General features: G+C 63.4%; 96 protein-coding genes and 1 tRNA gene (1 of these 97 running past the window's edge). 45 read left to right on the plus strand and 52 right to left on the minus strand.

All coding sequences use genetic code 11. The features are described from left to right. From ACYVGE_RS04575 to ACYVGE_RS04585, 3 genes are all read right to left on the minus strand, one after another. Positions 1 to 823, minus strand: partial view of an RNA polymerase sigma factor gene (locus tag ACYVGE_RS04575; protein WP_460727505.1) — the 5' portion only. The gene continues 458 nt to the left of window position 1, outside the view; the window shows 823 of its 1,281 coding nt (coding positions 1–823); it begins with the start codon at positions 821 to 823; its stop codon lies beyond the left edge, outside the window. 129 nt (positions 824 to 952) lie between these two features. Then, positions 953 to 1,366 carry a VOC family protein gene (locus tag ACYVGE_RS04580; RefSeq protein WP_310052372.1) on the minus strand — a complete coding sequence of 138 codons (414 nt, stop codon included), beginning with the start codon at positions 1,364 to 1,366 and terminating at the stop codon, positions 953 to 955. Positions 1,367 to 1,377: 11 nt separating this feature from the next. Continuing rightward, on the minus strand, positions 1,378 to 1,800 hold the full coding sequence (locus tag ACYVGE_RS04585; RefSeq protein WP_460727507.1) for a YciI family protein: 423 nt from the start codon (positions 1,798 to 1,800) through the stop codon (positions 1,378 to 1,380). Positions 1,801 to 2,098: 298 nt separating this feature from the next. Here ACYVGE_RS04585 and ACYVGE_RS04590 point away from each other — a divergent pair, with 298 nt between their 5' ends. Then, on the plus strand, positions 2,099 to 2,305 hold the full coding sequence (locus tag ACYVGE_RS04590; RefSeq protein ID WP_457096161.1) for a KGG domain-containing protein: 207 nt from the start codon (positions 2,099 to 2,101) through the stop codon (positions 2,303 to 2,305). 160 nt (positions 2,306 to 2,465) lie between these two features. Here ACYVGE_RS04590 and ACYVGE_RS04595 read toward each other — a convergent pair whose 3' ends face one another. From ACYVGE_RS04595 to ACYVGE_RS04610, 4 genes are all read right to left on the minus strand, one after another. Further along, the gene (locus ACYVGE_RS04595) at positions 2,466 to 3,770 is read right to left on the minus strand and encodes a DEAD/DEAH box helicase (RefSeq protein ID WP_460727509.1); all 1,305 of its coding nucleotides are present in this window, start codon (positions 3,768 to 3,770) and stop codon (positions 2,466 to 2,468) included. A 322-nt stretch (positions 3,771 to 4,092) separates the two neighbouring features. Then, the gene (locus ACYVGE_RS04600; RefSeq protein WP_460727511.1) at positions 4,093 to 7,332 is read right to left on the minus strand and encodes a DUF748 domain-containing protein; all 3,240 of its coding nucleotides are present in this window, start codon (positions 7,330 to 7,332) and stop codon (positions 4,093 to 4,095) included. A 178-nt stretch (positions 7,333 to 7,510) separates the two neighbouring features. After that, entirely contained in the window at positions 7,511 to 7,852 is a 342-nt protein-coding gene (locus tag ACYVGE_RS04605) for a zinc ribbon domain-containing protein YjdM (RefSeq protein ID WP_460727513.1), read from the minus strand. Positions 7,853 to 7,918: 66 nt separating this feature from the next. Next, the gene (locus tag ACYVGE_RS04610; RefSeq protein WP_460727515.1) at positions 7,919 to 8,323 is read right to left on the minus strand and encodes a hypothetical protein; all 405 of its coding nucleotides are present in this window, start codon (positions 8,321 to 8,323) and stop codon (positions 7,919 to 7,921) included. Between the two features lie 160 nt (positions 8,324 to 8,483). Here ACYVGE_RS04610 and ACYVGE_RS04615 point away from each other — a divergent pair, with 160 nt between their 5' ends. Beyond that, positions 8,484 to 9,692 (plus strand): BaiN/RdsA family NAD(P)/FAD-dependent oxidoreductase, encoded by a 1,209-nt coding sequence (locus ACYVGE_RS04615; protein WP_460727517.1) that lies wholly within the window; start codon positions 8,484 to 8,486, stop codon positions 9,690 to 9,692. Between the two features lie 60 nt (positions 9,693 to 9,752). Here ACYVGE_RS04615 and ACYVGE_RS04620 read toward each other — a convergent pair whose 3' ends face one another. From ACYVGE_RS04620 to ACYVGE_RS04630, 3 genes are all read right to left on the minus strand, one after another. Continuing rightward, complete coding sequence (locus ACYVGE_RS04620) at positions 9,753 to 9,911, minus strand: hypothetical protein (RefSeq protein WP_460727519.1); 159 nt, start codon at positions 9,909 to 9,911, stop codon at positions 9,753 to 9,755. Positions 9,912 to 10,107: 196 nt separating this feature from the next. After that, on the minus strand, positions 10,108 to 10,713 hold the full coding sequence (locus ACYVGE_RS04625) for an HD domain-containing protein (protein ID WP_460727521.1): 606 nt from the start codon (positions 10,711 to 10,713) through the stop codon (positions 10,108 to 10,110). A gap of 43 nt (positions 10,714 to 10,756) precedes the next feature. Next, positions 10,757 to 11,236, minus strand: coding sequence for a YbhB/YbcL family Raf kinase inhibitor-like protein (locus tag ACYVGE_RS04630; protein ID WP_460727523.1), 480 nt, complete (start codon positions 11,234 to 11,236; stop codon positions 10,757 to 10,759). Between the two features lie 210 nt (positions 11,237 to 11,446). On the opposite strand from ACYVGE_RS04630, the gene dbpA reads away from it, so the two are divergent. Continuing rightward, positions 11,447 to 12,835, plus strand: coding sequence for an ATP-dependent RNA helicase DbpA (dbpA, locus tag ACYVGE_RS04635; RefSeq protein ID WP_460727525.1), 1,389 nt, complete (start codon positions 11,447 to 11,449; stop codon positions 12,833 to 12,835). Here the strand turns inward: dbpA and ACYVGE_RS04640 are convergent. The 3 genes from ACYVGE_RS04640 to ACYVGE_RS04650 all read right to left on the minus strand — a co-directional run bounded on the left by ACYVGE_RS04640 (position 12,832) and on the right by ACYVGE_RS04650 (position 14,570). Continuing rightward, on the minus strand, positions 12,832 to 13,617 hold the full coding sequence (locus ACYVGE_RS04640; protein ID WP_460727527.1) for a spermine/spermidine synthase domain-containing protein: 786 nt from the start codon (positions 13,615 to 13,617) through the stop codon (positions 12,832 to 12,834). The genes dbpA and ACYVGE_RS04640 overlap by 4 nt on opposite strands. Positions 13,618 to 13,640: 23 nt before the next feature. Next, positions 13,641 to 13,907, minus strand: coding sequence for a DksA/TraR family C4-type zinc finger protein (locus ACYVGE_RS04645; RefSeq protein ID WP_460727529.1), 267 nt, complete (start codon positions 13,905 to 13,907; stop codon positions 13,641 to 13,643). A 72-nt stretch (positions 13,908 to 13,979) separates the two neighbouring features. Beyond that, positions 13,980 to 14,570, minus strand: coding sequence for a GIY-YIG nuclease family protein (locus tag ACYVGE_RS04650; RefSeq protein ID WP_460727531.1), 591 nt, complete (start codon positions 14,568 to 14,570; stop codon positions 13,980 to 13,982). Between the two features lie 250 nt (positions 14,571 to 14,820). Between ACYVGE_RS04650 and ACYVGE_RS04655 the strand changes: the two genes are divergently transcribed. Further along, positions 14,821 to 15,933, plus strand: a complete 1,113-nt coding sequence (locus ACYVGE_RS04655; protein WP_460727533.1) for a hypothetical protein — start codon at positions 14,821 to 14,823, stop codon at positions 15,931 to 15,933. A gap of 129 nt (positions 15,934 to 16,062) precedes the next feature. Then, complete coding sequence (locus tag ACYVGE_RS04660; protein ID WP_460727535.1) at positions 16,063 to 17,172, plus strand: tetratricopeptide repeat protein; 1,110 nt, start codon at positions 16,063 to 16,065, stop codon at positions 17,170 to 17,172. Positions 17,173 to 17,178: 6 nt separating this feature from the next. On the opposite strand, the gene ACYVGE_RS04665 is transcribed toward ACYVGE_RS04660, so the two are convergent. From ACYVGE_RS04665 to ACYVGE_RS04685, 5 genes are all read right to left on the minus strand, one after another. Continuing rightward, entirely contained in the window at positions 17,179 to 17,337 is a 159-nt protein-coding gene (locus tag ACYVGE_RS04665) for a hypothetical protein (RefSeq protein WP_310052335.1), read from the minus strand. A gap of 231 nt (positions 17,338 to 17,568) precedes the next feature. Then, positions 17,569 to 17,976: a VOC family protein gene (locus tag ACYVGE_RS04670; RefSeq protein WP_460727537.1), complete on the minus strand. Its 408-nt coding sequence runs from the start codon at positions 17,974 to 17,976 to the stop codon at positions 17,569 to 17,571. Positions 17,977 to 18,028: 52 nt separating this feature from the next. Beyond that, the gene (locus ACYVGE_RS04675) at positions 18,029 to 18,391 is read right to left on the minus strand and encodes a YciI family protein (RefSeq protein WP_460727539.1); all 363 of its coding nucleotides are present in this window, start codon (positions 18,389 to 18,391) and stop codon (positions 18,029 to 18,031) included. Positions 18,392 to 18,519: 128 nt separating this feature from the next. Next, entirely contained in the window at positions 18,520 to 19,923 is a 1,404-nt protein-coding gene (locus tag ACYVGE_RS04680) for a pyridoxal phosphate-dependent decarboxylase family protein (protein ID WP_460727541.1), read from the minus strand. A gap of 103 nt (positions 19,924 to 20,026) precedes the next feature. Beyond that, positions 20,027 to 20,932: a dienelactone hydrolase family protein gene (locus ACYVGE_RS04685; RefSeq protein WP_460727543.1), complete on the minus strand. Its 906-nt coding sequence runs from the start codon at positions 20,930 to 20,932 to the stop codon at positions 20,027 to 20,029. Between the two features lie 264 nt (positions 20,933 to 21,196). Here ACYVGE_RS04685 and ACYVGE_RS04690 point away from each other — a divergent pair, with 264 nt between their 5' ends. Continuing rightward, positions 21,197 to 21,547, plus strand: coding sequence for a hypothetical protein (locus ACYVGE_RS04690; RefSeq protein WP_460727545.1), 351 nt, complete (start codon positions 21,197 to 21,199; stop codon positions 21,545 to 21,547). A gap of 3 nt (positions 21,548 to 21,550) precedes the next feature. Here the strand turns inward: ACYVGE_RS04690 and ACYVGE_RS04695 are convergent, their stop codons facing one another. Further along, entirely contained in the window at positions 21,551 to 23,128 is a 1,578-nt protein-coding gene (locus tag ACYVGE_RS04695) for a winged helix-turn-helix domain-containing tetratricopeptide repeat protein (RefSeq protein ID WP_460727547.1), read from the minus strand. A 307-nt stretch (positions 23,129 to 23,435) separates the two neighbouring features. On the opposite strand from ACYVGE_RS04695, the gene ACYVGE_RS04700 reads away from it, so the two are divergent. The 7 genes from ACYVGE_RS04700 to ACYVGE_RS04730 all read left to right on the plus strand — a co-directional run bounded on the left by ACYVGE_RS04700 (position 23,436) and on the right by ACYVGE_RS04730 (position 26,290). Next, complete coding sequence (locus ACYVGE_RS04700) at positions 23,436 to 23,591, plus strand: hypothetical protein (protein WP_460727549.1); 156 nt, start codon at positions 23,436 to 23,438, stop codon at positions 23,589 to 23,591. A 35-nt stretch (positions 23,592 to 23,626) separates the two neighbouring features. Continuing rightward, on the plus strand, positions 23,627 to 24,067 hold the full coding sequence (locus ACYVGE_RS04705; protein WP_460727551.1) for a YaiI/YqxD family protein: 441 nt from the start codon (positions 23,627 to 23,629) through the stop codon (positions 24,065 to 24,067). A 146-nt stretch (positions 24,068 to 24,213) separates the two neighbouring features. Continuing rightward, positions 24,214 to 24,888 carry a class I SAM-dependent methyltransferase gene (locus tag ACYVGE_RS04710; RefSeq protein ID WP_460727553.1) on the plus strand — a complete coding sequence of 225 codons (675 nt, stop codon included), beginning with the start codon at positions 24,214 to 24,216 and terminating at the stop codon, positions 24,886 to 24,888. Then, the gene (locus tag ACYVGE_RS04715; RefSeq protein WP_457095995.1) at positions 24,885 to 25,226 is read left to right on the plus strand and encodes a YkgJ family cysteine cluster protein; all 342 of its coding nucleotides are present in this window, start codon (positions 24,885 to 24,887) and stop codon (positions 25,224 to 25,226) included. The genes ACYVGE_RS04710 and ACYVGE_RS04715 overlap by 4 nt, the downstream gene beginning before the upstream one ends. Before the next feature lie 71 nt (positions 25,227 to 25,297). Then, positions 25,298 to 25,474 carry a hypothetical protein gene (locus ACYVGE_RS04720; RefSeq protein ID WP_460727556.1) on the plus strand — a complete coding sequence of 59 codons (177 nt, stop codon included), beginning with the start codon at positions 25,298 to 25,300 and terminating at the stop codon, positions 25,472 to 25,474. Positions 25,475 to 25,523: 49 nt separating this feature from the next. Continuing rightward, positions 25,524 to 25,793, plus strand: coding sequence for a hypothetical protein (locus tag ACYVGE_RS04725; RefSeq protein ID WP_460727558.1), 270 nt, complete (start codon positions 25,524 to 25,526; stop codon positions 25,791 to 25,793). Between the two features lie 287 nt (positions 25,794 to 26,080). Continuing rightward, complete coding sequence (locus tag ACYVGE_RS04730) at positions 26,081 to 26,290, plus strand: cold-shock protein (protein ID WP_310052300.1); 210 nt, start codon at positions 26,081 to 26,083, stop codon at positions 26,288 to 26,290. 111 nt (positions 26,291 to 26,401) lie between these two features. Here the strand turns inward: ACYVGE_RS04730 and ACYVGE_RS04735 are convergent, their stop codons facing one another. The 3 genes from ACYVGE_RS04735 to ACYVGE_RS04745 all read right to left on the minus strand — a co-directional run bounded on the left by ACYVGE_RS04735 (position 26,402) and on the right by ACYVGE_RS04745 (position 28,731). Further along, positions 26,402 to 26,782: a cupin domain-containing protein gene (locus ACYVGE_RS04735; RefSeq protein ID WP_460727560.1), complete on the minus strand. Its 381-nt coding sequence runs from the start codon at positions 26,780 to 26,782 to the stop codon at positions 26,402 to 26,404. Positions 26,783 to 26,833: 51 nt separating this feature from the next. Continuing rightward, positions 26,834 to 27,622: a CHAD domain-containing protein gene (locus tag ACYVGE_RS04740; protein WP_460727562.1), complete on the minus strand. Its 789-nt coding sequence runs from the start codon at positions 27,620 to 27,622 to the stop codon at positions 26,834 to 26,836. Between the two features lie 95 nt (positions 27,623 to 27,717). Further along, on the minus strand, positions 27,718 to 28,731 hold the full coding sequence (locus ACYVGE_RS04745) for an alpha/beta hydrolase (protein WP_460727564.1): 1,014 nt from the start codon (positions 28,729 to 28,731) through the stop codon (positions 27,718 to 27,720). 138 nt (positions 28,732 to 28,869) lie between these two features. Between ACYVGE_RS04745 and ACYVGE_RS04750 the strand changes: the two genes are divergently transcribed. The 3 genes from ACYVGE_RS04750 to ACYVGE_RS04760 all read left to right on the plus strand — a co-directional run bounded on the left by ACYVGE_RS04750 (position 28,870) and on the right by ACYVGE_RS04760 (position 30,807). Further along, a complete protein-coding gene (locus ACYVGE_RS04750) occupies positions 28,870 to 29,349 on the plus strand; it encodes a YehS family protein (protein ID WP_460727566.1) in 480 nt (159 codons plus the stop codon). Further along, positions 29,346 to 30,188, plus strand: a complete 843-nt coding sequence (locus ACYVGE_RS04755; RefSeq protein ID WP_460727568.1) for an NAD-dependent protein deacetylase — start codon at positions 29,346 to 29,348, stop codon at positions 30,186 to 30,188. The genes ACYVGE_RS04750 and ACYVGE_RS04755 overlap by 4 nt, the downstream gene beginning before the upstream one ends. Positions 30,189 to 30,261: 73 nt before the next feature. Continuing rightward, positions 30,262 to 30,807, plus strand: a complete 546-nt coding sequence (locus ACYVGE_RS04760) for a peroxiredoxin (RefSeq protein ID WP_460727570.1) — start codon at positions 30,262 to 30,264, stop codon at positions 30,805 to 30,807. A 73-nt stretch (positions 30,808 to 30,880) separates the two neighbouring features. On the opposite strand, the gene ACYVGE_RS04765 is transcribed toward ACYVGE_RS04760, so the two are convergent. Beyond that, entirely contained in the window at positions 30,881 to 31,321 is a 441-nt protein-coding gene (locus tag ACYVGE_RS04765) for a hypothetical protein (protein WP_457095988.1), read from the minus strand. A 309-nt stretch (positions 31,322 to 31,630) separates the two neighbouring features. Here ACYVGE_RS04765 and ACYVGE_RS04770 point away from each other — a divergent pair, with 309 nt between their 5' ends. Both ACYVGE_RS04770 and ACYVGE_RS04775 read left to right on the plus strand, forming a co-directional pair. Beyond that, the gene (locus ACYVGE_RS04770) at positions 31,631 to 32,110 is read left to right on the plus strand and encodes a VOC family protein (protein WP_460727572.1); all 480 of its coding nucleotides are present in this window, start codon (positions 31,631 to 31,633) and stop codon (positions 32,108 to 32,110) included. Positions 32,111 to 32,121: 11 nt separating this feature from the next. After that, positions 32,122 to 32,952: a class I SAM-dependent methyltransferase gene (locus tag ACYVGE_RS04775; RefSeq protein ID WP_460727574.1), complete on the plus strand. Its 831-nt coding sequence runs from the start codon at positions 32,122 to 32,124 to the stop codon at positions 32,950 to 32,952. Positions 32,953 to 32,955: 3 nt separating this feature from the next. Here the strand turns inward: ACYVGE_RS04775 and ACYVGE_RS04780 are convergent, their stop codons facing one another. Continuing rightward, positions 32,956 to 34,233: a threonine synthase gene (locus ACYVGE_RS04780; protein ID WP_460727576.1), complete on the minus strand. Its 1,278-nt coding sequence runs from the start codon at positions 34,231 to 34,233 to the stop codon at positions 32,956 to 32,958. Between the two features lie 127 nt (positions 34,234 to 34,360). Between ACYVGE_RS04780 and ACYVGE_RS04785 the strand changes: the two genes are divergently transcribed. Next, entirely contained in the window at positions 34,361 to 34,765 is a 405-nt protein-coding gene (locus ACYVGE_RS04785) for a BlaI/MecI/CopY family transcriptional regulator (protein ID WP_457095985.1), read from the plus strand. Then, the gene (locus tag ACYVGE_RS04790; protein WP_460727579.1) at positions 34,758 to 36,674 is read left to right on the plus strand and encodes a M56 family metallopeptidase; all 1,917 of its coding nucleotides are present in this window, start codon (positions 34,758 to 34,760) and stop codon (positions 36,672 to 36,674) included. Before ACYVGE_RS04785 ends, ACYVGE_RS04790 begins: the two co-directional genes overlap by 8 nt. Positions 36,675 to 36,802: 128 nt before the next feature. On the opposite strand, the gene ACYVGE_RS04795 is transcribed toward ACYVGE_RS04790, so the two are convergent. Next, positions 36,803 to 37,951 carry a pyridoxal phosphate-dependent aminotransferase gene (locus tag ACYVGE_RS04795; RefSeq protein WP_460727582.1) on the minus strand — a complete coding sequence of 383 codons (1,149 nt, stop codon included), beginning with the start codon at positions 37,949 to 37,951 and terminating at the stop codon, positions 36,803 to 36,805. Between the two features lie 137 nt (positions 37,952 to 38,088). On the opposite strand from ACYVGE_RS04795, the gene ACYVGE_RS04800 reads away from it, so the two are divergent. The 20 genes from ACYVGE_RS04800 to ACYVGE_RS04895 all read left to right on the plus strand — a co-directional run bounded on the left by ACYVGE_RS04800 (position 38,089) and on the right by ACYVGE_RS04895 (position 52,110). After that, positions 38,089 to 38,562: a DUF3293 domain-containing protein gene (locus tag ACYVGE_RS04800; protein WP_460727584.1), complete on the plus strand. Its 474-nt coding sequence runs from the start codon at positions 38,089 to 38,091 to the stop codon at positions 38,560 to 38,562. Positions 38,563 to 38,661: 99 nt separating this feature from the next. Beyond that, entirely contained in the window at positions 38,662 to 39,309 is a 648-nt protein-coding gene (ccmA, locus tag ACYVGE_RS04805; protein ID WP_460727684.1) for a heme ABC exporter ATP-binding protein CcmA, read from the plus strand. Further along, positions 39,306 to 40,028: a heme exporter protein CcmB gene (ccmB, locus tag ACYVGE_RS04810; protein WP_460727586.1), complete on the plus strand. Its 723-nt coding sequence runs from the start codon at positions 39,306 to 39,308 to the stop codon at positions 40,026 to 40,028. Before ccmA ends, ccmB begins: the two co-directional genes overlap by 4 nt. Before the next feature lie 70 nt (positions 40,029 to 40,098). Then, positions 40,099 to 40,860, plus strand: coding sequence for a heme ABC transporter permease (locus ACYVGE_RS04815; RefSeq protein WP_310052266.1), 762 nt, complete (start codon positions 40,099 to 40,101; stop codon positions 40,858 to 40,860). Next, the gene (gene ccmD, locus ACYVGE_RS04820; protein WP_460727588.1) at positions 40,857 to 41,036 is read left to right on the plus strand and encodes a heme exporter protein CcmD; all 180 of its coding nucleotides are present in this window, start codon (positions 40,857 to 40,859) and stop codon (positions 41,034 to 41,036) included. The genes ACYVGE_RS04815 and ccmD overlap by 4 nt, the downstream gene beginning before the upstream one ends. Further along, positions 41,033 to 41,506 carry a cytochrome c maturation protein CcmE gene (gene ccmE, locus ACYVGE_RS04825; protein WP_460727590.1) on the plus strand — a complete coding sequence of 158 codons (474 nt, stop codon included), beginning with the start codon at positions 41,033 to 41,035 and terminating at the stop codon, positions 41,504 to 41,506. Before ccmD ends, ccmE begins: the two co-directional genes overlap by 4 nt. 3 nt (positions 41,507 to 41,509) lie before the next feature. Further along, entirely contained in the window at positions 41,510 to 43,462 is a 1,953-nt protein-coding gene (locus ACYVGE_RS04830; RefSeq protein ID WP_460727592.1) for a heme lyase CcmF/NrfE family subunit, read from the plus strand. Then, positions 43,459 to 44,031 carry a DsbE family thiol:disulfide interchange protein gene (locus tag ACYVGE_RS04835; RefSeq protein ID WP_460727594.1) on the plus strand — a complete coding sequence of 191 codons (573 nt, stop codon included), beginning with the start codon at positions 43,459 to 43,461 and terminating at the stop codon, positions 44,029 to 44,031. Before ACYVGE_RS04830 ends, ACYVGE_RS04835 begins: the two co-directional genes overlap by 4 nt. Further along, entirely contained in the window at positions 44,028 to 44,495 is a 468-nt protein-coding gene (locus tag ACYVGE_RS04840) for a cytochrome c-type biogenesis protein (RefSeq protein WP_460727596.1), read from the plus strand. The genes ACYVGE_RS04835 and ACYVGE_RS04840 overlap by 4 nt, the downstream gene beginning before the upstream one ends. Position 44,496: 1 nt before the next feature. Continuing rightward, a complete protein-coding gene (locus ACYVGE_RS04845) occupies positions 44,497 to 45,498 on the plus strand; it encodes a tetratricopeptide repeat protein (protein ID WP_460727598.1) in 1,002 nt (333 codons plus the stop codon). A 449-nt stretch (positions 45,499 to 45,947) separates the two neighbouring features. Next, a complete protein-coding gene (locus tag ACYVGE_RS04850; protein WP_460727600.1) occupies positions 45,948 to 46,418 on the plus strand; it encodes a MarR family winged helix-turn-helix transcriptional regulator in 471 nt (156 codons plus the stop codon). Positions 46,419 to 46,532: 114 nt separating this feature from the next. Beyond that, positions 46,533 to 46,958: an organic hydroperoxide resistance protein gene (locus tag ACYVGE_RS04855; RefSeq protein WP_460727602.1), complete on the plus strand. Its 426-nt coding sequence runs from the start codon at positions 46,533 to 46,535 to the stop codon at positions 46,956 to 46,958. 106 nt (positions 46,959 to 47,064) lie between these two features. After that, positions 47,065 to 48,177, plus strand: a complete 1,113-nt coding sequence (metX, locus tag ACYVGE_RS04860; RefSeq protein WP_460727603.1) for a homoserine O-acetyltransferase MetX — start codon at positions 47,065 to 47,067, stop codon at positions 48,175 to 48,177. Positions 48,178 to 48,282: 105 nt separating this feature from the next. Beyond that, entirely contained in the window at positions 48,283 to 48,894 is a 612-nt protein-coding gene (locus ACYVGE_RS04865) for a cysteine dioxygenase family protein (protein WP_460727605.1), read from the plus strand. A gap of 109 nt (positions 48,895 to 49,003) precedes the next feature. Continuing rightward, positions 49,004 to 49,456, plus strand: a complete 453-nt coding sequence (locus ACYVGE_RS04870; protein ID WP_460727607.1) for a DUF2214 family protein — start codon at positions 49,004 to 49,006, stop codon at positions 49,454 to 49,456. Positions 49,457 to 49,510: 54 nt separating this feature from the next. Then, positions 49,511 to 49,597, plus strand: a tRNA-Leu gene (locus ACYVGE_RS04875). Positions 49,598 to 49,688: 91 nt separating this feature from the next. Beyond that, on the plus strand, positions 49,689 to 50,750 hold the full coding sequence (locus ACYVGE_RS04880) for a tyrosine-type recombinase/integrase (protein WP_460727609.1): 1,062 nt from the start codon (positions 49,689 to 49,691) through the stop codon (positions 50,748 to 50,750). A 54-nt stretch (positions 50,751 to 50,804) separates the two neighbouring features. Beyond that, complete coding sequence (locus tag ACYVGE_RS04885) at positions 50,805 to 51,224, plus strand: hypothetical protein (RefSeq protein WP_460727611.1); 420 nt, start codon at positions 50,805 to 50,807, stop codon at positions 51,222 to 51,224. 75 nt (positions 51,225 to 51,299) lie between these two features. After that, positions 51,300 to 51,518, plus strand: a complete 219-nt coding sequence (locus tag ACYVGE_RS04890) for a DNA-binding protein (RefSeq protein WP_460727613.1) — start codon at positions 51,300 to 51,302, stop codon at positions 51,516 to 51,518. A 214-nt stretch (positions 51,519 to 51,732) separates the two neighbouring features. Beyond that, the gene (locus ACYVGE_RS04895; protein WP_460727615.1) at positions 51,733 to 52,110 is read left to right on the plus strand and encodes a helix-turn-helix domain-containing protein; all 378 of its coding nucleotides are present in this window, start codon (positions 51,733 to 51,735) and stop codon (positions 52,108 to 52,110) included. Positions 52,111 to 54,150: 2,040 nt separating this feature from the next. Here the strand turns inward: ACYVGE_RS04895 and ACYVGE_RS04900 are convergent. The 18 genes from ACYVGE_RS04900 to ACYVGE_RS04985 all read right to left on the minus strand — a co-directional run bounded on the left by ACYVGE_RS04900 (position 54,151) and on the right by ACYVGE_RS04985 (position 65,863). After that, entirely contained in the window at positions 54,151 to 54,444 is a 294-nt protein-coding gene (locus ACYVGE_RS04900; RefSeq protein WP_460727617.1) for a DUF2695 domain-containing protein, read from the minus strand. Between the two features lie 582 nt (positions 54,445 to 55,026). Then, positions 55,027 to 55,542 carry a hypothetical protein gene (locus ACYVGE_RS04905; RefSeq protein ID WP_460727619.1) on the minus strand — a complete coding sequence of 172 codons (516 nt, stop codon included), beginning with the start codon at positions 55,540 to 55,542 and terminating at the stop codon, positions 55,027 to 55,029. Positions 55,543 to 55,613: 71 nt separating this feature from the next. Then, a complete protein-coding gene (locus ACYVGE_RS04910; protein WP_460727620.1) occupies positions 55,614 to 55,985 on the minus strand; it encodes a hypothetical protein in 372 nt (123 codons plus the stop codon). Positions 55,986 to 56,042: 57 nt separating this feature from the next. Further along, positions 56,043 to 56,273: a hypothetical protein gene (locus ACYVGE_RS04915; protein WP_460727622.1), complete on the minus strand. Its 231-nt coding sequence runs from the start codon at positions 56,271 to 56,273 to the stop codon at positions 56,043 to 56,045. A gap of 81 nt (positions 56,274 to 56,354) precedes the next feature. Continuing rightward, entirely contained in the window at positions 56,355 to 56,810 is a 456-nt protein-coding gene (locus ACYVGE_RS04920; protein WP_460727624.1) for a hypothetical protein, read from the minus strand. 68 nt (positions 56,811 to 56,878) lie between these two features. Continuing rightward, entirely contained in the window at positions 56,879 to 57,238 is a 360-nt protein-coding gene (locus ACYVGE_RS04925; protein ID WP_460727626.1) for a hypothetical protein, read from the minus strand. Positions 57,239 to 57,684: 446 nt separating this feature from the next. Then, positions 57,685 to 58,230, minus strand: coding sequence for a hypothetical protein (locus ACYVGE_RS04930; protein ID WP_460727628.1), 546 nt, complete (start codon positions 58,228 to 58,230; stop codon positions 57,685 to 57,687). Positions 58,231 to 58,233: 3 nt separating this feature from the next. Continuing rightward, positions 58,234 to 58,986: a hypothetical protein gene (locus tag ACYVGE_RS04935; protein WP_460727630.1), complete on the minus strand. Its 753-nt coding sequence runs from the start codon at positions 58,984 to 58,986 to the stop codon at positions 58,234 to 58,236. A 49-nt stretch (positions 58,987 to 59,035) separates the two neighbouring features. Continuing rightward, positions 59,036 to 59,686, minus strand: coding sequence for a hypothetical protein (locus ACYVGE_RS04940; protein WP_460727632.1), 651 nt, complete (start codon positions 59,684 to 59,686; stop codon positions 59,036 to 59,038). Between the two features lie 37 nt (positions 59,687 to 59,723). Further along, on the minus strand, positions 59,724 to 60,158 hold the full coding sequence (locus tag ACYVGE_RS04945) for a hypothetical protein (RefSeq protein ID WP_460727634.1): 435 nt from the start codon (positions 60,156 to 60,158) through the stop codon (positions 59,724 to 59,726). Positions 60,159 to 60,170: 12 nt separating this feature from the next. Beyond that, entirely contained in the window at positions 60,171 to 60,671 is a 501-nt protein-coding gene (locus tag ACYVGE_RS04950) for a DUF6998 domain-containing protein (protein ID WP_460727636.1), read from the minus strand. Positions 60,672 to 60,689: 18 nt separating this feature from the next. Continuing rightward, the gene (locus tag ACYVGE_RS04955; RefSeq protein ID WP_460727638.1) at positions 60,690 to 61,175 is read right to left on the minus strand and encodes a DUF6998 domain-containing protein; all 486 of its coding nucleotides are present in this window, start codon (positions 61,173 to 61,175) and stop codon (positions 60,690 to 60,692) included. A gap of 56 nt (positions 61,176 to 61,231) precedes the next feature. Further along, entirely contained in the window at positions 61,232 to 61,654 is a 423-nt protein-coding gene (locus ACYVGE_RS04960; RefSeq protein ID WP_460727640.1) for a hypothetical protein, read from the minus strand. A 2-nt stretch (positions 61,655 to 61,656) separates the two neighbouring features. After that, positions 61,657 to 61,914: a hypothetical protein gene (locus ACYVGE_RS04965; protein WP_460727642.1), complete on the minus strand. Its 258-nt coding sequence runs from the start codon at positions 61,912 to 61,914 to the stop codon at positions 61,657 to 61,659. 432 nt (positions 61,915 to 62,346) lie between these two features. Next, entirely contained in the window at positions 62,347 to 62,799 is a 453-nt protein-coding gene (locus ACYVGE_RS04970) for an Ohr family peroxiredoxin (protein WP_460727644.1), read from the minus strand. After that, on the minus strand, positions 62,786 to 63,415 hold the full coding sequence (locus tag ACYVGE_RS04975) for a DUF4760 domain-containing protein (RefSeq protein ID WP_460727646.1): 630 nt from the start codon (positions 63,413 to 63,415) through the stop codon (positions 62,786 to 62,788). The genes ACYVGE_RS04970 and ACYVGE_RS04975 overlap by 14 nt, the downstream gene beginning before the upstream one ends. 82 nt (positions 63,416 to 63,497) lie before the next feature. Then, positions 63,498 to 64,712 (minus strand): epoxide hydrolase family protein, encoded by a 1,215-nt coding sequence (locus ACYVGE_RS04980; protein ID WP_460727648.1) that lies wholly within the window; start codon positions 64,710 to 64,712, stop codon positions 63,498 to 63,500. A gap of 53 nt (positions 64,713 to 64,765) precedes the next feature. Further along, the gene (locus ACYVGE_RS04985; RefSeq protein WP_460727650.1) at positions 64,766 to 65,863 is read right to left on the minus strand and encodes a LuxR C-terminal-related transcriptional regulator; all 1,098 of its coding nucleotides are present in this window, start codon (positions 65,861 to 65,863) and stop codon (positions 64,766 to 64,768) included. A gap of 151 nt (positions 65,864 to 66,014) precedes the next feature. Here ACYVGE_RS04985 and ACYVGE_RS04990 point away from each other — a divergent pair, with 151 nt between their 5' ends. Beyond that, a complete protein-coding gene (locus ACYVGE_RS04990) occupies positions 66,015 to 67,094 on the plus strand; it encodes a redoxin domain-containing protein (RefSeq protein ID WP_460727652.1) in 1,080 nt (359 codons plus the stop codon). 3 nt (positions 67,095 to 67,097) lie between these two features. On the opposite strand, the gene ACYVGE_RS04995 is transcribed toward ACYVGE_RS04990, so the two are convergent. After that, positions 67,098 to 68,429, minus strand: coding sequence for an epoxide hydrolase family protein (locus ACYVGE_RS04995; RefSeq protein ID WP_460727654.1), 1,332 nt, complete (start codon positions 68,427 to 68,429; stop codon positions 67,098 to 67,100). An 828-nt stretch (positions 68,430 to 69,257) separates the two neighbouring features. On the opposite strand from ACYVGE_RS04995, the gene ACYVGE_RS05000 reads away from it, so the two are divergent. The 4 genes from ACYVGE_RS05000 (at position 69,258) to ACYVGE_RS05015 (ending at position 72,631) form a co-directional block, all read left to right on the plus strand. Then, complete coding sequence (locus ACYVGE_RS05000) at positions 69,258 to 70,472, plus strand: epoxide hydrolase family protein (RefSeq protein WP_460727656.1); 1,215 nt, start codon at positions 69,258 to 69,260, stop codon at positions 70,470 to 70,472. Positions 70,473 to 70,550: 78 nt separating this feature from the next. After that, complete coding sequence (msrA, locus tag ACYVGE_RS05005) at positions 70,551 to 71,057, plus strand: peptide-methionine (S)-S-oxide reductase MsrA (RefSeq protein WP_460727658.1); 507 nt, start codon at positions 70,551 to 70,553, stop codon at positions 71,055 to 71,057. A gap of 336 nt (positions 71,058 to 71,393) precedes the next feature. Continuing rightward, complete coding sequence (locus ACYVGE_RS05010; protein ID WP_460727660.1) at positions 71,394 to 71,939, plus strand: thioredoxin family protein; 546 nt, start codon at positions 71,394 to 71,396, stop codon at positions 71,937 to 71,939. A gap of 293 nt (positions 71,940 to 72,232) precedes the next feature. Continuing rightward, positions 72,233 to 72,631 (plus strand): tautomerase family protein, encoded by a 399-nt coding sequence (locus tag ACYVGE_RS05015; RefSeq protein ID WP_460727662.1) that lies wholly within the window; start codon positions 72,233 to 72,235, stop codon positions 72,629 to 72,631. 604 nt (positions 72,632 to 73,235) lie between these two features. Here the strand turns inward: ACYVGE_RS05015 and ACYVGE_RS05020 are convergent. The 8 genes from ACYVGE_RS05020 to ACYVGE_RS05055 all read right to left on the minus strand — a co-directional run. After that, complete coding sequence (locus ACYVGE_RS05020) at positions 73,236 to 77,141, minus strand: NACHT domain-containing protein (protein ID WP_460727664.1); 3,906 nt, start codon at positions 77,139 to 77,141, stop codon at positions 73,236 to 73,238. Positions 77,142 to 77,160: 19 nt separating this feature from the next. Then, a complete protein-coding gene (locus tag ACYVGE_RS05025; protein WP_460727666.1) occupies positions 77,161 to 77,436 on the minus strand; it encodes an XAC0095 family protein in 276 nt (91 codons plus the stop codon). A gap of 414 nt (positions 77,437 to 77,850) precedes the next feature. Next, entirely contained in the window at positions 77,851 to 78,018 is a 168-nt protein-coding gene (locus tag ACYVGE_RS05030) for a GNAT family N-acetyltransferase (protein ID WP_460727686.1), read from the minus strand. Between the two features lie 21 nt (positions 78,019 to 78,039). Beyond that, positions 78,040 to 78,462 (minus strand): organic hydroperoxide resistance protein, encoded by a 423-nt coding sequence (locus ACYVGE_RS05035; protein ID WP_460727668.1) that lies wholly within the window; start codon positions 78,460 to 78,462, stop codon positions 78,040 to 78,042. A gap of 159 nt (positions 78,463 to 78,621) precedes the next feature. After that, a complete protein-coding gene (locus ACYVGE_RS05040) occupies positions 78,622 to 79,065 on the minus strand; it encodes an HvfA family oxazolone/thioamide-modified RiPP metallophore (RefSeq protein WP_460727670.1) in 444 nt (147 codons plus the stop codon). A 105-nt stretch (positions 79,066 to 79,170) separates the two neighbouring features. After that, positions 79,171 to 79,845 carry an HvfX family Cu-binding RiPP maturation protein gene (locus ACYVGE_RS05045; protein ID WP_460727672.1) on the minus strand — a complete coding sequence of 225 codons (675 nt, stop codon included), beginning with the start codon at positions 79,843 to 79,845 and terminating at the stop codon, positions 79,171 to 79,173. Between the two features lie 120 nt (positions 79,846 to 79,965). After that, entirely contained in the window at positions 79,966 to 80,688 is a 723-nt protein-coding gene (locus ACYVGE_RS05050) for a DsbA family oxidoreductase (RefSeq protein ID WP_460727674.1), read from the minus strand. A 369-nt stretch (positions 80,689 to 81,057) separates the two neighbouring features. After that, positions 81,058 to 81,574: SDR family NAD(P)-dependent oxidoreductase (locus ACYVGE_RS05055; protein WP_460727676.1), on the minus strand; the 517-nt coding region annotated here is incomplete at its 5' end.

Raw genomic sequence — 81,574 nt, forward strand, 5'->3', positions numbered from 1 at the left:
CCTGCTCCAGAAGGAGGATCGGTTCGCCCGCCGGCCCGATCCGCGCCCTGTTGCGCGAGGCCTGGATTTCCATCAACGCGACCAGCCCGTGCACTTCCGCCTGTTGCGGGAGCAGCTCCGCAAGCACGCGACCGAGCCGCAATGCGTCCTCGCACAGCGAGGGGCGCAGCCAGTGCTCGCCCGCGGTCGCCGAATAGCCTTCGTTGAAGATGAGATAGACGACCGCCAGGACGGCCGACAGGCGCTCGACCAGCTCCTCGCCGCGCGGCACTTCATAGGGCACGTCCGCTTCGGCCAGCGTCCGCTTGGCGCGAACGATGCGCTGGGCGATGGTCGGTTCGGGCACGAGGAAGGCGCGCGCGATCTCGTCCGTGGCAAGGCCACCGAGCAGGCGCAGGGTCAGCGCGACGCGTGCTTCCTGCGAAAGCACCGGATGGCAGGCCGTGAACACCAGCCGCAGCATGTCGTCGCCGATCGGGTCATCGAGTGCGTCGAGGATGTCCTCCTCGTGCAGCTGCTGGTGCAGTTCGATCTCATGGCCCAGCTCTTCGTGCTTGCGGTGCTGCAGCTGGTGGCGGCGCAGGCGGTCGATGGCGCGGTGCTTCGCCGTCGTCATGAGCCACGCGCCGGGATTGTCGGGCACGCCGCTCCGCGGCCACTGTTCCAGCGCCGTCACCAGCGCGTCCTGGGCCAGTTCCTCGGCGAGGCCGACGTCATGCAGCATGCGCGCGAGCGTGGCGACCAGCTTCGCCGATTCCATGCGCCAGACGGCGTCGATGGTCCGGCGAACCTGCTGTCGTGTGTTGTCGGGAGTGTCTGCCATGGGCCGCGATCACATCATCGCGGCGATGACGACGCAAGCGGCCGGGTGTGCATTTGTTGTCGCAAAGACGATGGCCTGCACGCGGATGCGCGGCGCCTGTGCGGGCGCCGCAACACTGCGCACGACGCCCTACGACTGCAATGCGCCATTGATCATCCACGGCACCCCGAAGCGGTCCGTGAGCATGCCGAAGCGCTTGGCCCAGAAGGTTTCCTGCATCGGCATCACCACGATGCCACCCTGCGACAGCTCGTCGAAAATGCGGTCCGCTTCGTTCGCGGTGTCCACGCTCAGCGCGATCGAACAGCCCTTCACGCCATCGTAGGGATGGTCCGGATGGTTGTCCGACGCCATCAGCACCTGGTCTCCGGCCTGGAGGCGCACGTGCATGATCTTGTCGCGCTGCGAGGCGGGCATGTCCTCGCAGCCGGGCGTGTCGCCGAACCGCTGCAGCAACGCCAGCTCGGCTCGCAGGCAACGCGCATAAAAGGTGAAGGCCTCTTCGCAGTTGCCGTTGAAGATCAGGTAGGCATTGATCTGCATGGCCGCCCTCCTCACTGCCGCGCCAGCTGTTCGCGCAGGCGGGTTTCCTGCTCGACCAGTTCCGGCGTCATCGCGTCACCGAAATCCTCGGCTTCGAACAAGGGACGGATCTCGATGGTGGATTCGCCTTCATGCGGATTCGGACAACGCTTGACCCACTCGATCGCCTCTTCCATCGAACTCACCTGCCAGATCCAGAAGCCTGCCACCAGTTCCTTGGTTTCGCTGAACGGGCCGTCGACCACGGTGCGACGGGCGCCGGAAAAATCGACCCGCTTGCCGCGCAACGAGGGATGCAGGCCTTCACCGGCCAGCATCACGCCGGCCTTGACCAGCTCCTCGTTGAACCTGCCCATGTCGGACAGCAGCTTCTCGCCTGGCATGACGCCGGCTTCGGATTCCTTGGTGGCTTTGACGATGACCAGGACTCGCATGTTCTTCTCCTCATTCAGGGGGTGGGAGAGCGCCGGACCATTGGGCCGCGCTACCTGCGCTCTTGCAAGGTAGACGGGCGGAGCCGCCCGGATTCGACATGCGGGGCAAAAAAATTCCGCATGACGCGCGCGCCATGCCGCAAAGCGCACCAGTCGCATCGCCCTGATTACTCCGGCCTTAACCCGCAATGGTCGTTCGTCTAACGCGCGGGCCGTTAGTCTCCGGCTGTCCGTGATCATCCTGCTGACGCGGATCGAAGCGGGGCAACTCGCCATCGCAATCCAACAGGAGCAGCCGATGCCCACCCAATCGAACCAGACCCGCAACCACAGCGGAGGCCGCGGCTTCGCCGGCATGGATCAGGAACAGCAACGCAGGATCGCGCAGAAGGGAGGAGAAGCCGTAAGTCGCGACCGCCAGCACATGTCCGAAATCGGACGCAAGGGCGGTGAAGCCTCGGGCAATCGCCACGGAGGCACGCGCGAACGCCGGGGCGAAACCTGATCGCCGACGACTGAACAGCCGGTCACAACAAAGGCGCCTGCGGGCGCCTTTGGACTACCTGGGATCCGGCAGCGTGCACACCGCGCCGGTCTGGTTCATGGAGGAACTGTCATGCGTTCCAGGCGCACCCCGCAGGGGGTGCACCTGGACGCTGCCGGGCTCAGACGCGGCTGTCGCGACGCGGCGCGTTGCCGCGACCGGTGCCGCGGGATTGCTTCGGTCCTGCATGGGCATGGCGCTGTGCCGGCTTGCCGTGCGGGCGATGGCCGCGCTGCGGACGCTGGCTGCCACTACCATGCTTGGGCAGCGGTGCGTTCATCTGGATCGGGCGGCTCGGAGCGAAGCCGTCCACCGTGACCAGTTCGATCGAGGCCTTCAGCATGTTCTGGACCTGGCGCAGCAGGCCGCCTTCTTCGGGCGCGACCAGCGACAGCGCTTCACCGCTGGCGCCGTTGCGACCGGTACGACCGATGCGGTGCACGTAGTCCTCGGCCACCATCGGCAGGTCGTAGTTGATGACCAGCGGCAGGTTGGGGATGTCGAGGCCGCGCGCGGCGACATCGGTCGCCACCAGCACGCGGGCCTTGCCGGTCTTGAACTGGATCAGCGCCTTGGTGCGCTGCGCCTGGCTCTTGTTGCCGTGGATCGCGACGGTCTTCAGGCCCGCCGTTTCAAGCTGTTCGGCCAGGCGGTTGCAGCCATGCTTGGTCTTGCCGAAGACCAGCACCTGTTCGGTGTGGCGCGTGGCCAGGATCTGGGTCAGCAGGTCGCGCTTGCGCGAGGCATCGACCGGATGCGCACGATGGGTGATGGTTTCGGCGATGGTGTTCTGTGCCGCGATCTGGACCTGGCGCGGATCGCGCATGAATTCCAGGGCCAGTGCCTTGATCTGCGCTTCGAACGTCGCGGAGAACAGCAGCGTCTGGCGCTGCGGCGGCACCTTGCCCAGCACTCGCTTGATCGCCGGCAGGAAGCCCATGTCGAGCATGCGGTCGGCTTCGTCCAGCACCAGCACTTCGACGTTGTCCAGGCGCGCGGTGCCGCGATCCAGATGGTCGATCAGGCGGCCCGGGCAGGCCACGAGCACGTCGACGCCGCGGCGCAGGTTGTCGACCTGCGGCTGCATGCCGGCACCGCCGTAGATCGCGGTGATGTTCAGGCGCAGGTGCTTGGCGTAGCCGCGCAGGCTGTCGGTCACCTGCATCGCCAGCTCACGGGTGGGCGTGAGGATCAGCGCGCGCGGCTTGCGCGGGCCGTTCGGCGGCGTGGTCTTGGACAGGCGGTTCAGCAGCGGCAGGCCGAACGCGGCGGTCTTGCCGGTACCGGTCTGGGCGCCGCCGAGGACGTCGTGGCCGGCGAGCGCGAGCGGGATCGCCTCGGACTGGATCGGGGTCGGCGTGGTGTAGTTGTTTTCCGACAGCGCGCGCAGCAACGCGGGCGCAAGCCCGAGCGATTCAAAGGTCATGTTGTAGCTCCGTAAGGAACGCAACCGGCTGGGCCGGTGGCGTACTCGAAGCTTTCCTTGAAACCGCGCTGCGAGTGTTCTGATTGAACGGCTCCGGAAGCTCCGGGCCGTGTCTGCGCGACGAAAGGCGTACGGGAATATGCCGCAATGGACCGGCGGAGCCGGAAGCGGCGGGCTTACCTAGGAAAACGGATCAGCCGTGCGCGAAACGGGGCGAACTCTACGCGAATACGGTTGTACAAGCCACAACCCTGTGTCCGCTCACGTTCAGAAATGCACGCTGGTCCGCAAGCCACCTCTCAGGGCCAGCTCTGAGGGCCAGCTATTTCAGGGCAAGTTCCAGCCTTACGACATCATCCTTGGCCACCGGCGACAGATTGCCGGCGACGAAGACCCGCGACGGATCGAGCGCTCCGCCAGCCAGCAGCGCGTCCTGAACGGCGGTTGCGCGCGCCTGGGCCAGCACCTTGCCAGCGGACGGGTCGGCCTTGAAGCGCGGGCGCAGTTGCCCTTCCAGCCATGCGACCTGGGCCTGCCGGCGCGAGGCCTTGCGCTCGCGGCGGGTCATCTCCTTCGCGGGTGCGACGGTAGAAGCCACGGGTTTTGCGGTCTCGTCGGCTTCGGCAAGCAGGGCCGGAGCGGCGACGTCCTCTGGAGCCGGCACTTCAGGCGACCCGGGAGCCTCCGTCGCCAACGGTTCATCGGCGGCGGCGATGTGACTGCCCGCCGACTGCTCCGCAGCCAAGGGTTCGCCGGATGCGGGCGCATCGGCGGCCAAGGATTCGTTGGACGCAGGCGCATCGGCGGCCGCATCCGCGGACGTCGTCGTGGGCTCAGCCACTGGCGCTGTCGCATCGTCGGCTGTCGCATGGTCGGCGGCCGCGGCAACCGGCCCGGCCGCTTCGGGCACCGCATCCGGCGCCCCTTCCGTGGCATCGGGCAACTCGGGGCGATGCCCGAATTCCTGCCGGTACAGGTCTTTCAGCACATCGATCTTGTTCTCGTCGTCGAGGTCGGCGTAGGCCTTCGCCGAGCCGCGCTTGCCCTCGCGCATCTTTGCGATCGCGGCCTGGAAGCGCTGGTCGTCCAGCGCAGCCACGTCGGCCTCCGGCACTGCACCGGCTGGAATGTCGATATTGAGGTCGGGCCGGTCCGACAAGCTCCTGGCCAGTTCCGGCAGTGCGGAGCGGGCCTTGTCGGACAACTCCGCCGAGCCCGGCGTGAAGTCCACGTACTGTGCCTCTTCGGCCCCCTTGAACAGGGAACCGAGGAACTTGAAGGGCGCCGTGGCGACCTTGACGATGATGTTCTTGATGATCTGCCAGATGATCGGTCCGATCCGGAACTTCGGATCATCGAGACTTCCGGTCACCGGAAGCTTCAGGTCGATTACGCCGTTGCTGTCCTTGAGCAGCGACGTCGCCAGGCGGATCGGGAGGCTGACCTTCTGCTTGCTGTCGGTGCCCTGGCCCCACACGAGCTGGTCGATCACGACGTGGTGGTCGGCGACCAGGCGGCGATGGTCGATCTTGTATTCGAGTTCGGTGGTCAGCTTGCCCTTGGCGATCGCGTAGCCGGCGTACTTGCCCGAATACGGATTGAAGACCGGCAGCTCGATGTTGCGGAACGCCATGGCGACGTCGGTGCGCTCGTCATAAGCCAGCAGCACCGCGTGTCCCTTGATCGTGACTGGCGAATACCTGTTGATCACGTGACCGGAGAGATCGATGTCGCTGACCGTATGCGGCTGCGTCGAAATCCTGCGGATGCTGCCGCGCAGCGCGTCGATGCGGGCATGGAAGTTGGGCAGGATCGAGTAGTCGGCGAAGCCCAGCACGCCCGCGTCGAACACCACCTCGCCGACCTTGAGCGGCGGCAGCTTCGACGCCGGGGCTGCGCCGGCGGCGGGTTGGTTCGCCGGCGTCGGCTCGGCGAGGGTCGAGGCGAGGTTGAGCTTGCCGTTGGGCGCGATCACCACCCGCGCAACCGGCTTCCGCAGCAGGATCCGCCGGACCTCGATCTTGTCGGGCGCGGCGGCGTAGGCGATCTCGTTGAGTTCGACGCGGTCCCACGACAGGAACTCGCGTCCGCTCGGCACTTCGACGAGGTCGAATCGATCGATGCTGGCATCGCCGTCGTAGCTGAGTTCCGGGCCCGGCGCCGGGCGCAGGCCTACCCTGCCCTTGGCGCTGACTTCGCCCGAGCGCAGCTTCAGGGTCGGGTATTTCGGCAGATAGGCGAATACGTCCTGCATTGGTAGTTTGGATATCTCCAGTTGCACGTCCGCCACGCGTGGATCCAGCGCGACGGTGCCGCTCAACCGCAATGGCGCGCGGCCATTGACCGTTGCGGTCAGCGTGACCGGCATCGGCTTGGCGAAGTCGAGACTGAAGTTGTCGACGGTCGCGGCCATCGGCTCCAGCGCGAACTTCGCGGCCGGCTGCACCGTGCGGTCTTCGAGCGCGACCTTGCCCCGTTCCAGCCCGATGCGGGCCACGCGCACGGTCCATTCCGGCCCCGCGGCTGCCGGCTCCGCCTCCGCCTGCGGCGGCACGAACAGGCTGCGGATGTTGAGGTAGCCGTCAGGCTGCAGCCAGACCTGTGCCTGCAGGCCCTGCACGCGCAGCGCGCCGACCGTGAGCTCGTGCCGTTGCAGGGACATGCGGGTGGTCTCGAGCGTCGCCTCCGGCACCTGGATCCAGTCCTCGCCGACACCGCGGGCGCGCAGGCGCAGCCCCTTCGAGGTGATCGTCGGCAATACGGCCTCGAGCTGCATGCCCTCCTTGCCCTTGACCGCAAAGGTGTAAGTGCCAGCCAGGTCGAAGCTGCCGCCGGTCAGGAGCATCGGCAGTTCTTCGCTGAGGAACTCATGGACGGTGCCGGCCTTCAGGCCCTTGACCGCGAAACGCCCCTTCGACGCGAGCGGCGTCAGCCCCAGGTCGCCCTGCCAGGCCAGGCCCTCGCCGTCCTCGGTGCGCGTGTCGAGGCGAAGGTCGCCCCCTTCCTCGGTGGTCTGGAAACCACGCAAGTGGAACGTGATCGGCGCCAGCGTCTTGGTCGGTTCCAACTTCCGGCTGCGATCGGCGAAATCGACTTTGCCATCGCGGATGGTGAGGTCCTCGATCCGCACGCTCGGGATCGGCTCGTTCGGATCGGATTTAGGCAGCAGGTCGGCCAGGTTCAACGAACCATCGGGGCGAATAATGGTGCGCGCATAGGGTTGGTCGAATGCGACCTCGCGCAGCTTGTGCATGCTGCTGAAGAACGACGACGCCTGGTAGTTGGCAAAGAAGCGCTTGAAACCGACCAGCGGGCGCCCTTTCTCCAGGATCGCGGCATCGCGAAGTTCGAGTTCGAAAGTGAAGGGATTGAACCTGACTTCCCCGAGCTTCAGGTCCTTATGCAGTTCCTCGCGCACGTACTTGTCGGCCTGCGAATGGATCAATCGCGGCACGACCCAGAACCCGAACGCGGCATACAGGCCGACCAGCAGCACCGCCAACAGCGGCACGAGGATGACAGGCGCCAACAACGCCTTGCGCGCTGATGCCCAAGCGGACATGGGTCCTCCTGACGCCGGTTCCACGCAGCTTATCGCGGGAAGACAGCGCCACCGTAACGCGCGCGTTAAGCGGAGTACCGATCGATCGAGTGCGAGCGTGCGGGTGTGGCGTGGTTCGTGCAGGGGATCGGGTGCCACGCCGCACGGTCGATGGCCGGTGCCGCCACGACGGGCGCGATCACGCCTTGCGCAGGAAGCAGGTCTTCAGCACCAGGCCCTTGATCTTGTCCGAGTTGCCTTCGATGTGTTCGGCGTCGTCCTCGACCAGGCGGATGTTCTTGATCACCGTTCCCTGCTTCAGCGGGATGGACGAGCCTTTCACCTTCAGGTCCTTGATCACGACCACGGTGTCGCCATTGGCAAGCGGGTTGCCATTGCTGTCGCGCACTGCCGTCCCGCCCTCCCCGGCGGCATCGGTCGCCATCGGCCACTCGAAGCCGCAATCGGCGCAGACGAAGTTGCTCCCGTCGACATAGGTGTTCTCGAGGGTGCATTGCGGGCAAGCGGGAGCGGCTGGCATGGAATCTCGATCCGGATGTGCTGGTATGGCAAGCCGCTATTTTACGGCGTCACGCCGCCGGACCGCTCAATCGTCCGGCGAGCCATACCGCAGCCAGCGCTCGGCTTCGCGGTGGTCGCTGAAGATGCGCACGTTGATGCCCATGCCCTGCCCGAAGATTTCGGCGTATTCGATGGCAGGCAGGAACTCCGGCGTCGGTTCGATCACGGCGACGCGATCGAAGTTCGGGGCTTCCTCGTGGAACACCAGGGCCAGTTCGGCAAGCTCGGCCTGGCTCGCTGGCTTCCCTTTCTTGCGGTCGGTCACCAGGAGCTTGCGGAGGCCTCGCTCCTTGGCTTCAGCGACGATGTCCCGCCAGTAGGCGATGCGAACCGCCTGGGCGTCGATTCCACCACTTACTTCGACCTGCAGATGGTCGCCGTGTTCGACGAGGCGCAGCGCGTAATCCGGGGAGAGGCGTTCCTTGGCCATGACCCGCATGCTCAGGCATCGCTGCGTGGTCTGCCAGTGTCTGTCCCAAGGCAGTGAAGCCACGACTGCCAAGCCCGGTCCGGTCTTGACCGGCGCATGACCCGGGGTATGCCTGCGAAAGCGCACCGTAGAATGGAGGTCGCTTCCATCCGGGACCTCCATGTCCGCCGCAGGCACGTCCATAGAAGGCGCCACCGTCGACGTCCTCATCATCGGTGGCGGTGCCGCCGGCCTGATGTGCGCCATCAGCGCGGGGCAGCTCGGCAAGCGGGTACTGGTGATCGAGCACGCCAACCGCGTCGGCAAGAAGATCCTCATGTCGGGTGGCGGGCGCTGCAACTTCACCAACACCGGTGCCTCCCCCGCGAATTACCTGTCCGCGAACCCGCACTTCTGCAAATCCGCCCTCGCCCGCTACACGCCGGCGCACTTCATTGAGCTAGTGGAGCGCCATCGCATCGCCTACCACGAGAAGGAACTGGGCCAGCTCTTCTGCGACGAGTCGTCCAAGCTGATCGTGAAGATGCTGCTGGACGAATGCGCGGCCGTGGGCGCGCGCGTCGAGACTTCGTGCAGCATCGAACGCGTGGTGCACGGCGACAGCGGGCTCTTCCATCTGCATACCTCGCGCGGCGTATTCACCGCCCCCTCCCTGGTGGTCGCCAGCGGCGGCCTGTCCATCCCGAGCATGGGCGCCAGCGGATTCGGTTATGAGCTGGCGCGCCAGTTCGGCCACCCCGTATTGCCCACGCGCGCGGGCCTGGTGCCGCTGACACTGAGCGGCAAGCACCAGGAACGCCTGCAGGACCTCAGCGGCGTCGCCTTCCCGGTGGAAGCGCACTGCAACCGCAAGGCCTTCCACAACTACCTGCTCATCACCCACCGCGGCATCAGTGGTCCGGCAATCCTGCAGATTTCATCGTTCTGGCAACCCGGCGACGACCTGCGCCTGGACCTCCTGCCGGGCCTGGATGCGCTGGAGACGCTGCAACGCCTGCGCCATGAGCGCCCCGCGGCCGAACTCAAGACCGTCCTCGGCGACCTGCTGCCCAAGCGCTTCGCGCAGCGCTTGTGCGAGCACTGGCTGCCCAACCGGCCAATGAAACAATTCAACGAGCCGCAACTGCGCGAAGCCGCCGCGTTGCTCGCATCCTTCCCGCTGGTCGCCAGCGGCACCGAAGGCTATCGCACGGCGGAAGTGACCCTCGGCGGCGTCGACACCGACGGCGTGTCGTCGGCCACGATGATGTCGAAGCACGTGCCCGGCCTGTATTTCATCGGCGAGGTCGTCGACGTAACCGGCTGGCTGGGTGGCTACAACTTCCAATGGGCATGGGCGTCCGGGCACGCGGCGGGAGTGGCGGCGTGAGCCTTGGGCTGGCCGAAGAATCGACCGGCCTCGGCTTGGGCCTTCACCGGCCGCTGGCCGTCACCTATCGGAATTTCTACGTTTCAGTAAGCCGGTCACCACTACAGCCAACACGATGGCTCCTGCGTAGATGAAGTAGCTAATGCGGCCTTGGATAATTCCCAACGCAAGCGAAGCAACGAATCCGAGCGCAGCGACAACCAAGAAGAATTTGGCCATCTCTTCAACTTCCTGGCGCCGACTGATCAGTTTCAGCCGGGCTCAGCAAGCCATATCGGATCATGGCTCGTATATAGGAAAAGTCTGAAAATTCGCCGCAGTTTAAGTTGCGCCATCACGAACACGACATCGTGCTGTCGACAAGACGATTTCCGAGCGCCTGGAGTGCCAGAGCAGGCGGAGATCCCCCGCAGCCTCAGCGCTTTTCCGTCACCGCGCGCCGCAGGTTGATGCGTGCCTGCGCATCGAGGCGCTCGTGGAACCAGTCGCTGAGGAAGATGCGCGGTTTCGCCAGCAGCGCCTTGAGGAAGCGGCGCCGGTTGAGCTTGAACAGCCATGCCGGCACCTGGCCGCGATATTCCGTGGTGATGCCACGGTCGTAGGCGGCGAACGCGGCCTCGTCGGCCGCGAGGATGGCCATGTCGCAATCGAGGAACAGCGCCGCGTCACGATCGACATCCTCCGGAGCCAGGGCACCATGGCGCGCGGTGAGGTTGATCAGCTCGGCCACGCGTGCGGCATCGATGCCTTGACCGGGCAGCCAGCGCGCGATGTGCTCACTGGCCAGTGCGGCCGAACGTGCCTCGTTGTCCTTGCGTCCGGCTTCGTAGATGGCGTCGTGATACAGCACCGCCAGGCGGACTTCCGCGGGCTGGTTCCAGCCGGGCCCGTTGGCGACGCCGTCGTAATGGCGCAGCACGTGCTCGACATGCGTGAAGTTGTGGTACGCACGCGGCGGCGTGGCATAGGCGGCCTGCAACGCCGCCAGCTGTTCCTCGGGAATCAGTACGTCGTCCTGCATTGCCGCGGCATCGTCCGGGTCGATGCCATCAGGATAGTGGAGGTCAGTGGCCGGGGCGCTGGTAGGTGCCGATCAGTTCGGCCTGCCCCACCACATGGCCTTCCATCGCCTTGAGCAATTGCGCCTTGTCCGGCTGGTGCAGGTCGGGCAGCTCGACGTCGAGGGCATACAGCTTGTGGAAGTAGCGATGCCGGCCCTTGGGCGGGCACGGCCCGCCATAGCCGGTGCGATCCCAGTCGTTGCGGCCTTCGCGTGTTCCCGCCGGCAGTTGCCCGGATTTCAGTCCTTCCGGCAGTCCCTGCGATGCGAGCGGCAGGTTGTAGAGCACCCAATGCACCCAGGTGCGTTGCGGTGCAGCCGGATCGGGTGCGTCGGGGTCATCCACGATCAACGCGAGACTGCGGGTACCCGCAGGCACATCTGCCCACTGCAGCGCGGGCGAGATGTCCCCGCCATCGCAGGTATGGCGCGCGGGCATGGCGGCATTGTCGGCAAAGCCGGGTGAGGCCAGTTTCATCGACATGGGGTTCGTCCTCGTTTCGCTGCAGGCCGAAGTCGCGGCGACCAGGGCCAGGGCTATGCCGAGCAAAAAGCGGGAGGCGTTGGCTGCAAGGGCGCTTGTTGCGGGCCGGGATCGCATACCGGCGGATTCTAGGCCGGCCGGTCGAAAGGACGCGCGAAGCCGGGAATTCGTGAAAAATCCGCCCAGCGCGGTTCCTCCGTATCATGGCGCATGACCGACCATGCCATCGAATTCGCCGATCTGCCGCTCAATCCCGCCCTGTTCCAGGGCCTGGACGCCCTCGGCCACGTGCAGATGACCCCGATCCAGGCGCAGAGCCTGCCTGCCCTGATCGAGGGCCGCGACCTGATCGCGCAGGCTCCCACGGGCAGCGGCAAGACCGCGGCCTTCGGGCTGGCGTTGCTGCATCACCTCGACCCGGCCCAGATCCGCGTGCAGGCACTGGTGCTGTGCCCCACGCGCGAACTCGCCGACCAGGTCAGCAAGCACATCCGCAAGCTGGCCACGGGCATCCCCAACGTCAAGCTGTCCACGCTGACCGGTGGCCTCGCACTGGCGCCGCAGCTGGCGTCGCTCGCCCAGCACGAACCGCACATTGTCGTCGGCACACCCGGCCGCGTGCAGGAACTGCTGCGCAAGCGCGCGCTCGACCTGCGCGGCGTGCGCATGCTGGTGCTGGATGAGGCCGACCGCATGCTCGACATGGGCTTCGAGGAGCCCATCCGCGAGATCGTCGGCAAGACGCCGGGCAACCGGCAGACGCTGCTGTTCTCGGCGACGTATCCGGACTCCATCCGCGCCATCGCCGGCAACGTCATGCGCGATCCGCTGGAAGTCACGGTCGAAGGCGCGCAGCAGCAGGCGACGATCGACCAGCGCTTCTTCGATGTCGATCCGGCGCAGAAGCCCGCGGCGCTCGCCGGCCTGCTGATGGAATACAACCCGGAATCGACCGTGGTGTTCTGCAACATGCGCAAGGACACGGAGGAAGTCGTTTCCTCCCTCGCCCACCTGGGCTACACCGCGCTGGCGTTGCACGGCGACATGGAACAGCGCGACCGCGATGAAGTGCTGGTCCGCTTCGCCAACCGCAGCTGCAACGTGCTGGTGGCGAGCGACGTCGCCGCGCGCGGGCTCGACATCCACGATCTCGGCGCGGTCATCAACTACGACGTACCCAACGATGCCGACACCTATGTCCACCGCATCGGCCGCACCGGCCGCGCGGGACGCAGCGGTGTCGCGCTGACCCTGTGCACGCCACGCGAACTGCCGCGCTCCACGGCGCTGGCGCAGCAGCTGGGCGTGGCGATCCGCTGGGAGCGCCCCACGCTCGCCGCACTGCGTCCCCGTTCCGCGCCCCCCGCCGCGACCGTCACTTTGTGCATCGACGCCGGCCGCACCGACAAGTTGCGACCGGGCGACATCGTCGGCGCCATCACCGGTGACGCCGGCCTGCCGGTCGAGGCCATCGGCAAGATCGACGTCTTCGCCACGCGCAGCTATGTCGCGATCCAGCGCAACCAGGCCGACAAGGCGTTGACGCGGCTGCAGGCCGGCAAGATCAAGGGCCGCAAGTTCCGCGTGCGCAGGATCTAGCGCGCCGCAAGGGCCTCGCGCACGTTCGCGAACACGCGGGCGAGGTCGCGACGCGCCGTCGGCGACAGCGCCATCGCATCATCCGCGGCAGCGGGCACGGTGCCGGCCGTCCACGCAAGCGCGACGCGATTGCTCTGCCGCGGCTCCTCGATCACCAGCACGTTCCCGGGACCGAAGGCGCGTTGCAGCCTGTCGACGTGCAGCGCCGGATCCTCGCAGTAGAGATTGATGGCCATGGCGCCACCCTCGACGAGCGACGCGCGGCAGTGGTCGTAGAACGCCTGCGTGGAAAGCCCGCCGGGGATACCGGTTTCGTCGTAGCCATCCACCAGCAGCAGGTCATAGGCGGCGTGGCGTCCGGCCAGGAAATGCGCACCATCGTCGAGCACCACGCGAAAGCGCGTGTCGTCGGCGGGGACGTGGAAGCGCCGGCGCAGCGCCAGCACATGCGGATTGTTCTCGACGACCTCGATGTGGGCGTCGTGCAGGTGCCGGTAGCAGTACTTCGCCTGCGATCCGCCCCCCAGCCCCACCATGCCGATGCTGCGCGGCCGGGGCACCAGTACGAGGGCGCCGAGCATGGTGCGTGTGTAATCGATCATCAGGCGGTCGGGGTCGCGCGTGACCATCTGGCTTTGCGACACCCCATGCGCGAACTGCAACTCGATGGTGTCGCCGCGACGACGGATGGACGGCTTGCGCAGATGCGGAGGCACGTCCACGCGCGACGCGCCGAACAATGCCGCCAACCACGCACGCCAGCCTGTCTGCGTCGATGCCATCGGGTGGAGATCAGCTGAGTAGATCAGCGGAGCTGGCTGTCCTTGCTGCCGCGACGGTTGTAGCCGCTGAAACCGGCCTGTTCCTGGTCGCGCGCTTCCTGGCAGTCCACGCACAGGCGCACGCCGGGAATGGCCTTGCGGCGCGCTTCGGGAATCTCCGCGTCGCACTCCTCGCAGCGCATCAGCCCAGGGCCCTGCGGCAACTGGCTGCGGACACGCTGGATCGCGTCCTTGATGGTGGCATCGATCTGGTCCTGCACCGCGCCATCGCCTGCCCAGCCAGTTGCCATGGAAGTTCTCCCGAAATCACCGGTTTCGTGGCAAGGATAGCGGGTCGGGCTGAATCGTCGCGAACATCGCGTCTATTGGCCGCCTGCGCCGTACCAGCGCCGCACATTGGCGGGCAGCCACGGCTCCAGCGCGATGTCGAATGCGGTGTAGGCATCCAATACGTCCCGTGCGACCTGTTGTGCCCAGGCAGGGCCCGCGCGAAGTTCCAGTTCATCCACGCCCAGCAGCGCCTCGGACCACGAGTACAGCAGCTCGCAGCGCCTCGCCAACTCGCGTCGCAACCAGTCGCGCGCCGGCGCATGCACGTCGTAGCCCTGCGCTGCGAGGCGCTGCACTGCGGTCCCGAGAAAGGCGCCTGCCCCCCGATACCACTCGCCGTGCCCCCCTGCATCGCGCATGACCGTCAACGGAACCGGCGCATTGAACTCCGCGAGCTCGTGCTTCAACTCCAGTTCGAGCGCACGCGCATCGCGCACCCGATCCGTCTCGACCAGCGCCATGCGGTCCGGATCGAAGAACTCGAACCAGCGCGGATGCAGCGATTGCAGGCGTTGCAACGGATCGCGTGAAAAGCCGAGTTTCAGCAGATCCTCGTACGCGCAGGGGAACACGTACAGGAAGCAGCGGCCCCGGCTGAGGGTGCCCAGGGAAGGCGGGATCACGAGGGTCTATGGGCATCGCCGGAGCCTAATCGAGGCGCCCGCGGCTGGTTGACCCGGTCATAACATCCGCGGCGATACCTTCCCCCCGCCGGAGAAAACGCGACGGACCGAGGACCGAAGCAGTGGTTTCCGGCACGGAAGGCCCAGCCAGCGAGACCAAACCTCTCGTTCGCCGCTGGGCCTTCTTGTTTCCGACGATCCCACCAAACACCGTCGTAGACTGGCGCCATCCAGCCACGTGGAGTCCCGAATGCCGGCCGCCCTGCACGTCCAATCCGGCGCGCTGGTCGTCCATCGCCTGCTGGATGTCGCCAACGAAATCGACCTGGCGCGCGCCGAGGCGTTGTGGCTGTCGCATGCAGGGCGCGAAAGCCGCCGCACGCGCCTGGCCACCGCCGCTCCGGATGAGCTCACCTTCGGCGTTCCGCCGGCACTGCTGGCAATGCCGCCCGTGGATATCGAGCTGGCGGGCGTACCCACGCGGGCGGAGGCAACGGCGCGGATCTACGACTTCGGCGCGATCGTCATCGCCCTGCGGATACCGGTGGAGGGACTCGCCTGGGAAGCGTTCGGCCACCAGCTCAACGCGCTCGATCGCATCGCCGCCGCCGACACGTCGATCTGGCGCGACGCATTGCGCAGCGTATTGGACGTCATCGGCCCGGCGCTGCATCGCCCGGCAACGCAGCACCTGGAAGAGGACTACCTGTTCGCCATCGTCCATGCTTTCGCGCAGCCGATGACCGGCACGCAGGTCCGCGAACAGGCGAATCTCGCCGCCCTGTTGTCGGGTGAAACACGGCCACTGTCCGCACAGGAAGCCGCGGCGATCACCGAGCAGGCGTATTCCTATTTCGAGGATGACCTGGTCGTCCTCACCTGGGACCGCGCCTTCCTCTACGAACCCAGCCGGGGCTCGGATGTCGTCGACATCATCGAGGTGGCCAATGCCCAGCTGCTGGAGATGCGCTACTACGACGAACTGCTCGATGACGAGCTGGCCACCATGTACGGACTGGTCGGGAGCGCGCGCGGCGGATTGTCGCTGCTCGCTTCACGCCGTGCCGCCCGGCTGGCCCGGAAGTTGTATGGACTGGTGGCGGAAGTCACCGAGCTCACCGAGCGGGTCGAGAACTCGCTGCAGGTCACCGAGGACGTCTACCTGGCCCGCATCTATGGCGCGGCACTGGAGCTGTTCCGCGTGCCGCGCCTGAGCGCCGCCGTCGATCGCAAGCTGGAGATCATCCGCGGCACCTACACGGCGCTCTACGATGAAGCCTCGAGCCGCCGCGCCGAACTGCTGGAACTGGCCATCGTGCTGCTGATCGTGTTCGAGATCGTGCTGGCCCTCGCCCGCCCCTGAGCGGAAGCGACCGCCGGCTGCCGCCAAGAAAGCCCAGTCCGCCGAGCCGCCCGTGAACACTGTTCACGCCGCGCCAGGACTACACTCCATCCAGGCCATCTTTGCTGCCGACGCGCGCGGAGGGTCGCCATGTACGCCCTGCTCCTTGCGGTTGCGCTGACCCTCCCGGCGCCCGTCGGCGACATGCCCGCCGCGCCCACGACTCCCCCGACGCCCACGACGATCCCCGTCCCCGTCCCCGCCGCGCCGGAAGCCGTAATGGCCCTGCCGCCGCAGTTGCGCCAACGCCTGCACGACGAAGTACTGGCCAAGCCCTCTGCCCCGCAGGAGCGACTCGATCGCCTGGCGCATTTCATGCTGGACGCGGACGGACTGGGCATCAACTACGAGGAAGGCGCGACCTATTCGGTCGAGCAGACTTACGCGGCACGCACGGCGAACTGCCTGTCCTTCACCATGCTGTTCGTGGTGCTGGCACGCGAAGCAGGCCTCGACGTGCAGCCGCAGGAAATCGCCGAAACGATTTCCTGGCGGCAGGAAGCCGGCATGATCTACCGCAACAACCACGTCAACGCGAGCGTCCGGGCCAATGGGCGCAACTTCACCGTGGATACGGCCGGGGACAAACTGATCGCGAGGGATCGCCCCGTACCCATCGACGACCGGCGTCTGCTGGCGCATTACTACAACAACCTGGCAATGCAGCAGCTGGCGCTCGGGACTCCGGCCAACGGCCTGGCCCTGATGCAGCGCGCGCTGGACGCCGATCCTTCCTACGCAGCCTTGTGGAGCAATGCCGGCGTCCTGCGCCTGCATGACGGCGACGTGGCGGGCGCCGAGCGCGCCTACCAGAAAGCGCTGGAACTCAACCCCGAGGAAGACAGTGCGCTGTTCAACATGGTCAGCCTTGCCCACCGCGTTGGCGATGCGCAGCGCGAAGCCGAATTCCGCCGCCGGCTGGCGAAGGTGCAGCAGAAGGACCCGCTGCATCACTTCCTGCAGGCAATGGATTTCGAGCGCAGCGGCGACTATGCGCAGGCGATCGCGCACTACCGGCGGGCGATCCGGCTGCACGCCGGTGAACACCGCTTCTATTCCGCGCTGGCGCGGGTCTACCTGAAGGCGGGCAATCCGCGCCGTGCCGGCAAGGCCCTGCTACGGGCGCAGGCACTCAGCGACGGCGCGACGCGCGCCGCCTATCGCGCGCAGCTGCAGGAACTGCAAAGGGCGTCGAACTGAATGTACTCAGCCGCGTTGCCGCGCCATGCGCAGGCTGCGCATCACGCCCGCGATGATCACGCCGGCAAACAGGGGCAGAGGTTCGAAATGACCGGTCGCGGCGGCGGTAATCGCGGCACACACGGCGGCCAGGACAAGGATGAGGAGGAGATCGAGGCGAGGCACTGGACTTCCGGCTGTTACGGGGGGATGGATCGCAGGAACCGGCCGGCGATCGTTCACCGGCGCAACCCATGTCGGGGGCCCCACTTTCAGCCCAGAGTCTATGTGTGATCGCTATGTGAAGCCTGAATGTCGGCCGCGTTCATCTACATGACGCGGCACGCGATCGACGAACTGTGACCCATTCCCTGTGCCCGCGACGCGCGCGGAAATATCCGTCCTGTTTTCCGCAGCTTAGCCAGCTGGCTTCGCGCAATTGACCATCCAGGCCTTGCCGTAGCGGTCGGTGAGCATGCCGAACCGCTGCGCCCAGAACGTTTCCTGCAGCGGCATCTGTATGTTGCCGCCCTCGACCAGGGCGGCGTAGATGCGTTCCGCCTCGGCCGGCGTATCGACGGCGATGTTGACGCAGCCGCGGTTCGGCGCGTGCTGCGGCGGTCCATCGGCGCCCATCAGCACCGCATGGCCGCTCTCGAGTTGCGAGTGCATCACCCGCGCATGGGTGGCCGGCGGCATTTCGTCCGCCATCGGCGACTCGCCGTAAGTCATGCGCATGGTGACCTGGCCATTGAAGACACGGGCGTAGAAATCGAATGCCTCGCGGCATTGTCCGTCGAAATCGAGGTAAGGGATGAATTGCATGGCGTCGCTCCCGCGATGATGGATCCGCACATCATGGATCTGCACATCCTGGTCAGGCCGCCCCGAAGTCGGGCTCTTCCAGTTGTCGCACTTCGCAATCCAGCTCCCACTCGTCGCCATGGATCAGCAGGAAACGCTGCGTCAGCGCGACGGCCTCTTGCATCGACCCGGCCTTGAGCAACGCAAAGCCCCCAACTACCTCCTTGGCTTCCGTGAACGGCCCGTCGACCACGCTGGTCTTGCCGCCCTTGAGCTTCACGATCGCCCCCTCGGACGTGGGCCGCAGTCCGGCGGTATCGAGCAGTACGCCCGACCGTGTCATTTCCTCGATCAGGCGCCCCATGTCCGCCATCAGCTGCTCGCTGGGCTGCTGGCCGTTGTTCTCGTTGATCCGGATCATCGAAAGAAAACGCATCGTGGTACTCCTTGCTGTGGTCATTGGCGACGACCGGCCGAAAGCCGGCTCTCGGAAGGACGACGAACGGGGAGCCACCGGATCGACATGCCCCGCGGACCTCCTGCAGGACCGGAAGCGGCCGCGCCCTATCTGCCGCGCAACGACCGGAACACCCGCAGGATGGCCTCGGCGCTGCGCGCCGCGTCGTCTTCGGTCGTCGCCCAGTTCGACACCGAGATGCGCATGGCCGCCAGGTCGTGCCAGGTCGTGCCGCTGAGCCAGCAGGTGCCTTCGTCCTGCACGCCAGTCACGACGGCGCGGGTCAGGTCATCGTCCTCGCCGAAGCGCACCAGCACCTGGTTCAGCACCACGTCGTTGAGGACGCGCACGCCCTCCTCCGCGGCCAGCACGGCGGCCATCTGCCGCGCCCGCGCGCAGCAGCCGTCGACCAGCGATTCCACCCCGTCACAGCCGAGCGTGCGCAGGGTCGCGTACACCGGCACCCCGCGCGCCCGGCGCGAGAATTCCGGCACCCAGTCGACGGCATCGCGTTCGAGTCCGCCGGTCTGGATCAAGTATGCGGCGACGGAGGTCATCGCGGTGCGATGGTCCTCGGCATTGCGCACGATCGCGACGCCGCAGTCGTACGGCACGTTCAACCACTTGTGCGCATCGGTGGCCCAGGAGTCGGCGAGCTCGATGCCATCGGCCAACGCACGCAGCGACTGGCTGGCGCGTGCCCACAGGCCGAACGCGCCGTCGACGTGCAACCAGGCATCGCGAGCCCGGACGATCCCGGCGATCTCGCGCAATGGATCGAAGGCGCCGGTATTCACGTTGCCCGCCTGCGCGCAGACGATCACCGGGCCTTCCAGCGTCGCCAGCTTTTCCCGCAATGCGTCCGGCAACATGCGGCCCTGCGCGTCGGCTTCCACCCGGTGCAGGGCCCGCGTGCCAATGCCGAGGTAGCGCAGCGCCACGTCGATGGTGATGTGGGACTCGGCCGACGTCACCACATGGATGCGCGGCGCGCCGTACAACCCGTCGGCTTCCACGTCCCAACCCGCCCTGCGCAGCACGCCGTGGCGCGCGGCCGCAAGGCAGGTGAAGTTCGCCATCTGGCAGCCGGTAACGAAACCGACACCGGAGTCGCGCGGCAGGTCGAACAGTTCCCGCAGCCATTGCGCGGCGACTTCCTCCGCCGCCGCGGCCAGCGGCGAAATGACATGGATGCCCGCGTTCTGGTCCCAGGTCGACACCAGCCAGTCCGCCGCCAGCGCGACCGGATAGGCGCCACCGATCACGAAGCCGAAGTAACGCGGCGACGCGCACGCGGATGTTCCCTGCGCCGCCTGCGATGCAAGCAGGTCGAGCACCGCGCGTCCGTCCTCGCCCTGTCGCGGCAGCGGGGCACGCAAGGCCGCCATCATTTCGTCGCGGCCATGGCGCGCACCGACGTGCCGATGCGGCAGGTCCAGCAGGTAGGCGGAAGCGAGCGCGTGCGCCTTGTCGAGGCACTGCGCGAACTCAGTGGTGTCGAAGCGGGCCATGTCGTGCTCCGTGCAAGCGATGAAGGATCGCCTGGCGTGCGCGCCGCGGATCGGCACGCCTGGCATTCGGTGCTGCGGCGATCATCGAACCAGCGCGGGACGGCTAGCCGTGCGCGCGGAGCGTGCGGTCGAACAGCGCCATCGTGCGGCGCCACGCCTCTTTGGCCGCAGCCTCGTCGTAACGCGGCGTGGTGTCGTTGTTGAAGCCGTGCTGCGTATCGGCGGGCTGGTATAGCGTGTACTTCACCCCCGCCGCCTTCAGCGCGGCTTCGTACGCCGGCCAGGCCGTGTTGATGCGCTCGTCGTTCGCGGCCAGCACCACCAGCATTTCGGCCTTGATGTTTGGCACATCCTCCAGCGCGGGTGGGCTGCCGTAGAACGGCGCCGCGGCGATGAGATGGGGCAGCCGTGTCGCGAGGAAGTTGACCATGCCGCCGCCGTAGCAGAAGCCGACCGCGCCCATGCGACCGCTGCCGCCTTCCACGTGCGCCAGCAGGTCGGCGGCCGCAAGGAAGTCCTCGCGGGTCTTGGCCTGGTCGAGCTTGGCGAACTCGGCGCGCGCCTTGTCCTCGTCGCCGGGATAGCCACCCAGCGGAAACAGCGCGTCCGGCGCGAAGGCGATGAAGCCGTCCAATGCCAGCCGGCGCGCGATGTCCTCGATGTGCGGATTGAGCCCGCGGTTCTCGTGCACCACCAGCACCTGCGGCAGCGGTCCCTTCGCATTCGCCGGTTTCACCAGGTAGCCGCGGGCCTTGCCATAGCCCTTGGGCGAGGGAAACTCGACGAACTTCGCGGACAGCCGCTTGTCATCCGGCTTCACCTGCTGCGCCGACGCGAACTGCGGAGTCAAAGCCGCCAGCAGGCCGGCCGCCGTCGTGGCGCCGACGGCAAAGCGCGCCGCGCCGGTGAGGAATCCGCGCCGGTCGATGATGCCGTGCACGTACTGGTCGAACAGTTGCAGCACTTCCGGATCGAAGTCGCTGGCCCGCTGGCGTGGAGGTGTCGGCATGAGGTGCTCCGTTGGTGGACGGTGATCCGCGAAAAGCTACCCGGTGGGATGTTAGTGCGATGCGCATTGCCGCCGCGAGCAGAGGACACCAGCGAGTCGTTGCGGTCGCGCCGGGCCGCATCATGCCGGGAGGATGAAGCGACATTCAATCCGCGGCTCCAACCCTTCGACCCAGGCCCTTCGACCAGGACCGTTTGACGCAGTGCCAACCCCCGGTCTGCTTTCATCGCGCCCGTGCACCCGCGCACGTCGGCTAGAGTCCCCATGAAAAAGTTCCTTGCCATCTATACCGGCTCGGCCGCGTCCATGGACACTTGGAAATCGATGGACGCAGGCCAGCGCGCCACGAAAGAGCGTGCCGGGATGGAAGCCTGGAAAAAGTGGGCCACCGACAACGGTTCGTCCATCGTCGACCAGGGCGCGCCGCTGGGGAAAACCAGGCGGGCAGCGCCCGGCGGCATTTCCGAAACCCGCAACAACATGACGGCCTACACGGTCGTGCAGGCCGAATCGCACGAAGCGGCGGCACGGCTCTTCGAGAACCATCCGCACTTCACGATCTTCCCTGGCGACGGCATCGAGATCATGGAGTGCCTGCCGTTGCCGGAGATGTGAGGTTCACGACTCGGGAAACCCGGCCCGTCGCAGTGCCTCGGCGAGATGGTCGATGTCGGCCTGGCGCTTGAACGGAAGCTTCGCGAAGTAGCGTTGGATCGAGAAATCGGGTTGCGCGGCCATGCAATCGGCGACATCGCGCCGCGCCGCCTGCATGTCCCCGAGCAGCGCATCGTTCGCAGCCCGCGGGGCCAGGTGCCGGTAATGGCGGTCGGTCACATGGTTGAACATTTCAGCCGCTTCCCGGTAGCGGTGCGTCAGCAGCAGGGCCATGCCGTATTCGCGCCAGTACCACGGCGGGTCGAAGTAAGGATCGATCTGCCGCGCCCGCTCGAACCAGGCCAGCGCCTGTCCTGCCTCGCCGAGGTAGTTGAGCATCATCCCCATGTCGGCGACGTTCCACTGATTGCTCGGATTGAGCTCTACCGCGCGCCGGATGTGCTGCGCGCACAGGTCGAAGTCGCCGCGCAGCTGGCAGACCTGGGCCAGGATCGAATGGCAGGTGCTCTCGTCTGGATCGAGCTCGACTCCGCGCATGGCCAGGGCCAGGGCTTCGTCCAGTGCGGCGTCTTCGCCGACCGGATCGTCGTACCACTGCCCATAACGCATGGCCGCCAGCAATGCGTGCGCAAAACCATAGTCGGGGTCGAGCGCGATCGCCTGTTCGAACAGCCTGGTCGCGTTCGCGCGTCCCTCCGGTTCGGCCCACGGCAGCGCATTGCCGCGCAGCACGCATTCGTACGCGGCGAGGCTCGAAGGCGGCTTGCGGCGTGCGCGTTCCGCATCGCGGGCCTGCACGCGTCCAACCAGCGTAGCCACGATCGTGCCGACGACCTCGTCTTGGACGTCGAAGATCTCCGACAGCGCGCGATCGAACTTCTCCGCCCAGATGTGGTTGCCGGACTCGGCATCGATCAGCTGCGCGGTGATGCGCACGCGCTCACCCATGCGCCGCACGCTGCCTTCCACGATGAAGCGGACATCGAGCTCGCGCGCCACTTGCTGCACGTCGACGGCCACGCCGCGATGGCGGAACGACGCCGCGCGCGAGCGCACCGCCAGCATGTGCCAGCGCGACAGCTCGGTGATGATGTCCTCGGCTAGGCCGTCGCTGAGGAACGCCTGCCCGGGATCGTCGCTCAGGTTGGCAAACGGCAGTACCGCGACCGGCACGGCGGCCACGCCCTTGGTCGCGCGCGAGAGGCTCGCGACCGGCGCGACTGCAACGCTGGCAACCGGCCCGGTGCGCATGGCGTCGTCGACACGGGTGACCGGAGCGATGAAGCGATAGCCCAGCGCATGCACGGTCTGCACGTAACGCGGGTGCTCGCTGTCGTCGCCGAGCGCACGCCGCACCAGTGCAATCGAGCGGTTCAGCACGCCGGGGGTGACATGGCGATGGCCCCACACCGCATCGAGCAGGACGTCGTGACTGAGCAGCTCGCCGCCGTGCTCGAGCAGTTCGGTGAGTACGCAAAAGGCCTTGGGCTCGAGCGCGATCGGTTGTCCGTCGCGGTACAGCTCGTGCCGTACGGTACTCAGGCGGAAGCGGTCGAAGTCATAGCTCTGCGAACCATTCACCGGCGAAGCATCCAGGTCCTGTGTTCAGTATGGCCAGCCAGCGCGTCGTGCGTGCGCGGGCCATTGCCAGCGTAGCCAGTGACTTGTAAGGGGATGTCGGTCGCCCCGCTTCCCCCTCTCGGGTGGCCGGCTGCCAAAGCCCGCTGCCGGACAAACAGTTATGCGAGCGTTAACGCCGGTGGCAAGTCGCTGGTCCGGCACGCCAGCAGGCCGCACACGCGGTTGCCAGCGGGCCGGATCGGGCGTGTGCTTCGCTAATTGCCTCCACGTGCCTACACTGGTGCATCGCCCCCAAGGAGCTGCCCCCATGGCCAAGCCCAATTATTCGTTCGAAAAGCGCCAGCGCGAGATTGCCAAGAAGAAGAAGCAGGACGAGAAGCAGGCCAAGAAGCAGGCGGCCAAGGACGCTGCGACTCCTTCCGAGTCCGACGCGCGTCCGGAAACCCCCTCTGCCCGCGGGTGACCCAAACCGCACAAGTCTGGGCCGCACAAGTCTGGGTGGATGCCGACGCCTGCCCGGGCGTGATTAAGGAAATCCTGTTCCGCGCGGCCGAACGCGCCGGGGTGCAGGTCACCCTCGTCGCCAACCAGTGGTTGCGCACCCCACCCTCGCGCTTCATCCGCGCCCTGCAAGTACCGGGCGGATTCGATGTAGCGGACAGCGCCATCGTCGAACGCGTGCAATCCGGGGACCTCGTGGTCACCCAGGACATCCCCCTGGCCGCCCTGGTGGTCGAAAAGGGCGCGATCGCCATCAACCCTCGGGGCGAGCGCTACACGCCCGACAACATGGCTGAACGCCTCTCGATGCGTAATTTCATGGAAGAACTGCGCGGCAGCGGCGTCCAGACCGGCGGCCCGGCCGCTTTCCACGCCCGCGACCGCCAGGCCTTCGCCAACCAGCTGGATACCTGGCTGGCCCAGCGATCGCGCAGTTAGGTTTCACAACCCCCCGGCTGCACTCGTGTAGGCTTGGACGGCAAGCCGCTCCATTCGCTGCGTCCCGTCCGACCCAGGTCGACCGCTTCGCTCCCCCCTCACGCGTCATCACCCTCCTGCAGGGTGACGCCCCAATGGGAGCGCCATTGCCAGGTTATTCCACCCGCAAGCTCACACTGACCATAGGCGGCCATGATTGGCGCCTGCGCGTACTCAGCGATCTGCAGCAGTTCGGCGATCCCGACGGACATGGCGAACGAATGGGTATTTCCGGCGCGCAATGGAGCCTGTTCGGGCAGGTATGGCCGGCCGGATTGCTGCTGGCCCAGGCGATGCAACGTTTTGAACTCGATGGCGAACGCATCCTGGAACTGGGCTGCGGCATCGGCCTGGCCAGCCTGGTCCTGCAAAGGCGTGGCGCCGACATCGTCGCCAGCGACATCCATCCGCTGGCCGAACCCTTTCTAGCCTACAACGCAGCGCTCAACGAGCTGCCGGCGGTGCACTACCGGCAGATGAGCTGGGATACGCCGCTGCCAACGCTCGGTCTGTTCGACGTCATCATCGCCAGCGACGTGCTCTACGAGCAGGGACACGCGGCGCTGATCACCGATGTCATTGCCCGCCATGCGCACCCGGACGCGCAGGTGCTCGTGACCGACCCGGGGCGTGGCAACAGCGCCCGTTTCACGCGGCTGATGCAGGAACAGGCGTATTCGCTGGACGAGTCGCGTTGTCCCATGTCCGACGACGACCCGCCGCCGCATCGTGGTCGCCTGCTGCACTATCGCCGCGGGACCCCACGGATGGCGCTGGCATGACCGTCGCAGCGCTGCTGCCGCAAGCCGCATCGGCCCATGTCGCCAAGGCCGAATGTTCGAGTTGCGATGCGGTCTGTTGTCGCCTGACCGTCGTATTGCAGCCGGAGGACCGGGTGGCCGGACACCTCACCACGCATACCGAGGCCGGCCTGCATGTGATGGCACGCGATGAGGAGGGCTGGTGCGTCGCCCTCGACAGCAAGCGCATGTGTTGTTCGATCTATGAAAGCCGCCCCGCCATCTGCCGCAGGTTCCGCATGGGCGGCCCCTATTGCCTCGATATCCGCGCCGACTACGCCGATCGGCGCGCGCGCGGCATTCCACTCGTTCTTTACTAACGGAGACTCCGATGGCTCGCACACCCCCCCCTGCTGACAGGACCTTCCGGAAAAAGGAACCGGATTCCAGGATGCTCACCAGCGAGCGCATCGCCGACGACCTCCAGGCGTTCGAGAAATCCGGCGGCGCCATCGAAGTGCTCGGCATCACCCAGGTGCTCAAGAAACTGGGCGGGACTGAAACCGTTTCCGACGCCCCCATAGCCGCGCCCGTACGCCCCGGCGCCGGCAGTCGCAAGTCGCGATAGCGACGGCAGCAACCACACGCACCGCCTGCATCAGGAAAAAACCGCCCGCATGAAGCACCAGATCGCGATATTCAGATTCACCCTTGGCCATGGCCAGAGCATCGGCCCGACCCAGCTGCAGGCCCTGTGGGCAAGCGCCTGCCAGACACCCCACGTCAGCGTGGGGCGCACGCACGGCGCGCGGGGAAGCGACAAGCCGACCTATTCCCTGTACGCCTCGCAGCAGCTGGAAGACCTCCCGTACGTCGAGCAGCGCCTTCGCCACTTGCTCGACCAGTGCAAGCTGCGCGCATCGCTGATCTCATTGCACACGCGGTGAGCGCAGGTAGCCGCCCCTGGAAACCGCGGCCTAGCCCCGTTCACGCCTTCCAGATCCGTGCAATCCGGGCCGTTGTCCGCCCCTGAACCTGAACCGAGCAGCACACAACATTTGCTTTATCGCGCTCAGACCACTACCGTGCCCGGGCTGAGTTCGCCAAGGGTCACCCTGAATCGTGGCCCGATGCTGTAGATCCTGGTTCCACTACATCGTTGCACCCCGCTTCTCCTTGCAACCAGCTTTCCGCCGCACCAGCGGCATTCCATCCGTTCCAAGGAGTTACAACGATGTCCAACCGTGAAACCGGTACTGTCAAGTGGTTCAACGATGCCAAGGGCTTTGGCTTCATCAGCCGTGAAAACGGCGAAGATGTGTTCGTGCATTTCCGCGCGATCCAGTCCCAGGGCTTCAAGAGCCTGCAGGAAGGCCAGAAGGTCTCCTTCGTAGTTGCCAAGGGCCAGAAGGGCCTGCAGGCCGACGAAGTCCAGGCACTCTGAGTACCTGCAACGCCTCCGGGCGTTGGTAAGAACACGAAAGCCCGGCTAACGCCGGGCTTTCTTTTTGCGCGCCGGTTTTTTGCGAACCACTCTTGAGCGCGTAGCGGCCGGTCAACTGCCGGTGGGCACGATGCTCGCGGTCTCGACCATCAGCACGACGGTCTTCTCCGGTGCACGCGGGCGATGCCGCAGGCCCTTGGTGACGACGAACCCCTGCCCCGGCCCGAGTTCCACCGTGCGGTCCTCGAGATCGATCAGGAAACGCCCGCTCACCACGAAGAAGAACTCGTCTTCGGTCTCATGGTGGTGCCAGTGGTACTCACCTTGCAGCACACCCAGCCGCACCACGGACTCGTTCACCGCACACAGCGTCTGGTTGTACCAGGGATGGGTATTGGCCCCTACCAGGGCCGGGACATCGATCACCTCCCCGGCCGGATACAGGATGTTGAGGCGGGTGTCGTAGGGGGATGCGTCGTCAGCGTCGGTCATGACATCACTCGCACGGGAAAATGACGACATTACGCCGGGAAGCCCGCCACGTTAATTCTCCGCCGCGCCGACTTCCGTTTTTGTCACCGACGCAATGCGATCCCTCTGCCGGGACCAGGCGGTTTTCGCGAATCGCTTCAGTGCTTCGCGGTCGGACGGAGCGAATGGCGAGTCGCTGCCGCAATGCTCGAGCAGCAACCGCAGGTCCTGCATTACCCCCAGTTGCTCGGCGAGGCTCTTGTCGAACAGCGACGCCGCCCACTCCAGGCCCGCCCCGACACAGGCGCGGTGTTGCTGCGAAAGTCGGCGCATGCGGCGCCGCCAGCGATGCCAGTCCTCCATGCTTCCGTCATCGCAGACCTTTCCACGGGCCGAATCGATGCGCTGCGAGGACCGCGCCAGGGCCTCTGCCAGCTGCGCCGGTGAGATCCCGTCCCAGGGCAACCCCGTCAGCGCCGCACACAGCGTCGCCAGCAACGCACGGGTCCGCGCGAGTTCCTCAGCCAGCTCGGGGCGTCGCGCCATGGCGGCACGACCGGCCTTGCCCTTGCGAAGCGCGCGCCGCAGCACACGCAGGGTGGGCTCGTCACGTGCCTTGGCGGCGAGCCGGCCCAGGACTTCCACCAGGGCCTGCGCATCGCGCAGCTCCGACAGACTGCGATTGACCCGGCGCAATTCCCGTTCAAGCAGGATCGCGCCAGGCCCCAGCACCGGATCCCCCAGCGCCAACGCCGCGCGTGCGCGGCGTATGCCCTTGCGCGCGCGATGGACGCCAGCGTGCAAGTGGTGACCTGCACTCGCATCGAGCCCGGCCGCGGCGGCCTCGAGCTCGGCGCTCACGTACTCGCGCAGGGCGCTGCCCAGATCCGCCGCGGACATGGGGGGCGTGGCCTCCGGCCCTCGGGATCGAACATGCATGGCCGTTCCGCCCGGCATCACAAGGTCCGCAGGAAAGCACGCGTGCGCCGCAGGGCGTCGACCGACTCGGGGTGCGAGAGGTCGAACTGGTATTCGTGCGGCAACGGCGGCGCCAGGCCGGCCGGGTAGAACAACGTTTCCGTGCGCACGCCGTTTTGCTCCAGCGCTTCGGCCAACGCCAGCGATTGGGGCGCCAACGGATCGCCGTTGCCGACGCTCACGAACGTGGGAGGAAACAGGGCGGTGACGTGCGGTACCACGGAGAATTCCTCCATCGTCGCCAGCGGGGGCTTCTGCGCACCGAAGTACGACCATATGACCGTGCGCAGGAACCAGGACGACGATGACTTGCGCGCCATCAGCCGCGCATCGTGCGGACCACAGAACAATACGGCGCCATGCAACTGCGCGCGCGTGATCGCGGGGGACACACCCATTTCCTGTGCGTAGTCCGGCGACGACACCAGCGCCGCCAGCTGCCCGGCGAGCTGGGCGCCCGCGGAATCCCCACCCAGCACGAAGTGGTCCGGATCGAGCCCGAGGCGTTTGGCGTTGTCGACCAGGAACGCCAGCGCGTGGTTGAGCTGAAGCACGGGCGTTGGATAGTGCGCCTCCGGTGCCAACGAATAATCCACGGCGACGACTGCGTAGCCGTCGCCGGCGAGGATGCGTGCGTAGTTGGCGACCTCCTCGCGGCTGCCGGCCACGAAGCCCCCGCCATGGATCCAGACGATCACCGGCAACTGCTTGTCTTTGGAGGCGGCCGGACGGTGGATGTCGAGGAGGGCGTCGGGGTCGCCCGGGTCGTACCGGAGCGCCGCCTGGGTGCGGATTCCCGCCGGCACCGATGCCTGCAGTGCCCGGTTGGTGGCGGCACCATCGCGCTCGAACAGCCAGCGGATCGCCAGGGCCGACGGCCACGGACTGACGATGCCCGCGAGCATGAGCACAAGCACGACGGCCGCGAGCGCGCCGATCGCCGTCGACAGGCCTCGGAGCAGGCGACGCCCAAGCGATTGCGACCCGACCATGATGGCCTCGAGGCGGTTGGAGCAGTGATGCTACGCCGAGGCAAGGGCGCGAGGGAGTAGCCTATCCAGGCAGCGGCACTCGCGTCGGGCAGCACCCGCGAGCCACCTGCCCCGGATTTCAGCACCACAGGGCACCCAGTGATCAACAACGACGTATTGCGCAGCATCCGCTACATGCTCGACCTCAGCGACATCAGGGTCGTGGAGATCATCAAACTGGCGGACGCCGCCTTCCCCATCGCGAAGGAAGACGTGCAGGCCTTCCTGAAGAAGGACGACGACGAGGCCTACGTCGAGTGCAGCGACCGGGTCCTCGCCCATTTCCTCGATGGACTGGTCTTCTACTGCCGCGGCAAGGACGAGAGCCTGCCGCCACGACCGGTGGAAAAACGTGTCACCAACAACGTGGTGCTGAAGAAGCTCCGTGTCGCCTTCGAGCTCAAGGACGTCGACATGCACCAGGCTTTCGCGGACGCCGGCTTCCCGGTTTCCAAGCCGGAACTGACCGCCCTTTTCCGGCAACCCGACCACAAGAATTTCCGCCTGTGCGGCGACCAGATGCTGCGCAATTTCCTCAAGGGATTGACGCTGCGCGCGCGGGGTGCGGGCCGCACGTGACGCCCCGGGCCGCCCTCGATACCGCACGGGAACTGCGCACGTGGCTGCGCTCGTACCGGTCGGTGTTCGTGCTGACGGGTGCCGGCGTCAGCACCAACTCCGGCATTCCCGACTACCGCGGGGCCGACGGACACTGGAAGCGCAGCGCGCCGATCACCTACCAGGCCTTCGTGCAGGATCCGGCGATGCGGGCGCGCTATTGGGCGCGCAGCTTCGTGGGTTGGCCCGTGGTCGCGCGGGCCCGGCCCAACCGCGCGCATGCCGCGCTGGCCACGCTCGAAGCGCAGGGCAAGATCACCACGCTGGTCACGCAGAACGTCGACGGCCTGCACGCGCGCGCCGGCCAGCAGGCGGTGATCGACCTGCACGGCCGCATCGACCAGGTCGTCTGCCTCGAATGCGCAACGCGCCTGCCGCGGGCCTCGGTGCAGGCATTGCTCGCGGACGCACATCCCGACTGGGCCACGATCACCGCCAGCGCCGCTCCCGATGGCGACGCCGACCTGGAACACCTCGACTTCAGCCAATTCCAGCCCCCGCCCTGCCCGAACTGCGGCGGCCTGTTGAAACCGGACGTCGTGTTCTTCGGCGAGAACGTGCCGCGCGCCCGCGTGGCGGCCGCCGCCGACGCGTTGCAGCGGGCCGACGCCATGCTGGTCGTCGGCTCGTCGCTCATGGTGTATTCGGGCTACCGCTTCGCACGCCTGGCCCATGAAACCGGCCTGCCACTGGCCATCCTTACCCGCGGCGTCACCCGCGCGGACGACCTGGCCTCGCTCAAGCTCCACGCGGACTGCGAAGCCACGCTTGCAGGCGCGGTCGACGCCTGCATGGCCTAGCCTCCGACGCGACGCGCATCACCGTTAACCCCGCGTGCCTTATCGTATGCGGCACCTACCAGGAGCGACCAACATGAACCACCTGCTCAAGCTTGCCGCCGTCGGCATGATCGGCACCATCGCGTTCGCGGCACCGGCACTGGCCGCATTGAAGCCGGGCACCCAGGCCCCCGATTTCAGCGCACCGGCCTACCTGGCCGGCAAGCCGTTCACTTTCAAGCTCGCCGAGGCACTGAAGAAGGGCCCGGTCGTGGTGTATTTCTTCCCCGCCGCGCATACCCCCGGCTGCAACATCGAGGCGCACCTGTTCTCGCAGGCCATCGACCAGTTCAAGGCCGAAGGCGCCACGGTCATCGGCGTCACCGCCGGCAACGTCGACCAGCTTGCCGACTTTTCCAAGGAAACCGAGCACTGTGGCGGCAAGTTCCCGGTAGCCGCCGACCCTGAGGCGAAGATCGCCAAGCAGTACGACGCGATCCTTTCGCAGAAGCCCGAGTGGTCCAACCGGACCTCGTACGTGATCACGAAGTCGGGATCGATCGCTTCCGCGTATTCGGAGCTCAGTCCCAACAAGCACGTGCAGGAAACGCTCGACGCGCTGAAGGCGCTCAAGAAATAAGCGATCCGCGTCGCGGCACTCGTACTCGATAGCAAAGGGCAGGTTCAGCGCATGAACCTGCCCTGTTTTTTGATCACTTGAACATCAGTTCCCGCACCATCATGTCGCCCATGATGTTGCGCATCACGGTGCGCTTGCCCGAGGCTTCGTCGGCCTGCTTGAAGTTCATCTTCGTGACCTTCTCGGAAATCGGGTCCATCTTCGCGTCGAGGCCATCGAACGTAGCCATGTTCGGATAGGTCACCACCAGGTACAGATCGGGCTCGTTCGGGTTGTGCGCCTGTGCGCCATAGACGTGGTACTCGGTCACGAGGCCCGCCTTCTTCGACTCGTCCATCACGCGGCGCCAGTTGTCGTTGAGATACGCCATGTAGTTCTCGAACTGCCCGTCCACGATCTTGACCGAAGTGACGATCGTGACGGGTCCGTCCTTGTATGGCCGCTCCTGTGCCAGTGCCGGCACGGCGAACAGCACCAGCAACATGCACACCATCAACCCATACAGACGCTTCATGACGCAGCTCCTCGGCAGGATTGCCGCGCGGCCACCCGCGCAGCGTGACCGGAGCGGAATTCATCCGATCGCAGCGGGAAGAACGCCGGGGCCCCCGGCGTACGGACACCGTTTCAGGCACTCCTACCCGTTCAGGTGGCACCCAAGTGCATGGAAGCGGTTTCCGCCGGATGCACATCCGGTCGGCGCCACCAGGCAACGTGGAATGCCAGACCGGAGGAAAGGGACTGATCCACAAAACGCGTTTCTCATCCTGCTCTAACGCCATGGATTCCATCCTCAAAGGTCAGCCACCAACGGAGCCTTGTCATGGCCGTCAAGCCAATCCCTTCCGGCTACCACAGCATCACGCCATCGGCCATCGTGGATGATGCGAAGAAAGCCATGGAGTTCTACACAAAGGCATTCGATGCCAAAGAAACCTATCGTCTTCCCATGGGCGACAAGATCGGCCACGCGGAAATGCAGATCGGCGATTCCCGTTTCATGCTCTCGGATGAATTCAAGGAGTGGGATGCCCTCAGCCCGAAATCGCGGGGCGGCAACACCGGCGGATTCATGATCTATGTGGCCGACGTGGACGCAGCGATCGACCGGGCCGTAAAGGCCGGGGCGAAACTCGTGCAGCCCGCCGAGGACCAGTTCTGGGGCGACCGCATGGGCACCGTGCTCGACCCGTTTGGCCACAGGTGGATGCTGGGCACCCACAAGGAAGACGTAAGCGCCGATGAAATGAAGCGTCGCGGCGAGGAATGGGTCAAGAACATGCAGGAGAAGACCAAGCACTGAGTCGCTGACCCGTGGACGCATCCACCAGCGATGCGCGCTTCAGCGGCTCCATCGCCGAGCTCTACGAACGGCTGCTGGTGCCGATGATCTTCCAGCCCTTCGCGGATGACCTGGTTGCCAGGATCGCCGCACTGCCGGGCACACGCGTGCTCGAGCTCGCTGCAGGCACCGGCGTGGTGACGCGCGGACTCGCCTCGCACCTGCCGGCGGACGTCGCGATCGTCGCCACCGATCTCAACGCGCCCATGCTCGAGCTCGCCGCCCGGATGGGCACCGCGCGCCCCGTGACCTGGCAGCAGGCCGATGCGATGCAACTGCCGTTCGAGGACAGCAGCGTCGATACCGTTGCCTGCCAGTTCGGCGTGATGTTCTTTCCCGACAAGGCCAAGGCCTTCGCCGAAGCGCGCCGGGTCCTGCGCCCGGGTGGCACGCTGGTCTTCAATATCTGGGATCGCCTGGACGCGAACACGTTCCCGGACATCGTGACGCGCACGCTGGCGATGGTGTTCCCCGACGACCCGCCCAGGTTCCTGGCGCGAATTCCGCACGGATACCCCGACCCGGATGTCGTCGCGCGCGACCTGGCGGCCGCGGGCTTCAAGTCGCCGCCGCGCATCGCCACCGTCGCCGCGCGCAGCCGGGCGGATGCACCGCGACTCGCCGCCATCGCGTTCTGCATGGGCACGCCGTTGCGCAACGAGATCGAGATGCGCGGTGAAGGACAACTGGAGGCCGCGGTCGACGCGAGCGCGGAAGCACTCGCCATGTGCACCAACGCCGGCGCCACCCGAGGCGCCATCGAGGGCAATCTGCAGGCCCACGTGGTGGCGGTCGCGCGCTGACCCCTACGCGAGCAGATGCCGGATCGCCGGCAGGTATTTCTCGGCGGAACCGGTGTTCACGACCACCACCCGCTCGTTCCGCCGCAGCAATCCACGATCCAGCAGTTGCGGCAGTGCCGCCAGGCAGGCGGCACCCTCGGGACTGATCCACCAGCGCGTGTGTTGCCATACGCGCGACAGCTCCGCCGCGATATCGGCTTCCTCCACCGCAACACAGGCACCACCGCTTGCACGCACGATCTGCAGGACACGGAAATGGCCAACGCCCGCCGGGACATTGAGTCCGAATGCGATCGTGCCGGGGCCGGTCTGCGCACTCGTATCGGCAAGGCCCACATCGAAGGCCCGCACCAGCGGTGCCATCGCGGCGCTCTGCACGCAGAGCATGCGCGGGCGCCGCGAGCCGATCAGGCCTAGCGCCTCCAACTCGTCCCATGCCTTCCACATGCCCAGCACACCGGTGCCGCCGCCCGTGGGATAGACCACTGCGTCCGGCAGCGACCAGCGTGTGTCGCCGGGCGCGGGCTCGGCCAGCTCCAGGCCCAGCGATTTCTTGCCCTCGATTCGCCAGCCGGGTTCCTGGAACGTGGCAACCGAGAACCAACCCTGCGGCAGGTACTTGTCCTTGATGAGCGCACCCGCTTCACGAATGGTCGGGCCGGCGAGTTCGAGCACGATCCGGCCGGGATGCAGGTGAGCCGCTGCGGCGACATTGCCCAGGATCGGTACGGGTGTGTCCGGCGGCATCGCCACCACGGCGGAGAGACCACCCGCGAGTGCGTAGCGCACCAGCGAATCGCCCGCATTGCCCTGTGTCGGCACGGCCAACCGCGATAGGCCGAGCCGGCGTGCCTGCGCCACCACCATGGCCATGCCACGGTCCTTGAAACTCTGGGTCGGATTCGCGCCATGCCCGGGATGCGCCCGCCCTTCCTCTTTCACTTTCAGCGTCAACCCGGCAGCCATCGCGACGGGATGGTCGATGTAGTCGAGGAGCGGCGTGCACCCTTCGCCCAGCGCCACGATGTGCGCGGCATCGACGGGATCCATGGCGTCGAGGGCCATCAGTGCGCCGAAGCGCCACATGTCGCGGCGCGCCGGGTGGTACCAGGCGGCATTCGGATGCGCGTGGGCGAGCCGTGCAAGGTCGAGCACCATCTCGACCAGGCGGCCATCGACGGGGTCGAGGTTCATGGGCACGTCGGCCGGATACATCTGCCCGGATGACACGCCGCGAAGGCCGCAGACAAATCCCATGCTCTTCCCCCTCGATCCCGCCATTCCAGCGGGCGCTTATCGATCATGGCATGCCCGCAGGGGGCATGACTTTCGACATAGACAAAAAGGTCTAGACAAATAGTTCTACATGTCCTAGGGTGGCGCCAGACCTGGAAACGGCAGTGACCCGATGCCCCGCAAGTCCGTCAAGACTCCCAAGCCCACCGCCGCCGAACTCGATCTGCTGCGGGTGATCTGGCGCCTGGGTCCTTCCACGGTGAAGGACGCGCACCAGGCGCAGCTCAAGGAACGTCCGGACCTGGCCTATGCCAATGTCCTGCGGCTGATGCAGGTAATGCATGCCAAGGGTCTCCTGCTACGGGACGAAAGCCAGCGCTCGCACGTCTACCGCACGGCGCATGCGCAGGACGCCCTGCGCACCAACCTGCTCAAGGACCTGATCCAGAAGGCCTTCGCCGGCTCGGGCAAGGAGCTCGTGCTCGCGGCACTGAGCGATCACGTCACCGCCCGGGAGCGCGAGGAAATCAAGCAGCTCCTGAAGGCGAATGCGGCCGGGGAGAACACCGATGACTGAGTGGCAGACATTGCTGGTACCCGCACTCGGCCATGCGTTGCTGCACTTCCTGTGGCAAGGCACGCTGATCGGGTTGACCACTGCGATCGCGTTGCTTCTGCTGCGCGATGCCCGCCCGCAACTGCGCTACGCAGTCGCCTGCCTGGCCCTGCTCGCCTGCGCGCTGGTGCCGATGCTGGGCGTACTGCTCGAACTGCGCGCTGCTTCGCCGGTTGCAGCGCCTGGCATGGTGGCCATCGCGGCAACGTCCGTGACGATGGCGACGCAACAGGTGTTCACCGCTCATGCCTGGCCCGCGGATTTCGATCGTGCGTTGCCATGGATCGTCGCCGCATGGGCAGCAGGGGCCGGCTCGCTGTCGCTGCGCATGACGCTCGGCGTGATCTGGATCCGGCGCCTGCGCAACACACCGCAGGGCGAGATGCATGCCGCATGGCAGGCACGCCTGGACGCCCTCGCCTCGCGCTTCGGTCTGCACGGCGTCGCCCTGCGCGTGGTCGATGCACTCGACTCGCCGGCTTCCGCGGGCTGGTGGCGGCCGGTGGTCCTCTTGCCTGCCGCCCTGCTCACGCGCATGCCGGTCGACCTGATCGAGGCGCTGCTGGCCCATGAACTCGCCCATATCCGCCGCCACGACTACCTGGTGAACCTGATGCAGGGCGCGGTCGAAGCGCTGCTGTTCTACCACCCCGTCACCTGGTGGCTGTCGCGCCGGATCCGCATCGAGCGCGAACTCATCGCCGACCAGCTGGCGGCGCAGGCGACCGGCGAACCGCGCCGTCTCGCCCTCGCGCTGTCCGAGTTGTCCGAGCTCCGCCACACCCATTGCCCCTCGCTCCATCTCGCGCAAGCCGCCCACGGAGGCCATCTCATGTCGCGCATCGAACACCTCGTCCGTCCCGGCCGCCGCAGCACCGCCGGCAGGCTCGCCTTCCCGGTGCTCGGCGTCGCCGCCGCGTGCATCGCTTTCTATGCCCATGCGCAAATCGGCGATGCCCAACGCGTCGAAGCCGCCAAGGTCGAAGTTGCGGTGCCGGTATCCCAGGCCGCACCTGTCTCGCAAGCCGCACCTGTCTCGCAAGCCACGCCCGCCTCACAACCCACCGAGGTCACCCAGGTCGCGCAGGCGACGCCTGCCTCCGCACCGACAACGCGCCTCCACGTGGGCAGCAAGCCCCGGGAAGCCTATGCACTGGTACCCAAGGACGGCGACAGCATCACCATGTCCGGTTCCATCGAGGACCTGCCCGCCATCAAGCGCGCTCAACGCAGCCTCAATGCCGACTTCATCTGGTTCCGCCACGACAAGCAATCGTATGTGGTGTCGGACCCGGGCATCGTCGCGCGCGCCAACGACGCATGGCGCGACAGCCAAAAGCTGGGCGCGCAGATGGAGGCGCTTGGCAACGAGATGGAAGGACACGGAGCGAAGATGGAGCAGCTCGGTGCCCAGATGGAAAAACTGTCCGAAGGCAACGGGAAGAACCCCGCGATGGAAGCCGCGGCAAAGCAAATGGAATTGCTGGCTGCGCAGGCAGAGACGCTGGCTGCAAAGCAATCGCGACTGGCGGCGTCCATGCACGACGGCACCGACGCCCAACGCGAACAGGCCGAACGCCAGATGGAGACGCTGTCACAGCAACAGGATGCGCTGTCCCGGCAGATGGACCAGCAATCCGAAGTGATGGATGCCGAATCCGCGCGCATGGAAGCCCGGATGCAGCCGATGGAGGCGCTGGGCCGCCAGATGGAGGAAGCCGGCAAGCCGATGGAAGCGCTCGGCAAGCGCATGGACGCCCTGGGCAAGCAGCAGGAAAAGCTCATCGACCAGGCGGAGCGTGAAATGGACAAGCTGCTGACAGAAGCCATGAACAAAGGGCTGGCCAAACCGGCACCGGTCAACCAGTGATCGGCCAGCAGTGATTGGCATGCCAGCCTGCCGCCTACATGGGCGGCAGGCCGGCGCAGCGCTGACTCAACGCAGGTTGAGCAGGTCAGTCGAACTTCGCGCCGTGGGCAAGGGGCCCGGCGTGGCGATCAGAGTTTGAGCAGGCGCTCGATCGCAGCATCCAGCGTCGCTTCATTCTTGGCGAAGCACAGTCGCGCGATGCGCTGCCCTGCCGGCGCAGCTTCGTAGAACGGCGACAACGGAATCGCAGCCACGCCCTTCTCGATGGTGAGCCAGCGGCAGAAGGCCACGTCGTCGAGATCGCTCACGGCCGAGTAGTCGACGAGCTGGAAGTAGCCACCGGGTACGGCGAGCGGCTTGAGCTTCGTCGTCAGCAGCTGCTCGCGGAAACGGTCGCGCTTGGCCTGGTAGAACGCGCCGAGCCCTTCGTAGTGCGCCGGTTCGGCTTCGATCATTTCCGCGAACGCCCACTGCGCAGGAGCGAAGGTGCAGAAGGTGTTGTACTGGTGCACCTTGCGGAATTCCGCCGACAGCGCGGGCGGTGCGATGCAGTAGCCGAGCTTCCAGCCGGTGCAGTGGTAGGTCTTGCCGAAGCTGGAAACCACGAAGGCGCGTTCGCGCAGTTCCGGATAGCGCAGCACCGACTCGTGGCGCGCACCGTCGAAGATGATGTGCTCGTACACCTCGTCGGACAGCAGGTAGATGTGGGTGCCGCTGATCAACGCCGTGAGCTGGGCGATGTCGTCGGCACTGAACATCGCGCCGGACGGGTTATGCGGGGTGTTGATCATCAGCATGCGCGTCTTCGGGCTGACTGCGGCGCGGATGCGGTCCCAGTCGGGGGCGAAGGTCTGCGGATCCAGGGGGACGTGGATGGCGGTGGCGCCTGCGAGGTCGATGGCCGGTTCGTAGCAGTCGTAGCAGGGGTCGAGGACGATGACCTCATCGCCGGGGCGCACGATCGCGAGGACGGCGTCGAAGATGGCCTCGGAAGCGCCGGAGGTCACGGTGATCTCGGCGTCGGCATCGGGGCGGTAGCCGTAGCAGCGCTCGGTCTTGGCGGCGATGGCCTGGCGCAGCGCGGGGATGCCGGTCATCGGGGCGTACTGGTTCTTGCCTTCGCGCATCGCACGGTCGAGCGCTTCGATCAGGCGCTCGGGCACGTTGAAGTCCGGGAAGCCCTGGCCGAGGTTGACCGCGCCGTGCTCGACGGCGAGCTGCGACATCACGGTGAAGATGGTGGTGCCGACCTTGGGCAGCTTGGTTTCCGGGGTCATTGCGCGGGACGTGCGATTGGGGAAAGTCCGAAGTGTAAGGAATGGCACTGCTGCGGACTAATGACAAACCCGCTAGTGTTGGCGATGGGCCGCTGTCGATGGATACACCTGTCATGAAGGATGGGGAGACTGGGGTCATGCGCGAGCTGCAGATCGTCAATGCCGCTGAACTGGCGGCGGCCTACGCCCGGGCCGAGTACGCCGTCGCGCTCGACGGCGATGCCCTGCTCCTGCGCGTGGGCAGGCCGGCGCAGGACCTGGAAGCGTATTGGCCGGCACGGCAATACGGCTTCATCACCGCGTGGAATCCGGCATCGGTGCCGCATTCGGATGCCGCCAACGAAGCGGCCAATGCCGCGCTCCTGGCCCGGCTCGATGCCATCGGCGTGCCGCGCCACCCGGCGCATGCCTATGACAAGGACGGCCACTGGTGCGAAGCCGGGTGGCTGGTCGGAGATGTCGACGAGGCGGTGCTCGATCGGGTTGGACGCGAATTCGGCCAGGCGGGCGTGCTGGCCTGGGCCTTCGGCGAGCCGGTGCGGCTGCGGATGCTGATGCCCCGGCCTGCCCAGCCCGTGCCGGAACCCTGCATCGACTGGGCCGGGGCCTGAACCTCCGGGTGACCGGGCGGCGACCCGGGCCGATCGCATAAAATCGCGTCTTCGCGGCCCGCTGCCGCTGCCTGCCCGGTTGCGGCCCTGGACAACGCCCTGGACAACACCCCGCCAAAGACCGCCCCGCCACTGCTGGAGGCGCGCGGCCTGCGTTTTTCGCGCAATGACGAACCGGTGTTCGGGCCGCTGGACCTGGCGGTCGAAGCGAACGAGGCCCTGCTCGTGCAGGGCGACAACGGCGCGGGCAAGACCACATTGCTGCGGGTGCTGGCCGGATTGCTGCGGCTGGACGAGGGCGAGATCCTGATCGAAGGCCGCAGCGCGGACGCTTACCAGCGCTCGCATGCCATCGCCTATCTCGGCCACCTGCCGGCCCTGAAGGCCGACCTGAGCTCGCTGGAAAACCTCGATTTCCTCTGCGGGCTGCACGGTCGGCGGGCGCAGCTGTTGCCGGAGCAGGCCATGGCGATGGTCGGGCTGGCCGGTTACGAGGATGCACTCGCGCGGCAGCTGTCGGCGGGGCAGAAGAAGCGCTTGTCGCTGGCGCGGCTGTGGCTGTCGCCGGCGCCGCTGTGGCTGCTGGACGAGCCGTACGCCAACCTCGACCTCGATGGCATCGAACTGGTCAACCGCATGGTGCAGGCGCACCTGCAGGACGGCGGCGCCACGCTGGTGACGACGCACGGCGCCTATGCCGCGCCGCCGGTACGGACGCGGATGCTGGTGATGAGGAAGCCGGCATGACGCTCGCGATTTCATCCGGCGCGCTTTCACCCGGCGCGATCTCCCCCGGCCTGAAAGCCTCGGCGCGCGCGCTGTTCCTGCGCGACCTGCGCCTGCTGTGGCGACGGCGCGGCGATGCGCTGCAGCCGGCGCTGTTCGCCTTGCTCGTGGTGACGCTGTTCGCGCTGGCGCTGGGCAACGACCGGGCGACGCTGGCGAAGTCGGCCGGTGCGGTGCTGTGGCTGGCCTCGTTGCTGGCCGGCCTGCTGGCGCTCGACACGCTGTTCCGCGGCGATGCCGAGGACGGCTCGCTCGAACAATGGATGCTGGCGCCGGTGCCGCTGGCCTGGCTGGTACTGGTGCGGACGTTCATGCACTGGGCGACGACGGCGCTGCCGCTGCTGGTCGCGGCGCCGCTGCTGGCGGAGCTGCTGCACCTGCCGCACTCGCAGCTGAACGTGCTGCTGGCCTCGCTGGCGCTGGGCACGCCGCTGCTGAGCCTGCTCGGCGCCGTGGTCGCCGCGCTGACGGTCGGAATGCGGCGCTCCGGTATACTTGTAGCCCTGCTGGCGCTGCCGCTTTATGTGCCGGTGCTGGTGTTCGGAGCGGGCAGCGTCGTCCAGGCGGCGCAGGGACTGGACGTCACCGGAGCGCTGTTGATGCTGGGGGCCGGGCTGGTCCTGGCGCTGGTGTTGGCCCCGCTGGCCGCCGCCGCCGCGATCCGGATCGCCTTGAACTGATGTCCTTGACCGCGATCCAACCGACCGCCCAACCCACCTTCCCGGCCCTGTTCGGGAAGGACGTGAACGCATGAATCGGAACGCCAATTTAATCGTCCGCTGGTTCCACCAACTCGGTTCACCGCCCTACTTCGACCGCTTCGCCGCGCGCTGGGCGCCGTGGGGTTATGGGTTGGGCCTGCTGCTCATGGCAGTCGGCGTGTACTGGGGCCTGTTCCACGTGCCTGCCGATTACCAGCAGGGCGACAGCTTCCGCATCCTCTACATCCACGTGCCGAGCGCATGGATGAGCATGGCGGTGTACGCGCTGATGGCCGTGTACGCGGTGATCGCCCAGGTGTGGCGGATCAAGCTGTGCGAGATCCTCGCCATGGCATGCGCGCCGATCGGCGCCGCCTTCACCCTCATCACCCTGCTCACCGGTTCGATCTGGGGCAAGCCGATGTGGGGCACGTGGTGGGACTGGGACCCGCGCCTGACCACCGAATTGATCCTGCTCTTCATGTACCTGGGCGTGATCGGCCTCTACAACGCCATCGATGACCGCCGCGCCGCCGCGCGCGCCGCCGGTTTCCTCGCCATCGTTGGCGTGGCGCTGCTGCCGGTGATCCGCTATTCGGTGGTGTGGTGGAACTCGCTGCACCAGGGACAGACCATCAGCCTGCTGGGCAAGTCGACGATGGACGCCAGCATGATTCCGCCGCTGGTCATCATGATCATCGGCACCAAGCTGTGGTTCATCGGCGCCCTGCTCGCCCGTGCCCGCGCCGACAACCTGCGCCGCGAATCCGGCAAGGCGTGGGTCGCGCAACTGGCGGAGCCGCGCGCATGACTACCGCTGGCATGACATACGTCAATTACCTGATCGCCGCCTATGCGGTATTCGTGATCGTGCTGGGCTGGGACTACGTCGCCACGCGCCTGCAGATCCGCCGCCAGCTTCGCAACGCCCGCCTGCGCGCTTCGCGCGAAGCCGCACGCACTTCACGCAACGAATTGAGCCGATGAACCCGATCCGCCGCAACCGCCTGATCTGGATCGCCGCACTGGTCGCCGCCGCCGGCATCGCCGCCGCGATGATCACCTACGCGATCCAGCGCAATATCACCTATCTCTTCACCCCCAGCGAAGTGCTGCGCGGCGAGACTGGCGCACATGCGCGCTTCCGCCTCGGCGGCATGGTCTCCGCGAATTCGTTCCAGCGCGCGCAAGGCTCGCTCGAGGCGCACTTCCGTGTGACCGACGGCGACGCGGAAATGCCCGTGGTCTATACCGGCATCCTCCCCGACCTGTTCCGCGAGAAGCAGGCGGTGATCGCCACCGGGCGCATGGAAGGCAACCACTTCGTCGCCGAACAGGTGCTCGCCAAGCACGACGAGACCTACATGCCGAAGGAAGTCGCCGACAAGATGGGCATGGCGCACAAGAAGCACGACGTCGAGATCCAAGCTGCGGCGCCCGCGGCGGAGACCAGGTAAGCCGTGCTGCCTGAGCTTGGCCAGATCGCCCTCATCCTCGCGCTGCTGGTTGCAGCGCTGCAGGCCATCCTTCCGCTGATCGGCGCGCAGCGCGGCATTCCCGCGTGGATGGCGATCGCCCGGCCGGCCGCATTCGCACAGTTCGCGCTGGTCGCGCTCGCGTTCGGCGTGCTGACGTACGGATTCGTCAGCCAGGACTTCTCGATCAAGTACGTCGCGATCAACAGCAACTCGCTGTTGCCGATGGTGTATCGCTACACCGCGGTCTGGGGCTCGCACGAAGGTTCGCTGCTGCTCTGGGCGCTGATCCTGTCGATCTGGACGGCGGCGGTCGCGCGGTTCTCGCAGCGGTTGCCGGCCGAAGTCATCGCCCGCGTGCTCGGCGTGATGGGCGCGGTGGCATTCGGCTTCCTCGCCTTCCTGATCTTCACCAGCAACCCGTTCGAGCGCCTGCTGCCGGCGGTCGCCGAAGGCCGCGACCTGAATCCGCTGCTGCAGGATCCGGGGATGATCATCCATCCGCCGATGCTGTACCTGGGTTACGTCGGATTCTCGGTGCCGTTCGCGTTCGCGATTGCCGCACTGCTCGACGGACGCATCGATGCCCGCTGGCTGCGCTGGACGCGGCCCTGGACCAACGTCGCATGGGCGTTCCTGACCCTTGGCATCGCGCTGGGTTCGTGGTGGGCCTATTACGAACTGGGCTGGGGCGGCTGGTGGTTCTGGGATCCGGTCGAGAATGCGTCCTTCATGCCCTGGCTCGCGGGCGCGGCCTTGCTGCATTCGCAGGCGGTGACCGAGAAACGCGGGAGCTTCCGCGGCTGGACGCTGCTGCTGGCCATCGCGACGTTCTCGCTGTCGCTGCTGGGCACGTTCCTCGTGCGCTCGGGGGTGCTGACCTCGGTGCATGCATTTGCGTCCGACCCCGCGCGCGGACTGTTCATCCTGGTCTTCCTGGGCATCGTGATCGGCGGATCGCTGGTGCTGTACGCGTTGCGGGCGCCATCGGACGACAGCGGCGCGCCCTTCAACGTGGCATCGCGTGAAACCCTGCTCCTGGCCAACAACCTGCTGCTGTCGACGGCCTGCGCGATGGTGTTGCTGGGCACGCTGTATCCGCTGCTCGCCGATGCCCTGGACCTCGGCAAGATTTCGGTGGGCCCGCCCTACTTCGCGCTGATGTTCATGGTGCTGATGGCGCCGCTGATCCTGCTGTTGCCGTTCGGCCCGGTCACGCGCTGGCAGCGCGAGCAGGTGTCGAAGCCGCTGGCGATGCTGTTGCCGTGGGGCGTGCTGGCGCTCCTCGTCGGCGTCGCCGCCTACTTCCTGACGCCGCAGTCGTCGTGGAAAGTGCTGGCGGGCGTGCTCGCGGCCGTGTGGATCGTCGTCGGCACCCTGCGCTTCGTGTGGACGCGCTTCGCGCAGGCCGGCAGGCAGTTCACCGCTGAAATGCTCGGCATGACGCTGGCGCACTTCGGCATCGCCATCTTCCTGGTTGGCGCCCTGCTGACCGAAGGCCTGAGCCAGCAGCGCGAAGTCGCCGTGGCCCAGGGCCAGAGCGTCGAACTCGGCCGCTACGCCTTCCGCTTCGACGGCGCGGAGCGCTACCAGGGACCGAACTACGTCGGCGATCGTGGCACCGTCACGGTATTCCATGACGACGCGCCCGTGACGGTCCTGCATCCGGAAAAGCGCGCGTACACCAGCGGCGGCCAGGTGATGACCGAAGCCGCGATCGATCCGGGCTTCAGACGCGACCTGTACGTCGCGATGGGCGAACCACTCGGCGGCGGCACCTGGGCCTTGCGCGTGCACGTAAAGCCGTTCGTGCGCTGGATCTGGGGCGGTGCGCTGCTGATGATGCTGGGCGGACTGGTGACGGCGACCGATCGCCGCTTCGCCAGGACCGAAACACGCCGGGTGGCAGCCGGTGAAGCCCTGGAGACAACCGCGTGAGCGAACCCAAGCCGATCGTGCGCCGGCCTTTGATGCGCTGGGCACCGTTGCTGGTCGTGGGCCTACTGGGCCTGCTGCTCGCCGCTGGCGTGTGGATGAGCCGCAACCCGAACCGTGAGGCGCTGCCCTCGCCGCTGATCGGCAAGACCGCGCCCACGTTCGAACTGCCGGTCCTGCACGAAGCCGGTCGTCTCTTCGGCACGCGGGACCTGCAGGGCGCGCCCTACCTCCTCAACGTCTGGGGCAGCTGGTGTCCGTCGTGCCGCGAGGAACACCCGGTGCTGACGCGCTTCGCTGAAACCAAGCGCGTGCGCGTGGTCGGGTTCAACTGGAACGACGAGCACGCCGACGCGCTGCGCTGGCTGGAACAATTCGGCAATCCGTACTGGATCGTCGTCACCGATCGCGACAGCAAGGCCGCGATCGACTGGGGCATCTCTGGCGCACCGGAAACCTTCCTCGTCGATGGCAAGGGCGTCGTGCGCTGGAAGTCCACCGGGCCGCTGACCGACGAGGTCATTGCCGATGAAGTGCTGCCCAAGCTCGCCGAGATCGAGCGCGGCCAATGAAATCCCACGGACTCCAACGCGTACGAATTGCGCTGCTTGCGGCCGCATCCATCCTGATGCTGTGTGCGTCGCTGGCCGTTGCGCAGCCGGGCAAGCCGGAAGCGCCGCTGGCGTTCACCAGCAGCGCGGAGGAAGCGCGCTTCCATCGCCTCGCCACCGAGCTGCGCTGCGTGATGTGCCAGAACCAGTCGCTGGCGGACTCCAACGCACAGATCGCCCGCGACCTGCGCCGGGAAGTACTGGACCTGATGCGGCAGGGCAAGTCGGATCGCGAGATCAAGGATTTCCTGGTCGCCCGTTACGGCGAATTCGTGCTGTATCGCCCGCAGGTCGAGTCCACGACCTGGCTGCTGTGGTTCGGGCCCGCACTGGTGCTGCTGGCAGGCGGGTTCATCGTTGCCTCCGTCGTGCGCAGGCGCGCAGGCACGGCGACTTCCGTCGCCGACGACGAACAGGAGTGGTGAGGTGACGCTTTTCGTTTTTGCCGCGGCGGTGATCGTCGTGTCCGTGCTTGGCCTGGTCCTGTTCCCCCTGTGGCGCGTCAGCCGTGGCGTTGCGATGGGCATGATCACGTCGATCGGCATGGTCGCCGCCCTGCTCTACCTGCTGGTCGGCACGCCACGCGCGCTCGATCCCGCGCAGCGGCACGCACCGGAAACGCTGGCCGATGCGATCGGCCAGCTCGAGACCGAACTGCAGCGCAACCCCAACCAGCCCGAAGGCTGGCGCCTCCTCGCCCGGTCACAGGCCGCGCAGGGCCGCATGGCACAGGCGCGTGATGCCTATGCGACCGCGGTGAAACTCGCACCCAATGAACCCGACCTGCTCGCCGAAGCAGCGGAAGCGCGCGCCCTGGCCAACGAGGGCCGCCGCTTCGACGCCGACGCCGTCGCCCTGCTCCGCCATGCGCTGGAAATCCAGCCCATGCACCAGCGGGCGCGCTGGTTCCTCGGCATCGCCCAGCGCCAGGCCAAGCAACCCGCGGAAGCGGCGAAGACATGGGAGCCGTTGCTCGACATCGTCGACGCGACCACCGCAGGCAGCCTGCTCGAGCAGATCAACGCGGCCCGCACCGAAGCCGGACTGGCGCCGTTGTCCGCGCCTGCTGTCGAGAAAGCACCCGTGTTGTTGCGCGTCACCGTCGAACTGGCCCCCGAGCTGCAGAAGCAGTTGGGCGCGAACGACGCCTTGTTCGTCATCGCGCGCCAGGCCGGCGGCCCGCCGATGCCGGTCGCGGTCAAGCGCGTGCCGGCTAGCGGCTTCCCGCTCACGGTGGAACTCGGCGACGGCGACAGCCCGATGCCGACGATGAAGCTGTCGCAGATCGGCGCGGTCGAGATCCTCGCCCGCGTGTCGCGCCAGGGGACTGCCAATCGCGCGGCTGGCGATTTCGAATCCGCCGCGCAGGCGGCCAAGGCCCAGGCCGGCGCGGTTTATACGCTGCACGTCGACCGCGTCGTCCAGTAGTTGTGCTTCCCCTTCTCCCCGCATCGCGGGGAGAAGAAGAAGCAGGACGATGGTTCTCCTCTCTCCCCGCATCGCGGGGAGAGGGTGCCCGAAGGGCGTGTGAGGGGCGCGAGCGCAGCGAGCTGCTTTTGCTTTTGTCGTTGCTTATCGAAGACAAGCAACTCGCTGCGCTCGCTCCCCCTCTTCTGCCCCTTCGGGGCAGCTTCTCCCCGCAAGCGGGGAGAAGAAGCAGGCGACGGCTCCCCCTCTCCCCGCATCGCGGGGAGAAGGAGCTCTCCTCTCTCCCCGCATCGCGGGGAGAGGGCGCCCGAAGGGCGGGTGAGGGGGAGCGAGCGCAGCGAGCTGCTTTTGCCCTTGCCTCTCCCAAATCGCAGGCGGCCCGCAGCGTTCCACGCATGTCGCCATAGATCGCTTGCAATTACATAGCGCGCTATCTAAATTGCACACCCATGGCCACCCCGTCCTCCCTCGACAGCAAAGCCGCCCGCGCCCTGAAGCTGGACAACCAGCTGTGCTTCGCGCTGTATTCGACCTCGCTGGCGATGACCAAGATCTATCGCAAGCTGTTGGCAAAGCTGGACCTGACCTATCCGCAGTACCTGGTGATGCTGGTGCTGTGGGAGAACGACGAGATCACCGTGTCCGCCATCGGCGAGCGCCTGTTCCTGGACTCGGCGACCCTGACGCCCCTGCTCAAGCGCCTGGAAGCCAATGGCCTGGTGATGCGCGAACGTTCCGCGCAGGACGAGCGCCAGGTCGTGATCCGCCTCACCCGCGCCGGCAAGACCCTGCAGGCCAAGGCCGCGCAGGTGCCCGAAGGCATCTACTGCTCCGCCGGGCTCTCGAAGGAGCAACTGGTGACGCTCAAGGCGGAACTCGAAGGCCTGCGCGCCAACCTCCACACCGACGCAGAATCGTAGCGGCTGTCCCCGCGGCACTCGCACAGTTTCAACGCACCCCAATCAAGTAGCGCGCTATTTAATAGCACGAACGTCAAACCCCCGCCCCACCCCACCCCACAAGGAACCGCAACCATGGCCCTCGACAAAGTCCTCTACACCGCCACCTCCACCGCCACCGGCGGCCGCGACGGCCGCGCCGTCTCCTCCGACAAGGTGCTGGACATCCAGCTCTCCACCCCGCGCGAACTCGGCGGCGCCGGCGGTCCCGGCACCAATCCCGAGCAGCTGTTCGCCGCCGGCTATTCGGCCTGCTTCATCGGCGCACTGAAGGTCGTCGCCGCGCGCGAAAAGGTCGCCCTGCCCGCCGACACCGCGATCACCGGCAATGTCAGCATCGGCCCCGTCGGCCAGGCCTTCGGCATCCAGGCCGAGCTGCAGATCTCGGTTCCGGGCGTGCCGCGCGAAACCGTGGAAGACCTGGTCGCCAAGGCCCATCAGGTCTGCCCGTACTCCAACGCGACCCGCGGCAACATCGACGTCACCCTGACCATCGTGTGATTTGCGCCCGCGCATGGCATGGACACGCGCTGTGTTCCATGCCACGCGCGCCAGCATTGCGGCCGCCGTGCGGGAATCGCGGCGGCCGTTGTTAAACTTCGGCCCCATGACCGAATTCATTCCCGTAGGCACCCGCTACTTCGACCTGCCCTCGCCCTTCGCAATGAAACGCGGCGGCGAATTGCGCGATGCACGCGTCGCCTTTGAAACCTGGGGAGAACTCAATGCGGCGCGCGACAACGCGATCCTGATCGTCACCGGCCTGTCGCCCGACGCGCACGCGGCGGCGAACGAAGCGAACCCGGAAGCCGGCTGGTGGGAGCCGATGGTGGGACCGGGTAAACCTATCGACAGCGATCGCTGGTTCGTGATCTGCGTGAATTCGCTGGGCAGCTGCAAGGGATCCACCGGCCCGGCTTCGATCAATCCGGCTACCGGCGACACCTACCGCCTCGATTTTCCCGACCTTGCGGTCGAAGACGGCGCCAATGCCGCAGCGCACGTGGTGCGCGCGCTCGGGATCGAGCGCCTGGCCTGCGTCATCGGCAATTCGATGGGGGGAATGACCGCCCTCGCCCTGCTGCTGCTGCACCCGGGTATGGCGCGCTCGCACATCAACATCTCCGGCGCGGCGCGCGCACTGCCCTTCTCGATCGCGATCCGCTCGCTCCAGCGCGAGGCCATCCGCCTCGACCCGGAGTGGAACCACGGCAACTACACCGACGCGCACTACCCGGAATCCGGCATGCGCATGGCGCGCAAGCTCGGCGTCATCACCTACCGTTCCGCGCTGGAATGGGACGGCCGCTTCGGCCGCGTGCGCCTGGAATCCGATCGGCCCGACGAAGAGCCCTTCGGCCTCGAGTTCCAGGTGGAGAGCTACCTCGAAGGCCATGCCCGCCGCTTCGTGCGCCGGTACGACCCCAACTGCTACCTCTATCTCAGCCGCTCGATGGACTGGTTCGACCTCGGCGAATACGCCGGCGGCGACGCCATGGCCGGACTGGCGAAGATCCGCGTCGAGAAGGCGCTCGCGATCGGCGTGCACACCGACATCCTGTTTCCGCTGCAGCAGCAGCAGGAAGTCGCCGACGGCCTGCGCGCGGGCGGCGCCGACGCGGATTTCCTGCCGCTGGAATCGCCGCAGGGCCATGATGCCTTCCTGGTCGACATCGACCGCTTCGGCCCGGCGGTCGGCGGATTTCTCGCCGGGCTTTGAACCTTGGGCCGCCCCCCAACTGGCGGGGCCTCCAGACGGAATCGCACGCCAGAATCTGGACGCAGGCCCGCGCCCGCCAGCGGCCGGACCGCTAGAATGGGTTATATGGACATAACGCAAGCTCATCAGCCCGACCCGCTGCCCGACTTCGACTTCCGGGGCCACGACAAGCTGGTCGCTGCCATCGATGCCGCCGTCGCCGCTGGCGACGAGCACGCCGTCACCGCCGCGCTGCGCAATGTGCTGTGCCGCATGATCCGCGACCGCGACGTCGAACTGCCCTCCTGCGTGCACGACCCGATCGAAGACCACTACGCGCGCCGCGAGCTGTATCGCAGCCCGCAGCATGGCTACAGCGTCGTCGCCATGACCTGGGGTCCGGGCCAGGGCACGCCGGTCCACGACCATTCTGGACTGTGGTGCGTCGAAGGCGTCTGGGACGGCGAGCTGGAGATCGTCCAGTACGAACTGCTCGAGCGCGATGGCGACCGCTTCCATTTCCGCGCCGCCGGCGGCATGCACGCCGGCCCCGGCAGCGCCGGCAGCCTGATTCCGCCGCACGAATACCACACCATCCGCAACGCCAGCGACAGCAACGTCGCCATCTCGCTGCATATCTACAAGGCGCCGATGGAGTGCTGCTCGATGTTCGTGCCGCGCGAGGGCGAGTGGTTCGTCCGGTTCGACAAGACCATGTGCACCGACGCGACCACCTGATTGCCATGATGCCGGGCTTGCCCGGCATCGTTTTATCAGCCCGCAACCGATTTCCAACAACTGCTCCGCCAACAACTGCGCCGGGTACCCCGGCATACCGGGGACACGGATGCTTACCGACCTGCTGCTCGCCTCGCTGCACCACCTGCTGTTCTTCGCGCTGATCGCCATGCTGGTGAGCGAATCCGCCCTGCTGCGCGGAACCGTTGACGCCCCCGCGCTGCAACGCCTCGCGCGCCTCGACGCCGGCTACGGCATGGTCGCCGGCCTCCTGCTGGCCGTGGGCCTGCTGCGCGTCTTCTATGGCATCAAGGGCGCCGACTTCTACCTGCACAACCCGTGGTTCCACGCCAAGCTGGGTTGCTTCGTACTGGCCGGCCTGCTGTCGATCCTGCCCACGATCCGCTTCGCCCGCTGGCGCAAGGCCCTGCACGCGGATCCGCAATTCGTACCGGCGGCCCCTGAAGTCGCCTCGATGGCGCGGATCGTCCGCTTCGAGCTGGCCCTGGTCGCCGCGATCCTGGTTTTCGCCGCGATGATGGCGCGCTACGGCGGTTTCTGAATCCGGCCCGCCGAGTTCCGAGGCCAGCCGCCCTCGGCTATACTGCGCGACCGCGCCGGAATGGCGGAATCGGTAGACGCAGCGGACTCAAAATCCGCCGCCCTTAAAAGCGTGTGGGTTCGAGTCCCACTTCCGGCACCAGTAAAATCAATGCTTTAGCCTTCACCCTTGACGGCAAATTTGGCCACCGGGACACTCACGGGACAGCAACTCCCAAGAGTCCAGCCCACCCATGGCGACCATCGAGCCGCGCGCTCTCAAGGACGGAAGCAAGCGTTACCGCGTTCGCGTACGCCTGCATGGCGAATTGCCCCGCACGAGAACTTTTAAGCGCCTTACCGACGCCAAGGCTTGGGCTGCCAGGGTCGAAGCGGACCTCGGCCACGGGACGTATGTGCCCCTGACGCAAGATCGACGGCGCACGCTCGCCGATCTCATCCAGAAATACCGTAGCGAGCACCTGCCGACCCGCAATTTGCGGGACGAAGATAACCAGCGTGCCCTGCTCCTGTGGTGGGAAACCAACTACGGATACCTGTCGCTCGACCGACTCAAGCCCGAGGTAATCGCCGAGGCGCGCAGGGCACTCCAGGCGCGAAAGAGCCGAGACGGCCAACCGCTTAGCGGCGCAACCGTGAATCGCTACTTGGCGGCTCTGAGTGCCGCCTGTAAGTGGGCGTGGAAGGAATTGCGGTGGTTGCCGACCAACCCTGTGCTCGACGTGTCAAAGATGCCGGAATCGACGGGGATCGTAAGGTTTCTTTCCGACGACGAGCGAAAGGCGTTGCTCGCGGCGTGCCGCGAATCTGGCGATGCAAACATCCGGGTTGCTGTGATGCTCGCGCTTGCCACTGGTGCCCGCTATTCGAACATCCGGAATCTAACGTGGGCGGACGTGGACCGCACGCAATGGCGATTGCGATTTCTGGAAACGAAGAATGGCCACCCGCGATATGTCCCGGTGGTCGGCCCTGCGCAGCAGGCTTTGCAGGAACAGTTTGACGCGGATCCTACAAAAGACGGCTGGGTATTCAAGGCCAGCCGTAGCGACGGTCCGGCCGATCTCGACAAGGCGTGGCGGAAAGTCCGCGACGCCGCGAAGCTTGCCGATTTTCGCTTTCACGATTTGCGACACACGACGGCCAGCTACCTCACCATGAACGGCGCGAGCCTCGCGGAGGTGGCTGAGGCGCTCGGCCATCGAACGCTTGTGATGGCGAAGCGTTACAGCCATCAGACAGGTGAGCACGTGCGGACGACGCTCGAGCGGGTTGCGAGCGCGCTTACCAGTTGATCACGCCCACTGCGGTTTCCTATGCCTCGGCTGAACGAACCACGGACCTCCGAGATGGCGAAGCGCGAAGCGAGTTCCAAAGGCTTTGAATTCCAAGTGCCGCCCGCCGAGTACGCGGACTTGATTAGAAAGCAACGCGAGCGAGGCGAGCAGATCGCCGCTAAATTGCTAGCAGGTGAAGGCGCCACTCTATCGCGACTCGACCAGCAAATTGCCGGCGAAGCCTTGCTGCGTTGGGCACGCGGGTTAAGCGAAGTGCAGCCGCGAACCCGCGGCCAAGCGCCAGCGTTCGATCATGCCAGCGCGACCTTTGAGTACGCGATGGCCAGGGCGCGCGGGGATAAGACCGTAACTATCGCTTCTCTTGCTGCGAAATACGACGTAACCGACGAGGCTATGCAGCGCGCCATCAAGGCGAACCTGCCCGCCGTTAAAGAGTTCGTTGCGTTCGCACGAATCAATTCGATCGATTAGCTTCATGGTGCCGCGCGAACGCCATCTCTAATGTTCTTCCTCCCCGGCCAATATCGGCCAATGAGGAGAAAGATCGTGGTTCACAATTTGAAATCCGTCTCTCAACTTGCTGAAGAGACGCCGTTCACCGAGGCGCAGATTCGTTGGTGGGTGTTCAATGAACGGATGAATGGACTCGCGGATTGCGGCGCAATTGTGCGCATCGGGCGACGTGTTTACATCGATACGGACGGCCTGAATCGATGGGTCGAGAAGCAAAACCCTGCCGAAATCCACGTCGGGGAGCGCGCATAAATGACTGGAAACCCCACCCAGCCTGCAACCGCGCAAGATGTGATCAAAGCCGTTTACAACCCGCTGCCCTCGCTCCTGCGTAGCCTCTCGAAGGACGTTCGTTGGCTCGGGTTGGTCGCCGACCCGGAGCGCCTGCAAGACGCTTTGCGCAACGCCCACGAAGTTTCCGTGACCCTTAGGCGATTGGACACCGTGCTCCGCCGGGAGTCGATGTATGACTAGCCCCGCACGAAAGTCCGCTGGCAACCCGCGCTACACCCTGCTGGATCGATGGTTTTTGCTTGCGAAGGCATGCTGCGATTCCGACCTTTCCCGTGGCGATGTCGCGGTGCTGTGTGTACTGCTGAACCACGTCGATCCGATGGGACAAGCGTATCCGGGGCCGTCCCGGATTGCCGCGCACGCCAACCTTGATCGGCGGACGGTAAAGCGTTGCGTTACTCGATTGGAGCGTCACGGCTACCTTGAAGTCGAGCGCCCTGGACAGCGAACGCGCAACTCGTACTGGCCGGTGTTCGTGTCGGGAGGCGTGCAACCCAAGGCCGACGTCGCACGCAGGTCGCTTCTTGATGACGCGCTCATCCCGTTCTGAGGGCAACGACGTTCCGATTTAGGGGCGCGGACGCCCCCCGAACTTCCTTACTAACCTGTTTAGAAAACACGCCTAATAAATACCGTGGTCTGTGTAGCATCAGCCGTGCGTCAGCATTCCCGCTGACGCTCTGGCCTGGCATGCAGCAGCAATCGTTGACTGGAGTTTGCAACGATCGACGATGGTTGGCGAGGAAGCCGCAAACGCCACATAACTATGTAGCGGCGTGACATGGCGTGACATGGCGTGACATGGCGTGACATGGCGTGACATGGCGTGACATGGCGTGACATGGCGATCACGCGTCATCGTGCCCGATGACGAAACGGTGACGCAACGGTGACGCGTCATCGTTCCCGGTGACGCGCGGTGACGCTGGCGGTGACGCGGTGACGCTGGCGGTGACGCGGTGACGCTGGCGGTGACGCGGTGACACCTGGAACACGGTCAACAACGCTAACTGTTGACCGCTTTGTTGGGCCGCCGCCAGCGGCCTCGCTTCAACCAGAGTGGCGCACGCGGCAAACAGGTCCACGCGGGACGCGGCGTGCCACTGCGCGACCATGTAAAGGCCGCGCCTTACGCTGCCTTACGCTGCCTTACGCTGCCTTACGTAAGCCTTACGAGCCTGACATGCCTTACCCCGCTTAGGGTCCAGCGTCATCCGGGCCATAGTTGCCTCGGATGACGTAGACCGACCCGCGAAGCGGCTTCGGCTTGAAAGAATTGTTAGCCGCCCAGCTAGTGACTATGCGCACCGGACTCGACGACGAGTGCGTAAGGAACGGCCGCCCCTTGTGTGCGAATCATCTGCCCAGAAACCATGACAGAAGACGCCTGCCGGCGGGCTAGCTCAGTGAAAAAGGCTCCGGCAGGCGACAGCTTGCCCTTTGACACGTCGGAGCTGTCGCTTGGGTCGAGTTTCAGAAGGAGGCTCTTGTCCGGACACGCCTCGCTCCGGAGCGTGCTGGAGTGTTGGTGCATCTGCGCTTGACCCGCGAGGGTTAGGCGTTTGCCAACGTAACGGTCGGGGTTGGCAATCGCTGCGCACAGGGGGTCGGATGCGCCGGATGGCGTGCAACCCGAGATTCCCAAGCTGACTATCAGGAGCAGCAGATATCTCATGGGCGGCTAACGCCTGAATTAAGCCGACCCGCGAAGCGGCTTCGGCTTGAATGAATTGTTAGGCACGCCCCTCAGAAAATGGGCTCGCCGCATTTAGGGCAAAACGCCTCTTCGGTCTGGAACCCGCATCCCCCACAGCGCCGAAGAGATGGCACTGTTGATGTAGGCGCCCAGCGACCATTAGCCCAAATATGATCTTGGCCATCCAATTTGCGGTAAAACGAAGTGTCAGGAAACCTAATCGCGGCATAGCTTACCTCGACGCTCAGGTGGCGCTCGGCCTCATCAAGCGAAGGGAGACTAGGTGACGAATAGAAGCGAGCAATTGGCTGCATGTCCAAGCCGGTAGCAGTCGGATCGCTACAGTAGGCGGCAGCGGTTACCGTTGCAGTGCCATTGTTCCATTTCGTGATATAGCACCAGACAGTGGTGTAATCAAAAAGACGCGTATCGCCGTTGTAGCGACGTGCCCAAGCGCGCAGCTTGCCTGATAGGTCAATCCCAAATAGACGACGAATGTACATAGCACCTAACGCCTGAATTAAGCCGAGCCGCGAAGTGGCTTCGGCTTGAATGAATTGTTAGGCGTCACGCCCGGTGTCTTGGGCCGCGTAGCCTGGAAAGATCATAGCCGCCTCAGCCGAAGTCACCCGCCGTGCGTCGTGGAGCGTCTCCTGCCAGAGCGAACCGCACAAATTGCAACGCCTTAGAAAGACCGGCCCGGCAGCGATAACGGCCAACTGCTCAAATCGCTCGAAGGGCGCGTGATAGCCAACTTGGCAGTCAAGGCAAAGACCAGTGCCGCTCATCTCTTCCTCTCGGCAAATGACGTTGTATCGGGCGGAGCCTAACGCCTGAATTAAGCCGAGCCGCGAAGCGGCTTCGGCTCGAATGAATTGTTAGGCAGTAGCCAGCTCACCGCGCCCACTCCTGCTCCACGTTGGCCAGAATCTCACAATCGCAGTAGCCGCCATACTGGCCGAGCCAAGGAACAATTGTGGCCTCAGGCAAGCCATTGGCTTGCAGGAAGTGCCGCGTGAGCTTGAGTGAGTGGTCACAGCCAGCCGACAGTGCGCTATCCAAGTAATCAAACAGCCCGGCAAGCTGATCCTGTGAGATGGGCATTGAGGCAATCGCCTCAGCACGCTGTTGTTGGGCAATCTCACGAACTATGGCCTTGCGGCGCTCTTGTTCGGCTTTCGAGGTCATTGACTCTGCTGCCTAACGCCTGAATTAAGCCGAGCCGCGAAGCGGCTTCGGCTTGAATGAATTGTTAGGCCGCAGCCGAGTGTCAGGCATCTGGAGCCTCACTTATAGCTCGCTTGATGTACCGCTCAGCGTCATCTAGCTCGCTAAGAGCGCGGCGAATTTGATGCTGCCCATCATCGTTTGCATTGTCCCTGGCTCGTCTCAATGCGGACGTCGCATCCTCGATTGCTCGAAGGGCACTGCGTAGCTTTGCTTTTGCGGACATTGCGACTTGCTCCTTATGCGGCCTAACGCCTGAATTAAGCCGAGCCGCGAAGCGGCTTCGGCTTGAATGAATTGTTAGGCGTCAATTTCACTTGTACTCCACTTGCGAGGCGTGAAAAAGGTGAACGCCATCAATCAAGCCAAATCGAATCGCGCCAGGCTTGCCGTCAATTCTAACGACGCTAAGTCCGCCGATGTCCGCATATCGTTCCCCTTTGAACGGAATCTTGATCTTTCCATAGATCCGCATGAAGTCCGACGATGCTTTCGTGGGGCTGCCTGAGTTCAGAGGAAAGCTTAGTGTGGCGACAAGACCATCTATGGCTGTGGGCGCCTCCTCTTGAATCGCCTTAAAGAACGCAGCTCCGCTGTCCGTTTGAAGCTCGGAATTTGGCACGGTGGGTTTGAAGTGATAGAAATAGTTGATCCCACGCTCTGTCCCGTCTTGCGCATGCACGACGAGGTGGCGCGTGTGATTCCGTCCGAATCAACGCTGAGAAGTATTGCGTGTTCTTTGATGAGATTGGTTGCGGCCTTTTCCTCAACTATCTGCTCAATCGATCCGAACTCTTGCACCGTAGAGTCGCTGTTGATGCTGTTTGCAATGGACTCAGACTGCCGGGTCATTGCGCGACTATTGAGGAGCGCGCCGCCCAGCAAAAATTGCCCCAGGCTTCCGCCTTTTGTTTGATACACAAAAATATTGCTTGTGCCGACTCGGGCGGTATGGTCGCTCAAAGAATCTAAAGCATAAATTTCAGGTTTGGCAGATGTTTGTGCCTCGACCTGAAGTGACGATGACGCTAGTAGGGCAAGCACGATGATGGAACGCATTAAGTCTCCTAATTGACGCCTAACGCCTAAATTAAGCCGAGCCGCGAAGCGGCTTCGGCTTGAATGAACTGTTAGCGCCCAGCGAGCTTGAGCGCCTTGAGATGCCTGATACGGTTTGACTTGATCAGCTTGTACTCGGGTCGGAAACCCTCAGCTGACTCCCAGCGGGTGAGCATGTCATCAAAGTCATCCACGCTCTTACCACCGAGGAAATCTTTAAGGGGTTGCACCTCAAAGTCTATGCCCTCGCTGGAGCAGTCCGGGCAGAAGGGATACGCCTTTGGGACAGCGTCGGGCGGGAACAGGTCCGCGCACAACGGGCAAACCGTCTCAACGTCAAAAGGATCCTCTACGGGCTTAGGCTCGGGCGGCGCGTAAGTGCGCATGAACTCTTGGAATGAGCCCGTGGGTTGGCTTTTTTGTCTCTTCTTGAATGGCCACATGGGCGCTAACGCCTGAATTAAGCCGAGCCGCGAAGCGGCCTCGGCTTGAATAAATTGTTAGGCCGCAAGCAAGCGGAAGGCAAAAAACAAAAATGCGGCCGCCCAAACGAACCACAACGTGACACAGACCCAGAAATCCGTCGGCAAAGTAACTCGGGCAATGGATTTGCGGCTATGCGGCGATGGGAATGTTGTCGTCCCATTGCGAATATCCCTTACCCCGATTGCAACAAAGGCGATTGCAAGCCCGAAGAAGACGATCGCAGCAACTAATGTGTCTTTTGGCATGGACTGGTCTGCGAACCAACCTAAATTAAGCCGAGCCGCGGAGCGGCTTCGGCCTGAATGAATTGTTGGGCAACAGCCCGATTAGTAGATCCTGATGCCAGATGCTCTCAGTCTTTCCATGATGTCATTCTTTGAGGCTTTCATTAGGTCGCCAGATTCAATTTCCGCTTTGGTTCCGTTTGTGTAGGTGGCAATCCAGATTTCTCTGTGCCGTGTCCTGCCGCGGAAATCGTGGCTGACGCTGTCCGTTATCTCAATAGAAGAGACGTTCTTAAGCGCCAGGGTCTCAGTCTCGGGCCAAAACCAAAATCCCTTCATCCGACGTAGTTCGGTGTCTGTGAGAACGACCCGATCATGTGCCATTGTCGGGACAAGTAGGACAAGGAAAATTGCCGATATGCCAATGCCAATGTGGGGGCGATAATCGACAATGCCGCGGCGATCATTTCTGCGTTTGAACCAATAGGCTACTGCGCCAATCAGAAGTGATCCGATGGTCACCAGTACAAGCGTGGATATAGATATTGAGTAGGTCATGTACTTTCTCTGTTGCCTAACGCCTGAATTAAGCCGAGCCGCGAAGCGGCTTCGGCTCGAATGAATTGTTAGATTGCATTTAGCCGAAGCCCCCATAGCATTTTGTACGCGGTCTCTGGATCTACTTGGGCGTGATAATTGAAGTAGAGGCGAAGTACGCCATCTCTACTGTCCAAATCATTGATGCCATGCAACAAGAAAAACATGCGCGGTTCAGCCCATTGTTGAGCAACTATCGCCACTGGTATGTTGGAAGTTACCGACCAACTCGCTTGACCGCTTGTGATAGTTGGCAAGTATCCAGATTTGGCGATGCCCCCAATTATTTGCTCCAACGGCGTGCCGTCAGGAACGGAAATCAAGTCTGAATTCGGCGCGCTGATGTCGTCGCCTGCTGCCACGCTTCCACGAGAGACGTAAACTTTCATATGCAATCCAACTACCGATTAGACGGACCGCGAGGTCCGGTTATACATCTGTGGCAGCGCGATGACCGACCCCGCGCAACCCTTGATCAGGCGGCAGATTAGCGACGCGACATCCGGCTAACAAGCTGGCGTATAGCCGGCAAGCGGGGATGTGCCAGGCGTCCGCTTTTGGGTCGAAAGCGGTCACTCGCGCGGTAGGGGGGGGGGGAGTAAAAGTGCCCGATGTTTCGACGGCGACCGCGCGTCCCCGTGAATTTTGCGGGGCCGCGAATTGAACACCGGTGGGTCAAAACAAACACGACGCCGATTCATTCGCCCTTGATCTTCAAGCCGCACGCAGTAGCCTGGCAGTGCCCAAGACGCGTGCTCCACGAGCAACGGCGAAACCGCAGCGGCCCTCCTTTCGGTGTTGATCGAACAATGGACGCTTCGCCTTTGGCGAGCGTTCACTTTGCTTCCGTTTTGCTTTCATGCCGCTCGAATAGCAGCCTCTGATCGATCAACTCCCCAAAGCGGCCCTTTTCATCCGGCGAAAAGCCATTCCTCACCGCGAAGTCTCCGATCTGGTTGCCGGAAATTGCGCCGCGCATTTCGGGGTGTCTTGTAGTGAACCACCCCATGAAGACATTGGCGGACGACAGATACTCCTTTGCAACAGTTCCGTAGAGGAGCACCGCGTCAAGGAGCACCAGTACGTTATCTTCTTCATCAAACTCAAGTGTTCCGTCAGGGTCATTGTCGGCGTGCTTAAAAAAATTACGAGGAGCGTTCAGCGCGGTGATCCAATCCTTCCTGCGCTCTGGCCGAATGTCAGGATGATCATGAAGGATGCTCAGGCGATCCGCGCCCTCCACCCTGGCGATATCCCTGAGGATCCCTTGCGCAGCTGCAGCCACGGTATGAACGCCCAAGGCATCTCGCTCCTCGAAAAAGAGTCTGATAGCCAGATCGAGATGACGCTTAGCTGCGTCAAGCTTGGTGACAATTTCCATGTGCTAGCTTTTGCCAGTGAGCCGAACTAGGTGCTTCATAAATGACGACGTTATCTCAAGGACAAACTCGATCTCCTCCTCAATAACTGCGTCGTCATGCTTGACATAGCTGTTGTTGTACTTGGTGTAGTAGTCCAGAAGCTTCACGAACATATTGGCAAGCTCAGGCGAACCACCTTTGCTCTTAATGTGCTGCCCCACGTGAGGAACTTGGTTTTCCAGCGACTTGAAATTGCTGAAAATGTCGCGCAGCAGCTTCTCTAGTGAAAGACGCAGGTCATCGAGAAGATTTCTATGAAAGGCGCCATGATCATATTTTTCCAAAGCCTGCGAATAGAGTGACAATGAATCCGGATGCCCAGCTAGCCAATGCTTTGTTTCCTCGACCAGGGTTTCATTCACCTCGGACGGTGTGTCTTTCGGGTCGAGATGGCTGTACTTCGTAATTAGCTTGACCTTTAGCGCGACCCTCTCCGATGAAGGAGTGAGCGAGAACGAAGAATGGTCACAAAGCTCCTTGATGATTCGATACTGCTGAGATGGCGAGAAGGCCATCAGGTTCTCGTAGAGAGCCGTCCGCTTGTTCGACGCATCATATGGATAGGTCGGATGCGGCAAGTCAACGTCGTACTCCACCGCATAGGCGGCAGTGGCCTGAACAATAGTGGAGCCGCTAATTCCCCTATTTGTATCCGCGAGGATGCCGCACGCATACTGGATGAATGACGCAGGTATTCCTTCGCGAATCGCTTGCATAAGTAAATTGGCGCCTGAGTTAAGTCGAGCCGCGGACTTGAGTGAGTTCTTAGAGGACAGGTGCTGACACCGGGAAATCAAAGTCCACGAACTTCGCGCTCGGATAGCGCGCTTTTGCCAGAGACCGGAACTTGCCTTTCAACCCGATGATGGATTCATTTGTTTTATCAACATGAAAGACCACATCGTCAGTCAAGCGTTTGAGCTTGCTGCACAATGGCTGCCCGAGCGCCCCCATTAGTTCATCGCCGCTGTAAGAACCACCATCCAGAAATCCAGCAGCATTTAGCTTTGGATCTACCTCAGTAAGAAGAAGCTCAGAGCGTGCATTAATGGCGCGAAGAGTTTCGATGAAACGCCGCTCTTCTACCGATAGTTCGAATAACAGCTGTTGTTCGTGCGGACCATCCAAAAAATCTAGCGACTTGAAATCGAAACGAAACGTGTCGAGCTCATGGGGAAGAGTTGCACGAATGGAAAAATGACGCCCGCGAGACTCGCGATGCGGATCAATCTGCTCTATCTGAATCAGCTTCAGTGTGTTCGCCTGCTGCATCATCGTCAGTAGTGCGCGGTTCGCTGCCACAATGTTTGTGCGACGAACATCCCGGGCTTTATCTACAGACTGCAACTTGAAGGCAGCCCACGCACCGCCAAAGGACGCAATTAAAGTGGCTATGGGGTTAATCAAATCAATCACGAGGCACACTCCATTCCCACACATCTGAAGAGGCTGGCTAGACTCGAAAGTCCGGCAGAACAAACTTGGCCGCGATATCACCGTAGCCCCAAATAAGCGTGCCAACGACGAACAAAGTGACTTCAACTAACAAGATGCGCTTGCTCGCCTTGCTTGCGGCATCACGAACTTCTTCACGCATTTCGGATTCAAATCGCTTGACTGCCAAATCGACATCGATTTGATCCAACCCCTGGTGCCGCCCCTTTTTAATGAGGCCGCCCCGGGCGATCTGGAGTTGCTCATCAACGAAGGAGTTAGCCTTTCTAATCCGCTCTCTCAGATCAAGCGAGGCAAATGCGATGGCGACGACAGTAACGAGGGAGCCAGATCGCGCGAAGTGTTCCCAGTTCCTAAACCAGATCGAGCACGCAATGCCGAAGCAGGCGGCAAAGAGGCTCAATGAAATGGCTCGCTTTTCGAGTTTCCCCATGTGACAGACGCCCTAGATAGACGAGCCGCAAAGCGGCTCCGGTTTCGATGATTTGCTAGGGCGCAACGGGATGCGGTCGCACTCTGAAACGGAGGCTTGCAGCTTAGAAAGTGCGCTGACGGATATGCCGTGCAAGTTATTCTTGACTGGCCCACGGTTTTTGACCCCTTGCCAGGCAATTGCGCCGGGGCCATTGAAAACCTCAGTGAACGTGCCGTCAGAGCAGACTTTTATGCCCAAGTAGTAGTTAGGAATATGGTCAGCTGGGAAAGTGAGTTGATCTTTCATGGTCGCTTTAATCTGGACAAGGCGACCATCAGGACACTCAGCATCATGATGCTTCCGGAGATCCTCGAAGAGTTTGAGGTCATATGCCTCTTCGACGAGGATCTCGCCGATGTCTCCAACTAAGCGACCATCAAGCGTGAACCTCTTGTGCGGATAGGCATTGCATAGCCGCTCAATGATCTGAAGCATTTGCTGCACTGCGTCTGGAATACTGATCGCTGTCATTGCGCCCTAGCGCCTGAATTAAGCCAAGCCGCAAAGCGGCTTCGTCTTGATCGAAGTATTAGCAGCCACCAGCGCCTTGAGCTTGGTGACGGCAATCATGTGCTTGTTATCTCGCCCAGAGAATCGCGACAATTCTTTAATCGGCGCATACGGGCCGTAATAGATTTCTTCCCACGATCCGTCATGACGGATACCAAGGACAAGTAACAAGTCAGCCTGCCCTCGAAACCCGATTTGACTTGATGCAAAGTTTGTCTTGATTTGCACGGATTGCCCGTCAACGGTTCGTGCATCGAAATCTCCAGAGCCGGGCGGTGCCTTTTGGAGGTTGTAGTGATCCGTGGCAAGAAGCTCGCCGAAGTCTCCAAGAAGGTTGCCCAAACCCGCCCATGAATACTCTGGGGCGAGAGCACGCAACGCCTTTTGCGACGCAAATATGCTCGCCAGAATCGCCTGCGCCGCAAGAATTCGGTCGCGTGTGAATTTGTCAGATGCGTCAGACATCGGCTAATTCCAAAGCCAATCCAAAAAGCGGCGCGTGATCATTACCAGCGGTGTGGTCACGCCAGGCCGCTTAGCATGATTGTTAGAAGCCAAAAGGCCGCTCCGGCTGCGGTGAGGAGCTTTGCCGCAAAGCAGGCGGTCGCTAGTTTCCTGAGAATATGCCCCTCTTCCCAACCTGCCTCGTCGACGTCGTCCGAATCCAACGTATGTTTCAACGCAAAATGGGATTCGATAAGACTGAAAAGGTATTGCAAGAAATCCAAGACAAGGCTGACGACGCAGATGATCGCGACCCACAGCAAAGGCTTCTCATAGCAGGCGAATTTCGCAGTTAACGTTGCTTGCGTACCGCCGAGCAGGAGCCAAACTATGGCGAGCACGCCTAGCGCGATGGTCTTGCTTTGGGTTGAAAGAGCCGCACTCGCCGCCGACCGTTCGGCGCTGATCTCTTTGATAATTTCTGAGCGTTCGTCGGTCATGGTTAGCGACGAAGCGGAGGAATACGCGTGCGCTTCTTGGCGGCAGCCTTCCGCACCACCTTCTTGACGGCAACCTTCGGAACAGCCTTCCGCACGGCCTTCTTGACGGCGACCTTCCGCACGGCCTTCTTGGCGGCGACCTTCCGCACGGCCTTCTTGGCGGCGACCTTCCGCACGGCCTTCTTGGCGGCGACCTTCCGCACGGCCTTCTTGGCGCCGGCCTTCCGCACAGCATTCTTTGTGGCGCGCTTCATTGCCATACGTTCCCCTCGTAGCGGCGGAAGCGGCTAGCCGCTTCGTCGTTGGCCTGCGAATCCCCTGGACGCCCACATTGCGCAAGCGCCGGTGCTCAGCCTAACGCGGTCTCGTTTGCGGGACAAATTTGGGACAACGCGCCCAATAATTGACTACCGCTGCCAACCCAAAGCAACTCGCAAGTCATTGATGTCAATAGGGGTCAGCAACTATCGGTAACTATGTGACCCGACTCAAAATCCGCCGCCCTTAAAAGCGTGTGGGTTCGAGTCCCACTTCCGGCACCACAGTACGGTTTCAAGGGGTACCACGAACCCCGGACGATCGAAAAAACCCCACGCTTAGTGGGGTTTTTTGTACCTTGTGAGTCCGCGCGCGCCGTTCGGGCGCACCTCCAGGCGGTACCCACTTCCACTTCCTTGTAAGCGGCGGTTCACTTAGACAGTGACGTTAACGTCTACGTCGATGTTGCCTTTAGTGCCCTTCGAATAGGGGCAGATCTCGTGGGCCCTGTGCGCGAGCGCCTCTGCCACTTCGCGGGCCTCCCCCGGCACGATGACGTTGAATCGTGCCCGGAGGAAGTAGTCGCTACCCGTCTGGACCATATCCACCTCGATCTCAATGGCCAGATCGGACGGGAGCTTCAACTTCATTTCCTGGGCAGCCACTCCGATCGCGCCGTAGTAGCACGCCGACCATGCGCCTGCGAACAACTGCTCCGCTGTCGGATGCGGCAGGGCGGCCGCGAATACCTGCTCCTGGTTCGTGCCGGAGCCGGACGCCGATGTCTTGATGTCCAAACGGCCATGGGCGGCGCGCGCCTCGCCTGTGCGAGGGCTGGCAGCAGTATGGGTCTTGCCGGTAAACAAGATGGTTTCAGTCTTGGACATGGGGGAGTCCCTCCTTCGCTTTGGATTGGATGATCGAACCGGCTGATGATTTCTTTCGGCCCAGAATCTGCATTGGTTCAGATGGCATCCGACTCTCGGAGTACTTGCACCTGCCGCGATACGTGATGTGTGCGCCAAGTGCCTTGCTCGGATCCGGCTCCGCTTCGATCTTGTCGTATAGCCACTGCCACCATTCACCAATATTGGGATTGCGGTTGGCGAGACGCTCCGCCTCAACCCATCCGCCGAGCTTGCGCCATGAGCCCCTGACCCAACCGCCCACCATCCGATCCAGCATGTGAAGGTCGACAACATTCTCGTAGACCAGACAGCCCCACATTTCGCAAGCGCTGTCCACCGCGAGAGCCGCCGCGAGCAATTTCGGATCGTTGCGAATCATTTCGGGAGAAACGTTGTCCGGCAGCATCAGGATAGTCGCCATGGCTTGACGCACTTCTTGCGTCTGGACCGTCCGAACGACGTCGACGGCGGCATGGTCACGGCGTGTGCGCGCGCCGTGCTGAAGCTGCACCATGGCAAAGACAACTCCGACCACCACAGCGACGGTGGTCACTATGTTCAAAGCGGAGCCCAGATCGAATCCGTTGACAGTCATGTGCCGAGACCTACAGGGTTTTGACCCAGCCAATACCGGGGCGAGGGCCGCTCGCGCCTCCATGCGTTGGAGCAATCCTGGTTCACTGCATCCGCAACGTCCTGAACCCCGCGCGGACTTCCTGTGAGTACAGCTCAGGCTGCTCCCAAGCCGGAAAGTGGCCGCCCTTCGGGAGCCTGTTGTAATGCACGAGCCTGGGATAGGCCTTCTCGGACCAACTCTTCGGCGCTTCATAAAGCTCATCGGGAAACACGCTGACGGCCACGGGGATGGTGACCCCCTTGACGGAAAAGTACGGGGTCTTGTTTTCCCAATAGAGGCGGGCGCTGGAAATGGCCGTGTTGGTCAACCAGGACAGCGTGATGTTGTCGAGGAAGTCATCGGGCGTCTCCCCTTCCGGTTGTCCGTCGATCGAGCGCGCGAGCATCTCGTAACGCTTGGGGTAAAGGTCGAGCATGAAGGCCGCCAGGCCCACGGGGGAATCTGCAAAGCCGGTAAGCGTCTGTGGCCGGTCGCCCATCAACAGCGCATATCCAATGTGCTTGTAGGCGAAGGCAATCTGGTCGCACGCGCGCTGCTCCTCATCGGTCAGGCCAGCAGGGAGCGGGTCGCCACGCGATAGCGCCTTGTCGATCTCTGGCGGAACCACGCCGGCCATGTTGGTGTGGACGCCTACCAGGCCCGGCGGAGTCTTCAACGCCATCTGTTCGACGATGATCGCCCCCCAGTCGCCGCCAGATGCGCCGTACCTCGTGTACCCGAGGCGCTGCATCAGTTCTATGTATGCGGCGGCGATGCGGACAGGGTTCCAGCCGGTCGTAGTCGGCTTCCCGGAAAAGGCATAGCCAGGCATCGACGGAATCACCAGATGAAACGCGTCGGAGGCCGCACCGCCGTGCGCGGTAGGATCAGTGAGTGGTCCGATGATCTTCATTCGTTCGATGATCGATCCGGGCCAACCATGCGCCACGAGGAGCGGCAAGGCATTTTCATGTTTTGAGTGAACATGCAGAAAATGAAAGTCCAGGCCATCGATGCTGGTCATGAAGTTTGGAACTGCGTTCAACCTGGCCTCGGTCTTCCGCCAGTCGTACTGCGTCACCCAATGGCGTGCGAGCTTCTGGATCGTCGCCAGTTGCACCCCTTGCGTGGAATCGTTGACGGTCTCCCGATCTGGCCAGCGCGTAGCTTCAATGCGCCTGCGCAGATCTGCCAGATCGGCATCAGACGCCTTGAACTGAAATGGGTGGATCGCGGTGGCACCAGCAGCGCTCGCTTTTTCGATGACTTTATTCACGAGATCTGTACTCCCTGGAGAGGGCCGTCCTTGGAGCTCGCCGGATAGGCGGATCAGTGCGTAAGCGACGACGCCAGGCCCAGCGCCCCGGCAAGGTTTACCAGCTCCGCTAGCGAATGCGCCTGCATCTTGCGCATGGCCCGTCCGCGGTGGGCCTTCACAGTGATCTCGCTGATGCCGAGATCGGCAGCCACTTGCTTATTTAATAGGCCCGATATTACGCCGCGCATCACGTCGCGCTCCCTCGGCGTCAACGACATATATCTGGCCTCGAGCGCGAGGCGCTGTCGCGCACGCTCGAGCGTCGACTCACTAAAGGCAATCGCATCGCGAATCGCAGCCAGCACGGCGTGCTCGGACAACGGTTTCACGAAGAACTCAAAGGCTCCCGCTTTCATGGCGCGCACGCTCGTTGGCACGTCGCCGTGGCTGGCGATAAGAATGACAGGAAGCGATGCGCAGTCTGTCGCTAAACGTGCCTGCAGGGCCATTCCATCCAGATCGGGAACTTCTACGTCGAGAATCGCACAACCCGGAACGCAAGGGTGCGTGTGCGCAAGAAATGCATGCGTAGCGGCGAATGCTTCCACTTTGCACTGGAAGCGCCGCAGCATCCTCGAAAGCGAAGCGCGTATCGACGCATCGCCGTCGATAACATACACGATCGGTTCGACAGCAGCATGCATTATCACGTCTGGTTCGTCCGGCGAACCGATGCGCTGCTCGCGCCTGATCGCAATCGTCGTATCGGGATCGTCACGCCTTCGGCGACGGGTTTCGCGCAAATAGCATGCGAGCATTAGGCGACCATCGGTTCGGATAGCGCGGACCGCGAGCTGAAGCGAAGCCAGTGCACCATCGGCACGAAGGGCACAAACGTCGGCGTAGCCACCCTGCCTCACGACGTCGCGCAACCACGCCATGCCATCACCGCGCACCGAAGGACGCAGTAGCTCGATGAAGTTCTGGCCTTCGACATCCGCGCAGGCATGACCGAGCAATCTCGCGGCCACTACGTTCACTGTCGCGACGCGGCCTGACTCGTCTATCGCAAGAATACCATCTGGCGCAACGTCCACTAAGGCAGCCGAAATACCGCCCTGCGCGAGCATATGCATATCTCGCGTGAGATGAGCGGAATCCACCTGCATGTCGAATCTCGAGATCTAAACCGCGTCGAGAGAGTGCGCCACATCCACAGCGATTGCACGTGATTTTTTCATGCCAAATGGCACCAGGTGCACAGTAAATACCTTCGTCCAATAGACATCCCGGGCGCACTGTAGTTTGTTGCGAAAGATCATGAACACGGCCGCCTCGCTAATATCTATCGTGCTCGGTCTCGCGATTGCGTGTTTCGGCACGTCGTGCGAAGGCAGCGGCCAACGGCCGTTTGCATCGCCGCCAAAGGAGCTCCCTCTCGTGGAAAGCACCATGCCATCGCTGGACGGCGCCACCGGCTGGATCAACTCCGAACCGCTCGATGCGAACACGTTGCGCGGCAAGGTCGTAGTTGTCGATTTCTGGACATATACATGCATAAACTGGATGCGAACCGCACCCTATCTGCGTAGTTGGTCAGAGAAGTACAAGGACGCTGGTCTCGTCGTGATCGGCGTACATTCGCCGGAATTTGCGTTCGAACAGGACCCCGAGCGTGTGCGGCGGTTCACGGTCGCGATGGACCTGGGCTTCCCGGTCGCTATCGACAGCCAGCATGCGATCTGGCGCGCGTTCCACAACCAGTATTGGCCAGCGCTCTATCTTGTGGATGAACAGGGACGAATCCGCCACCAGCAGTTTGGCGAGGGGGATTACGACAAGGCAGAGGCCGCGATCCAGGCGCTGCTGAAGGAAGCAGGTGCACGCAATGTAGACGCAGCCATCGCGCCGATAATCGGGGAAGGGCCCGAAGCGGCCGCAGACTGGCCGAACCTCAAGTCGCCAGAGACCTATACCGGCTATACGCGCACTGAGCGGTTCGCCTCGCCAGGGGGCATCGTGCAGTCGGAGCGGCACGTCTATAGCGTGCCGTCGCGACTATTCGACAACCAATGGGCGCTCGATGGCGACTGGACGATCAAGGAGGAGAAGGCGCGCTCAAACGCGGGCAGGACGCGCGTGCTCTATCGCTTCCATGCGCGCGATCTGCACCTGGTGATGGGGTCGTCGATGGACGCCCCCGTGCGCATCCGCGTGCACATCGACGGCAAGCCGCCGGGTTCGTCACACGGCTCGGACATCGATGCCGACGGTGCCGGCATCGTGTCCGAGTACAGGATGTATCAACTAATTCGCCAACAAGTACCAGTCAAAGACCGCGAGATGGAAATACTGTTCCTTGACCGTGGCGTCGAGCTCTTCGCGTTCACCTTCGGCTGAGCCTCATGCGCGCAGCGATTGGAATGCCTTACGCAATTCTTCTGTGAGTATCTGCGGCTGCTCCCAAGCGGCAAAATGTCCGCCCTTTGCGACATGATTGTAATAGAGCAGCTTCGGATAGGCTTTCTCACTCCAGCTTCGTGGCGCCGGATACAACTCGTCTGGAAACACACTCACGGCGGTCGGCACCTTGGAACCCTTGATATCAAAGAATGGCTCCTTGAATTCCCAGTACAAGCGACCACCGGAGACGAATGTGTTTGTCAACCACGCAATCGTGACGTTGTCGAGCACATCGTCCTTCGTCAGACCCTCGCTCTTGCCTGCAAAAACGCGCGAAATCAGTCGATAGCTGCGCTGGTCGTGATCGAGGAAGTACGCCGCAAGACCGATGGGCGAATCCGCCTGTCCGTACAGCGTCTGCGGCCGCAGACCCATCTGGTAGCCGTAAGCAACGCCCTTTGAATAGACGAAACGCAGCCGGTCAAACGCCTCCTGCTCATCCGGCGACAAACCGGCGGGCGGCGGTGCGCCGGTCGCAAGCGCCTTCGAGATATCTGGTGGCACTACGCTGGGCAGATTGACGTGGATGCCGAGCAATCCCGGCGGTTCCTCCGCGCCCATGTACTCGGTGACAAACGAGCCCCAGTCGCCGCCTTGTGCGACGTATTTGTCGTAGCCCAACCGCTGCATCAGCGTAATCCAGGCTTTCGCCATATGCTTTGGTCCCCAACCGGTTGTGCTCGGCCGCTCCGAGAACCCGTAGCCGGGCATCGATGGAATCACAACATGGAAGGCGTCGGCGGCCGTTCCGCCATGCGCCGTTGGATCTGTCAGCGGCCCGATGAGCTTCAGTTGCTCGATGATTGAACCAGGCCAGCCATGCGTGATGATGATCGGCAGTGCGTTCTCGTGCTTGGAACGCACGTGGATGAAGTGGATGTCGAGCCCGTCGATGTTAGTGATGAATTGCGGCAGGGCCTCAAGGCGTGCTTCGACCTTGCGCCAGTCATAGGTGTCGCCCCAGTACTTTGCAAGCGCCTGCATTGTTGCCAGTTGCACGCCCTGCGAGTCGTCGTCGACCGTTTCCTTCTCTGGCCAACGCGTCGCCTTGATCCGCCGCTTCATGTCGGCGAGGTCGGTATCCGACGCCTTGTAATGGAATGGGCGAATGCCGGTGGGGGCACCGGCACTAGTAGTTTCTGCATGTTGAGCCATGGCTGCTGTCCTTTCCGGGAAGAAGAGCGCGCCGAACGGCGCGGCGGCGAGCGACGCCGCCGCCGTGCCGCACAGCCTGCGCCGGACCGGTGATACGGGAGGGATGTCCTTCGACATACAGGCTCCTTTGGCGGATGCCGAGTCTTAGGTGGATCCCATCGCTCTATCACGCTGCGGCGATTGGACCCAGCTCCTTGGCGTAGTTGCCAAGTCACCGGCAGATCACACCAAAGCGGCCGCGCAGCGGCTATTGCACGTTGGTATCGATACCAAGGTATTGGGTGCCCCCGGCTATTCGCTGCAGGTGGCAGGCAGGTGATCGCTACCGGCTAGGGCCGTGGCCGGGAAAGCTCGGAACAACCTGCGATCAGGCGGCAAAGAACGGCGAGTCCGCCAGCTTGGCGTCGCGTGCTCGTTCGCTCGTTTTCATGGTTGCATTCAACCTGATCTGATCGAGCTATTATGACGCGCATGCGATTAGGTCGCAAGCGTTCTTATACCTGATTGCTGAATGGTTAATAGGATGAACGCCATCTCAACTTGTTCAGACGAACAAGGCTTGACGCGCCCTGCTCGCTGCGTAATATGCGCGCCTCGCATGCGATGTGAGCGCGTGCGATAAGCGATTCAATCGCCGTCGGCAATCTGCCGCCCCCCCTGCAACAAAGGTCCGCCTCGACTGGACCATGCCACCGTCACCGGAACGGCAGCGCCTGACCCAGAGGCCCCCATGACGTCCACGTGTCTGGCCCGGCCAGGACGTCAGCGAGCAGACCGCTCATCGCACGAGCTCTGCCCAACTCCACGGCCGCGCACGGAAGCATCGACGTCGCCGAACGTCGCCACTGACTGAGTTGCTAGCACCGGTCGGTCGAAGAATCCCTTCGACCGACCGCCGGTAGCGATTCCGTCGCTGCTGTCTTTCAATCAACAAGAGCTTCAACTATGACGAAACGTACTCCCAGCCAAGCCATCCGACCGTTCCATGTCAGCATTCCCGAAGCGGATCTGATCGAACTACGCGACCGCATCAACGCCGCAAAGTGGCCGGAACGCGAAACCGTTCCCGATGCATCGCAGGGTGTGCAACTGGCCACCATGCAGAAGCTCGCCGATTACTGGGCGAACGACTACGACTGGCGCAAGATCGAAGCACGGTTGAACCAGTACCCGCACTTCATCACCGAAATCGATGGGCTGGACATCCACTTCATCCATGTGCGCTCAAAGCACGCGAACGCAATGCCGGTGATCATCACCCACGGCTGGCCGGGCTCGGTCGTCGAGCAGATCAAGATCATCGACCCGCTGGTTGATCCCACTTCACATGGTGGCAGCGCTTCCGACGCGTTCGACGTCGTCATTCCGTCGATCCCGGGCTTCGGCTTTTCTGGCAAGCCGACGAAGACAGGCTGGGATCCCGTGCGCATCGGCCACGCTTGGGCCGAGCTGATGAACCGACTGGGCTATGACAAGTACGTCGCGCAGGGCGGCGACTGGGGCGCGATCATCACCGAGATGCTGGCCGGCGGTCGCGACGGCACCCCCGAGGCGCCGCCGCCGGGGCTGCTTGGCATCCACACCAGTATGCCCGGCGTGGTCCCGGCCGATATCGCCAGCGCGCTTCAGACCGGCGCCCCGGCTCCGGAGCACTTGGCGGCTGATGAAAAGCTCGCCTATGAGCGTCTGGACTTCGTCTACAAGAAGGGCATCGGCTATGCCTACCAGATGGGCCTGCGTCCGCAGACGCTCTATGCGTTGGCAGACTCCCCAGTCGGATTGGCGGCCTATCTGCTCGACCACGATGCACGCAGCTATGAGTTGATCGCGCGCGTGTTCGACGGTCGGACTGAGGGCCTTTCGCGCGACGACGTTCTAGACAACATCACGCTGTTCTGGCTGACCAACACGGCGATTTCGGCGGCACGCCTCTACTGGGAAAACAAGGGCACTTTCTTCAACGTGAAGAACGTCTCGGTCCCGACCGCAGTCAGCGTGTTCCCGGACGAGCTGTATCCGACCCCGCGGAGCTGGGCGGAGCGCGCCTTCCCGAACCTGATCCACTTCAACCAGGTGGACAAGGGTGGCCACTTTGCGGCGTGGGAGCAGCCGAAGCTGCTCACCGATGAAGTCCGCGCGGCCTTCAAGTCCCTGCGCTAAGTAGTTGGCAAAACGGAGTGGCCGGCTCATTGGGCCGGCCACCTCCCCCGCACCAAACAGATACTCAGGAGAATGATCATGACGACACAAACCCAAACCGCTGTTCTGGCCGGCGGCTGCTTCTTGGGTATGCAAGACCTCCTGCGGCGCATTCCGGGCGTTGTATCCACGCGCGTGGGCTACACGGGCGGCGACGTTCCCAACGCGACCTACTGGAACCATGGCTCTCACGCCGAAGCAATCGAAATAGTGTTCGACCCGGATCAGATCAGCTATCGGCGAGTCCTGGAGTGCTTCTTCCAGATCCACGACCCAACCAAGCGGAATCGTCAGGGTAACGACGTGGGTTCCAGTTATAGATCGGCCATTTTCTATCTGGGCGACGCCCAGAAGGGCATCGCGGAAGACACCGTCGCGGACGTCGATGCGTCCGGCCTGTGGCCCGGCAAGGTCGTCACCGAGATTGCTGCCGCGGGCCCATTCTGGGAGGCCGAGCCGCAGCATCAGAACTATCTGGAACGCTATCCAGGCGGATACACATGCCACTTCATTCGGCCGGACTGGACGTTGCCACGACGCAAGTGACAGGGCTTCAGACAGCCCGGCGCTGACACGCCCTGGCAGCCGCCTGGCGCATCCCTTTATGTCCCCTGACGACATCGCTTGACCCACGCCATAGATGGGCTCGGGTCAACACTCATTGGCTCCCCGACCAAACATCTTCGGCCCGCCCCTGCCCGCTCTTGACGCTGTCGCTCCCCTCGGCCGCGCTTGGGCAGGGGTGGGCCACCTCGGGCACAGGCCCAAACAAACCCATCCCAACGCGCCCCCGAATCGCAGTGCTTCAACTATTCCACTACGACGTCGCCTTCATTGCCTGGGCAACGCAGTGGCTCCCTTCCGTTTCTACAGGACCATGAAATGATCAAGCCCACCATCAGTGTTCTTGCCGCATGTCTGCTCGCAGCCGCGTGCACCAGTGGCGCCCAGGACGACCCCTTGGAGCCGACCCAGGGCATCGCGCTCGAATCCGACACGGCCCCGGAGTTCACGGGGATCAACCACTGGATCAACAGCAGCCCCCTCACAATGGCGAAGCTGCGCGGCAAAGTCGTGCTGGTCGAGTTTTGGACCTATGACTGCATCAACTGCATCCATGTGCTTCCGCATGTGAAGCAATTGCACGAACGCTATAAGGACAAGGGCCTGGTCGTAGTCGGGGTGCACACGCCCGAGTATGGGCACGAGCGCATTCTGGGCAACCTTGAAAATGCAGTGAAGCGCTTCGACATCACTTACCCAGTGGCGCAGGACAACGAGTACGGGACCTGGAATGCGTTCGCAAATCGCTACTGGCCGGCGCTGTACCTGATCGACGGCAACGGCCGAATCGTTTATCGCCACTACGGCGAGGGCGCCTATGACGCTACCGAAGCGCGCATTAAGCATTTGCTGGCCGCGCTATGATCACGCCGCCCATTCGAAACTAGGTAGCCACCCGTTAGGCGTGCGAGGCGACAGGCGTGGGTGGGAACTGGTCCCGCGTAAGCAAGTGCCTAGGCATGCGCAGAATGCAACCTCAAGATCCGCTATCGGCCAGAAGCGGACGTTCGCCTAGGCAGCCGATAAAACTCAGGTCAACGCCTTCTTCCAGACCGAAAGCTTGACCAGTCTGCCCAGCAATCTCCGTTCGAACTGGCGAGGATGAGCGCCGACCTTTGCCGGCCAGCCTTCACTCGCCACTTATGGAGCTGCCTGTCATGCCTATGATCGACATCTACGCTTCGCCCGGCATCTTTGCCGATCCCGCGCGCCTGGCTCGCGAAGCCGCCAGTGAACTCATGGCGGCGGAGCGGTTGCCCGACCTCCCGATATTTCGGGCGAACACCGCCGCCTTTGTGCACGAGGTGCTTTTCGTCGCAGACGTCAACGGAGATGGCGCCTGCGTCCGCGTGCAAGTTCTGACGCCCCACGGCGCGCTTGATCGCGACAAGCAGAGGGATGCGGTCGCTCGCCTGACGACACTTGTAGCTGCTTCCAGCGCTGTTCCTCAAGACCGCGTGTGGGTGCTGCTGACAGAAGCGGCAGAGGGCGGCTGGGGCATCGCGGGCCGCGCCCTGGGTGCGGAAGACATAGCTGCAGTTTCGCAGCAGACATAGACACTGGCGTGTGTCGATTCAGACCGCATACGCACTTCGCGCTCGCAGGTTATCTCGTCCATCAGTGCGGCTCCGTCGAGGGAGAAGGATATCCCCAAGGTGACGCGAAAGCGGCACCGTATGCCTTTAGCCCAGCTTTACAGCCAGCCATTTCGGCGTCCCCGGGTCACTGAGGGCCACCCAGCCATTGTCATGGAGCCGTAGATGGTGCCGCTGCTGTGTTGGCGAAAACGCGCGCAGTCGGCGAGGTCCGCCACCGGCTGGGCGCGCAGCCGCCGGGGGCCGCCAGCGGGCCGCGCGTGTGGGGGGCAACAAGCGGGCTTTGGCGCGTTGTTCGATCCCCGACCGGTTGAGGATACCTGTGGGGGTATAAAAATTAGCTCCTCGCCGAAATTGCTTTATTTCAAGGTAGATTGACCTTTTTTGATGCCCACTTCCGGCACCAAAAAAAGCCCGCGAGCGATCGCGGGCTTTTTTGTGCATGCGCTACCGCACTGTATTCGCATCGGATGCACCCATACCGGAGCCGCCCTGAGTCGCTGAACGGGGTGCGATGTCTCCCTTCCAACCTAAGCGGACATCGCGTGCGCTAGACACAAGTTCGCTAATCGACCTTCGAGTCGTTGGCAGACCATTGAGAGAATGAGCGATGAATGTGGCTATAGGCTTGGTAAATCCGTTGCCTAGCTGGAAGACGAATCACATCATGGCCTTCCATCTTCTTCAGCCAGTTCCGTTCGCCCCAGTTGCACCAGACAAGGACTTGACGCGTTTCTCTCAGGTAACGCCGCAGCAGATCGGCACGGACATAAAAGAGGCTATGCCGATCTCCCTTCCATGCGTTCCCTGACTCTCGATAGAGGGTCCCGGGCTTACCCATCGAATCATAGAAATCAATCTCACGGTTCTTGCTGGCAAGGCCAAGGCGCTGAATCAAACTGGGCGATGGAAAATCAAACCCCGAGAAATCATTCTGGGACGAATGATACGACTCCCAACCAAACTGAATGGTCGGGAGTTCTATGCGGACACCTGGAATGTGCCGCATCTTGGGGATCGGGCCGAGCAGCTCGACCAATAAACTAGCTGTCGCCCTTCCTTCGCTCGAAATAAACTCAGCGTGGGCCGTAGTGGTCGACGTTGTCTCGGGGCGCACACGCACGTACTTATCGAAAGTCTCCCTGACTTGACGACGGTATCGGCCATTTCGTTGATACAAATGCCGAGCAAAGTTCCGCCTGCGCCCGGCTTCTCCTGCGTAGAGATAGTATTCAGTGGCGGCTTCCGGGATGGTGCTGTTCCCGGGGTACTCTATGGCAAGGAACTTCTTTCTGAACTTCTGTACATCCTTGCGCGAGATAAAAATCCCGCGCAAGAAGGCAAAAAGTTCTCGATCATGACTCTCGTCGACGCCGTTGACATACCCCTCGACAAGCACCCACTCACCCGAATGTCCGTTGATCTCAGGCACCACTAGCAATTGGCTCCATTTCGGAGTGAAACCACCCTCAACCCAAGCTTCGGTAGTAGCACTTGGATCGCCAAACAAATCCGGGAGAGGTGGCGCCCAGCTGGGCGGGCGCTTCGGAAAACTTGGGTCAACTCCGCAATCTGATGTCCGCTCTCCAAGGCGCCAATCCGGCAGCTTCTTCACAGCCTCGCGCTCGCCCCACATTTCGAAATAGGCAATCCACGAATATTTTTTTCCATACCGATCCACTTTCTTATCGTCGCGTGCATTCCAGGATGCATTGCCGATTTCGCTGTCGATATTTTTGAACCGTCCCTCTCGATAACCAAGATCGAACATACGTCGTTCGATCTTGGCTCTAGTCCGGATATAGTCTGGATTCTTGTCGTCGTAATTTGCCCTATTCGGAATCAGTCGTCCGATTGTGTAGTTTCCGAAATCCATATGGATAGCATGGCCAATGGCCTGTTTCACAGCAGAATCAGGTGTGCCATTACTCAAAAATATCAAAGGCGCATTCGGAAATGGGGGCGAAAGATTTAGGCTGGCGGATTTTGGTAGCGTGACGCAATTCGCACGTTGGGCCATGTGGATGATGCCAAGCGCATAGTCTCGTGTCAGGGCGTGGCAGGTCGCGTAGCGGGCATTTGGTCCGAACATCTTTCGGTAAATAGTTTTTGCGAAAACTCCAAGCAGAGGTCTAAAAGTCGCTGCCGCATGCGAGTCAACCAAGGAAAGAGTTACCCCGTACGCCGCTGCCAACATGCGTTCTGGAACATATGGATCGTTGAATCCAAGGCTCGTCACAACGTGCGTGAAAAGCGCCTCAGGAAATGTCTCTCCGATCAGAACAAGCGCCTTTGTCGCTAGATCGCGGTCGCTCCGATTGACAGTTGTCAGAACCAACGAGAGCAGCACGACGAGCTCCGTCGCAGAGCGACGTGTCATATTCGCGGCATTGAGGTTCCCCGCCCAAGTCAGTAGCCGATGAATAGTGGGGGACGCGTGCCTCCGTCGAAGGAACTCGGACCATTGAAGGTCACGGTCCGGCATTGATTGACGTGCCAGGTAGTCGTATAGACGCTTGGCGTGGTACGGGTGCATTGGCTTGGTCGAGACGGCAGCCAGTGCGTCGACCATCCGCTCCCACGCCCTTGAACTGGCGTTCAAATACTGATTTACGATGGCCCGAGTCCCTTCGGTAAACGCTGCAGGGTCGCGCCAGAACATCCCTTCGATGAAGGGATCGAAGTAGGCATTCAGGTCCTGAGCCTGCTTTGGCAGCACAAAATAGAGTTCGCGCTGCTTGCGCGGAAGTCGCTTTCCAACCCGCTCCGGAAATTCGGTTATCAACGCCTGCGCCCAACCAGGCTCAGCATACGCCCGCTGGTAGCGACTGGAGATTCGGAATATCCGTGCAAGTGGCGACATCGCCGTGAAACTGCGCTTGATTGCAGCCACCGAAGAGACATCGAGATGCGCTTTCAGCAAATGACGTGCAACTAGGTGATCGCTGAATCGTTGGTAGGGAAGCCGATAGACAACCCGGGACCTGAATCCTGAGCTCGATGAGTACCAAACAACATCCTCGTCGATGAGACCATTTGTTCGCAGAGACTCAAGGAGCTGTTTTCGTTGTGAAGGCCTCAATGCCGGGTAGTTGGCAGCGATGATGCGATCGGCCTCCGATGGACGCACATAGCCGCGCAGGCTTGCGGCCATGCACGGCGCAAAGCCAGCGAGCCTCCTGTCAGAAATTTGATCGTTCCCCTTGAGCAGTCGCCAGCACCCCATGGCCTTTAGACCGAATTCGAGCTCAATTGGCTTGCCAATGCCATTTACGAATGACTCGAGGATATAGGTCATTCCCTTTTGCCCCGAGGCGACACCGGCAAATCCCTGCGCCAGCTTTTTACCTGTAAGGTTTTGGAGCGATTGGCAAATCAGCTTCAGCGTGAGTGGTCGAGAGAACTCCCTGTCCAACAGCGGCACTTCGGGCAGCGGCAGGCTGTAGTACTGGAAGAAAGCTGCCTGCGCGTCGAATTCCTGATCATCGAATCCGAGGTGCCTGACCTTGTGAAATTTCTCAAGGTCACTCTGAGCTATGGCAATAGACTCAAATGGCGTTCGGCAGGTGACGATTAGGCCAATGTTCGGACGCTCAGTGATCAGCGCTTGAAGACTGGTAAGCGCCTCTCGCCATTCACGACGGCGACCTTCGTTTACGCCGTCCAGAATGACGACCGCTCGTTCTTCGGTTTCCCTCGCGAGCGCCTCAATACGATTGAATAATTCAGCTGCTGTGTGCCCTGGCTCAATGCGGGCGCAGATTTCTGCAGCAACCCTCCCTTGGAAGTTTTTCGCCAGAACAAGAATTGTTGGCTGGCCACGACTGATTCGGTCTTGCGCAACATCGCACATTAGATGTGTCTTACCCGTCCCCCACTCACCGTTTACTAGGAGCAGCGGGTCGGAAAGGACTTTGAATGCTGAGCTCTGGATGTACTCCTTCTCATCACGCAGAACTGCCAGGCATCGACCGATGGCCTGCATGTTGCCGCGGACAGTGTTATGTGCAGAGGAGTAGCCACTTTCTCCGTCGGGTGGCAGCTTGGCTTCCTCAGTACGCCAATGGTCCAAATCAGCCAATAGTTCAGATTCAATGCTAGAGATCCGGCTGAACCATTCTTCTCCTGCCGCTGCGTCGCGTGCACGGAGGCGGCTCATCATCGGCGACAGGAATGCGCCGGCATCGTCCGTCAGTGCCTGAATTGCGTCGACGTGCTGGCTGCAATGCTTGGCGCGGCCCCAACCCTCGGAGAAAGCATCCAATACCGACTTGAATCTGGACCGAGCGCTCGTGCCGCAGGCGACATTTTCGATCGCGGTGAAAAGAGATTCGATACGGAGATTGGGTGCTTGAGGATCGATCCCAGGCGTGTATCTCTGTCCGGCCTGCCGGATCTGGTCATTGCTAAGGCGGTTCAGTGCTGAAGAGAGCGATTCATGAGCTGGCGGCATAACCAAACTATAGGGCATGACGGCGTCGTGCGAGCCACTAAGGGTCGGGCGGACGGGGACAATTGGTACGCAATTGGCTCGGCCACCAAACTCCGCGAACAATATCGTCCAGCTCGCCAGCCAGACGCTGAAAACAATCAGCCAACGCAGGCCGTGACAGCAGCACCTCCTCGCCGCCGGCGGTAGTGCTCAGCTCAGTCAACCGTGCGAGCAGCAGCAAGTGATCGCGGGCTTGTTGCAACGCCCAGTATTTCTCTTCGGGCAACTGATATGCCATGCACGCGGTGGCATTGGTGCGCGGTGCCTTTCCCATCGGAGTTACTCCGGGCAACCCTAAGAGCTTGCGCCACGAGTGTGGCGCAAGGGTGTCGGGAGGGTAAGAAACCGTGCATAGCCGGCGGGCAGTTTTCCCCTTGCGGGTGTTGTATGGCTGCCGCCCTCCCGACGCAGAGGCACTGCGTTGGGTTGCGCCCCAAGGATACCTTGGGGCACAAAAAACCCACCGATTTGTCGGAGGTGGGTACCGCTATGCTTGGAGTTCTTACGCTCCGGGGCCGAGTCTGCTGACGGGGATATAGCGCGTCAATAGGAAAAGTCTGATTTTTCTGACTTACAGCGCAGCCAGCCCACCTGTTCGAAATCCAACAACGTCAGGTCGACATTCAATGCTCGATATCAGGGTCATCGGGATGCGCTGGACCACTGTCGTAGCAAGCGCGGCGGGTAACTAGGCGAGCAGCAACTGCCAATACCCCACGTCGATCCAGCGGTCCTGCTTGAAGCCGACCTGCTTGAAGTGCGCGACCTTTTCGAACCCTAGCCGCTCATGCAGCGCGATGCTGGCTTCGTTCGGCAGCGCGATGCCGCCCCTGCCGCCTTTGCGAGGCGGCGGCAGGGCTGCCGACCTGTGCCGGCTTCAGGCAACCGCCAGTTCCACTTCCACGTGGCCTCGCGTCATGCGCGAGTACGGGCAGGTCTGGTGCGCGGCTTCCACGAGCTCGCGCTTCAGCGCCTCGTCCAGGCCCGGCAGGTTGACGTTCAACTTCACGGCCAGTTGGTATTCGCCGGCCGCGGTCTTGCCCAGGGTCACTTCCGTATCGATGGATGCGTCCTTGGGCATCGCGACATTGCGCGCGGTGGCGGCGAGCTGAATGGCACCGATGAAGCAGGCTGAATAGCCGATGCCGAACAATTGCTCAGGGTTGGTACCAGGCTGGCCAGAGCCGGGCCTGCTGAGCGTGACGTCGAGCTCGCCATCGCTGGATCGGCCAAGGCCGTTGCGGCCCCCAGTGACGTGGGTGTGTGCGGTGTAGATGAAGGTTTCGAGTGAAGTTTTCATGATCGTGACTCCGATGCGGGATCGAGTGGGTTGGTGGGCAAACCCACCGCGCCATCCATCAAGGTCAGCGATCGCGACTGTAGCGCGCATCGACTGTCCTCGTAAAAAGGGGGGCGCGCCCCGTGAAATACCGGGGCGCGGATGACCACAGACAGTGGCTTATTTCGGGATCGCAGCGAACAGGCCGGTCGGCATCTTCTTGCCGTTGGCGGCGTAGGTACGCTTCAGGTAGTCGTAGGCTTCCTTCTCCGAGATCTTGCGATCGCCATTGGCGTCGAACTGCGTGAACAGGGTTTCATGGTTCGGCGCAGCGACTTCGAACTCGGCGCGATCGATGAAGTTGTCGCGGTTCTTGTCGTTCTTGGCGAACGAGGCGTCGCCACACTTGCCTTCACCACACTTGCCTTCGGCAGTCTTCTTCGTGGCGGCCGGCTTGGCGGCATTCTTGGCGACGGTGGTGCCCTTGCCTGCGGTGTCGCTGGCGGACAGCATGTAACCCTGCGACAGCGGCTGCATGGCGAACGCGGAACTGCTGAGAACCAGGCCGGCGAGAGCGACGCCAAGGGCGCCAATGGTGGTGTTACGGGTGTTGGTACGGGACATTGCTTTTACTCCAGTGGGGGGGATTGCAGTGCACGGCGCCGCCGTGCGGGGTTCACGCCGCGGATGCGGCGCAAATTCGGGGTGGAAAGTAGGGGCGCGGGATGGTCAGGCCGACGCGAGCAGACCAGCGACACGGGTACGGCGCCGCGACCAGGCCATCAGGACGATGCCTACGACGGCCAGCACGCCACCTGCCCACGGCAACAACGGCGAGATGGTCAGGCCAATGGCGAACAGCACCAGGCCCCAGGCCGTGTTGTCAGCGGTGGCGGAAGCGACCTGCGTACGGCGTGCGCCGATCAGTTGGTCGAGGCTGAAACGGCCGCCGCCATTGAGCATCAGCGGCAGCAGCATCACGAGGTAGATCAGTGGCAGCTTGTAGTTGCCGTAGCCTTCGTTGCTGATGGCGTAGCCCTGCCACAGCTCGGACAGGCTCGACCAGTCGGACGGCCAGTGCACCGCATAGATCGCCACAACGGTCACCACCCACAGAGCAGCGGCGGCGTAGCGCGTGCCCAGGCCCACCAGCAGCGCGATGCTGCCGACGAGCTCCATCCAGGTGGCCAGCGTCCAGTTGATGTTGGGCCCAAGCAGCGAGAACGGCAGCGGAAACTTGTCGCCCAAGTCGGCGAACCAGTTCTCACCGTGCAGCTTTTCGCGGCCGGCTTCGAAGAACTCCCAGGCCAACAGGAGACGCAGCCCGAGCGGGGCCAACCAGTGACCCACGCCATCGACGCGGGACATCAGACGTGGAGTCGGTTTATTGATGGTGGTGGACATTTCGTTGCCTTGGTGGATCGTGTGTGATGTGGTTTGCGTATCGCTGGCATGTCGCGCAACGCGGGTCCTGTCTGGAAACGTGGTCGCCGACGGAAGCGCTTCATCGCCTTCGACAAGGCGTCAGCTTGCGAGGCCCGCTGCACGCGAGAGGAGGTTCACGTAGCCCTGGATGTCCTGCGAACCGCTGAACAACAGCTGCCCGTCCATCAGGTAACTGGGCACACTATTCACGCCGAGTGACTTGATTTGCGCGTCGAACGTGCGGATCTCGTCCTGTGCCGACAGCGACCGGCGCAGGGCACCCGGCTGCATCCCCGCCTCTTCGGCGATGCGCTCAAGTACTGCGTTCTCGCCGATGTCCTTGCCCTGGGTGAAGTAGGCAGTGAACAGCGCATCGATAACCTCATCCTGCAGGACCGCACCGCCTTCGGCATAGGCCAGCCGTGCGAGGGCGTGAGCCGCCACCGTGTTGGGCGTGCGCGTCTGGATCTGGTAATTGAACTCCGCGCCAAAACGACGGCCCGCCTCGATGGCGCGTGCATCCATGGCCAGCGAGTTCTCCCAGCCGAAGCGCATCGTGCGGAACTGCTTGCGGTCCATGCCTTCCGCCGGGATGGTCGGATTGAGCTGGTACGGGAGCCATTCGATCTCGACGTCCACGCCCTGCGCGGCGAGTTGATCCAGCGCCAGATCAAGGCTGCGCTTTCCGATGTAGCACCACGGGCAGATCACATCGGCGACCACTTGCAGGCGCAGCGAGGTACGGTTGGATGACTTGGTGTCGTTCATGATGTTCAAAGTGTTGTCCTTCATTGGTTGCAGATGATGGGTTGCGGATGCCATGCGAGCTCTGGTGCGTCGCGATGGAACCCAGGTGATTCGTTGAGAACATTGTGTGTGCCCGCGTGCTGGCACTGAATCCCCGTCGTTCGGCAGCTACTCTTCCGCGGAATGCAATGAAAGTTCTGTCCAGTTCATTGCATTGCATCGCGACGCGGCGTCGTGCCGACGCTCATCGGCCGCGACCTTCCGGGCGGGCTGCTTGCTCGTGATTCGTGTTGTTCGCATATGCCAGACGTCGCGTGGCTGCGCGGCGTCGCCGGCGATGCCGGCGATGCCTGGCGTTCTGAGACGGTGAACGAATCGATGACGAGCCGATCAAGGCAGTGGACCCGGGGCGGGGTACGCCCCGGGAACACACCTGACCAGCGCTTAGTGACCGGCGCTCTGGCCGCCGTCGACGTGCAGGATCTCGCCGGTGACGAAGCCAGCGGAGTCGAGATAGAGCACGGCATTGACGATGTCACTGATCTCCCCCATGCGGGCCACCGGGTGCAGTGCGGCCAGGAAACCGTGGGTCTCCGGCGGGTGCATCGGCGTCTTGATGACGCCCGGCGACACCGCGTTCGCGCGGATGCCGCGCTTGGCGTACTCGATGGCCAGCGACTTCGTCGCGGCGTTGAGGCCACCCTTGGTCAGCGAAGCCAGCACCGACGGCACGCCGTCGACGGGATGGTCGACCAGGCTGGTGGTGATGCTGACGACGTGGCCGCTGCCCTGCTTTTCCATCTCCGCCACGGCGGCCTGGGTGATGTTGAAGAAGCCGGTGAGGTTGACGCCGATGTTGGCCGCGTAGTCTTCGGCGGTGAAAGCGGTGAAAGGCTTGGCAGTGAAGACGCCGGCGTTGTTCACCAGGGTGTCGATGCGGCCGAACTTGGCCACGCCTTCG

It is taken from the genome of Lysobacter rhizosphaerae (assembly GCF_054779795.1).

What these genes read in the sequence shown, in the direction of transcription:
- ACYVGE_RS04815 (WP_310052266.1), top strand. Translation starts at nt 40,099, where the DNA reads ATGAATCGGAACGCCAATTTAATCGTCCGCTGGTTCCACCAACTCGGT.
- ACYVGE_RS04985 (WP_460727650.1), bottom strand. Translation starts at nt 65,863, where the DNA reads ATGCAGGTGGATTCCGCTCATCTCACGCGAGATATGCATATGCTCGCG.
- ACYVGE_RS04590 (WP_457096161.1), top strand. Translation starts at nt 2,099, where the DNA reads ATGCCCACCCAATCGAACCAGACCCGCAACCACAGCGGAGGCCGCGGC.
- ccmB (WP_460727586.1), top strand. Translation starts at nt 39,306, where the DNA reads ATGACGCTCGCGATTTCATCCGGCGCGCTTTCACCCGGCGCGATCTCC.
- ACYVGE_RS04645 (WP_460727529.1), bottom strand. Translation starts at nt 13,907, where the DNA reads ATGGCAACTGGCTGGGCAGGCGATGGCGCGGTGCAGGACCAGATCGAT.
- ccmE (WP_460727590.1), top strand. Translation starts at nt 41,033, where the DNA reads ATGAACCCGATCCGCCGCAACCGCCTGATCTGGATCGCCGCACTGGTC.
- ACYVGE_RS04920 (WP_460727624.1), bottom strand. Translation starts at nt 56,810, where the DNA reads ATGACCTACTCAATATCTATATCCACGCTTGTACTGGTGACCATCGGA.
- ACYVGE_RS05015 (WP_460727662.1), top strand. Translation starts at nt 72,233, where the DNA reads ATGCCTATGATCGACATCTACGCTTCGCCCGGCATCTTTGCCGATCCC.
- ACYVGE_RS04960 (WP_460727640.1), bottom strand. Translation starts at nt 61,654, where the DNA reads ATGACCGACGAACGCTCAGAAATTATCAAAGAGATCAGCGCCGAACGG.
- ACYVGE_RS04785 (WP_457095985.1), top strand. Translation starts at nt 34,361, where the DNA reads ATGCCCCGCAAGTCCGTCAAGACTCCCAAGCCCACCGCCGCCGAACTC.
- ACYVGE_RS04950 (WP_460727636.1), bottom strand. Translation starts at nt 60,671, where the DNA reads ATGACAGCGATCAGTATTCCAGACGCAGTGCAGCAAATGCTTCAGATC.
- ACYVGE_RS04585 (WP_460727507.1), bottom strand. Translation starts at nt 1,800, where the DNA reads ATGCGAGTCCTGGTCATCGTCAAAGCCACCAAGGAATCCGAAGCCGGC.
- ACYVGE_RS04965 (WP_460727642.1), bottom strand. Translation starts at nt 61,914, where the DNA reads ATGGCAATGAAGCGCGCCACAAAGAATGCTGTGCGGAAGGCCGGCGCC.
- ACYVGE_RS04885 (WP_460727611.1), top strand. Translation starts at nt 50,805, where the DNA reads ATGGCGAAGCGCGAAGCGAGTTCCAAAGGCTTTGAATTCCAAGTGCCG.
- ACYVGE_RS04765 (WP_457095988.1), bottom strand. Translation starts at nt 31,321, where the DNA reads ATGAAGCGTCTGTATGGGTTGATGGTGTGCATGTTGCTGGTGCTGTTC.
- ACYVGE_RS04905 (WP_460727619.1), bottom strand. Translation starts at nt 55,542, where the DNA reads ATGCGTTCCATCATCGTGCTTGCCCTACTAGCGTCATCGTCACTTCAG.
- ACYVGE_RS04795 (WP_460727582.1), bottom strand. Translation starts at nt 37,951, where the DNA reads ATGACCCCGGAAACCAAGCTGCCCAAGGTCGGCACCACCATCTTCACC.
- ACYVGE_RS04670 (WP_460727537.1), bottom strand. Translation starts at nt 17,976, where the DNA reads ATGCAATTCATCCCTTACCTCGATTTCGACGGACAATGCCGCGAGGCA.
- ACYVGE_RS05000 (WP_460727656.1), top strand. Translation starts at nt 69,258, where the DNA reads ATGACGAAACGTACTCCCAGCCAAGCCATCCGACCGTTCCATGTCAGC.
- metX (WP_460727603.1), top strand. Translation starts at nt 47,065, where the DNA reads ATGACCGAATTCATTCCCGTAGGCACCCGCTACTTCGACCTGCCCTCG.
- ACYVGE_RS04580 (WP_310052372.1), bottom strand. Translation starts at nt 1,366, where the DNA reads ATGCAGATCAATGCCTACCTGATCTTCAACGGCAACTGCGAAGAGGCC.
- ccmD (WP_460727588.1), top strand. Translation starts at nt 40,857, where the DNA reads ATGACTACCGCTGGCATGACATACGTCAATTACCTGATCGCCGCCTAT.
- ACYVGE_RS04675 (WP_460727539.1), bottom strand. Translation starts at nt 18,391, where the DNA reads ATGCGTTTTCTTTCGATGATCCGGATCAACGAGAACAACGGCCAGCAG.
- ACYVGE_RS04605 (WP_460727513.1), bottom strand. Translation starts at nt 7,852, where the DNA reads ATGCCAGCCGCTCCCGCTTGCCCGCAATGCACCCTCGAGAACACCTAT.
- ACYVGE_RS04630 (WP_460727523.1), bottom strand. Translation starts at nt 11,236, where the DNA reads ATGTCGATGAAACTGGCCTCACCCGGCTTTGCCGACAATGCCGCCATG.
- ACYVGE_RS04865 (WP_460727605.1), top strand. Translation starts at nt 48,283, where the DNA reads ATGGACATAACGCAAGCTCATCAGCCCGACCCGCTGCCCGACTTCGAC.
- ACYVGE_RS04730 (WP_310052300.1), top strand. Translation starts at nt 26,081, where the DNA reads ATGTCCAACCGTGAAACCGGTACTGTCAAGTGGTTCAACGATGCCAAG.
- ACYVGE_RS04600 (WP_460727511.1), bottom strand. Translation starts at nt 7,332, where the DNA reads ATGTCCGCTTGGGCATCAGCGCGCAAGGCGTTGTTGGCGCCTGTCATC.
- ACYVGE_RS04945 (WP_460727634.1), bottom strand. Translation starts at nt 60,158, where the DNA reads ATGGGGAAACTCGAAAAGCGAGCCATTTCATTGAGCCTCTTTGCCGCC.
- ACYVGE_RS04840 (WP_460727596.1), top strand. Translation starts at nt 44,028, where the DNA reads ATGAAATCCCACGGACTCCAACGCGTACGAATTGCGCTGCTTGCGGCC.
- msrA (WP_460727658.1), top strand. Translation starts at nt 70,551, where the DNA reads ATGACGACACAAACCCAAACCGCTGTTCTGGCCGGCGGCTGCTTCTTG.
- ACYVGE_RS04760 (WP_460727570.1), top strand. Translation starts at nt 30,262, where the DNA reads ATGAACCACCTGCTCAAGCTTGCCGCCGTCGGCATGATCGGCACCATC.
- ACYVGE_RS04880 (WP_460727609.1), top strand. Translation starts at nt 49,689, where the DNA reads ATGGCGACCATCGAGCCGCGCGCTCTCAAGGACGGAAGCAAGCGTTAC.
- ACYVGE_RS05010 (WP_460727660.1), top strand. Translation starts at nt 71,394, where the DNA reads ATGATCAAGCCCACCATCAGTGTTCTTGCCGCATGTCTGCTCGCAGCC.
- ACYVGE_RS05045 (WP_460727672.1), bottom strand. Translation starts at nt 79,845, where the DNA reads ATGTCCACCACCATCAATAAACCGACTCCACGTCTGATGTCCCGCGTC.
- ACYVGE_RS04995 (WP_460727654.1), bottom strand. Translation starts at nt 68,429, where the DNA reads ATGTCGAAGGACATCCCTCCCGTATCACCGGTCCGGCGCAGGCTGTGC.
- ACYVGE_RS04620 (WP_460727519.1), bottom strand. Translation starts at nt 9,911, where the DNA reads ATGGCCAAATTCTTCTTGGTTGTCGCTGCGCTCGGATTCGTTGCTTCG.
- ACYVGE_RS04690 (WP_460727545.1), top strand. Translation starts at nt 21,197, where the DNA reads ATGAAAAAGTTCCTTGCCATCTATACCGGCTCGGCCGCGTCCATGGAC.
- ACYVGE_RS04595 (WP_460727509.1), bottom strand. Translation starts at nt 3,770, where the DNA reads ATGACCTTTGAATCGCTCGGGCTTGCGCCCGCGTTGCTGCGCGCGCTG.
- ACYVGE_RS04910 (WP_460727620.1), bottom strand. Translation starts at nt 55,985, where the DNA reads ATGTGGCCATTCAAGAAGAGACAAAAAAGCCAACCCACGGGCTCATTC.
- ACYVGE_RS04870 (WP_460727607.1), top strand. Translation starts at nt 49,004, where the DNA reads ATGCTTACCGACCTGCTGCTCGCCTCGCTGCACCACCTGCTGTTCTTC.
- ACYVGE_RS04625 (WP_460727521.1), bottom strand. Translation starts at nt 10,713, where the DNA reads ATGCAGGACGACGTACTGATTCCCGAGGAACAGCTGGCGGCGTTGCAG.
- ACYVGE_RS04895 (WP_460727615.1), top strand. Translation starts at nt 51,733, where the DNA reads ATGACTAGCCCCGCACGAAAGTCCGCTGGCAACCCGCGCTACACCCTG.
- dbpA (WP_460727525.1), top strand. Translation starts at nt 11,447, where the DNA reads ATGACCGACCATGCCATCGAATTCGCCGATCTGCCGCTCAATCCCGCC.
- ACYVGE_RS04725 (WP_460727558.1), top strand. Translation starts at nt 25,524, where the DNA reads ATGAAGCACCAGATCGCGATATTCAGATTCACCCTTGGCCATGGCCAG.
- ACYVGE_RS04855 (WP_460727602.1), top strand. Translation starts at nt 46,533, where the DNA reads ATGGCCCTCGACAAAGTCCTCTACACCGCCACCTCCACCGCCACCGGC.
- ACYVGE_RS04685 (WP_460727543.1), bottom strand. Translation starts at nt 20,932, where the DNA reads ATGCCGACACCTCCACGCCAGCGGGCCAGCGACTTCGATCCGGAAGTG.
- ACYVGE_RS05025 (WP_460727666.1), bottom strand. Translation starts at nt 77,436, where the DNA reads ATGGGAAAGGCACCGCGCACCAATGCCACCGCGTGCATGGCATATCAG.
- ACYVGE_RS05040 (WP_460727670.1), bottom strand. Translation starts at nt 79,065, where the DNA reads ATGTCCCGTACCAACACCCGTAACACCACCATTGGCGCCCTTGGCGTC.
- ACYVGE_RS04970 (WP_460727644.1), bottom strand. Translation starts at nt 62,799, where the DNA reads ATGTCCAAGACTGAAACCATCTTGTTTACCGGCAAGACCCATACTGCT.
- ACYVGE_RS04770 (WP_460727572.1), top strand. Translation starts at nt 31,631, where the DNA reads ATGGCCGTCAAGCCAATCCCTTCCGGCTACCACAGCATCACGCCATCG.
- ACYVGE_RS04655 (WP_460727533.1), top strand. Translation starts at nt 14,821, where the DNA reads ATGCCGGCCGCCCTGCACGTCCAATCCGGCGCGCTGGTCGTCCATCGC.
- ACYVGE_RS04680 (WP_460727541.1), bottom strand. Translation starts at nt 19,923, where the DNA reads ATGGCCCGCTTCGACACCACTGAGTTCGCGCAGTGCCTCGACAAGGCG.
- ACYVGE_RS04935 (WP_460727630.1), bottom strand. Translation starts at nt 58,986, where the DNA reads ATGCAAGCGATTCGCGAAGGAATACCTGCGTCATTCATCCAGTATGCG.
- ACYVGE_RS05020 (WP_460727664.1), bottom strand. Translation starts at nt 77,141, where the DNA reads ATGCCCTATAGTTTGGTTATGCCGCCAGCTCATGAATCGCTCTCTTCA.
- ACYVGE_RS04700 (WP_460727549.1), top strand. Translation starts at nt 23,436, where the DNA reads ATGGCCAAGCCCAATTATTCGTTCGAAAAGCGCCAGCGCGAGATTGCC.
- ACYVGE_RS04915 (WP_460727622.1), bottom strand. Translation starts at nt 56,273, where the DNA reads ATGCCAAAAGACACATTAGTTGCTGCGATCGTCTTCTTCGGGCTTGCA.
- ACYVGE_RS04745 (WP_460727564.1), bottom strand. Translation starts at nt 28,731, where the DNA reads ATGGTCGGGTCGCAATCGCTTGGGCGTCGCCTGCTCCGAGGCCTGTCG.
- ACYVGE_RS04780 (WP_460727576.1), bottom strand. Translation starts at nt 34,233, where the DNA reads ATGGCGGGATCGAGGGGGAAGAGCATGGGATTTGTCTGCGGCCTTCGC.
- ACYVGE_RS04660 (WP_460727535.1), top strand. Translation starts at nt 16,063, where the DNA reads ATGTACGCCCTGCTCCTTGCGGTTGCGCTGACCCTCCCGGCGCCCGTC.
- ACYVGE_RS05035 (WP_460727668.1), bottom strand. Translation starts at nt 78,462, where the DNA reads ATGAAAACTTCACTCGAAACCTTCATCTACACCGCACACACCCACGTC.
- ACYVGE_RS04715 (WP_457095995.1), top strand. Translation starts at nt 24,885, where the DNA reads ATGACCGTCGCAGCGCTGCTGCCGCAAGCCGCATCGGCCCATGTCGCC.
- ACYVGE_RS05050 (WP_460727674.1), bottom strand. Translation starts at nt 80,688, where the DNA reads ATGGCATCCGCAACCCATCATCTGCAACCAATGAAGGACAACACTTTG.
- ACYVGE_RS04925 (WP_460727626.1), bottom strand. Translation starts at nt 57,238, where the DNA reads ATGAAAGTTTACGTCTCTCGTGGAAGCGTGGCAGCAGGCGACGACATC.
- ACYVGE_RS04900 (WP_460727617.1), bottom strand. Translation starts at nt 54,444, where the DNA reads ATGACCTCGAAAGCCGAACAAGAGCGCCGCAAGGCCATAGTTCGTGAG.
- ACYVGE_RS04975 (WP_460727646.1), bottom strand. Translation starts at nt 63,415, where the DNA reads ATGACTGTCAACGGATTCGATCTGGGCTCCGCTTTGAACATAGTGACC.
- ACYVGE_RS04790 (WP_460727579.1), top strand. Translation starts at nt 34,758, where the DNA reads ATGACTGAGTGGCAGACATTGCTGGTACCCGCACTCGGCCATGCGTTG.
- ACYVGE_RS04955 (WP_460727638.1), bottom strand. Translation starts at nt 61,175, where the DNA reads ATGTCTGACGCATCTGACAAATTCACACGCGACCGAATTCTTGCGGCG.
- ACYVGE_RS04640 (WP_460727527.1), bottom strand. Translation starts at nt 13,617, where the DNA reads ATGGCATCGACGCAGACAGGCTGGCGTGCGTGGTTGGCGGCATTGTTC.
- ACYVGE_RS04850 (WP_460727600.1), top strand. Translation starts at nt 45,948, where the DNA reads ATGGCCACCCCGTCCTCCCTCGACAGCAAAGCCGCCCGCGCCCTGAAG.
- ACYVGE_RS04930 (WP_460727628.1), bottom strand. Translation starts at nt 58,230, where the DNA reads ATGGAAATTGTCACCAAGCTTGACGCAGCTAAGCGTCATCTCGATCTG.
- ACYVGE_RS04615 (WP_460727517.1), top strand. Translation starts at nt 8,484, where the DNA reads ATGTCCGCCGCAGGCACGTCCATAGAAGGCGCCACCGTCGACGTCCTC.
- ACYVGE_RS04610 (WP_460727515.1), bottom strand. Translation starts at nt 8,323, where the DNA reads ATGGCCAAGGAACGCCTCTCCCCGGATTACGCGCTGCGCCTCGTCGAA.
- ACYVGE_RS04735 (WP_460727560.1), bottom strand. Translation starts at nt 26,782, where the DNA reads ATGACCGACGCTGACGACGCATCCCCCTACGACACCCGCCTCAACATC.
- ACYVGE_RS04990 (WP_460727652.1), top strand. Translation starts at nt 66,015, where the DNA reads ATGAACACGGCCGCCTCGCTAATATCTATCGTGCTCGGTCTCGCGATT.
- ACYVGE_RS04720 (WP_460727556.1), top strand. Translation starts at nt 25,298, where the DNA reads ATGCTCACCAGCGAGCGCATCGCCGACGACCTCCAGGCGTTCGAGAAA.
- ACYVGE_RS04800 (WP_460727584.1), top strand. Translation starts at nt 38,089, where the DNA reads ATGCGCGAGCTGCAGATCGTCAATGCCGCTGAACTGGCGGCGGCCTAC.